The organism is Salinisphaera sp. G21_0, from assembly GCF_017744115.1.
GTDB lineage: Bacteria > Pseudomonadota > Gammaproteobacteria > Pseudomonadales > Endozoicomonadaceae > Endozoicomonas.
Window position 1 is genome coordinate 1 of the sequence record NZ_JAGHQW010000004.1, and the last position, 115,343, is coordinate 115,343.

At 49.1% G+C, this 115,343-nt stretch carries 93 protein-coding genes and 1 rRNA gene (1 of these 94 running past the window's edge); 52 read left to right on the plus strand and 42 right to left on the minus strand.

The window, feature by feature from the left end; genetic code table 11:
- Positions 1–119, minus strand: a 16S ribosomal RNA gene (locus J7439_RS02755); the annotation flags it as partial.
- A 745-nt stretch (positions 120–864) separates the two neighbouring features.
- Between J7439_RS02755 and J7439_RS02760 the strand changes: the two genes are divergently transcribed.
- Entirely contained in the window at positions 865–2,220 is a 1,356-nt protein-coding gene (locus tag J7439_RS02760) for a TNF receptor-associated factor family protein (protein WP_209200229.1), read from the plus strand.
- A gap of 140 nt (positions 2,221–2,360) precedes the next feature.
- Here the strand turns inward: J7439_RS02760 and J7439_RS02765 are convergent, their stop codons facing one another.
- The 11 genes from J7439_RS02765 to J7439_RS02815 all read right to left on the minus strand — a co-directional run bounded on the left by J7439_RS02765 (position 2,361) and on the right by J7439_RS02815 (position 13,501).
- A complete protein-coding gene (locus J7439_RS02765; protein ID WP_209200231.1) occupies positions 2,361–4,118 on the minus strand; it encodes an ankyrin repeat domain-containing protein in 1,758 nt (585 codons plus the stop codon).
- A gap of 179 nt (positions 4,119–4,297) precedes the next feature.
- The gene (locus tag J7439_RS02770; RefSeq protein WP_209200239.1) at positions 4,298–5,188 is read right to left on the minus strand and encodes a ParB/RepB/Spo0J family partition protein; all 891 of its coding nucleotides are present in this window, start codon (positions 5,186–5,188) and stop codon (positions 4,298–4,300) included.
- Between the two features lie 3 nt (positions 5,189–5,191).
- On the minus strand, positions 5,192–6,001 hold the full coding sequence (locus J7439_RS02775) for a ParA family protein (protein ID WP_101746999.1): 810 nt from the start codon (positions 5,999–6,001) through the stop codon (positions 5,192–5,194).
- 16 nt (positions 6,002–6,017) lie between these two features.
- A complete protein-coding gene (gene rsmG, locus J7439_RS02780; RefSeq protein WP_209200242.1) occupies positions 6,018–6,692 on the minus strand; it encodes a 16S rRNA (guanine(527)-N(7))-methyltransferase RsmG in 675 nt (224 codons plus the stop codon).
- 134 nt (positions 6,693–6,826) lie between these two features.
- The gene (locus J7439_RS02785; protein ID WP_209200243.1) at positions 6,827–7,687 is read right to left on the minus strand and encodes a hypothetical protein; all 861 of its coding nucleotides are present in this window, start codon (positions 7,685–7,687) and stop codon (positions 6,827–6,829) included.
- Between the two features lie 209 nt (positions 7,688–7,896).
- Positions 7,897–8,589, minus strand: a complete 693-nt coding sequence (locus J7439_RS02790; RefSeq protein ID WP_209200244.1) for a YiiX/YebB-like N1pC/P60 family cysteine hydrolase — start codon at positions 8,587–8,589, stop codon at positions 7,897–7,899.
- Positions 8,590–8,669: 80 nt separating this feature from the next.
- The gene (aroE, locus tag J7439_RS02795) at positions 8,670–9,497 is read right to left on the minus strand and encodes a shikimate dehydrogenase (RefSeq protein ID WP_209200245.1); all 828 of its coding nucleotides are present in this window, start codon (positions 9,495–9,497) and stop codon (positions 8,670–8,672) included.
- A gap of 18 nt (positions 9,498–9,515) precedes the next feature.
- A complete protein-coding gene (gene hemF / locus J7439_RS02800) occupies positions 9,516–10,439 on the minus strand; it encodes an oxygen-dependent coproporphyrinogen oxidase (RefSeq protein ID WP_209200246.1) in 924 nt (307 codons plus the stop codon).
- A 29-nt stretch (positions 10,440–10,468) separates the two neighbouring features.
- Positions 10,469–11,023 (minus strand): L-threonylcarbamoyladenylate synthase type 1 TsaC, encoded by a 555-nt coding sequence (gene tsaC, locus J7439_RS02805; RefSeq protein ID WP_209200247.1) that lies wholly within the window; start codon positions 11,021–11,023, stop codon positions 10,469–10,471.
- A gap of 222 nt (positions 11,024–11,245) precedes the next feature.
- Positions 11,246–12,379 (minus strand): DNA-processing protein DprA, encoded by a 1,134-nt coding sequence (gene dprA, locus J7439_RS02810; RefSeq protein WP_209200248.1) that lies wholly within the window; start codon positions 12,377–12,379, stop codon positions 11,246–11,248.
- Between the two features lie 120 nt (positions 12,380–12,499).
- A complete protein-coding gene (locus J7439_RS02815) occupies positions 12,500–13,501 on the minus strand; it encodes a LysM peptidoglycan-binding domain-containing protein (RefSeq protein ID WP_209200249.1) in 1,002 nt (333 codons plus the stop codon).
- A gap of 324 nt (positions 13,502–13,825) precedes the next feature.
- Between J7439_RS02815 and J7439_RS02820 the strand changes: the two genes are divergently transcribed.
- From J7439_RS02820 to J7439_RS02850, 7 genes are all read left to right on the plus strand, one after another.
- A complete protein-coding gene (locus J7439_RS02820; protein WP_209200250.1) occupies positions 13,826–15,667 on the plus strand; it encodes an extracellular solute-binding protein in 1,842 nt (613 codons plus the stop codon).
- Positions 15,668–15,752: 85 nt separating this feature from the next.
- A complete protein-coding gene (gene def / locus J7439_RS02825) occupies positions 15,753–16,250 on the plus strand; it encodes a peptide deformylase (protein WP_101746989.1) in 498 nt (165 codons plus the stop codon).
- Positions 16,250–17,194, plus strand: a complete 945-nt coding sequence (gene fmt / locus J7439_RS02830) for a methionyl-tRNA formyltransferase (RefSeq protein ID WP_209200251.1) — start codon at positions 16,250–16,252, stop codon at positions 17,192–17,194. The genes def and fmt overlap by 1 nt, the downstream gene beginning before the upstream one ends.
- Before the next feature lie 17 nt (positions 17,195–17,211).
- Positions 17,212–18,531: a 16S rRNA (cytosine(967)-C(5))-methyltransferase RsmB gene (gene rsmB, locus J7439_RS02835; protein WP_209200252.1), complete on the plus strand. Its 1,320-nt coding sequence runs from the start codon at positions 17,212–17,214 to the stop codon at positions 18,529–18,531.
- Positions 18,532–19,905, plus strand: coding sequence for a Trk system potassium transporter TrkA (trkA, locus tag J7439_RS02840; RefSeq protein WP_209200253.1), 1,374 nt, complete (start codon positions 18,532–18,534; stop codon positions 19,903–19,905).
- Between the two features lie 92 nt (positions 19,906–19,997).
- The gene (locus J7439_RS02845; RefSeq protein ID WP_209200254.1) at positions 19,998–20,426 is read left to right on the plus strand and encodes a hypothetical protein; all 429 of its coding nucleotides are present in this window, start codon (positions 19,998–20,000) and stop codon (positions 20,424–20,426) included.
- Between the two features lie 353 nt (positions 20,427–20,779).
- Positions 20,780–22,231 carry a TrkH family potassium uptake protein gene (locus tag J7439_RS02850; protein ID WP_209200255.1) on the plus strand — a complete coding sequence of 484 codons (1,452 nt, stop codon included), beginning with the start codon at positions 20,780–20,782 and terminating at the stop codon, positions 22,229–22,231.
- 205 nt (positions 22,232–22,436) lie between these two features.
- On the opposite strand, the gene J7439_RS02855 is transcribed toward J7439_RS02850, so the two are convergent.
- Positions 22,437–23,243: an HMG-box domain-containing protein gene (locus tag J7439_RS02855; RefSeq protein ID WP_209200256.1), complete on the minus strand. Its 807-nt coding sequence runs from the start codon at positions 23,241–23,243 to the stop codon at positions 22,437–22,439.
- Positions 23,244–23,530: 287 nt separating this feature from the next.
- On the opposite strand from J7439_RS02855, the gene glyQ reads away from it, so the two are divergent.
- The 6 genes from glyQ (at position 23,531) to J7439_RS02885 (ending at position 32,086) form a co-directional block, all read left to right on the plus strand.
- Positions 23,531–24,496, plus strand: coding sequence for a glycine--tRNA ligase subunit alpha (gene glyQ, locus J7439_RS02860; RefSeq protein WP_353622986.1), 966 nt, complete (start codon positions 23,531–23,533; stop codon positions 24,494–24,496).
- Positions 24,496–26,607: a glycine--tRNA ligase subunit beta gene (glyS, locus tag J7439_RS02865; protein WP_209200257.1), complete on the plus strand. Its 2,112-nt coding sequence runs from the start codon at positions 24,496–24,498 to the stop codon at positions 26,605–26,607. The genes glyQ and glyS overlap by 1 nt, the downstream gene beginning before the upstream one ends.
- 58 nt (positions 26,608–26,665) lie before the next feature.
- Positions 26,666–27,244 carry a D-glycero-beta-D-manno-heptose 1,7-bisphosphate 7-phosphatase gene (gene gmhB / locus J7439_RS02870; RefSeq protein WP_209200258.1) on the plus strand — a complete coding sequence of 193 codons (579 nt, stop codon included), beginning with the start codon at positions 26,666–26,668 and terminating at the stop codon, positions 27,242–27,244.
- Positions 27,244–28,014: a lysophospholipid acyltransferase family protein gene (locus J7439_RS02875; protein ID WP_209200259.1), complete on the plus strand. Its 771-nt coding sequence runs from the start codon at positions 27,244–27,246 to the stop codon at positions 28,012–28,014. The genes gmhB and J7439_RS02875 overlap by 1 nt, the downstream gene beginning before the upstream one ends.
- A gap of 432 nt (positions 28,015–28,446) precedes the next feature.
- Positions 28,447–31,266, plus strand: a complete 2,820-nt coding sequence (locus J7439_RS02880) for a tetratricopeptide repeat protein (RefSeq protein WP_209200260.1) — start codon at positions 28,447–28,449, stop codon at positions 31,264–31,266.
- Positions 31,267–31,582: 316 nt separating this feature from the next.
- Complete coding sequence (locus tag J7439_RS02885; RefSeq protein WP_286196436.1) at positions 31,583–32,086, plus strand: hypothetical protein; 504 nt, start codon at positions 31,583–31,585, stop codon at positions 32,084–32,086.
- A 69-nt stretch (positions 32,087–32,155) separates the two neighbouring features.
- Here J7439_RS02885 and lpcA read toward each other — a convergent pair whose 3' ends face one another.
- The 5 genes from lpcA to dnaA form a co-directional block, all read right to left on the minus strand.
- The gene (gene lpcA / locus J7439_RS02890; RefSeq protein WP_209200262.1) at positions 32,156–32,740 is read right to left on the minus strand and encodes a D-sedoheptulose 7-phosphate isomerase; all 585 of its coding nucleotides are present in this window, start codon (positions 32,738–32,740) and stop codon (positions 32,156–32,158) included.
- Between the two features lie 63 nt (positions 32,741–32,803).
- Complete coding sequence (gene gyrB / locus J7439_RS02895) at positions 32,804–35,218, minus strand: DNA topoisomerase (ATP-hydrolyzing) subunit B (RefSeq protein WP_209200263.1); 2,415 nt, start codon at positions 35,216–35,218, stop codon at positions 32,804–32,806.
- On the minus strand, positions 35,211–36,362 hold the full coding sequence (gene recF, locus J7439_RS02900; RefSeq protein WP_209200461.1) for a DNA replication/repair protein RecF: 1,152 nt from the start codon (positions 36,360–36,362) through the stop codon (positions 35,211–35,213). The genes gyrB and recF overlap by 8 nt, the downstream gene beginning before the upstream one ends.
- Positions 36,363–36,460: 98 nt before the next feature.
- Positions 36,461–37,567 (minus strand): DNA polymerase III subunit beta, encoded by a 1,107-nt coding sequence (gene dnaN, locus J7439_RS02905; RefSeq protein WP_209200264.1) that lies wholly within the window; start codon positions 37,565–37,567, stop codon positions 36,461–36,463.
- 62 nt (positions 37,568–37,629) lie between these two features.
- Positions 37,630–39,267: a chromosomal replication initiator protein DnaA gene (gene dnaA / locus J7439_RS02910; protein WP_209200265.1), complete on the minus strand. Its 1,638-nt coding sequence runs from the start codon at positions 39,265–39,267 to the stop codon at positions 37,630–37,632.
- 1,144 nt (positions 39,268–40,411) lie between these two features.
- Between dnaA and J7439_RS02915 the strand changes: the two genes are divergently transcribed.
- The 11 genes from J7439_RS02915 (at position 40,412) to J7439_RS02965 (ending at position 54,898) form a co-directional block, all read left to right on the plus strand.
- Positions 40,412–42,691, plus strand: a complete 2,280-nt coding sequence (locus tag J7439_RS02915) for a hypothetical protein (RefSeq protein WP_209200266.1) — start codon at positions 40,412–40,414, stop codon at positions 42,689–42,691.
- 112 nt (positions 42,692–42,803) lie between these two features.
- Positions 42,804–42,938 (plus strand): 50S ribosomal protein L34, encoded by a 135-nt coding sequence (gene rpmH, locus J7439_RS02920; RefSeq protein ID WP_081622094.1) that lies wholly within the window; start codon positions 42,804–42,806, stop codon positions 42,936–42,938.
- A gap of 46 nt (positions 42,939–42,984) precedes the next feature.
- A complete protein-coding gene (gene rnpA, locus J7439_RS02925; RefSeq protein ID WP_209200267.1) occupies positions 42,985–43,362 on the plus strand; it encodes a ribonuclease P protein component in 378 nt (125 codons plus the stop codon).
- A 237-nt stretch (positions 43,363–43,599) separates the two neighbouring features.
- On the plus strand, positions 43,600–43,926 hold the full coding sequence (gene yidD / locus J7439_RS02930) for a membrane protein insertion efficiency factor YidD (protein WP_209200268.1): 327 nt from the start codon (positions 43,600–43,602) through the stop codon (positions 43,924–43,926).
- Positions 43,902–45,566, plus strand: a complete 1,665-nt coding sequence (gene yidC / locus J7439_RS02935; protein WP_209200269.1) for a membrane protein insertase YidC — start codon at positions 43,902–43,904, stop codon at positions 45,564–45,566. The genes yidD and yidC overlap by 25 nt, the downstream gene beginning before the upstream one ends.
- 219 nt (positions 45,567–45,785) lie before the next feature.
- On the plus strand, positions 45,786–48,854 hold the full coding sequence (locus J7439_RS02940) for a FimV/HubP-related protein (protein WP_209200270.1): 3,069 nt from the start codon (positions 45,786–45,788) through the stop codon (positions 48,852–48,854).
- A 66-nt stretch (positions 48,855–48,920) separates the two neighbouring features.
- On the plus strand, positions 48,921–50,309 hold the full coding sequence (gene mnmE / locus J7439_RS02945; RefSeq protein ID WP_209200271.1) for a tRNA uridine-5-carboxymethylaminomethyl(34) synthesis GTPase MnmE: 1,389 nt from the start codon (positions 48,921–48,923) through the stop codon (positions 50,307–50,309).
- 227 nt (positions 50,310–50,536) lie between these two features.
- On the plus strand, positions 50,537–50,755 hold the full coding sequence (locus J7439_RS02950) for an F-box protein (protein ID WP_209200272.1): 219 nt from the start codon (positions 50,537–50,539) through the stop codon (positions 50,753–50,755).
- Between the two features lie 100 nt (positions 50,756–50,855).
- Positions 50,856–51,296 carry a WD40 repeat domain-containing protein gene (locus J7439_RS02955; RefSeq protein ID WP_209200273.1) on the plus strand — a complete coding sequence of 147 codons (441 nt, stop codon included), beginning with the start codon at positions 50,856–50,858 and terminating at the stop codon, positions 51,294–51,296.
- A 263-nt stretch (positions 51,297–51,559) separates the two neighbouring features.
- Positions 51,560–53,074, plus strand: coding sequence for an F-box/WD repeat-containing protein (locus J7439_RS02960; protein WP_209200274.1), 1,515 nt, complete (start codon positions 51,560–51,562; stop codon positions 53,072–53,074).
- Positions 53,075–53,437: 363 nt separating this feature from the next.
- On the plus strand, positions 53,438–54,898 hold the full coding sequence (locus J7439_RS02965; RefSeq protein WP_209200275.1) for a WD40 repeat domain-containing protein: 1,461 nt from the start codon (positions 53,438–53,440) through the stop codon (positions 54,896–54,898).
- Positions 54,899–54,984: 86 nt separating this feature from the next.
- On the opposite strand, the gene J7439_RS02970 is transcribed toward J7439_RS02965, so the two are convergent.
- The 6 genes from J7439_RS02970 to J7439_RS02995 all read right to left on the minus strand — a co-directional run bounded on the left by J7439_RS02970 (position 54,985) and on the right by J7439_RS02995 (position 62,745).
- Positions 54,985–57,201 carry a TonB-dependent receptor gene (locus J7439_RS02970; protein ID WP_209200276.1) on the minus strand — a complete coding sequence of 739 codons (2,217 nt, stop codon included), beginning with the start codon at positions 57,199–57,201 and terminating at the stop codon, positions 54,985–54,987.
- A gap of 98 nt (positions 57,202–57,299) precedes the next feature.
- A complete protein-coding gene (locus J7439_RS02975) occupies positions 57,300–59,318 on the minus strand; it encodes an iron ABC transporter permease (RefSeq protein ID WP_209200277.1) in 2,019 nt (672 codons plus the stop codon).
- Entirely contained in the window at positions 59,315–60,235 is a 921-nt protein-coding gene (locus J7439_RS02980) for an iron-siderophore ABC transporter substrate-binding protein (protein ID WP_209200278.1), read from the minus strand. Before J7439_RS02980 ends, J7439_RS02975 begins: the two co-directional genes overlap by 4 nt.
- Positions 60,236–61,078, minus strand: a complete 843-nt coding sequence (locus J7439_RS02985) for an ABC transporter ATP-binding protein (protein ID WP_209200279.1) — start codon at positions 61,076–61,078, stop codon at positions 60,236–60,238.
- Between the two features lie 117 nt (positions 61,079–61,195).
- Positions 61,196–61,588: a hypothetical protein gene (locus tag J7439_RS02990; protein WP_209200280.1), complete on the minus strand. Its 393-nt coding sequence runs from the start codon at positions 61,586–61,588 to the stop codon at positions 61,196–61,198.
- Complete coding sequence (locus J7439_RS02995) at positions 61,570–62,745, minus strand: MFS transporter (RefSeq protein WP_209200281.1); 1,176 nt, start codon at positions 62,743–62,745, stop codon at positions 61,570–61,572. Before J7439_RS02995 ends, J7439_RS02990 begins: the two co-directional genes overlap by 19 nt.
- A gap of 376 nt (positions 62,746–63,121) precedes the next feature.
- Here J7439_RS02995 and J7439_RS03000 point away from each other — a divergent pair, with 376 nt between their 5' ends.
- The 4 genes from J7439_RS03000 to J7439_RS03015 are packed head-to-tail and all read left to right on the plus strand — an operon-like array spanning position 63,122 to position 69,203.
- On the plus strand, positions 63,122–64,996 hold the full coding sequence (locus J7439_RS03000; protein ID WP_209200282.1) for an IucA/IucC family protein: 1,875 nt from the start codon (positions 63,122–63,124) through the stop codon (positions 64,994–64,996).
- 36 nt (positions 64,997–65,032) lie between these two features.
- Positions 65,033–66,061 (plus strand): GNAT family N-acetyltransferase, encoded by a 1,029-nt coding sequence (locus tag J7439_RS03005; RefSeq protein ID WP_209200283.1) that lies wholly within the window; start codon positions 65,033–65,035, stop codon positions 66,059–66,061.
- Positions 66,058–67,869, plus strand: a complete 1,812-nt coding sequence (locus J7439_RS03010; RefSeq protein ID WP_209200284.1) for an IucA/IucC family protein — start codon at positions 66,058–66,060, stop codon at positions 67,867–67,869. The genes J7439_RS03005 and J7439_RS03010 overlap by 4 nt, the downstream gene beginning before the upstream one ends.
- On the plus strand, positions 67,866–69,203 hold the full coding sequence (locus J7439_RS03015) for a lysine N(6)-hydroxylase/L-ornithine N(5)-oxygenase family protein (RefSeq protein ID WP_209200285.1): 1,338 nt from the start codon (positions 67,866–67,868) through the stop codon (positions 69,201–69,203). Before J7439_RS03010 ends, J7439_RS03015 begins: the two co-directional genes overlap by 4 nt.
- Positions 69,204–69,345: 142 nt before the next feature.
- Here the strand turns inward: J7439_RS03015 and J7439_RS03020 are convergent, their stop codons facing one another.
- The 4 genes from J7439_RS03020 to J7439_RS03035 form a co-directional block, all read right to left on the minus strand.
- Positions 69,346–71,412 carry an F-box/WD repeat-containing protein gene (locus J7439_RS03020; RefSeq protein WP_209200286.1) on the minus strand — a complete coding sequence of 689 codons (2,067 nt, stop codon included), beginning with the start codon at positions 71,410–71,412 and terminating at the stop codon, positions 69,346–69,348.
- Positions 71,413–71,553: 141 nt separating this feature from the next.
- The gene (locus tag J7439_RS03025) at positions 71,554–72,738 is read right to left on the minus strand and encodes an ABC transporter ATP-binding protein (protein WP_209200287.1); all 1,185 of its coding nucleotides are present in this window, start codon (positions 72,736–72,738) and stop codon (positions 71,554–71,556) included.
- Complete coding sequence (locus J7439_RS03030; RefSeq protein WP_209200288.1) at positions 72,735–74,372, minus strand: ABC transporter permease; 1,638 nt, start codon at positions 74,370–74,372, stop codon at positions 72,735–72,737. Before J7439_RS03030 ends, J7439_RS03025 begins: the two co-directional genes overlap by 4 nt.
- A gap of 16 nt (positions 74,373–74,388) precedes the next feature.
- Positions 74,389–75,399, minus strand: a complete 1,011-nt coding sequence (locus J7439_RS03035; protein ID WP_209200289.1) for a Fe(3+) ABC transporter substrate-binding protein — start codon at positions 75,397–75,399, stop codon at positions 74,389–74,391.
- Positions 75,400–75,477: 78 nt separating this feature from the next.
- Here J7439_RS03035 and J7439_RS26260 point away from each other — a divergent pair, with 78 nt between their 5' ends.
- Positions 75,478–75,612, plus strand: a complete 135-nt coding sequence (locus tag J7439_RS26260) for a hypothetical protein (RefSeq protein WP_286198160.1) — start codon at positions 75,478–75,480, stop codon at positions 75,610–75,612.
- A 459-nt stretch (positions 75,613–76,071) separates the two neighbouring features.
- Positions 76,072–77,952: a tRNA uridine-5-carboxymethylaminomethyl(34) synthesis enzyme MnmG gene (gene mnmG / locus J7439_RS03040; protein WP_209200291.1), complete on the plus strand. Its 1,881-nt coding sequence runs from the start codon at positions 76,072–76,074 to the stop codon at positions 77,950–77,952.
- Positions 77,953–78,006: 54 nt separating this feature from the next.
- On the opposite strand, the gene J7439_RS03045 is transcribed toward mnmG, so the two are convergent.
- From J7439_RS03045 to J7439_RS03060, 4 genes are all read right to left on the minus strand, one after another.
- On the minus strand, positions 78,007–78,300 hold the full coding sequence (locus J7439_RS03045; protein ID WP_209200293.1) for an ArsR/SmtB family transcription factor: 294 nt from the start codon (positions 78,298–78,300) through the stop codon (positions 78,007–78,009).
- Between the two features lie 112 nt (positions 78,301–78,412).
- Positions 78,413–79,003 (minus strand): YhgN family NAAT transporter, encoded by a 591-nt coding sequence (locus J7439_RS03050; RefSeq protein ID WP_209200294.1) that lies wholly within the window; start codon positions 79,001–79,003, stop codon positions 78,413–78,415.
- Positions 79,004–79,096: 93 nt separating this feature from the next.
- Entirely contained in the window at positions 79,097–79,327 is a 231-nt protein-coding gene (locus J7439_RS03055) for a hypothetical protein (protein WP_209200295.1), read from the minus strand.
- A gap of 188 nt (positions 79,328–79,515) precedes the next feature.
- A complete protein-coding gene (locus J7439_RS03060) occupies positions 79,516–80,085 on the minus strand; it encodes a gamma carbonic anhydrase family protein (protein ID WP_209200462.1) in 570 nt (189 codons plus the stop codon).
- A gap of 140 nt (positions 80,086–80,225) precedes the next feature.
- Here J7439_RS03060 and prlC point away from each other — a divergent pair, with 140 nt between their 5' ends.
- The 4 genes from prlC to J7439_RS03080 all read left to right on the plus strand — a co-directional run bounded on the left by prlC (position 80,226) and on the right by J7439_RS03080 (position 83,704).
- Positions 80,226–82,259 carry an oligopeptidase A gene (prlC, locus tag J7439_RS03065; RefSeq protein ID WP_209200297.1) on the plus strand — a complete coding sequence of 678 codons (2,034 nt, stop codon included), beginning with the start codon at positions 80,226–80,228 and terminating at the stop codon, positions 82,257–82,259.
- A 142-nt stretch (positions 82,260–82,401) separates the two neighbouring features.
- Entirely contained in the window at positions 82,402–82,656 is a 255-nt protein-coding gene (locus J7439_RS03070) for a YheV family putative zinc ribbon protein (protein ID WP_101745358.1), read from the plus strand.
- Between the two features lie 239 nt (positions 82,657–82,895).
- A complete protein-coding gene (locus tag J7439_RS03075; protein WP_209200299.1) occupies positions 82,896–83,441 on the plus strand; it encodes a hypothetical protein in 546 nt (181 codons plus the stop codon).
- Complete coding sequence (locus J7439_RS03080; protein WP_209200300.1) at positions 83,438–83,704, plus strand: hypothetical protein; 267 nt, start codon at positions 83,438–83,440, stop codon at positions 83,702–83,704. Before J7439_RS03075 ends, J7439_RS03080 begins: the two co-directional genes overlap by 4 nt.
- Before the next feature lie 183 nt (positions 83,705–83,887).
- Here J7439_RS03080 and J7439_RS03085 read toward each other — a convergent pair whose 3' ends face one another.
- Positions 83,888–84,538 carry a hypothetical protein gene (locus J7439_RS03085; protein WP_209200302.1) on the minus strand — a complete coding sequence of 217 codons (651 nt, stop codon included), beginning with the start codon at positions 84,536–84,538 and terminating at the stop codon, positions 83,888–83,890.
- Positions 84,539–85,110: 572 nt separating this feature from the next.
- On the opposite strand from J7439_RS03085, the gene J7439_RS03090 reads away from it, so the two are divergent.
- From J7439_RS03090 to J7439_RS03120, 7 genes are all read left to right on the plus strand, one after another.
- A complete protein-coding gene (locus J7439_RS03090; protein WP_209200304.1) occupies positions 85,111–86,016 on the plus strand; it encodes a hypothetical protein in 906 nt (301 codons plus the stop codon).
- 61 nt (positions 86,017–86,077) lie between these two features.
- Complete coding sequence (locus J7439_RS03095; protein WP_209200306.1) at positions 86,078–86,965, plus strand: hypothetical protein; 888 nt, start codon at positions 86,078–86,080, stop codon at positions 86,963–86,965.
- A 167-nt stretch (positions 86,966–87,132) separates the two neighbouring features.
- Positions 87,133–88,020, plus strand: coding sequence for a hypothetical protein (locus J7439_RS03100; protein WP_209200313.1), 888 nt, complete (start codon positions 87,133–87,135; stop codon positions 88,018–88,020).
- A 774-nt stretch (positions 88,021–88,794) separates the two neighbouring features.
- Positions 88,795–89,982 (plus strand): cytochrome c oxidase subunit II, encoded by a 1,188-nt coding sequence (gene coxB / locus J7439_RS03105; protein WP_209200326.1) that lies wholly within the window; start codon positions 88,795–88,797, stop codon positions 89,980–89,982.
- Positions 89,983–89,993: 11 nt separating this feature from the next.
- Positions 89,994–91,586: a cytochrome c oxidase subunit I gene (ctaD, locus tag J7439_RS03110; RefSeq protein WP_101745353.1), complete on the plus strand. Its 1,593-nt coding sequence runs from the start codon at positions 89,994–89,996 to the stop codon at positions 91,584–91,586.
- A gap of 15 nt (positions 91,587–91,601) precedes the next feature.
- Complete coding sequence (locus J7439_RS03115; protein WP_101745352.1) at positions 91,602–92,165, plus strand: cytochrome c oxidase assembly protein; 564 nt, start codon at positions 91,602–91,604, stop codon at positions 92,163–92,165.
- An 86-nt stretch (positions 92,166–92,251) separates the two neighbouring features.
- The gene (locus J7439_RS03120) at positions 92,252–93,142 is read left to right on the plus strand and encodes a cytochrome c oxidase subunit 3 (RefSeq protein WP_209200333.1); all 891 of its coding nucleotides are present in this window, start codon (positions 92,252–92,254) and stop codon (positions 93,140–93,142) included.
- 3 nt (positions 93,143–93,145) lie between these two features.
- Here J7439_RS03120 and J7439_RS03125 read toward each other — a convergent pair whose 3' ends face one another.
- On the minus strand, positions 93,146–93,361 hold the full coding sequence (locus J7439_RS03125; protein WP_209200335.1) for a DUF2909 domain-containing protein: 216 nt from the start codon (positions 93,359–93,361) through the stop codon (positions 93,146–93,148).
- Between the two features lie 102 nt (positions 93,362–93,463).
- On the opposite strand from J7439_RS03125, the gene J7439_RS03130 reads away from it, so the two are divergent.
- The 5 genes from J7439_RS03130 (at position 93,464) to J7439_RS03150 (ending at position 97,678) form a co-directional block, all read left to right on the plus strand.
- Positions 93,464–94,165, plus strand: coding sequence for an SURF1 family protein (locus J7439_RS03130; RefSeq protein ID WP_209200337.1), 702 nt, complete (start codon positions 93,464–93,466; stop codon positions 94,163–94,165).
- 183 nt (positions 94,166–94,348) lie between these two features.
- Entirely contained in the window at positions 94,349–94,933 is a 585-nt protein-coding gene (locus J7439_RS03135; protein WP_209200339.1) for a redox-active disulfide-containing membrane protein, read from the plus strand.
- A 100-nt stretch (positions 94,934–95,033) separates the two neighbouring features.
- On the plus strand, positions 95,034–96,107 hold the full coding sequence (locus J7439_RS03140; protein ID WP_209275902.1) for a COX15/CtaA family protein: 1,074 nt from the start codon (positions 95,034–95,036) through the stop codon (positions 96,105–96,107).
- 2 nt (positions 96,108–96,109) lie between these two features.
- Positions 96,110–97,012 (plus strand): heme o synthase, encoded by a 903-nt coding sequence (cyoE, locus tag J7439_RS03145; protein ID WP_209200343.1) that lies wholly within the window; start codon positions 96,110–96,112, stop codon positions 97,010–97,012.
- Between the two features lie 9 nt (positions 97,013–97,021).
- Positions 97,022–97,678: an SCO family protein gene (locus J7439_RS03150; RefSeq protein ID WP_209200349.1), complete on the plus strand. Its 657-nt coding sequence runs from the start codon at positions 97,022–97,024 to the stop codon at positions 97,676–97,678.
- A gap of 119 nt (positions 97,679–97,797) precedes the next feature.
- Here the strand turns inward: J7439_RS03150 and J7439_RS03155 are convergent, their stop codons facing one another.
- The 5 genes from J7439_RS03155 to J7439_RS03175 form a co-directional block, all read right to left on the minus strand.
- The gene (locus tag J7439_RS03155; RefSeq protein ID WP_209200351.1) at positions 97,798–99,042 is read right to left on the minus strand and encodes a hypothetical protein; all 1,245 of its coding nucleotides are present in this window, start codon (positions 99,040–99,042) and stop codon (positions 97,798–97,800) included.
- 58 nt (positions 99,043–99,100) lie between these two features.
- Positions 99,101–99,850, minus strand: coding sequence for a hypothetical protein (locus tag J7439_RS03160; RefSeq protein WP_209200353.1), 750 nt, complete (start codon positions 99,848–99,850; stop codon positions 99,101–99,103).
- 103 nt (positions 99,851–99,953) lie between these two features.
- Positions 99,954–100,736 carry a zinc ABC transporter permease subunit ZnuB gene (gene znuB, locus J7439_RS03165; RefSeq protein WP_353622989.1) on the minus strand — a complete coding sequence of 261 codons (783 nt, stop codon included), beginning with the start codon at positions 100,734–100,736 and terminating at the stop codon, positions 99,954–99,956.
- The gene (gene znuC / locus J7439_RS03170) at positions 100,736–101,509 is read right to left on the minus strand and encodes a zinc ABC transporter ATP-binding protein ZnuC (RefSeq protein WP_209200367.1); all 774 of its coding nucleotides are present in this window, start codon (positions 101,507–101,509) and stop codon (positions 100,736–100,738) included. Before znuC ends, znuB begins: the two co-directional genes overlap by 1 nt.
- A 13-nt stretch (positions 101,510–101,522) precedes the next feature.
- Positions 101,523–102,002 carry a Fur family transcriptional regulator gene (locus J7439_RS03175; RefSeq protein ID WP_209200369.1) on the minus strand — a complete coding sequence of 160 codons (480 nt, stop codon included), beginning with the start codon at positions 102,000–102,002 and terminating at the stop codon, positions 101,523–101,525.
- Positions 102,003–102,196: 194 nt separating this feature from the next.
- Here J7439_RS03175 and J7439_RS03180 point away from each other — a divergent pair, with 194 nt between their 5' ends.
- Positions 102,197–103,897: a U-box domain-containing protein gene (locus J7439_RS03180; protein WP_209200371.1), complete on the plus strand. Its 1,701-nt coding sequence runs from the start codon at positions 102,197–102,199 to the stop codon at positions 103,895–103,897.
- Here the strand turns inward: J7439_RS03180 and J7439_RS03185 are convergent.
- Both J7439_RS03185 and J7439_RS03190 read right to left on the minus strand, forming a co-directional pair.
- Complete coding sequence (locus J7439_RS03185; protein ID WP_209200372.1) at positions 103,889–104,878, minus strand: homoserine kinase; 990 nt, start codon at positions 104,876–104,878, stop codon at positions 103,889–103,891. The two genes, J7439_RS03180 and J7439_RS03185, sit on opposite strands and share 9 nt — an antisense overlap.
- Before the next feature lie 45 nt (positions 104,879–104,923).
- Positions 104,924–105,325 carry a DUF2782 domain-containing protein gene (locus J7439_RS03190; RefSeq protein WP_209200380.1) on the minus strand — a complete coding sequence of 134 codons (402 nt, stop codon included), beginning with the start codon at positions 105,323–105,325 and terminating at the stop codon, positions 104,924–104,926.
- A gap of 256 nt (positions 105,326–105,581) precedes the next feature.
- On the opposite strand from J7439_RS03190, the gene polA reads away from it, so the two are divergent.
- Entirely contained in the window at positions 105,582–108,329 is a 2,748-nt protein-coding gene (polA, locus tag J7439_RS03195) for a DNA polymerase I (RefSeq protein WP_209200387.1), read from the plus strand.
- Between the two features lie 780 nt (positions 108,330–109,109).
- On the opposite strand, the gene J7439_RS03200 is transcribed toward polA, so the two are convergent.
- Positions 109,110–113,960: an NAD-glutamate dehydrogenase gene (locus J7439_RS03200; RefSeq protein WP_209200394.1), complete on the minus strand. Its 4,851-nt coding sequence runs from the start codon at positions 113,958–113,960 to the stop codon at positions 109,110–109,112.
- A gap of 571 nt (positions 113,961–114,531) precedes the next feature.
- On the opposite strand from J7439_RS03200, the gene rpmB reads away from it, so the two are divergent.
- The 3 genes from rpmB to trhP all read left to right on the plus strand — a co-directional run.
- The gene (gene rpmB / locus J7439_RS03205; protein ID WP_101745336.1) at positions 114,532–114,768 is read left to right on the plus strand and encodes a 50S ribosomal protein L28; all 237 of its coding nucleotides are present in this window, start codon (positions 114,532–114,534) and stop codon (positions 114,766–114,768) included.
- A gap of 33 nt (positions 114,769–114,801) precedes the next feature.
- Positions 114,802–114,969 (plus strand): 50S ribosomal protein L33, encoded by a 168-nt coding sequence (rpmG, locus tag J7439_RS03210; RefSeq protein ID WP_034834535.1) that lies wholly within the window; start codon positions 114,802–114,804, stop codon positions 114,967–114,969.
- 211 nt (positions 114,970–115,180) lie between these two features.
- Positions 115,181–115,343 carry the 5' portion of a prephenate-dependent tRNA uridine(34) hydroxylase TrhP gene (gene trhP, locus J7439_RS03215; protein WP_209200402.1) on the plus strand. It continues 1,163 nt past the right edge of the window, so 163 of the gene's 1,326 nt are visible here — the first part of the coding sequence; the start codon lies at positions 115,181–115,183; the stop codon falls past the right edge of the window.

The following is a 115,343-nucleotide window of genomic DNA, read 5'->3' on the forward strand; positions in this document are numbered from 1 at the left end:
GTTACGCACCCGTCCGCCGCTCGTCGGCAAAGAGCAAGCTCTTCCCGCTACCGCTCGACTTGCATGTGTTAGGCCTGCCGCCAGCGTTCAATCTGAGCCATGATCAAACTCTTCAGTTTAAATCGTTGTGTTGCTTTACTTCGAAAAGCAAGGCAACGGCTCAATGTCACAATTAAACGTACATGAATTTACAGGTATGTTCGCTTGATCAATTAAGCATCTTAAATAGTTCTGAACACTCTCTTAAAGAGAGGCCAGTTAACCGATGCAATCGCACAAGCGCCCACACGAATTGTCTGATATCTTGTTAAAGAACGTTTGCTCTGGATAACTGGTCACTGGCAACTGCCAACCGATCACCGAAAGCAAGGCCGCCTATCTTACCGTGGCGACTTTCGTTGTCAAGCATTCGTTTTTCAGAAGAAGAAAGAAGCTTTCCAACTCGCTAACGTTGCTCTCAAGCCCTGTCAGCGGAGGCGCATCTTACCGCGCCAGCTTGATTTGTCAACCGGTTGTTTTTCATTCAATCCAAACAACCCATTTTCAAACCGCACTTTCCGGTCAGCGATGATGATTCATTCTGCTGATCCGTGGATGACCGTTTGGGTCAGTCCGTGGAAGTAAGGCGCATGATAGAGAAATTTTGACTTTAATCAATAAGCGACAGTCGTTTTAAGTATAATCACCTAGAACAACCGATGTGATATAATGTTAGTAGTACTTATGAGCCAGTCTATGAACACACAGCTCGCTTGATTGGCTGTGCCGGGCTCAGGGATTTTTCACCACAAAAACATTATTGCCTGAAACTTTTCATACTGTTTCATGATCCAAAGGGCTTGAACGTGATAACAGGAAATTCAAATGCAAGCCGCCCAGTCATTTACTTCAATGCTTTCTGGTAGAGCCCTCCCTGATAATCCAGCGACAAATAATTCCTCCGGGCTTCCTCCAGATCTCATCAACACTTTTTTCCACCGTGGTGTCAGGATGATCACTGAGTTGCCCCCATCATACATAAATGTAGTACGTTGTAGCAGGGATCACATCCTCGGAGACATAGTCCAATGCTATCAAGGGCATTTACTGTGTCGTCATTGCGTACAGCATGAGCAATATAAACAACCAAACTTCCCCCCGGGGGATTTATCTGACTACCGTTGCCCTATAGATAAAGACTCCCTTTTTCCGGACACCAATTCAACCCGGGAAATAAAATTTGTTTATCAAAGTCAATGCCCTTCAAACACCACCTATAGAAACACTGGTTGCACATGGCGCGGGTCTTATAACGGTATCAAGGGTCATCTCGACAAATGTGAAAATATTCCCCTGAAAGACAGGATAAGAATGCTACAACACGATCGTTCAGAGGATGCCAGAAGGATAGATCAGCTTATTGATCAGATAAAACAGCTGGAATCGCTACTCAAAAAGCCACAACCATCTATCCAAAACAGGATGGCATCACTGGATAAAGATATGGAATTAATGAAACAACAAATGCAACAAATTACCCGGGAATTTAACGCAAAACTTCAGGCGCTGAGAACGTCTCCCAGTACCTCACTACCGCCTGACTTTAAGCAACTCTACAATAATCTAGAATCTCAGACTGAAGAAAATCGTCTTGCTATTGCTGATATCAAAAACGACATTACCAATGCACTTCATTTGATGAGTCAACTCAGGGATGTCGATCCCAATACTTTGCCTCAGATGGCTGGAGCCCTTAAAGTCAATGCCTTACAGGACAAAACAGCATCCCGGAACGGTACCCTGGTATGGAAGATTGATGGATTTGCAGCCAAACGGATGGCGGCTATCAATCACAACCCAGAGTCCATATATTCACAGCCATTCTGTACCAGCGAATTCGGGTATAAGATGCGAGCAAGGGTCTACCTGAATGGTGATGGATCAGGAAAAGGCACTCATATCAGCTTGTTTCTGGCTTTAATGAAAGGTGACTATGATGCTATTCAGCGTTGGCCGTTTCAACACAAAATTACTTTTATGATCCTCGATCAGAATGGTTTAGATGACGAGTTCGACGCTTTCTCCCCCGACCCGAATTCACTATCTTATCAACGACCAATAAAGCCAAGTAACATCCCCATTGGCTGCCCTAAGTTCCTGGCACTCTCCAGGCTGGAACATGGATACGTTAAAGATGACACCATGTTTATCAAGATTGTTGTAGATACCAGTCAGAATTGACACTCCGACGATTAATGAAGGATTGAATGAGCAGTCAAAGAAATAGTAGAAAGCTCCCATTGTTGCTCAGAGGGGGCTCTGTAACACTCGTTGCCATTATGCAATCAGGAACACCATCAGAGGTTCATTATGCGTATTTATCATCTGAACTCATCCACTGAACCCGTTTCACCAAGTAATCTCTTAAGCCGCTGTTCATTTTCAACCGATAACTCGCAAGCCAGCTCCTGTTGATGTTTACAGATCGTTTTATGAAGTTCTTTGTGTGACAGCAGCAGTTGCCGTAATGATCCAAGCCGATGTTCTAAAAGCCAGTCGTATAATCGAATATGTGAATAGTTAATTGAGGGATTGTCTTGAGAATCTTCATCCTCATCACTATCTTCAATATCAGACTCTATCCCATCGTCACTCTCAGTTCTTGTAAAACGACGTCTGTCAGGCTCCAACCCTACCCTGATAAAATCACTGGTTGATGCGAAGAACATGGCTTCCATACGTTTCATGAAAGCATCGGTGCACGATTCCATAACAGGCTCATAGGGCAGGTAGATGAAAGGCCGAAGACTCATCCCTACGGGGTGCTCAGCCCTGGCTTGTGCCAGCAAGTCGCCAAGCTTCACTCTATTGTGTTCACTCAAATAGCTGGCAATCATTTCGACCGTATCATCAATAAGATAGAAAACATCCGGATAGTCTTTTAGCAGTCTACCGATATCCTCCTCCCGGGTTTCCATCAATGTGTCCGAAATAGCCCCCTTCAGAGCGTCAATATTTTCTGGAAAATGGTATTTGTAGGCAACTTTCAGGACGTAACTGCATAATTCCAGCTTCCAGCTAAACCCGCTATCTTCTTCATCTTCTTCATCTTCTTCGAAGGTACTGAAACACACCCAAAGCAATGACTGGCCATCACTATCAACACCATTCAGGGCCAACCCTTCTTTTATCCAGTAGAGCAGTACCTGGACATCACTACGGAAGTAACGGGGGATCATTTTACTGACAAAAAGTGATGCTTCACTGATGCAGTTACTGATATCTAATCCATGAATGGCAAGCAACCCCAGTTTTTCGCTATCAAGCCTGCGATCTTTGATCATTGTCGTCATCGGAATGTATTGGGCACGATTGTCGACGTCACCGGTACTGGCTCCTGCCCGCAATAAAAGCACGGCCATAGCATTCCAGGAAGTTGAGCTCAACGCATTAGACAGGGCTGTTTCGTCGTTGTTGTTCAATGCATCAAGGATTTCGGGATTTTCCCTGACTTTCTTCAATAATATGGCCATAAGCTCCCGGGTAGCACCAGCGGAGCAGGCAGTGTGTAATGGCGTGTTGCCCAATCGATCCGTAGTCAGCGAAGCCCCATGACTCAAAAGCCAGATAACTACGATATCCGGATGAACCGGGTACTGAGACCGATTCAGACTATTCCTCCGAAGAATACAGCTCGCTTTACAAAACTGGTGCATCAGGGTTTCCCCTGCAAAGTTAATAGGCTGATTGATATCAACCCCACCCTGACTCAAATACCATTGCAGTTTCTTCAGAATATTTGGGTCACGCACGGACAGTGGAGAGTACCAATACACCGTATCATGGGGCCCATATACAGATGTTTGGCATATACTACGGACTTGTTTGGCGTAAATATCGATGACCCTGTTCTGTAACAGCGTATCTAATTCCTGAATGTCGGCATTGTCGCGAAACAGCATATTGCACTGGCATAGTGAGGAGCGGATCAATTGTGTTGTGGGGTTTTGGCACACGACCGACTGACCATTGAATTCCCCTGCATTGCCAGACTGCATTGACAGGTGGTGGCAAACCACAACGGGAAAGGGAAGAACCGATTTGAAGGCCGTGAGATCCTCAGGAGTGACCGTATTCATAATAAATCTTCCAAATTGCGTTTTTTGTGAATGTCAATCAACAGCAATCCATTTGAAAAAGCGCAGGTCGATCATTGAATATAACCAGATAGCCAGTCTGGTATAAGGTGGGAGATAATCAAGTATTATGTTTGGGATGCGCCCCGGGAAAGAGCGCAGAGGAGATAAAAAAGCGGTATTTACTGGATATGGGCCAACACGCCATCCAGCTCATCCAGTGAATTGTAGGAAATGACCAGCTTGCCTTTTCCTTTGGCACTGCACTGAATGGCGACCCTGGCTCCTACCTTTTCAGACAACTCATCTTCGAGCTGCCTTATATTAGGGTCAAGCCGCTTAACGGTTTTTCCGCCTTTTTCCTTTTCCTGCTGGATTCGGCGAACCAGTGCTTCCGTCTGACGCACAGACAATCCCTTTGCGGTAACGGTCCGGGCTACTTCTAACTGATCCTGTTCGCCCAGGGAAAGCAACGCTCTTGCATGGCCCATTTCCAGGTCGCCATATTCCAGCATTTTCTTTACTTCAGGGTTCAGGGCCATCAGTCGCAATATATTAGCAACGGCAGCCCTGGACTTACCGACGGCCTGGGCCACTTCCTGCTGGGTCAGTTCGAACTCTTTTTGCAGTCTGGAAAGCGCAATTGCTTCTTCAATAGGATTCAGGTCTTCCCGCTGGATGTTTTCGATCAGTGCCATGGCAATGGCAGCCTCATCGGGAACCTCACGAATCAGGGCAGGAACTTCTGCGAGGCCTGCCAGCTGTGCTGCACGCCAGCGACGCTCACCGGCAATGATTTCATAGCGATTCTGCCCGGCCGGACGAACCACGATTGGCTGCATGATGCCCTGCTCTTTAATACTTTCAGCCAGCTCTTCCAGGGCATCGGGGTGCATGTCTCGGCGGGGCTGGTACTTGCCACGCACCAGAAATTCAACGGGCAGGTCTTTCATTGTCCCATCCAGTGACTCCTTGACCGGTGATGGCCCGGCAAGATCATTAGACAGGGATGACGGTAGCCTGGCGCTACCCAACAGTGCATTTAAGTTAGTACCGAGACGTTGTTTCGCCATGGGTCAGTGAGTTCCTGTTTTCCTTGTCGACTTGCCGTTAAGCCCCTTGATGTCATGCTTGCGTACCAGCTCTCCGGCCAGGGCCAGATAAGCCACCGCACCACGGGAGTTCCGGTCATAGGCCAGTACCGGCTTACCATGACTCGGTGCCTCGGCAAGTCGAACATTACGGGGAATCACGGTTCGGTAGACCTGATCACCAAAATGGTTGATGAGCTGTCTCGATACTTCTGTGGTCAGCGTCATCCTGGGGTCATACATGGTGCGCAGCAGACCTTCGATGTGCAAATCGGGATTGATGGTTTCCCTCAGGCCTGCAATGGTTTCCATCAGGGCCGTCAGACCTTCCAGTGCATAGTATTCGCACTGCATCGGGATAATCACCCCACGGGCAGCCACCATGGCATTAATGGTCAGCATGTTCAGAGAGGGAGGGCAGTCAATCATGATAAAGTCGTACTGATCTTCAACTCTGGCAAGCGCGTCATGGAGTCTGGATTCCTTGCGGTCCATCTCCATCAGCTCAACTTCTGCTGCCGTCAGGTCGGCGTTTGCCCCCAGCACATCATAACCGCCATCCCGGGATGGCAGGATTGCCTGTTCGATATCACAGCGCCCGGTCAGTACATGATAAACGGACCATTGCTGAGCATGTTTGTCGATTCCGCTACCCATGGTGGCATTCCCCTGGGGGTCAACATCAATAAGCAGCACCCGCTGCTTACTGGCCGCCAGGGAAGCCGATAGGTTAACGCAGGAAGTGGTTTTGCCAACCCCCCCCTTCTGATTGGTTACCGCTAGAATTTTAGCCACAGCCGTTTAATACCATTCAATGCCTGTTACGCAAAATGACAAGATGACGATCGCCGTCTGTGCCCGGTACCTTTAAAGGCTCACAGCCAACCAGCTCAATTTCGTGACGATCCATCAATTCCTTCAATTCTTCTTCAGGATATAGCCCTTTCATGGCCAGATAAACACCTGAAGGTGATAATAAGTGTTTTGTGCCATCTACCATATTAACCAATGAGCTGAATGCCCGTGAAGTAATGGCGTCAAAAGGGACATCCACCTGAAAAGACTCTACGCGGGAATTAGTAACTTCCAGGTTATTGAGCTGAAGGTCCAGTTTTGCCTGAAGCATGAAGCGGGTCTTCTTGCCATTGCTGTCCAGTGTCGTGAATTGTTTATCAGGGTACATAATCGCCAGAACCACGCCTGGCAGTCCCGGGCCTGAGCCTACATCCAGAATCACCTCGCCAGAAATATGGGGAACAATACTCAGACTATCCACAATATGCCTGAAGACCATCTCTCTGGGGTCACGAATGGCGGTAAGATTGTAGGCTTTATTCCACTTGTTCAGCAGCAGAACATAGCGGGTCAGCAAATCCGCCTGAACCGGGGACAAATCAAGACCGAGTGATTTGGCACCCCGGCCAATATCGTTCTGTAATGTCTGAGCCAGGGAGTGGTCGGTTAATGATGATTGAGAAGCGTTCATGGATTCCTTCAGCCAGCGGGCGGTAAGCCTTGCAGTGACAATAAGCTACCTGGATGCCCTCTGGCTTTACTGATGAGAATAGATAACTGATCAGTCTATTTCATAACTTTGATAAAATCGACGCAATCATTCATTCACGAATTATCATTCATCGCCTGCAGGGATGCCTGTAAGCCGGCCAACTGTCCTTTTACTTTTTGATAGGCTTCATAGGTTTTGATGGTTTCTGCCAGCCTGGCATCTCTCTCAAGTGGCTCTTTGTCCGGATCATAAACAGCAGTTACATTTTTCGCTAACTCCAATGCCTTCATTGCTTCCACGCACATACTGACGTTATTGGGTAATCTCGTTGCAGGTTGAGCCACAGGCTGCTGACCATTAGCATGTCTGCCATGATCCTTTGCCACCTGAACATTAACAACCTCTGCCTGTACATTAACAATCTCCACCTGTTTTCCCAGTTGTGCCGTATAGTATGCGACAAGTGACCTTTTCAATGCACCGCAGCGCATGGCCGTGGCGTAGCAAACTACATCCTGGGCCTCTTTTGAATCGATATCCACCCGGGGGACACAGGTTGCCCATGTACGCTCAATTTTCGAACACTCAAGTCGTAATTCGATAATAGCCTCGGTCAGCTGTGTTTTTTTCTTCCGGCGTGCAGCAAGCTCATCCGGCGGATTACATTCTGTTGAACTCTCAGGGGCCTCTGCCCCTGCTGACTTTTCATTTTTCTCCCGAACACCAGCCTGAGGGGGAAAATCATCAGGCACTTCAGGCAAGGTAATACTGAACTCCTCCAGTTTTTTTGCCGACGCATTTTGGTGGCTGCGGGCAGGAAGGTAGGGGACAACATGTTGCGGCACGGCAGGAAGCAGATCGATTATGTCATCATCATCTGGATCACGATTCATAACATCATGAGCCACAGTCATCAGATCCTGCATAACAGTCTCAAAACCAGGAATAGCCAAAGCGGGAAAGTTAGGTGACATGGAACTACCTCATTCACAAAATGAAAACTATTTTCTCTCTGCGCGCAGACATTAACTTTAGAGAAAAGTTTCAACAGCAGAAGGAATTGTGTGGTTGTCGCAGATTACTCAGTGACTGATTAAATCAAGACAGCAGTCTATCAGGCAGGAAAATAAGGTTAGTCAAAACTGGTGCAGATCTGATCAGAAAATGGTTTCAGGCCAGAGTTCTAAGCCAGTGTTGACCCTGGCTCCAGACTGCATAAATCCTGACAATTTTTTGCTGGAAGTGATCCAAGACTATTAATAGACATTAGCTTGTCGGAGCAGGAGAGCAGCGCCGGATGTGAGCCGGGAAGCCCTTCCGGTATCTCCTGGCCAATGGCTTGATAATGGTCAATCCAGAACGGCATCAGCTCTCCGGTTTCCATATCCCGGAAACTCATGGGTGTTTCTTCAAACAGGAAAATTCCTTTATTGGCATGGCGAAACGCATGAACAATTAATTCACTGCAATACCAGCTTTTCTGGTGCTCTTCCTGATTCGGTCGGTAGTGAGGGTCATAGGGTATCGACAGCTGCTGCTCTGCAAACGCCAGGGCATCAGGTACCAGTGCCGAATAACTCGATACCAGCCGACAGACCAGGACACACGGTCTGCCATGGTTGTCTAAAACCGAGCTGCTGACGAAAGCATCCAAAGCGGTTTTCTGCACCCGGGGCATTACAGCTTCTATAACCATGCCATCACCGTCGTAGAGTGCGACATGATTAATGGCTGCACCGTCCCGACCCGCAAAGAGCCGACTGATAACCCATTCGGCCTCTCCACCTGAGCGCAGTTGGAACAGCAGGTCACCCGGCATGAGGTCTTTGGCGATCACATTGGCTGGCATTACAGTGACTGGCAGCGCTTTATCCATAACGAACCCAATATCTGAAAATCATCCCGTAATTGCGTTACAGGTAATATAAAGAATCATGTTCAGGAGTATAGAACCTGTCAGGCCATTTCATTCCGCAACAGGTCAAGTACCTGACGGGTATCAGGACGAACACCACGCCAAATGGCAAACTGCTCTGCCGCCTGTTCAACCAGCATACCAAGCCCATCAATAGTTTTACCTGCACCCTGCTCACGACACCAGCGATTGAAAATGGTTTCGTCGGCACCGTACATCATGTCATAACAGCAGGTGTTCTGATCAATAATATGGCCGGGTATGGGCGGCATCTCTCCCTGCAGGCTGGCAGCAGTGCCGTTGATAACCAGGTCAAAACGACCCTCTATATCGTCGAATCCACAGGCAGAAACGGCTTTATCCGTAAAGAGTTCAACCAGCGTATCAGCCTTGCTGCGGGTTCGATTGGCAATAACAACTTCAACCGGTTGCTCTTCAAGCAGGGGCTCAAGCACTCCTCTTACGGCACCACCGGCTCCCAGAACCAGTACCCGAGTACCTTTAATGGTTACACCGTTATTTGCCTGGAGATCTGCCACCAAGCCAAGCCCATCGGTGTTGTCCCCATGGAGCTGGCCATGTTCATTCTGCCACAGGGTGTTTACCGCGCCGGCTTTTTCTGCTCGTGACGTTCTCTTCTCAGCTAACTGCCACGCCTCTTCCTTAAAGGGTAAGGTGATACTTAACCCCAGATCACCGTTTTCAAAGAATTCATCGATCGCTTTTTTAAAGCCGCTAACGTCAACCAACAGGGCGGTGTAACGCAGACTTTGGTCAGTCTGGTCAGCAAACAATGTGTGAATAACCGGTGATTTGCTGTGGGCAATAGGGTTCCCCATTACTGCATACGTGTCTACTGGCCCAGCCATGATTCAGACCCTCTTGATTTATGCCCAGTCTTTTGGCTTTAAAAATTCTTCATACAGTCGAGCCTCTTCGGTGCCGGGCTCTGGACTCCAGTTGTAATCCCAGCGGACATGAGGCGGTAACGACATAAGGATAGACTCTGTACGACCACCGGACTGCAGACCAAACAAAGTACCCCTGTCGTATACCAGGTTGAATTCCACATAACGGCCACGGCGGTACTCCTGAAAACGCTTGTGCTGCTCAGAGTAAGGCAGGGATTTACGGCGCTGTACAATGGGCAGATAGGCATCAATAAAGCTGTCGCCGACCGACTGCATAAACTCAAAACTGCGCTCAAATGGCCACTCATTCAGGTCATCGTAGAACAGTCCGCCAATCCCCCGGGGTTCGTTGCGGTGTTTCAGGAAGAAGTATTCATCACACCACTTTTTATAGCGGGGGTAGACATCATCACCAAAGGGATCACAGGCTTGTTTGGCCACCTGATGCCAGTGCTGACAATCTTCTTCAAAGCCATAGTAAGGCGTCAGGTCATAGCCGCCACCAAACCACCAGATCGGTGCTTCTCCTTCTTTATGGGCGATCAGCATCCGGACATTGGCATGGGATGTTGGCACAAATGGATTATCCGGGTGGATCACCAGGGAAACCCCCATGGCCTGAAAACTTCTGCCAGCCATATGTGGTCGATGGGCTGTGGCGCTGGCAGGGAGCTGATCCCCGGTTACATGGGAAAAATTCACACCGGCTTTTTCAAACACCGTGCCCCCTTCAAGCACTCTGGCTTTACCGCCACCATCACCCTTGTTGCCGGAGCCAAGATAGTCCCACTGGTCTTCCCTGAAGGAGCCCCCGGTTTCTTCTGCTTCAATCGCGGTGCATATGCGATTCTGCAAATCCAGGAGGTATTGCTTTACGAGATCTACAGACGGTTCTGACATTCCGGGACAATTCCTGAGTTTTAGTAATATTAGCCAGCCCTTACCAGCTCACCCGAACGCAGGTCCTGAATCTTTGAGGGTGTTTTCTGCTCTCCGGTTTCGCCGGGAACAATGCCATCAAGCAGAGAGCCAAACACTTCCTCTACACCTGAAAACGTTAACAGCGGGTCCTTACCGGCAAGGTTTGCTGACGTAGACACTATCGGGTGCCCTGTTGCTTCACACAGTGTTTTCACCAGTGGATGCGCAGTGATACGAACAGCAACCGTATCAAACTGGCCTCTGACCCAGTCGGGTGCCCAGCCAGCAGGGTCTGGAATAAGCCAGGTATAAGGACCTGGCCAGGTAGACTTCAGCCGGGCTCTTTCTTCACAAGAGAGGGGATTAAGTAGCGGGGCAAACTGATCCTCTGAAGCACCAATCAGAATGACCCCTTTTTCAATCGGTCGCTGTTTGATGTCAAGAATCCGATAAACAGCCTGCTGGTTCCAGGGGTCACATCCCAACCCCCATACGGCTTCTGTGGGGTAAGCGATGACACCGCCGTTTCTGATTATTCTGGCTGCCTGACCTACATCCATCATGAAAACATCTCTCAGGGATAACTCTCAGCTAGTTAACGGCTGCCGGAGAACAGCGTCTTTCGCAAGAACTGCTTCAGCATTCGCCAGATAGTCAGCCCGAGATTGCAACACATGGGCTGATATTTTTCGAAGCATCACCAGTAAGGTTCGCTAGTCTAGCAAGAGAAGTTCAGAAGCAACACCCGGAAGTGTAAAGCACGATACTTTCCGCTGATTCACAAATCAGCCAAGACGAATAAAACCACCGGATGTGGACTCTATTACGCCATCAAGCTCCATTTCGGTAAGCACGACAGAAAGCTCCGCAAAAGGAATCCCGGAAAGTGTGCTGATTTGATCCGCACTGACAACGTCAAACCCCATCACTTCAATAACTTTAAGTCGCAGTGGGTCTGTCTCTTTTCGACTGGAAGTGGATGGAGAGAATTCATTCATAACACCATGGAGCTGTGGTGCGAGTTCAATTAATACATCATCAGGACTTTCTACCAGCACCGCACCTTCGCGGATCAGCTTATGACACCCCCGACTTAACGGGTTCAGCACCGAACCCGGTATGGCAAAAACCTCACGACCCTGCTCCGCAGCCAGCCTTGCTGAGATTAACGAGCCGCTTTCCAGTGCTGCTTCAACCACCAGAACTCCCAGGGATAAACCGGACAGAATACGATTGCGACGGGGAAAGTTACCGGCAAAGGGTTTTGTTCCCAGAGGATATTCACTGACGATGGCCCCCTGACTGGCAATCAACTGATAAAGATCCTCATGCCTTGCCGGATAAACCTGATCCACACCGGTACCCAACACGGCGACTGTCGCACCGTAACAACCCAGTGCGCCCTGGTGGGCAGCCGCATCGATACCCAGTGCCATACCACTGGTAATCACCAGGCCACTTCTTGATAAGTGTTCACAAAATTCCCGGGCCACCCGGCGACCATTTGGTGTAGGCCTTCGGCTACCGACAACGCCCAGCTGCGGCTCACTGATTAGCTGCCTGTTACCAATGACGTAGAGCACAACCGGGGCATCAGGCAGCTCTTTCAGCGCTTTGGGATAGAGATGGGAATCTGGTGTCACAATGGCATGGGCCTGACTGGCTTCCAGCCATGTCTGTATCCGGTGCAACTGTTTCTGAATAGATGAGTCTCTGTGGGCATTGACCAGCAAACTGGCCAGCTTCTCCGGAATAATACTCTTCAGTTGATTAAATGATGCGGAAAAAAGCTGGCTGGGATGTTGGAATTTGTCGATAAGCTGGCTGGATTTGATGGGCCCCAGCCCCGGAATAAGGGAAAGGGTTAGCCAGGGGAGCAGCTGTAACCAGTCCTTCTGGTCGGTATCAGTGTATATCATTGAATTCTCTTTCCGGAGTTGTGTGGCTTATTCTGGTTATTAACAGCTCTGTCCGAATAAGCCACACATCCAATGAAGCACCCGGTAAACATTCGGGCTGTTGTTTGAATAAATGGTTACTTATGGTTGTGGGCTCCGGAGGATATAGCCAACTTCAATATCCTCTTTAGCTGATAGCACAATACCATAGCTCATTTTTTCAAAAGGTCGATAAACCATCACCAAACCGATTCTCTCGGAGGGCAGAGTGACCTGTTCATTGGTAAATGGGTCGAAGGCTTCTTGTGTCTTTCGATAGACGGCCAGGATATCCCCTTGCCTGAGACTCTCCCTTTCCCCTTTGTTGATAACGACCGTATCAAACTTGGAAATCTTTTTTGTGTTGTTCATGTTAGCCGTGACAATACCCTCTAAAGGCGCAGCCGGTGCTCTTGGAAAAAACGTCGTGACCAGTCCGCTGGCATCCTGCTTGACCACCCGGTCACCGGGTTTCATCTCCATGTTACTGTCCTGTACGACCATGGAGGCAACCCCTTCCCTGACACGACTCAAGTTGATGGTTCCGACATCAATGCCAATGAGCCCGAGCACTTCATCGGTTTCCGGGTCAACAATCTGCTGACCACGGCGAACAACATCAAACCGCAGGGTATGTCCGGCAAAATCTCCCCGTGCGTATATTTTATCCCCAGCCCCTGACACCAATTTGCCACCTTTCGCAGCAAACACATAAGGCGCATTATTCAGCTGTTCCTCACTGGAAAATACATGACCGCCTTTTAAATAACTTTGCACAGCACTCAGGGGAATCGCCGGGATTGCTGACTCTCCGGGCTTCACCCGGATTTTTGGCGTTAATTTAATCGTTCGACCAGGCTTCCCGCGACTGGAAATCATCAACCTGGGCTGGCCATTGATATAAACCAGACTGATAACATCGCCGGGGTAAATCAGGTGGGGATTCGCTATCTGGGGGTTAGTATGCCAGATTTCCGGCCATAACCAGGGGCTGTCCAGAAACGTAGTGGATATATCCCACAGGGTATCGCCTTTCTCAACGGTATACCTGCTGGGGGAGTCTGCCTTTACCGGGCTATCGTATGCCAGTCCCAGTGAGGACATACAAAGCAGGATTCCTGCCAGAGCAAAGCGTCTCATTGTCGTCCCGATCCCTTGAATAGTTTTTAGTTTAAGTTAGGGCCTGTTGAGTTTATGTTGCCACACCAAATTTCTTCGTCTAGACCATCCGAACAGTGTATCAACCGCTTCAGCCTGTGGGCAATCGGCTCTCTGTTAGTTCTCGGCTTTAGTACCTGATTCTCAAGATCAGATCACATAAATAGCCCTGCATTCTCAGCGCTGGATCAGGAAGAATAAGGCTACTATTAGTTGTTGTTGTAGTTTCCTGAGCCAGTATCCCGGTGTGGGTTGGATAAAGGAGCAACTTTGAAACAGAAAAGCCTGATGTTTCTGGCAGCGTTAGCCTCTGTTGTCAGTTTGCTGGTGATGGCAGAAACGCCCATCCTGCATAAGTCACACGGACTCTCACGTTTTGATGATCTTAAATACCCGGAAGGCTTCAGGCACTTCGATTACGTCAATCCTGACGCCCCGAAAAGAGGCAAACTTAACCTTGCCGCCATTGGTGTCTTTGATACGTTAAATCCTTATTCCCAAACCGGAACCCACATCTCCCAAATCTCCCCCCTGCGATTTTTTACTTTGGGTTTTCTCGGTTTGAATGAACCCTTGATGGTGGGTACGGGCGCTTACAGCCCGTCCGGCGATGAAGCCCGGTCTGCTTATGGACTGATTGCCCAATCAGTGGAGTACCCTGACGACAGCCAATGGATAACCTTTAACCTCCACCCCAACGCCCGCTTTCATGATGGTCATTCGATTACGGCAGAGGACGTTGAGTTCTCTTTTGAGTACCTGCGCACCAAAGGCCCGGTCAAATATCAGATTCAGCTTAAGCCCATTGCCCGTGTTGAGGTTCTGGATCAACACCGTGTTCGCTTTCATTTCAAGAGGTCTGGCAACAGGGATCAACTGTTCTGTGCTGCCGAGCTGCCAGTTCTGCCTGCTCACTACTGGAAAGACGGGCTTAACGGGAAATCCAGACTGACGCCGCCACTGGGCAGCGGGCCCTACAAAATCACCCATGTGGAAGGAGGGTCATCGGTTACCTTTACCCGGGTTAAGGACTACTGGGGGAAGGATCTGTCGGTAAACCGGGGCAAATACAACTTCGATCAGATCACGCTCTATTTCTATCGGGATCTGACCACTGCCTTTGAAGCGTTTAAATCCGGGGCGCTTAGTCTCTATTTTGAACCCATTGCCAAAAACTGGACCAGGGCCTACAACTTTCCCGACATCATCTCAGGCAAAGTGATAAAGGCTGAAATTCCAACCAAAATGATTATTGGCAGTCCAATGATCGTGTTCAACACCCGCCGGGCTCCCTTTAATGATATTCGGGTAAGAAAAGCGATTGGTTATCTGCTGGATTTTGAATGGAGCAACCGGACACTGTTTGAAAACGCCTATGTCCGGGCCAACAGTTACTTTCCAAACTCCATATACGCCGCTTCAGGTCTGCCCTCTGCCCATGAACAGGCGCTGTTAGCCCCATTTCGCACGCAGCTGCCCGATGCCCTGTTCCATCAGCCATTTTTATCCCCCAAAACCAGGGGCGATGGTTCGATCAGAGCCCAACAGCAACAGGCTCTGGCACTACTGAATGAAGCAGGGTGGCAGTTCAAGGGGGGCAAACTGGTCAACCGGCAGCAAGAGCCGCTGACGTTTGAGCTGATCACTTCCAGTCATCTGGCGGACAGGCTTGTTTTGCCGTTTAAAAAGAACCTGGCCAGCATCGGTATTGAGCTGAAATACCGGGTCCTCGACATCAGCAACTATTTACAGCGAGTGAGAAAACTGGATTTCGATACCATGGGTAATGCCTATTCTCTGGGACTCTCTCTGGGCAGTGAGCTATTCAGGTACTTTCACTCCAGTAATGCGGATATATCCGATACCCAGAACCTGGCCGGCATTAAAAACCCTGTGATTGATGCGCTGCTGGAGAAAATACCAGGAGCCGGGAGTCAGAAAGAGCTGGAAACCATTATTCACAGCCTTGACCGTGTGCTGCTCTGGAATCACTACGGTATTCCGCTCTGGTATTTTGGCAAAGTCAGACTTGCCTACCAGAGTAATATCAAGCGACCGCCGGTAACCACAGATTACCCCATGATCATCAATACCTGGTGGCAGGCTGAATAAGCACGGCTAGGTACAGACTGAATTTCCAGATATACTGAAGGGTCAACAAACTTCATTATTCGACTGCCTCGACCTGAGATCACTGATGGCTCTACTGGAAATACTTGAATACCCTGACCAAAGACTTCGTACGGTTGCCAAGCCTGTAGCGGAGGTCAATGACGACATTCGACGTATCGTTGATGACATGCTGGAGACTATGTACGACGCCAAGGGCGTGGGTCTGGCAGCAACCCAGGTGGATATTCATCAGCGCATCGTGGTTATGGACCTTTCAGAAGAAGGTAACGAGCCCCAGGTGCTTATCAACCCCGGCTATGAGCCCATCGGCGATGAAAAGTCCGACTTTCAGGAAGGCTGTCTGTCGGTCCCCGGCTTTTATGAACTGCTGGACCGCTACGCCCAAGTGAGACTCACGGCTTTAGATCGTGATGGCAATGAGTACACAAGGGATTATGACGGGCTGGCGGCGGTCTGTGTTCAGCACGAGCTGGATCATCTGGAAGGTAAACTGTTTATCGACACACTTTCCCGCCTGAAACAGGACCGTATCAGGAAAAAGCTTGGCAAAAGAAAACACTGATGAAAAGCCTTCGAATTATCTTTGCCGGAACCCCTGAGTTTGCCAGTGCACACCTTCAGGCCATTCTGGATAGCCAACACCAGGTGATCGCCGTTTATAGCCAGCCGGACAGACCGGCAGGGCGTGGTCAGAAACTCATGCCATCACCGGTCAAATCCCTGGCTGTTGCCCACAATATTCCCGTTTTTCAGCCAAAGTCCCTGAGAAATGAAGACGCTCAGCAGGAACTTGCCGCTCTGGATGCTGACCTAATGGTGGTTGTTGCCTATGGGTTGATTCTGCCACAGGCGGTTCTCGACACGCCAAAGCTGGGCTGTATTAATGTGCATGGCTCCATTCTGCCAAGATGGCGCGGAGCAGCCCCGATTCAGCGGGCTATTGAAGCCGGTGACACTGAGTCAGGTGTCACCATTATGCAGATGGACGCCGGACTGGATACCGGTGACATGTTGCTGAAAGCCTTTTGCCCCATCCACCCAACCGATACCGCATCAGACCTTCATGATCGTCTGATTGAAGTGGGTCAGCCTGCTCTTATTCAGTCGCTTGATGACATTGCCGCTGGCCATATTCATCCCGAAAAACAGGATGACATCCTGGCTAACTACGCCCACAAGATGAGTAAAAAAGAAGCACGGCTGGACTGGCAGAAATCAGCACAGGCCCTGGACCGGCAGATTCGGGCATTCAATCCCTGGCCTGTGGCGATCACCGCGTTGGATGACACGAACATCCGTGTCTGGGAAGCCACAGCCCTGGAAGAAGGCACAGCCGAAGCGCCGGGAACCCTGATCAAGGCTGATAAAGATGGTCTGGATATTGCCTGCCATGAAGGCACCCTGCGCATTAAACGGCTGCAATTGGCTGGAAGCCGTGCAATGACTGTGCAGGAGCTGCTGAACAGCAAAAAAGCGATGTTCAGCACCGGAAAACAATTCAGTTAGGCGCTTTTTTACCTGATATGGCTAAACAATCTTCTGTTCGACAGCTGGCAGCACGGGCAATCACCCGGGTAACCCTGGGCGAATCACTGAGCAGTGTACTGCCGCAGTTACAGGAAAAACTGTCCAAAAAAGACCAGCCATTATTGGCTGAGCTTTCCTATGGCACACTCCGCTACTATCATCGGCTGGATGCCTGGCTTAAGTTTCTCACCGAGAAACCCCTGAAAGAAAAAGAGCAGGATATTCATAACCTGATTCTGGTTGGTTTTTATCAACTGTTCTTTACCCGCATTCCACCCCATGCCGCCATTGGTGAGACTGTACAGGCAACCCGGACCATGGGTAAGGCCTGGGCCAGGGGCCTGGTCAATGGCATTCTCAGAAATGCCCAGCGCCGGGTTGAAGAGTTGCATGACCTGGAAGAGCGCAGCCCGGTTTGCGGCTGGTCACACCCGAAATGGCTGGTCAATACCATAAAACGGGCCTGGCCAGAGGATTATCAAGCCATTCTTACGGGTAACAATCAGCCTCCTCCCATGACCCTTCGGGTTAATGAACAGAAGATCAAGCCTGCCAGATACCTTAAAAAACTGTTGGATGACTGTATCGCGGCGAAACAGTCCAAAATTGCCCCGCAGGCCATCACCCTGGGCAGGCCCAGTGCCGTTGACAAGCTGCCACTGTTCCATGAGGGGGCTGCCAGTGTTCAGGACGAATCAGCCCAGCTGGCAGCGACCTTAATATCAGCGAAACCCGGTGATCACATTCTCGATGCCTGCTGTGCACCGGGGGGCAAGACCTGTCACTTGCTGGAACTGAACCCGGGTATTACGGTGGATGCATTGGATGCCGATAGCGTCCGCCTGGAAAGAGTGGCTGAAAATCTGCAAAGACTGGGTTTGACGGCGAATGTTCTGTGCGGTGACGCGACGGATCCCGACAGCTGGTTCCCGGGCAAGCCATACGACCACATTCTTCTGGATGCCCCCTGCTCAGCGACCGGCGTTATTCGTCGCCACCCGGATATCAAACTGTTGAGAAAGGCAGAAGATATTGACGCACTGGCTCAGCTGCAACAGAAAATCCTCAAGGCTATATGGCCCCTATTGAAACCCGGCGGCACGTTACTTTATGCCACCTGTTCCATCATGCCTCAGGAAAACCATCTGCAAATTGAGCAGTTCCTGTCAGAAACACCGGACGCCAGATTGCAGTGCATTGACGCTCCATGGGGTCACGATACCGGGTTTGGCAAGCAGCTTTTTCCCGGCTCTGGCAACTCTGTGAACAGCGGCGACGGATTTTTTTACAGCCTGATGGTAAAGATGGATTCCTAAATGAAAATTATCATTCTCGGTGCCGGTCAGGTGGGTGGCACGCTGGCAGAAAACCTGGCCAGTGAGGAAAATGACATTACCGTAGTCGATACCGATGCCACGCGACTTCGTGAGCTGCAGGATAAAATCGATATACGAACCATCCAGGGTAAGGCATCGTTTCCCGGAGTACTGAAACAGGCCGGGGCCGATGAAGCCGATATGCTGGTGGCGGTCACCAACAGTGATGAAGTGAATATGGTGGCCTGCCAGATTGCCTACACACTGTTCCACACGCCGTCCAAAATTGCCCGTATCCGTCAGGCGGCTTACCTGAAGAATGAGAGTCTGTTTGCCAATGCCGCACTGCCCATTGATGTCCTTATCAGCCCGGAGCAAGTGGTTACTAACTACATCAACCGACTGCTGGAGCGTCCCGGTGCCCTTCAGGTACTGGATTTTGCCGAGGGTCGTGTCCAGCTGGTGGCCATGAAGGCTTATTATGGCGGCCCACTGGTGGGTCATGAGCTTCGTTATATCCGTGAACACATGCCCAATGTGGATACCCGGGTAGCCGCCATTTTCCGTCGTGGCAACGCCATCATGCCCAAGGGGAACACCGTGATCGAGGTGGACGATGAAGTCTTCTTTATTGCTGCCCGTGAAGATATCCGGGCCGTGATGGGCGAACTTCAGCGGCTGGATGATGACTACAAGCGCATTATTATCGCCGGTGGTGGCAATATCGGCCTGCGCCTGGCCCAGGCCGTGGAAGACCAATACAAGGTCAAGATCATTGAGCACAATATGGAACGTTGCCAGTTTCTGTCAGAAACGCTGACCAAAGCCATGGTTTTCTGCGGCAACGCCTCCGATAAAGAGCTGCTGATCAGTGAAAATATCGAAGATACCGATATCTTCTGTGCCCTGACCAACGACGATGAAGCCAATGTCATGTCCTCTATGCTGGCGAAACGTCTGGGGGCTCGTAAGGTCATGGCACTGATCAATAACCCCGCCTATGTGGATCTGGTGCAGGGCGGTGAAATTGATATTGCGATTTCTCCACAGCTGGCCACTATTGGCAGCCTCCTCAAGCACGTCAGACGTGGCGACATAGTAAACGTTCACTCACTGCGTAGAGGCGCTGCTGAAGCGATCGAGGCGATTGCTCATGGTGATGAACACAGTTCCAAAGTGGTGGGTAAAACCATTCAGGAAGTGGAGTTACCCCAGGGCGCGACCATTGGTGCTATTGTTCGTAATGATCAGGTGCTGATTGCTCACGATACCACCCGAATCGAATCCGGTGATCATGTGATTCTCTTCCTGACCAATAAACGCAAGATCCGTGAACTGGAGCAACTCTTCCAGGTTGGTCTTGGGTTCTTTTAAACCATTGCTTTGTGGCTATCCATCACAGGAAACTATTCCTGACAACTGATGTCTCAGGGAGGTAAATACGATAGCATCGATAGGAAACAGCCTTGGACACAAGCAATCAACTGACCGCCAGCAGAACGGCCACGTCACTTAATCCTGAAAGTACCGGATCTGACCAGCAAAGCACCGACCTCATTAAAAGATGGTCCACTGCTGGTCGGCCTGTAGCAATAGTGCGCCCACAGGTTTCTGTCAAAGCAGATACACCCGTTCATGCAATGACCGGAACCACAACAGCGCAAGATGTCACTCACATCATCAACCCAGACCTGCCTTACCTTCCACAAGGTGCCACCATCGACCCCGAAATGGCCTACCGTTTCCTGCTAGCGATTGATAATGAAAGCTCAGCCCCCTCAGCAAGCGGTGGAGAACCGCTGATAAGCAACCCGGCTTCCACCAATGATACTGAACGGTCTGACTTGTTGATAACGTCGATGACTGATTTACCACCCAGGTGTAATATCCTCTAGGAGGCTGACCGAGAATAGCGCCCGTAGCGAGGATGGCAGAAAATTGAGGATAAAAAGTCGGAAATTTTTAGTGAATAGTGGTTCTATTTGCTAAAAATTTCCGACTTTTTAGACTAATTTGCTGCCACCGCAGTAGGGCAGTCTATTCTCGGACAGCCTCCTGGCCCCCTTTTTTATATGACAAAAGCCACTCAGGCTTTATTTCTCCCATGGATTGGGAGTAACCTGCTACAGCATAAAACTAGAATTTCTTATAGCCATTATAAGAACGCAACATGGCAGGTTGTTTGAGCGCCCGGCAATTCCTTACTTCCATATCGCCGGGTGCTTGCACTGGATGAAGCAGGAGCACCATGCAGTTTCAGGTTATTCTTCCCATTTTGGGCATTTTGTTAATTTTATTCAGTACGTCCAGCCTTCCTCCGATTGTAGTGGCACTGCTTTATCAAGAGCAGGAAATGTCCATTTTCATCTACACCTTCCTATTGACACTAATGCTGGGCGTCCTCCTCTGGTTCCCCTTCCGGCATATCAAAGATGAGTTGCGCACCCGTGAAGGGTTTCTGGTCACCGCACTGCTCTGGATTGTTCTGGGGGCCGTGGGCTCACTGCCATTTCTACTGATGGAAAGCCCGGCACTCAGTATTACCGACGCACTGTTTGAGTCCATGTCCGGCTTAACAACCACGGGAGCTACCATTCTAACCGGTATTGAGCACCTGCCCCGCTCTGTTCTATTTTATCGCCAACAGCTGCAATGGCTTGGCGGCATGGGGATTATTGTGCTGGCAGTGGCCATTCTACCGATGCTGGGGATCGGCGGTATGCAGCTGTATCGAACAGAGACTCCCGGGCCGGTTAAAGATTCAAAACTAACGCCCAGAATTACCGAGACCGCCAAAGCGCTCTGGTTTCTTTATCTTTTTCTAACGGCCGCCTGTGCCCTGGCATACTGGTTAGCGGGGATGAACCTGTTTGACGCGATCTGCCACAGTTTCACTACCATCGCCATCGGCGGTTTTTCTACTTACGACGCCAGTATGGGCCACTTCAACTCCCCCATGATTATCTCTGTTGCCATCTTTTTCATGCTGGTTGCCGGGATCAATTTTGCCCTGCATTTTACCGCCTGGCGCAATAAGTTATTGACCCACTATATTCAGGATCCGGAAGTTAAGTGGTTTCTGGCCATTTTGGGTGTTGTTGGCCTAATCACCGTTACCACGCTCTATCTTTCTGATACTTACCCCCTTGCCAAGTCCTTCCGCTATGGTCTGTTTGAAGTGGTATCCGTAGCCACAACCACTGGCTACACCTCATCCTCCAGCTTTTCTGCCTGGCCAACGTTTCTGCCCCTGCTGTTGTTTTTTACCAGTTTCATGGGGGGGTGTGCAGGCTCTACCGCAGGTGGAATGAAAGTCATCAGGGTTGTTCTGATTGCCAAACAGGGAATGAGAGAACTTCGTCGTTTAGTTCACCCTAATGCGGTCTTCACCATCAAGATTGGCGGAAAACCCGTGAGCTCAAAGGTGGGTGAAGCGGTGTGGGGATTCTTTGCTACTTATATTTTGATGTTTGTTCTTCTCTTTCTGGCTCTACTGGCAGCGGGTTTAGACTTTACTACGGCATTTTCAACCATTGCTTCCTGCCTGAATAATCTCGGACCCGCTCTCGGCGAAGCAGCGTTCAGTTACCAGGGCCTGCCCGATGCCGCAAAGTGGATTCTTGCTTTTGCCATGCTACTGGGACGCCTGGAGATTTTTACACTTCTGGTGTTGTTTACTCCAACCTTCTGGCGTTATTAATGCCATTCGGGAGAAGATGGTTACATCGAAGAGCTATCTTCTCCTGCCAGTACATCAGTAGATGAAATCGGCAAAGCTACCCCGGTACAGCGGCCAGAACAAAGGTTACGGGCTGAAAATATGCTGAATAAAGCAGCGGTTAACCGGAGGCAGCATCAATAAGAACCATGGAGAAGAGTTTCCGGTTGGAATGCATAGGATAAAGTCAGTCTACCAGGCTCTCACCCTCCAGAACACTGAGCCATAGAGATTTATCAAATGGATTCAACAAATCAAAAATATTAGACTTGGTAAAGCTTACCGAGTCTAATTTTAGCCCATTATCGTCCCCCTTTTTTGAATAAATACGACTGGAATCTGTTTCACAGGAAACATTCCTGAAGGCCCAATCCTCACGCAAGGACGTGACATTATTGTTGTCAGGAATCTGGGCACTATGAGGGTTGTGATCTGTTAAACCCGAAGGGCTTAATACTTTATGCGTTACCTGGTTTGGCTTAACACTGGTATGAGCAACGCTTGACGCTTTTTGAGCAATCACGGATTTCTTGTCCGGTTGCCTTACGTCAGAAACAGGATTATTACCAGAACGCTGCCTTTTGGGATGGGCTACCTTCCGGCTTGTTACAGTTTTGCCTTTTAACTCGCTTTCAGCATCGGATTTTTTGCGCTTTATGGGGTGATACTTGTAATCAGGATACTTTTTTTTGTGCTCAGCTTTTTCTAATTTGGCTTTCTGAACAAAAAACTCCTTCTGCTTCTCAGACATTTTATTCCAATCTTTGGCCACTAGTTTGGATAATTCACTTTGATAGCAATCCTTTACTTCCTTTGCCTTTATGCTGCGAAAAATAATAAACGCATTTCTGGGCCTGGGTATGTGTTTGTGCTTTGATTTTACAGAGGCAGTTGTAGAGGCAGTTGTCTCAACCATCTCTCTATTATTAGTTTCAGGCTCCCCGGCAGGATAAGAACCCGGGGCAACAGTTGGACCAGAATTAGATACATGCACGGTTAAAAAACCTCTCTAAAACCTGCATTGACAACGTTTTGAGCTATTAAGTTCCCAATGGGTCCCCTTAATGTTTACCCACATTGTTCACAACTTATCCACAGCTTAAACTTAATCGCACAAACCGGTATACTCCTTCTCTATTTTTACAGTCGAACCCTGCGAGTGATCACTCATAGGGAAACCTGCGCCAGGTGAATAAACCGGTCATCGATAATTGCTCGCAACACAACGCTCAATGTTCAAAAAATGACCCGTTTGCATTTGAGCCTCCAAGAGGTAGAAAAGTGACTTCCCAGAGCACACCAGATATCTATACATTCCAGGGGCTGATCCTCGCCCTGCAACAATTCTGGGCCCAACAGGGCTGCGTCATCATGCAACCACTGGATATGGAAGTGGGTGCGGGTACTTTCCACCCAGCCACTTTTCTGCGTGCCATCGGCCCGGAAAACTGGAACTCGGCTTATGTCCAGCCCAGCCGTCGCCCAACCGATGGCCGTTACGGTGAAAACCCAAACCGTCTGCAGCATTATTACCAGTTCCAGGTGGTGATGAAGCCATCTCCCGATAATATTCAGGAGCTGTACCTGGACTCTCTGCGTCAACTGGGCATTGACCCACTGGTTCATGATATCCGTTTTGTCGAAGATAACTGGGAGTCGCCCACACTGGGTGCCTGGGGTCTTGGCTGGGAAGTCTGGATGAACGGTATGGAAGTCACCCAGTTCACCTATTTCCAGCAGGTCGGCGGTATTGAGTGTTACCCGGTTACCGGCGAGATCACCTATGGCCTTGAGCGCCTGGCCATGTATATCCAGAATGTTGATAACGTGTATGACCTGGTCTGGACGGTGGGTCCACAGGGTCCGGTCACTTATGGCGATGTGTTCCATCAGCAGGAAGTTGAAATGTCCACATTCAACTTTGAGCACGCTGACACGGAAGAACTGTTCAAACAGTTCGATTTCTTTGAACGCGAATCCCGGAAGCTGGTTGATATCGGCCTGCCTCTGCCGGCTTATGAGTACGTTCTGAAAGCTTCACACACCTTTAACCTGCTGGATGCCCGTCACGCGATTTCGGTGACGGAACGCCAGCGTTTTATCCTGCGCGTCAGAACGCTGGCCAGGGCAGTCGCCAAAGCTTACTTCGATAAGCGTCGTGAACTTGGTTTCCCCCTTGCGGATGACACCATTCGTGATGAAGTTCTGGCATCTCTTGCCAAAGAAACCGCGCAGGAGGAAAAATAATGAGCACTTCTCTGAATAAAGCACATAAAGAAGACTTCCTGATTGAGCTGGGCACGGAAGAGCTGCCACCAAAGGCATTAAAAAGCCTGTCTGACGCGTTTACCCGGGGCATCCTTTCAGGTCTTGAACAGGCCCAGATCACATTTACCGATTATGAGTCGTTTGCCGCCCCCCGTCGTCTGGCTCTGCTGATCAGAGGCCTGGATAGCGCGCAGCCGGATCAACAGCTTGAGCGCAAGGGGCCTGCGGTCAAGGCCGCCTATGATGCCGAAGGCAACCCAAGCAAGGCAGCCCTCGGTTTTGCCCGTTCCAACGGGGTAGATTTTGCCGACCTGGAACAGGAAGAAACACCGAAAGGTGCATGGCTGGTCTACCGCTCGGTCAAACCGGGTCAGGCCAGCAAAGATTTGCTGCCGGAAATTATTACCCAGTCTCTGAATAACCTGCCCATTCCCAAACGTATGCGCTGGGGTGCCAGCCGTACCGAGTTTGTCCGTCCCGTTCACTGGCTGCTGATGCTGCTGGGCAATGAGATTATTGACGTTGAAATTCTCGGCCTGAAAGCCGGTAACACAACCCGTGGTCACCGCTTCCACGGGAACCGGGAAATCACCATCAGCAATCCTGCTGACTATGCACAGGTTCTTCATGAGCAGGGCAAAGTGATTGCCAACTTTGCAACCCGTCGCGACATTATCCGTGAGCAGGTTGAACAGATTGCTGCCACGATTAATGGTCATTCGGTGATTGATCCGGACCTTCTGGATGAGGTCACTGCGCTCAATGAGTGGCCGGTTGCCCTTTGTGGCCGTTTTGATGATGAATTCCTGGCCGTTCCATCGGAAGCACTGATCTCTTCCATGAAAGGCCATCAGAAATATTTCCATGTGGAAAACAGTGCAGGGAAACTCCTGCCGCACTTTATTACCGTGGCCAATATTGACAGTGCCGAACCTCACCTTGTTGTGGCAGGTAATGAGAAAGTCATTCGTCCGCGTCTTGCCGATGCCAAGTTCTTCTACGACACTGACCGCAAACATACACAAGACGATCGTCGTGAAAAACTGAAACCCATTGTCTTCCAGGCACAACTGGGTTCAGTGTTTGCCAAAACAGAACGTATCGCACGACTTGCATCTTACATTGCGCAAACGGAAGGTGGTGATGCCTCGCTGGCTGAACGTGCCGGTCAACTGTGCAAGTCCGACCTGGTGTCTGAAATGGTGCTGGAGTTTCCCGAGCTGCAGGGCATCATGGGTCAGTACTATGCCGACAACGACGGTGAAAACCCCGAAGTCAGCAAGACGCTGTATGAACAGTACATGCCCCGCTTTGCCGGTGACCAGCTACCGTCAACACTGATTGGCTGTGCCGTTGCCATTGCCGATAAAGTGGACACCATTACCGGTATTTTCGGTATCAATCAGCTGCCAACCGGCAGTAAAGACCCTTTCGCACTTCGTCGTGCCAGCATCGGTGTGCTGCGAATCATTGTTGAGAAGAAACTCAATCTTGATCTGGAAGCGCTGATCGATCAGGCGATTCTTGGCTATCAGGAGCAAGGTGTTTCACTGCCCGCACTGGATAACCTTAATACGACAGTCGTCAATTACATGCTGGAGCGTTTTGATGCCGCTTATCAGGAAGAAGGCATAGCGGTTGAGATCATCAACTCCGTCAAGGCATTACGCCCTACCCGGCCACTGGACTTTGATCGTCGTATAAAAGCCATTACCCGCTTTAATGCCATGGATGAAGCGGATGCCCTGGCTTCTGCCAACAAGCGGGTATCCAATATTCTGGCGAAAGCCGGGGATATCATTATTCCTGACGCGCTGGATGAGACACTGCTGAGTGAAATTTCTGAACTTGAGCTTGCCAACATTGTGTTTGCCAAGAAAGAGGAAATTGCCCCCGCACTGGCAGAAGGTCGTTACGCGCTGGCCATGGAGAGTCTGGCGGCACTGAAGCAACCGGTTGACCTGTTCTTTGACCAGGTGCTGGTCAATGCTGAAGACGAAGCTATCCGTCTGAACCGCTATGCACTGCTTAAGCAATTGCGCAGCCTGTTCCTGCAGGTAGCGGATATCTCTTTGTTACAGAAAAGCTAAATACAACCTGATAAAGTGCGGCACCAGCCGCACTTTTTTTATGTGTTTCAGGAGCACTATGACCAGGCTTGTTATTCTGGATCGGGATGGCGTGATCAATGAAGATTCAGACCAGTACATACGGTCTGAACATGAATGGCTTCCTATTCCGGGAAGTATTGAAGCCATTGCCCGTTTGTCATCTGCGGGCTATCGCGTCTTCGTAGCGACCAACCAGTCCGGGTTAGCCCGTGGCTACTTCACCGGCAAAGCGCTCAATGCCATGCACGACAAGCTAATCAGGCTGGTCAAAGAGCAGGGAGGTCATATTGATGGCATCTATTACTGCCCACACGGCCCGGATGACCACTGTCAATGCAGAAAGCCGGCAACAGGGCTTATTGACCAGATTTTTACAGACTACGATGCCAGCCCGGCAGAAACCTGGGTGGTTGGCGATTCACTGCGTGATCTTCAGGCAGGGGTCCGCAGTGGTTGTAAAGTTGCCCTGGTACTGACGGGTAAAGGCGTTAAAACCCACGCTAAACTCATCGAACACCCGGAAGCGATTTCTGGTAGCCTATCTGGTAGCAGGGATGTAGCTGTTTATAACAATCTGAACAGCTTTGTAGAAGAACTACTTTCAGAGGGATTTTAATGTCATCAGCTGTCGGTTCTGCAACTACCCGGGCAGTGACCCGGTCAATGGCCACTACCTTTTCTATTTTAAGGGCAACTGTCTTTTATTTGTCTCTGGCAGTCTGGACCGTGTTCTGGGCAATGCTGATGATTCTGTTTATCTACCCTTTCAGGTTTAATCTACGTCATCGCATTTTTGTCAAAACATGGGCTGTTGTATCAGTATATCTTTGTCGTTTAATTTGCGGTATTCGATGGCGTGTAACCGGAACAGAGAATATTCCTGATACTCCCTGTGTCATTATCAGTAACCATCAAAGCACCTGGGAAACGTTTTTCCTGCAAACCTTATTAACTCCCCAGACTCAGGTGATCAAACAGGAGCTACTGAAAATCCCCTTCTTTGGCTGGGCTTTTCAAAAAATCAGACCCATCGCCATTAATCGTAAGGATGCCCGACAGGCACTTCAGCAGGTCAGGGACCAGGGCAAAGCGGCACTTGCGCATAACGTCTGGGTCCTTATTTTTCCGGAAGGAACACGCGCGCCTCCCGGTGAACCGGGCAAGTTTTCCCGTGGTGGCGCAGGGCTGGCGAAAGCGGCGGCAGTGGATATTCTTCCCATAGCCCATAACGCCGGTGTTTTCTGGCCGAACAGCTCCTGGATAAAACGCCCCGGAACAATTCAGGTAGAAATCGGGCCCGTCATCAAAACAGAATCCCTTTCGGTGGCAGAAGTAAATGATACCACCCGTGACTGGATTACACGTGCGCTGCAAACGATGCAATAACCGACTGCTATTTATCACTCCTTGCATTGCTGACCACCTATGACTTCGATCAGATCCGGGCAACCTTGGCCCGGGTAAAGCCTTCTTCGTGGCGACCTGCTGTACCAAAGCCTGGTTGTAATACCAATCGAACTTTTTAACTCCCGTGATGAGTATGAATATTTGATACGTTCGTTCATTTTGCGATTTCAGAAAAATCCTAAGAAGTTAGTTTCGCCCTGCTATACTCAGCCGGTACTAAGTCTGATGCCATTACAATGATTATTAAAATACATGTATCTGAATTGAGTTTTTCTTTCGCGGTGTCAAACAATGTATAGGACTCACGATCTGTTATTACCACCGAGAATAAATGCTTCCCCCCCATATTAACGCATCCTGTGTTGCATTGAATGTGCTGAAAGCAGGAAACAGTGTTCAAAGAATTAATACATGGATAATAATAACGCGCATCTAAACGTTCATAACCTTATTTTGGCCCGTCATCAGGCTAATAAATACCACAGAAATAAGACAGCCCCCTATGCGAGGCCCTATGCGAGGCCCTATGCGAGGCCAGGCTTTAACAGATCCATAAGATACATACAAAAGCCACAAGGGGCATCCAATGCAACGTCTTATATACCCAGAAGCCCGGGCACCCCAGAAAACAGGAAGGAATTTCCACGTTTTCATCATCGTCCCCCATCCCACTCTCAACCGGGTGCGGGCTATCATCGACAGGGGGAAATTCCCGGTATTAATGAAGGGTTCAGCTCTTTAAGCGCAGGTGATAATGATCATGCCCTCAAATTAGCAGAAGAGATATTAAAGAATAATGCCAGATTGAGTCGGAGTAACTATCTGCGCGCAAACCTGCTTAAAGCCAGAGCCCTGTTGAATTCAGGGCTAGTTAATGATTGCCTGCGATCAATAGAACAGGTAAAACCTCCCCTTAACAAATGGTTACTGATGACAAAAGGCAAAGCACTTCAAGGCAAAAAACTCATGTTTGAAGCGCTGCATGTTTTTAAGGACATTTATGAAAACCACTCAATTAAGGACAACGATAAAAGAAATAATTATCTTACCCTTGGCATACATTACCAGCGCATGGGAGAGCATCAGGAAGCACTGACAATCTTTATCAAGCTGCGCACTGACCTCTCCGGGCATGAAGCCACTCCCTGCAACGACAAGCAAGTAGAACTGGCCCTTGGCTGGCTATACCAGGACATGGGTCTGTATCAGAAGGCGCTGACAATCTTTAGCAAGCTACGTGCCGACATCTCCGGACATGAAGCCACTCCCTGCAACGACAAAAAAGTAGAACTGGCCCTTGGCCGACTATACCAGAGCATGGGACTGCATCAGAAAGCGTTGACGATCTTTATCAAGCTGCGTACCGACCTCTCCGGGCATGAAGCCACGCCTTGCAACGACAAGAAAATAGAACTGACCCTGGGTCGGCAATTCCAGCTCATGGGACGGTATCAGGAGGCGCTGACGATCTTTATCAAGCTGCGCACTGACCGCTCCGGGAATGAAGACACCCCCTGCAACGACAAAGAAGTTGAACTGGCCCTTGGTCGGCAATTCCAGCTCATGGGACGGTATCAGGAGGCGCTGACGGTCTTTAAGACGCTTCGCACCGATCGTTCCGGACATGAAGATACCCCCTGCCACGACAAGGACGTAGAGTTAGCCCTTGGTCGGCTTTACCAGGACATGGGACTGCATCAGAAGGCACTGGCGATCTTTACGAAGCTGTACTCCGCCCACTCCGGGCATCCAGGGACTCCCTGCAAAGACAAGGAAGTTGCTCTGGCCCTTGGTCGGCTATATCAGGACATGGGACGGCATCAGGAGGCGCTAATGATGTTTTTGAAGCTGCGTACTGACCGTTCCGGGCATGAAGGCACACCTTGCAACGACAAGGACGTTGAACTGGCCCTTGCCGTGCAATACAACTGCATGGGACGGTATCAGGAGGCACTGACGATCTTTTATCAGTTGCGCAGCGACCGCTCCGGGCATGAAGGCACTCCTTGCAATGACAAGGACATTGAACTGGCCCTTGGTCGGCTATACCAGTACATGGGAGGGTATCAGGAGGCACTGACGATCTTTATCAAGCTGCGCACCGACCGCTCCGGGCATGAAGGCACTCCTTGCACCGACAAGGACATTGAACTGGCCCTTGGTCGGCTATACCACGATATGGGACAGTATCAGAAGGCGCTGAAGACCTTTATCAAACTGCGCATCGCCCGCTCTGGTCATGAAGGCACTCCCTGCAACGACAAGGACATAGAGTTAAGCATTGGCCGACAATACGAGTACATGGGACGGTATCAGGAGGCGCTGACGATCTTTACCACGTTGCGCACCAACTGCTCCGGGCATGAAGACACTCCTTGCAATGACAAGGAAATTGAACTGGCCCTTGGTCGGCTATACCAGCACATGGAACTGCATCAGAAGGCGCTGGCGATCTTTAACAAACTGCGCGCCAACCGTTCCGGGCACGAAGATACTCCCTGCAACGATAAGGACATAGAGTTAACCCTTGGCCGACAATACCAGTACATGGGACGGCATCAGGAGGCGTTGACGGTCTTTAAGAATCTGCGCACCGACCTCTCCGGACATGAAAGTACTCCCTGCAATGACAAGGACATTGAACTGGCCCTTGGTCGTCTACACCAGAGCATGGGACGATATCAGGAAGCACTGGCGATCTTTATCAAGCTGCGCAGCGACCGCTCCGGGCATGAAGGCACCCCCTGCAACGACAAGGAAATTGAACTGGCCCTTGGCGACATTCATGTCGATTTAATGAACTGGCGTCAGTTTGACCAAATGCAACTTGATAAAAAGGGTTTTGCCGGGCCTGAAGTGGACTTGTGTACCAGTATTCGTTACTTCAGAGAGTGCATTTATTCTGGTCAAAGCAAGGAAATTCCAGGGCTTTTGGCTAAAGCCATTGAGCATGGATGTAATGCAATAGAAAAAAGCCAGTATCTCGATGCATCATCTTTTAGTCAGTTAGGACACTGCCTTCGTATCGCAGCATTATTACCTGTTGAGAAAACACAGGATTTCTTTTCAAAAGATGAATTGAAAAACCTGGTTTCTGAATATTTTACCAAAGCTAACAAACTGTACCCTTACCGACAGGACCGGCTAAAAACTGAAGACTGGAGGAAAATAGAGCGTACTTTTTTAGCAAGGATACCTGTCGGACTTAAGACTGCCCTACCGCGAGAATAACCTGTGTTCCCAAAAAATTCAGCCATAGTATTGGGTGAAAGTCTCTTATTGATAGTGGTAATCAGGAAAATTTAAGTACCCATAGGGAACCAGAGCCAAATAAAGATGTCCCAAGTTTTTCAAAGCAGTAAAAACAAGAGATGTTATGAACGTCACTAACGGTGTTTCATGCTCTATATGTCATGACGTAGCAAACTGTGAACTCATCCAACTGACCTGTAGGCATGCGTTTGGCCGATCATGTATGCGACTATGGTTAGCTACTTCTGACCAAAGGCACTGTCTGCTGTGTGAACAACCATTAACTGATTATGAATTGCAAAGGATAAATTATATTTCGTTGTCTGAACGTGTGGTTGGTGTTTCGTCCACCGCTATTAGCATTTTTAAACAGCATTGCCCACAAGTTATTCTGCGTGGCTTACATATACTCACGTCTGTGACACGTATGGCTTGTGGCGTGCTTCTTTTCCTGGGTTATTTTGCCATTGCTGATAAAGAACTCCAGCATGTGCTCTTAGACGCTTTGCCGAATGTCATTGGTCATACTTTGGCTACTTATGTGACTGCCTGTGCTATCCTGGCTCTCGGTTCTGCTGTTGGTTCTTTCGGATCTGCTGGGGGAGTTTCTAAAGTTTTCGGAACTGCTGTCGGGATGACTTCCGGAGCTTTAACATCGGCTTGTGCCTGTGAGATATATGGCGATACGAATGGCGTCCGGTTCCCCACCACACTTCGCAACGCAATTATAGCTTTAGGGGGGCTCGTTGCAGGTGCCAGTGCCTTTACCGCCTATGGTATTAAACCGATCAACCGTTAGGCGGGGCTGAACACATGGTAGATTATTACCCTCCCAGAACTCCAAACAACCGGTATAACTGTGGATTTTTTATTCCATATACTTTTCAACAAGCTGAATCATAATATGGATTGCCTTGATATGGACCTCCTGAATCCGATCAGCATAACCAAAGTGAGGCACACGAATTTCAACATCCGCCATCCCCGCCATCTGGCCGCCATCTTTGCCTGAGAGCAGAATAACCTTCATCCCTTTTGCCCTGGCCGCTTCTACCGCCTTGATAATATTCCCGGAATTACCACTGGTGCTGATCCCAAGCAGTACGTCCCCTTCCCTGCCTACCGCTTCAACGTAACGTGAGAAGACATACTCATAACCAAAGTCGTTGGATACACAGGAGATATGACTGGGATCGGAAATGGCAATAGCCGCATAGCCAGGGCGATTATCACGGAAACGTCCGGTCAACTCCTCAGCAAAGTGCATGGCGTCACAGTGGGAACCGCCATTACCACAGGACAGTACCTTGCCACCGGCTTTAAAGCTCTCAGACAATAACCGGGCAGCAAGATCAATGGATTCAAGATTGGCGTCATCATCCAGGAATCGGCTCAGCACAACCCTCGCCTCTTCCAACTCCTGTCGAATAATTGCTTTACATTCTGGAGACATAGAACACCTGAGAATCAAAAAAGTAAAAAAAGTGCCGGTTAAAACCGGCACTACTGAATTGGATTAAATATCGAGATTGGCAACATTCAGTGCATTGCTTTCGATAAACTCTCTGCGGGGTTCTACATGATCCCCCATCAGCGTATTGAAGATCTGGTCTGCGGCAATCGCGTCTTCAATGGTGACCTTCAGCATTCTGCGGACATCCGGATCCATGGTGGTTTCCCACAACTGATCCGGGTTCATCTCACCCAGTCCCTTATAACGCTGAATGTAATGCCGTTTGGTAGATTCACTCATCAGCCACTCAAGGGCTTCCTCAAAGGAAAATACGTCCCTCTTACGCTCCCCTTTCTGAACAAAGGCACCATCCTCGATCAACCCTTGCAGTTTATTACCGAGAGAAACGATCTTTCTATAATTAGCAGACGAGAAGAAGTCGGCATTCCAGCGGTAGTGACTATCGACACCATGGGCAATAATCGTCACCTTGGGCAGCCAGACATTGAGCTCCCGGTCTTCCTCTACAGAGAACGTCATGGTACTGCCAGCTGCTTTCAGGTTCTCAATTCTCTCGCTCAGTTGGGCAACCCAGGACTCCATTACGCTCTTATCAGCCAGGCTCTCCGCCGTCACTTCGGGCATGTAAATCATTTCCCGAAGCACAGTGACCGGGTAAATACGGGACAGCTTATCGGCCACCTTGTGGACGTCTCTGAACTCTTTCACCAGCTCCTCAAGGGGCTGATCGCTGATCCCCGGGGCATTTTCGTTAACATGCAGGCTGGCATTTTCCAGTGCTGACTGGGTCAGGTAACCATCCAGCGCACCATCATCTTTCAGGTACTGTTCCTGCTTGCCACGCTTAACCTTGTACAGCGGTGGCTGAGCAATGTAGATGTAGCCATTTTCAATCAGCTCAGGCATCTGACGGAAGAAGAAGGTCAACAGCAGTGTACGGATGTGCGATCCATCCACGTCCGCGTCGGTCATGATAATGATGTTATGGTAGCGGAGTTTTTCAATATTGAACTCCGTACGGCCAATGCCACACCCCAGGGCTGTAATCAGGGTTCCGACTTCCTGGGAGGACAGCATCTTGTCAAAGCGGGCTTTCTCAACGTTCAGGATCTTACCCTTGAGCGGCAGGATCGCCTGAGTCTTGCGGTTACGACCCTGCTTGGCGGATCCACCTGCCGAGTCACCCTCCACTATGTAGAGTTCAGAAAGCGCCGGGTCTTTCTCCTGACAGTCCGCCAGTTTGCCAGGTAATCCGGCAATATCCAGGGCACCTTTACGGCGGGTCATTTCCCGCGCTTTACGGGCCGCTTCACGGGCCCTGGCAGCGTCCAGCATCTTACCGACAACCGCTTTGGCTTCCTGGGGGTTTTCTATCAGGTAGTCCGCCAGGTATTTGCCCATCTCCTGCTCTACCGCGGTTTTTACCTCGGAGGACACCAGCTTGTCTTTGGTCTGGGAGGAGAATTTAGGGTCCGGCACTTTGACAGAGATGATTGCCGTCAGGCCTTCACGGGCATCATCACCGGAGGTGGCCACTTTGGCGGTCTTCTGGAAACCTTCCCGTTCGATATAGCCATTCAGGCTTCGGGTCAGCGCCGCACGGAAGCCCGCCAGGTGCGTTCCACCATCGCGCTGGGGGATGTTATTGGTAAAGCAGAATACCCCTTCCTGGAAGCTGTCATTCCACTGCATGGCCACTTCCACACCAATACCGTCTTCCCGGGTCATTTCAAAGTGGAAGACTTTATTGATGGTGGTTTTATTCTGGTTCAGGTGTTCCACAAAGGCCTTCAGACCACCATCGTATTTGAAGTCATCAACCTTGCCGGTACGTTCATCCGTCAGCTGGATGTAGACTCCTGAATTCAGGAACGAAAGTTCACGCAGGCGCTTGGCCAGAATGTCATAACTGAACTGAATATTTGAGAAGGTCTCAGGGGAAGGAATAAAGTGCAGTTCCGTCCCGGTAACGTCCGTCTCACCAATGACCTTTAATGGCTCTTCCGGAACCCCTTGATGGTACACCTGCTGATGAACCTTGCCATGGCGGCGGATGGTCAGTTTCAGCTGACTGGACAAGGCATTAACCACTGACACACCCACACCGTGCAAACCGCCGGAGACCTTATAGGTGTTGTCATCAAATTTACCACCGGCATGAAGCACCGTCATGATGACTTCAGCGGCAGAAACGCCCTCTTCCTCATGGATATCCACAGGGATACCACGGCCATTATCCTTAACCGTGATGGACTCATCCGGGTGAATAATGACAGAAATCTTGTCACAGTGCCCCGCCAGCGCCTCATCGATGGAGTTATCAACCACCTCAAACACCATATGGTGCAGACCGGTACCATCATCGGTATCACCAATGTACATCCCCGGGCGCTTGCGGACAGCATCCAGGCCCTTCAGGACCTTAATATTGGATGCGTCGTAGTTTTGTTCACTCATGCTCTATCTCCAAAGACTCAGCCCGGCGAATACTTTGCTGACCAGGGTTCTCATGTGATGTAACAGTAACCTGTCCATGTTTCACGTGAAACATTTTTACTTCCGTTTCAGGCAACCAGCAATGTTCCAGTGCCTCCTTCTCAACACAGGTGATGAAGGTCTGGCAGTTCATTTTTTGAAACAATCGACAAAGCTTTTGTCGATTAGGGGTATCCAGTTCTGATGGCAGGTCATCGACCAGGAAGATGCACTGTTTGTCTTGCAGATCTTTGTAAAGAAAGCCCTGAGCGAGTTTCAGTGCACAGACCACCAGTTTTAATTGACCTCGGGAGAGAATATCAACCGCGCTGCCTTTGCCCATCCGAATCCTTAAATCTGCCCGTTGCGGCCCGGCATGGGTATAGCCCGATTGGATATCCCGTGGCAGTCCGCTACTGAGTACTTCATGCAGTTCTCTCTCCCGATCCCACCCTCGGTAATATTGGATGGAAAGATTATCCAGATCTGCCAGTTCCGAAAGCACCTCATTGAAGACGGGCGTCAGTTTCTGGATATAATCGCCGCGTAACACATCGATGGCATTGGCCGCTTTGGCAAACTCTATGTTCCACGAAGTCAATTCAGAACCGTTTATTCTACCATGACGGAGCAGACTGTTCCGCTGTTTCAGAGCCTTCTGCATGCGTTTCCATAGCGGGAAAAAGTCATGATGTTTCACGTGAAACACCCCCCAATCAATAAAGTTCCTTCTCAGCTTTGGGGAGCCTTCAAGCAAACGGAAGGTGTCCGGATTAATCACCTGTAAGGGCAGTAACCTGGCCAGCTCAGATGTGGACTTCAGGTTTTCTCCGGACACCCGTATCTGCAGTGTTTCATCCCGCAGGTTTCTGGAAACACCAACCGGTATGGTTCCCGATGACACACCGATTCGGCCAAACACCGTACAGACCTCGGCATCACGATTGATCACCGGCTTAATTCGGGAGGTCCGAAACGATCGGGCAACCCCGAGAAGATGTATGGCCTCAAGCACGCTGGTTTTACCACTGCCATTGAGCCCGTAGAGCACGTTTACAGAAGGGGAAGGGGTAAGCGAAACAGAGGAGAGGTTTCTAATATCAGTTATGGAGAGCTGTTGAATCATATTCTGTTTATTTCCGAACCTGAGTAGCCCGGAAGCCGGATCAGGGCGAGTGTCTGATGCCACAACATCAGACACTGACTACTTCTGCCGACAGGCGGTTACAGCCTCATAGGCATAACAACATAGGTGGAGTCACCAGACTCAGACTCCTCAAGCAGCGCACTGCTGTTCGGATCAGAGAGGGTCATTTTGATGGTCTCTCCAGAAAGCACAGAAAGCACATCCAACAGGTAGCTGACGTTAAACCCGATCTCCATGGAGTCACCATGATAAGCCAGGCTCAACTCTTCTTCGGCTTCCTCCTGCTCCGGGTTGTTAGCAATCACCTTAAGCTGGCCATCCGAAAGAATCAGGCGGATACCCCGGTATTTCTCATTGGACAGAATAGACGCACGCTGGAATGACTGACGCAGTTCCTGGCGATCACCAATAATGATTTTATTGCCGCCCTTCGGGATCACCCGCTCATAGTCAGGGAACTTACCGTCCACCAGTTTGGAGGTGAACATAAAGTCACCGGTTTTGGCTCTGATATGATTCGCACCCAGGGTAATATGAACACTCTCTTCCCCTTCGGTGAGCAGACGCGCCATCTCAAGAATACCTTTACGGGGCACAATTACCTGATGCTTGTCCTGCTGGTTGATATCGGCATCCACACTGCACATGGCCAGGCGATGACCATCGGTAGCCACAGCCCGGAGACAGTTCTGACTGACTTCCAGCAGCATGCCGTTCAGATAGTAACGAACATCCTGCTGGGCCATGGCAAAGCCGGTACGGTCAATCAGGCGACGAAGACGTGACTGACCAATGGTAAAGGATACCGATCCCGCCTCCTCTTCAATACTGGGAAACTCATTGGCCGGCAAAGTGGAGAGGGTAAACCGGGACCGGCCAGCCTTTACCTTGACCTTCAGATCATCCTGATGCACTTCAATCAGGGTGTTTTCAGGCAGGGACTTACAGATATCCATCAGCTTTCTGGCCGGTACCGTAATCTCTCCGGCTTCTTCCGCAACATCTTCCAGGGCGACACGGCCAACCAGTTCGACTTCCAGGTCAGTACCGGTTAACGAGAGCTGGTTTCCATCGACTACCATCAACACATTGGACAATACCGGCAGCGTCTGTCTGCGCTCAACCACACCGGCAACCAGCTGAAGTGGCTTAAGCAATGCTTCCCGATTAATGGTAAATTTCATCGCTTTCCTTTCTCTTGATATAAAAAGGTATTCACCTTTTTATGAGGTTGAATAAGGTGGAATTAACTTGTCAGTGAGCGCAACAGGTTTTTGTAATCGCTTTTGATCTCGTTATCCACTTCGACCAGTTCTTTTACTTTACGGCAAGCGTGAAGAACGGTGGTATGATCACGTCCGCCATAGGCATCACCAATCTCGGGCAAACTATGACTGGTCAACTCTTTGGAGAGTGCCATGGCGATTTGCCTTGGCCTTGCCACAGAACGACTGCGACGCTTGGAAAGAATATCCGCCACTTTGATCTTGTAGTACTCAGCAACCGTCCTCTGGATATTATCTATACTGACCTGTTTATCCTGTAAAGCCAACAGGTCTTTCAGGGACTCGCGGATCAGATCAATATCAATACGGCGTCCCATAAAGTGCGCGCTGGCGATCACCCGTTTCAGGGCACCTTCGAGTTCACGCACATTGGAACGGATTCTCTGGGCAATAAAGAAGGCGGCTTCATGGGGCAGTTCAACTTTCTGCTGTTCTGCCTTTTTCATCAAAATGGCAACGCGGGTTTCCAGCTCTGGCGGCTCAACGGCTACCGTTAAACCCCAGCCAAATCGTGACTTCAGCCGTTCTTCAACACCGCTGATCTCCTTTGGGTAACGGTCACAGGTCAGAATCATCTGCTGACCACCTTCCAGCAACGCATTGAAGGTGTGAAAAAACTCTTCCTGTGAACGCTCTTTACCGGCAAAGAACTGGATATCATCAATCAGTAGCGCATCAACCGAACGATAGTACTTTTTAAAATCATTAATAGCATTCAGCTGCAGTGCTTTCACCATGTCCGCAACAAAGCGCTCGGAGTGTAAATAAACGACTCTGGCATTACGGTTCTGCTTGACCAGGAAATTACCCACCGCATGCATCAAGTGAGTTTTACCCAGACCAACACCACCGTACAAGAACAGCGGGTTGTAGGAAGCGCCGGGGTTTTCTGCCACCTGCCGAGCGGCCGCCAGGGCCAGCTGGTTTGATTTACCCTCAACAAAGGTTTCAAAAGTGAAACCAGTGTTCAGCGAACTGTGATGCTTGATAGACCCTTCAACTTCAACCTGCCGCACCGGGGCAACGGGCTCTTCAGCCGCAGTACTCGCCGACTCTTTCAGCGGGTTTACCTTGATCTGGGCGGGCTCTTCTGTCTGCCTGCTGTCATCTTCCTGAAAACCGGAGTCTGATACCAGATCCGGCTCCGGGGTGTTGTCCTGCGCTACCGTTAAAGCCGAAACCAGCTCATGGGTGACCACTGAACGCTCAATAGCGGCCTGTTTCAGCGGGTTCTCAATGGGTTTCTCAGAAACGGTCACCGTTGCCGCAGGCTGAACCTCTCTGGGAGGCACTTCCCTGAGCTGAGGCTCTCTTGGCCGTGCAGACCGCTTGCTCAGTGAGGGGGGCCGACGATTGGACACCGCCAACGCTACGGCTGGAGAGTCCCCATCGGACAGTTCATCCAGAATCTCTTCGATTCTTGGCAAAAACTTCTCTTTCACCCAGTCGGCAACGAACCGGTTGGGAGCCAGTAAACACAAATCGTGTTCGTCCCCCATCACTTTCAAAGGGCGAATCCAGGTATTGAATTGCTGAGAAGACAGCTCATCCTGCAGGATATCGATACATTTTTGCCACAGCTCAAGGGGCACAGGCACTCTCCTACTCTCCTACTCTCCCGCTCTCCCACCCATCTCCGGATATAGATAAGGATCAGAATCAAGGTTTGATACGGGTATCACTGAAGCCGGTCAGACAGCCTGCTGAAGACCTTCAGGTATGAAATAACGATTGGATAGACAAAAGGGAATTGTATCCTTTCTGGAAAAAGTTATCCACACCTGCAAAATAGGACAACAGATCATCCATTAGAAACAATATCCTTATAATTCAATGAGTTGAAAATAAAACAGCCATAATGCGGAGGAAAATATTGCTCACTGCACCCTGTGGGTAGGTCCGTTTATGAATGGCAATAAACCTTATGATTTTCCTGTGGGTAAATTGAATAACAAGCGATCTGTGGATAACAGTCGTAGTTATCCACAAGACATCAAGACCAAAACAACAACATACCTCCGGGATTTCTACAAAAAAGCACACATCCTTAAAGGCAGGTGATAACTGGCATAAACGGAGTTATCCACAGAAAAACCCTGCCTAAATAATTACATTAAAATCAAAAACACATCACATAAGAGATAACTTATCTATTTATATATCTATGAATCGCGGCCTGGTGATTAACATTATTTGATCTTTTGTACTAACTTGAACAGGGTGTTCAACAAGGTCATACCAACAAAATAAAATTCATTCATTATGTTAGATCCGCTATCAAGGCTGACGGCTGTGCTGGAGGCACAAATGCCCATGGCCAACAATGAGGTCACAGGGCACTTGGCTAGCCAGGGTGCTTTCGGGCGATGTGTGAAGGATGCCAGTCAAACAGAAAAGAAGCTGCCCGAGCAGTCCGTGGCCAATATAAACTCGACTGCCCGGGAAGGTAGGAATGGATTCAGGCAGATCTCAAAGGGAACCGATTTTCAGCTGAACCGGTACAAGATAAATCCTTTGTTAGAAATGGAATTTATGCCGACATACGGGGGATTTGAGCCAATCGGGTACTATTGTGGCCTGCATAGGACTCAATTGCAGAGTAAAATCAATCTGTTCCGTAAAATGATTCCAAAGTTGACCCTGGAAATCGGTCAAATTGCCAAGGACAAAAACTTGTCAATGTTCTCTGAGAGGATTCAGCGTTGGTGTTTTAACTGCCTATTCGTGCAGGATGCGTTGAGTTTGGATCCATCGATGAGGAACAACTGCAAGCTCCACGGATTGGAACAGCAGATGTGCCATTATGACGATCAGCTTGTGGAGTGTTTGCTCAGTTACCAGCCAGATACTCCTGATGAACAGCAAGAGCTGTTTATTATGTGTATCTGGTATCTGAGCCTGCTGGTAATTTCTGATAGAGGTCGAAGTGCTAACACTCTGGTTATCAACCGCAAGGTGGTCGCTCTTTTGGATGATGGCCTAATCCGGGAGATTGATAAAGAGAGAGCCCGGCTGCGTATGTCCTGCCTCTATTCGGCCGATGATCCCACCATGGACGATCAGAGATTGTCGAAGATTCTGTTTGGCCAAATCATGACTTCGTTGGGGAATATCCGCTGTTACAGTCTTGATATTGCCAAATGTGAAAAGCTGTATGACATTGTTGAACAACTGGTTACCTCAGACCCGATATTCCGCCTGGAACAGGATGCTGAGGATGTGCCCACTCAATGGCAGCAGATAAAAGCGCATTTGCTTGAATTAACCACCACCACGATCCGGGACGTCAAGGGCATAAGAAAGGATTTTATGGGCGTTGGCGAATTCGATGAGACCTGTACGCTCGAGTATGCGTTCTACTGTCTTGGTTTCTGGCAAAGCGGATTCTGCTCGCCGGACATTGGCCTGATCGCTTTGCAGACTCTGTACCAGAACCGCTCGCTGTCATCCGTCAAAGAACTATTGGTAAATTCGCAGAAAGCGGCCTGTAACGATGGCCAGGATAATCCGGCGCTGTATGCCCTTATGGAGTTTCTGATCAATTATGCCTGTGAGGATAGTGTTGCCAGAGTCGAGAATGATGACATGAGATATTACCTGAAAAGCCTGATCTTTTATCTGGATGGACAGCTCGACAAGGCCATTGCTCAGGCCCGGTTATCCCGTTTTCCTGAAGCTTTCTGGCTGCTTGGCTCACTCCAGATGAGTAAAGAAAATGCGAATACTGAAGAAGCCATTGCCAGTATTGAATCAGCCATTATGCGTGGTGTGGAAGCCGGCAAGCTGAAGCTGGCTCTGCTGTTGTTAAAATCCAGGGAACCGGACCTGTTGAAAATTTCCGGTTTACTCAATGATGTGCTGGAACACTATGGACGTTTAGGTGCAGTCAAGCTGCAGAGTGAGCTGGCCGAGGTCCGCGACAGCCTGGAGTTAAGTGCTGAAGCCAGTTCAGTGGTGAATTCCCCTGCATTAAACGATGACTGGCTACTGAGTGATGACATGCCAAAACGGTCATCCGCTGTAGCCCCCAGAAATAAAAACAAAGGCAAGCGGTCCAAACATAAAAGAGCGGGCTCCAGGGGCGGCAAAGAGCGTTCAGCAGCCGACAGCCACAAAGCAGGCAGGGCAAATAAAGCAGTTGGTGCTGAAAACCGGCCGACAGTGGATATTCCCCTGGCGGTTGTTCCGCAACGTCAAACCCAATGGCTTACACAATACGATATGGCGATCCTGAGTCTGTCGGTTACCCATGCCGTATACTGCCAGGGGTACGATCAGGCCTATGGGTTGCTCCTGGAAGCCAATAAGAAAGTCAACTGGGATTTTCAGCAAGCCACCATCGCCCGGCTGGATTTGTGGCGCCTGCGGGGGCTGGCCAATAACCGCCAGCATTTGCAGTTTTTAAGTCAGTCAGTGCAGGCAGGGGAGAAGACCATTGAATTCTCTGTAATCCCCCAGCAAAGCCCCCTGCTTGCCCAGTTCGGGCTGGCCCGGAGTGAGCGCATTCCCCTGACCGCCGACGTCAGTGTGGCCCGTGATGCACTGCGTAATCTGGTGATCGATAAATCATTAAACTGGCTCTGTTTTCTCCATGCAGAACCGTTGGCCCTGGAGGATCTCAAACAGCGATGGCAGGATCATCCGCTGGAGACAGCCGAACAGCAGTTAACTGATTTTGAGCACAGTCTGTCCATGACGTTTACCACCGCTTCCTATCTGTCAATGCTTGGGCATATCTACGGAGATATTGCCCGGGACCTGCACCCTGCTGATGGTACCGAGGAGATCCGGCGGATCAGGGCATTGTCGGCCGCGTTTTACGATGCTGCCAACAAGTTCAATGAATGGCGCAACCGCCTGAAAAATGATGGTGTATTAAACAATCGGATCGCTAAGGCCACCCCTTTGGGCAACCTGCAGAAAATTCGTGCAATGCAGGGCAGAGCCAGTCGGGAAAAAATTGAAACCCAGCTTTACGGCGGTGATCATCAACCCGGGACGGAAAGAGCGAAGGAAGTGTAGGGAGAAACAACGGGTGGTAATGCGGTGCTTCTTGACAAATGCAAATTGACGCTAACCCAGCAATTACTTAGAATGCCCGTCTTTTGTAAGTCCATTAAGACGAGTAACCACGATGAAAAGAACTTTCCAGCCAAGCAACCTGAAGCGCAAGCGTAACCACGGCTTCCGTGCGCGCATGGCTACCAAGAACGGCCGTGCGGTAATCAACCGTCGTCGAGCTAAGGGACGCAAGCGTCTGTCAGCCTGATCAATGCCTGTGGCTAAACGCCGTAGCTAATAAAGAGAGCATCAGTGTGAGCTTATCTTTTAGCCGTGCATCACGGCTACGCTCCTCGGCTGATTTCAAACAGGTATTTGATACAACGGATATCAAGGTATCCAGCAGACAGCTTCTGATACTGGCAAAAGCCAATGAGCTTGGCCGGGCAAGACTGGGTCTGGTGGTTGCCAAAAAAAATATTCGTACTGCCGTTGGCCGAAACCGGGCCAAACGCCATATCCGGGAAACCTTTCGTCTGCAACAGGATGAAGTCGGTAACCTGGATATTGTCGTTCTGGTCCGGAAAGGTTTCAGTGATCTGAATGACAGTGACCTGAACCAGCTACTCAACCAGCAGTGGCAAAGGTTGAAACGAAGGCTGCACGAATGGGAAGCGTCGGCATCGCGTTGATATCCAACCTGAAGAAAATGCCAGAGTTAACAGGAAGCCCCGGGGTTTTTCCTGTTCGGCTCGACCAGGCTCAGAAAGCTTTCTTATATAAACAGCCGCAGTTGAGTATCGACTGTCTGGGGCTGTTGCCCGCACAGGGCATGTTAATAAGCAATAAGGCTTTGATCTGGCTGAAGGCTTGCTATAGAGCCAAGGGCTTTCTACAGGACTAAAGGCACTGACAAAATGAAGGCATTTATGGGCAGATTAGCAACTATCCCCCGGTCATTTCTGACCGGACTGATCAGGATATATCGCTATGCGCTAAGTCCTCTGATGCCCAGCCGGTGCCGCTTTTACCCCTCTTGCTCTGCCTACGGCCTGGAAGCCTTAAATCGTCATGGTTTTCTGACTGGTAGCAAGCTTATCTTGCTCCGACTACTGAGGTGCCACCCCTGGCATCCAGGAGGATTTGACCCGGTACCGGAAAAAGATTCTGGTGATCATCGGACACAATCAGACAATCATATTCATTCACCTGAATGTGTGGCCCGGAACTCATGGATTTCCAAAGAACACTCCTGATCGGCGCTATTGCTGTAGTTGGTGTTTTAACACTGCAGCAATGGAATGAAGACTATCCCGGTACGCCGAAGTCGGCATCCGTCGCTCACTCCGTATCCAGCAGTCAAGCTGGTTCCGATCTGCCGTCGATGACTGATGGCAACGCTATTCCCGCCACCGACGATGGTGCGGTAAAACCTTCTGCCCAGCTTATCAGCGTCAGGACCAATACCATTGATGCGCTGATTGACCCTGCCGGTGGCGATATCATCAGCCTGACCCTGCCACAATACCCGGCATGGTTGCCGGAAGAAGGTGAGCCAACGGTGCCTTTCCAGCTTCTGGTGAACAGCCCGGACTGTCAGGGAGAAACCACCTGTGTATTCACTGCACAGAGTGCGCTGGCAAAAACCGATGGCCCGGACGCGAACAATCTTCGCGGGGTTTACCAGGTAAAGCAGGCCAATTACACGCTTGAGGATGGTGAGAACACGTTGACCGTTGACCTCCATAAAACCATGGATGGCGTCGACATTACCAAAACCTTCACCTTCTATCGTGACCGCTACGATGTTGCTGTTCATTACCAGGTGATCAATAACAGCAATAAGGTGTGGCGTGATCAGTTTTATGCCCAGCTGAAGCGGGATAATTCAGAAGATCCAAGTCAGCTTAACTCCAAAGCGCCAATGAACACTTATCTGGGCGCGGCGGTTCGCTCTAATGATGAGCCTTACGCCAAGCTGCCTTTTGATGATTTTGCTGATAAGGCATTCGCTGAGCGGGTTCAGGGTGGTTATGCCGCCATGCTCCAGCACTACTTTGTCAGTGCCTGGGTTCCTGATCAGCAGAAAGCCCATCAGTATTACACCAAGCAGAACAAAGATGGCTACAACTTCGTCGGCTTCTATGACGATGCCATGGTGGCCCAGCCTGGTGAAACCATCGAGACCGGTGCCACTTTGTATGTTGGCCCAAAGAACCAGGAAAACCTGAAGTCTCTGTCCGATGGTCTTGAGCTGACCGTTGACTACGGCATGCTCTGGTTCCTGGCGCAGCCACTGTTCACCATCCTGAAGTGGATTCACTCTCTGGTTGGCAACTGGGGCTGGTCCATCATTCTGCTGACAGTACTGGTCAAGGCGGTATTCTATCCATTGAATGCCACCAGTTTCCGGTCCATGGCGAAAATGCGCAAACTGGGGCCCAAGCTTCAGGAGATGAAAGAGAAGTATGGCGATGATCGCCAGAAAATGTCTCAGGCCATGATGGAGCTGTACAAGAAAGAGAAGGTCAACCCGATGGGGGGCTGTCTGCCGATTCTGGTCCAGATGCCGGTGTTCATTGCCCTGTACTGGACTCTGCTGGAGTCGGTGGAGTTGCGTCAGGCTCCATGGCTGGGCTGGATTCACGACCTGTCCCAGATGGATCCGTACTTTATCCTGCCACTGATCATGGGGGCTTCGATGTTCATTCAGCAGATGCTGAACCCGACACCGCCAGATCCTGTGCAGGCTAAAGTGATGAAGATGATGCCGGTGATCTTCACCTTCTTTTTCCTGTTCTTCCCGGCGGGTCTGGTTCTGTACTGGGTGACCAACAACGTGCTGTCGATTATCCAGCAGTACATTATTACCCGGAAAATCGAACAAGAAGGCTAAGCCTTTCGCGAAGCAGCTTTCCCGGTTAAAGCTGCTTCGCTCTCCCTCTTCTCCTCAACCTCGCTTTGATAAAACCCTATCCTGAAAAGAGCCTGCCCATACTCATTCTGATGCGGTAAAAAATAGCGTCTGAATTTTCTACAGTTGCTCTGGGCTGAACCGATAAACAGTTAGTAACTTGGCCTTCCCACGTTGGGCTAACTGGAAAAGATCAGCAACATGATTAAAAAACTGATAAGCACAGCCATAGTAAGCAGTGTTATCGGGAGCGCATCAGCCAATCCTGAGCTGGGGTACATGACTATTGGTACTGATCAGTACCAACTATTCAATGCGACCATTGCCATTGATGCTCTGCCGTCAGAACTTACCAACAAGAAGCTGAAGGTAAAGCTTGGGTCTATTACCGAATTTTCCCGGCATAATATTGAGTATGACAAGCAGGTCTCCAGTCTGCGGTTTAAAGTGGCCAGGGATAGCGATGGCAAGCCGCTGATCAAGGTTCGCTCGGTTCGGGAAATTACCTCCAGCGAACTGAAGGCTGTGATCAAGTTGACGGTGGGGAGTCAGAAAATATATGGGATCTATAATTTCAAGTTAACGCCCGGTAACGAACAGCAGGTTACCTTAAATCTGCTTAACGCTGACCATCAGCCTGAACAGCCGATCACAACCGCCAAAGCCCGACAGCCCTACGCTACGGCTCAGCCATTACCCTCTGAGACCAGTATTACCGCTTCAGACGCAGACTTTCTTACGATGTCTTCCGCCGGGCATTACCGGGTCAAGGCGGGACAAAGTATCAGTGGCATTGCCATGGAGTTGCTGCCCCGGTATCCGGAGGTGGCCAACTGGCGAACACTGATGAACCAGCTGGCCTCTCTGAACCCAGAGGCCTTCATCAATGGCGATATCAATAAACTGCGGGTTAATGCGCAGTTACAACTGCCAGGACATCTCCGGGAAAACAATCAGGTCATCGACCAACCGTCATGGGCTTCGGTAAAAACATCTGACACTGCCAAGGGCAAGACCAACGTTGCGCACAGTCAACACAGGCAAGCACCTTCGACGGTCAGCCACTCGTTAAACTCAACAATTATCATCAAAGACCTGCCAGAAGGCCTTGCCGGCAAAGACAACCTTAAGGTTCAGTTGGGCTCAATTACCGACTATTACCGACAAGGCATCGATTATAATCAGCAGGTTGCAGGTCTTCAGTTTGATATAACGGCGAATAACAACAGAGAAACGGTGCTCAGGGCTCGCTCGACCCGTGACATCAATGCCAGGCAACTGACGGCTGTGGTCAGGTTTTCGGCGGGAAGAAAAAAGGCCTATGGTGTTTATGAAATTCGTCCCGGTAACAATGGGCGACACATTGCTTTTAACCTGTTAGATATCAAGGGCGGGAAAAAGCCTCAGGTTGTCAAGAATAACGTCCCGGCAAAAACACCCGGTGACAGTGCCAAGAAGCAGGCGTTGGCCGCATTAAGCAGCAAACTGAAGTCGTATGAACAGGAACCGAACCATTCTTCCGACCAATCGGTTCATCAGGATACCTCACCGTCAAAGACCTCTGGTGATGTTGCCAAAACACAGGCATTGGCAGCATTACGTAAGAAAATGAATGGATATAAGCAGGCCAGGGAAAACCGTCCATCCGGGACAGCAGATAACGTATTTACCGGAAGGATCAACCGTAACGATGCTCAACCCTCTTCTATGGCAGGGCAGAAAACTTACCGCGTTGCCAAAGGTGAAAGTCTAAGCTCTATAGCCATGAAGCTAAGCAACGCTTATCCGGGCAGCTGGCGAGAGGTAATGAAAGGTCTGGTAAGCAGTAACCCCGGTGTATTTATTGGCGGTGATATTAACAAGATACGTGTAGGAACCCTGTTAAACCTCCCTGACGCCGGTCATTCTGATCGTCTTGATAAAGCCATGCCCCGTGGCAATTTGATGGCAGGACAGAAAACTTACCGGGTTGCCAAAGGTGACACGCTAAGCACTATCGCCATGAGGCTAAGCAAGGCTGACCCCGGCTCGATGGGCTGGCGGTGGATAATGAAAGGTCTGGTGAGAAATAACCTTGATGCATTTATCGGCGGTGATATCAACAAGATACCCGCAGGAACCCTGCTAAACCTCCCTGATGCCCGTCAAAATGATCATCTCTATAGAGTAGCGGCTGGCGACAATGTCAGTACGATTGCCTGGAGAATGCAGTATAAATATCCCCATCCCACTGGATGGCGAGGGGTGATGCAACAGATCGTCTATATGAACCCCGGGGCTTTCACTGACGGTAATCCAAACAGGCTACGGGCGAATGAAATACTGATCATGCCCGATGCCGGTGCTGTTGAGATTGAGGCGGAAAATCAGGAGTTGGCCGAGCAGCAGCCAGAAATAAAGAGATCAAACGCTGATAGTCACCGTAAGCGGCAGGAATTACGGCAGAAGTTAGCAGAAATAGCCAAAAAGAGGGCCGCTGCCGCTCAGCAGTCATCAGCAGCACAGACATCTGATACGAAAAGCAATCAGCCGAAAAAAACACATCAGGCGTTAGCAAAGCAAGAGCAGAGGTTCTCTCCCACTTCGGAGCAAGCAGAAGCGCAGACAGCAAATACCGATATTTACCGTAAGCCGGAAAAAACGCATCAGACGTTGGCAAAGCTGGACCGAAAAATGCCATCAATGCCTGCAGAGCAGCCGGTGCAGCAGACAGCAGAAACTATTTATAAGGTCACTGCAAGTCAGAGTCTTGCTGCCATTGCCCATAAGTTGATACCCGATTATCCACAGTTCGACAGCTGGTATGACTTACTCCAGGAACTGGCAAAGCTAAACCCCTCACTGTTTGTAAATAATGATATTGGTGCAATCAGAAAAGGGACTGTGTTGCAGCTACCAGAGAAACAATCCCCCAAACACTCTATGGATGGCACATCGACATCATCCAAACCGGTGGAGCGTATTCAAGGGGAACCCCTCAGCGTAAGACCGCCTGAGGAAACCACAGGGAATGTGACCGCCCCTTCATACAACAAAATCAGTAACTCACTGCTGTCCAGAACCGGAAAGACTCCGGTATACAAGGTCCCTGAAGGCTATACCATCAGCATGGTGGCGATTAAACTGTTACCTCTGTATCCGGACTATGACAACTGGACATCCTTGATGAAGGACCTCTATAAACTCAACCCGGATGCTTTTATCAACAGAGATATCAACAAGCTCCGTGACAACAGCCAGTTGAAACTGCCCCGCAGGATAAGCTCATGATCCTGTACTAAAACAGGCACCGGGCATAGACTATGCCATCGTTTTAGCAGTTACCGATGGCTCGTTATGTCTGATTTCAGCAACCTTCACCAGGATACCATTGTCGCCCAGGCCACAGCCCCCGGTCGTGGAGGCGTGGGTATTATTCGGGTGTCGGGTCCTGATGCCCTGCGTGTGGCAAGAGAAGTACTGAAGCTGGAGCCTAAACCGCGCTTTGCCCACTACACCCCATTTCATGATGCCTGTGGCCAGATTCTGGATGAAGGCATCGCGCTATATTTTCCCAACCCCAACTCCTTTACCGGTGAGGATGTGCTTGAGCTTCAGGGCCATGGTGGCCCCATCATCCTTGATCTGCTGCTGAAACGCATTCTGGCGCTTGGCGTCCGTCAGGCAAACCCGGGAGAGTTCTCCGAGCGGGCTTTTCTGAATGACAAACTGGATCTTGCCCAGGCTGAGGCCATTGCCGACCTGATCGACAGCACTTCCGAGCAGGCGGCACGTTCCGCCTTACGCTCACTGCAGGGCGCTTTCTCGCAACGGGTCAATGCACTGGTTGAGTCTTTGATCGAACTGAGAATCTATGTTGAGGCCGCTATCGACTTCCCGGAAGAGGAAATTGATTTCCTGAACGATGGCAAAGTCACCGGTGAGCTGGCCAGTATCTCGCAACAGCTTGGTGAGGTTATCCGTGAAGCGGGCCAGGGCGCGATTCTCAGGGATGGCATGACCGTAGTGATTGCCGGTCGGCCCAATGCCGGAAAATCCAGCCTGATGAATGTTCTGGCTGGCCGGGACACGGCCATTGTCACCGATATTGCCGGCACTACCCGGGATGTATTGAAAGAACATATCAATATCGATGGCATGCCACTGCATGTGATTGATACCGCCGGTCTGCGTGAAACCGAAGACCGGGTGGAACAGATTGGTGTCGAGCGGGCTTTTAAAGCCATTGAAGAGGCTGACCGGGTGTTGCTGATGGTGGATGGATCATCAACCGAAGCAACCCATGCTCATGATATCTGGCCTGAGTTTGCCGACCGTTTGCCCGTTCAGGAGAAACTGACCATCATTCGCAATAAAATCGACCTTACCGGCGAGCAGCCCGGGTTTTCAGAAGTTGATGGTGTTCCGGTTATACGACTCTGTGCCTGTAATAACCAGAAAAGCGAGCGCGGGGTTGGTGCTCTCCGGGAGCACCTGAAAGCCTGTATGGGATTTGAAGGTGCTATGGAAGGCAGCTTTTCTGCCAGGCGTCGCCACCTGGAAGCGTTGCGACAGGCGGGAGAGTATATTGAAAACGGCCGTCAACAACTGGAGCACCTTGGCGCCGGTGAGCTGCTCGCCGAGGACCTTCGCCTTGCTCAGAAAGCCCTGGGAGAAATTACCGGCACCTTTTCCAGTGATGATCTGCTGGGTCGCATCTTTTCGTCCTTCTGTATCGGGAAGTAACCGGTAGAAATTTAAAGACCGGGTTTGGCAGGAATGATCCACATTTTTCATAATGTGGATTCAATAAGTACTCCCCGCCCTATCGGGCATTCTAAGATTGCTCTGAGAACCTTCCTGCTTCAATACTCCTTCCCTTATTGCAGCAATACTTCTTTACTGGGTGCTGAATACTTACGTTTTATTGTCTTTTCGGGAAAAGAACTTCAGAGCTATTCATTAGAGGCTGTATGGGTAAACATATCGCGGTTAAGGCTGATAATTCCGTTAACCAATACCCGGTAACAAACCCGCCCGATCCCCAGACGGGAGAAAAAACTACGAAGGGGGTATCGATTGTTCCTCCTCAACAGATGTCACCTTTACAGGCATTACCGGATGAGATCCTGGTTGAAATTGCTGACTACCTGCCTGTGGTTGATATTAGATGCCTGTTCTTTAACAAATAAGCGTTTAATTACACTTTTCAACTCAGAAGAAAAACTGAAAAAACTGGCCGCTCAATATTATGGCTCTGCCTCTGATGCCTATAGAAAAATGATTGAAAACATGGATATACCTGCTGTTCCGGGTAATGAAATTTATGACCCTTTATTACGGCTTGCTTATCATCGCTACGTAAGCAATAAATATCTGGAAAGTAATCCCCTGCAAACCTCCGTGATGACGCTGAATGGGCATACCGGTTGGGTGACCTGTGTTACGATATTGCCCGATGGGCGGCTGGTTTCCTGTTCTTATGATGGGACTATTAAGGTGTGGGACCTGAGCAAGCCCAACGGCCAGCAATGTGTGGCGACACTGAAAGAGCATACCAAAGAAGTGCTCTTTGTTACGCCATTGCCCGGTGGGCGACTGGCTTCCTGCTCTCTTGACGAGACCATAAAGTTGTGGGACCTGGGCAAGCCAGACGGGCTGCAATGCATGGTAAAGCTGAATGAGCAGCCGACTTCCTGCTCCCCCCCGCGAAAAAGAAGAAAAATCGTTTAATGATGTAAAAATTACCGGTGGTATCTGAAGTGAAAGTTGCCGCACAATGGCCTGCCTTGAGTCCTGATCATGTTTCCGGGACCGTATTCCTGCATTCACTAATTCATTTATTTATTGAGTTAACGACGTTTTTATCGTCGGGCAGGGAAGTGGATAGGGATTAACTCTTTATCGGGGCCGAGTGATATAACCTGAATTCAGGCAAGCTGATTTTTGCATTTCCGGTAAAAGAACTTTAGGGCTGTTTACCGGTCAGAGGTGGTGTGAAAAAAAATATCGCTGATATTGATACCATTTACCCTGACCACTACCAGGGAACAAGCACGTGTGGTAACCAGGCAGGAGACACAACGACAGAGGGGGTTTCGGTTGTTCCTCCGGAACAGGTGTCGCCTTTACTGGCATTGCCAAATGAGCTCCTGATTAAAATTTCTGACTACCTGTCTTTCGTTGATGTTAGTCACCTGGCTACAACCAGTAAGCGTTTGATTACACTTTTCAACACAGAAGAAAAACTGAAAAAACTGGCCCTTCAATATTATGGCTCTGACCTTGAAGCCTATAGAAAACTGATTGAAGACCGGGATATACATATACCTGCTGTTCCGAACAATGAAATTTATGACCCGGTATTACGGCTTGCTTATCATCGATGCTTAAGCGATCAATACCTGGCTTCTCTGGAAAATAATACCTGGCAAGCCTGGGTGGCAACGAAAAGGCATACTGTCGGGGTGAACTCAGTCACACCATTAGCCGATGGGCAACGGACTTCCTGCCTGGGGCTTACTGATCATCGAAACGCAAGTAATAAATACCTGAAGTTTCTGGGAATTAATACCCAAAAAACCTGCGTGGCGACACTTAAGGAGCACACTGACAGGGTGAGCTCAGTCACGGCGTTGGCCGATGGGCGGCTGGTTTCCTGTTCTTTTGACAAGACCCTGAAGGTGTGGGATCTGAAGCAGCCCGACGGGCAGCAATGTGTGGAGACGCTCAATGGACATGCTGGCAGGGTGAACTCAGTCACGACATTGTACGACGGGCGGCTAGTTTCCTGCTCTGATGACAAGACCCTGAAGGTGTGGGATCTGAACCAGCCCGACGGGCAGCAATGTGTGGCGACGCTGAATGGACATACTGGCAGTGTGAAATCAATTACGACACTGGCCGATGGGCGATTGGCTTCCTGCTCTACTGACAGGACCGTAAAGATCTGGGATCTGAACAAGCCCGACGGGCAGCAATGTGTGGCGACGCTGGATAGTCATAAGTCATGGGTGTACTCAGTTACGCAATTGCCTGATGGGCTGCTGGTTTCCTCCTCTGAGGACGAGACCGTCAAGGTGTGGGATCTTGGCAATTTCCGGGGGCCTCCCTGCGTGGCAACGTTGCATGGGCATATTGACAGGGTGAACTCAGTCGCGCCATTGGCCGGTAAGCAGCTGGTTTCCTGCTCTTCTGACAAGACCGTAAAGGTGTGGGATCTGAGCAATCTTTACGGGCAGCCCTGCGTGGCGACGCTGCGTGAGCATACCGGCGTGGTGAACTCAGTCACGTTATTGCCCGATGGGCGGCTAGCTTCCTGCTCTTTTGACAAGACAGTAAGGGTATGGGATCTGAGCTTGCCCGACGGAGAGCCATGTGTGGCGACACTGCATGGGCATACCGGCTGGGTGGTCTTTGTTACGTCATTGCCCGGTGGGCGGCTGGCTTCATGCTCTTTTGACAAGACTGTAAAGGTATGGGATCTGAGAGAGCCCGACGGGGTAGGGTAGCCATGCGTGGCGGCGTAGAATGTGCACACCGACGGGGTGAACGAAAGTTATGGATGGACGGCTGGCTCCTTGTTCCCCTCCTCATAAAAGAAGAAAAATCGTTTAAAGATGTAAAAAATAGCAGTGGTATCTTATGAAAGTTGCCACGCAGTGGCCTGTCTTGATCCCTTATTCTGTCTTCAGGACCGGATTCATGCGCTCATTAATTCATTTATTAAGTTAACGATTTTTTTATAGTCGGGTCAGGAGGTGAATAGGGTTTTACTCTTTATCAGGGCGGAGTGATATAACCTGAATTCAAGCAGACTGATTATTTTATTTCCGGGAAAAGAACTTTAGAGCTATTCACTGGTCAGAGACTGCATGGCTAATCGTATCGCTGATAACGCTAACGGTTCTTCCCCTCATTATCCCCGGGAAACACATCCATCGGGCAACCAGACAGGGGAAAAAACGACTGAGGGTATTTCGGTTGTCCATCCGGAACAGGTGTCGTCTTTGATGGTATTGCCAAATGAACTCCTGGTTAAAATTTCTAACGACTTGTCTTTCGTTGATGTTAGAAGCCTGGCTTTAACAAATAAGCGTTTAATGACACTGTTCAACACAGAAGAAAAACTGAAAAAACTAGCCATTCAATATTATGGCTCTGCCTTTGAAGCCTATAGAAAAATAATCAGAAACAGGGAGGTACCCGCTGTTCCTGGCAATAAAATTCATGACCGTTTATTACGGCTTGCCTATTATCGATTCGTAAGCAATCAATACTTTGCTGACCTGGGAGGCAAAGCCAGGAGAGCCTGTGTGGCATTTCTGAAAGGGCATAACAGGAGTGTGAACTCAGTTACGGCATTGGCCAATGGTTTGCTGGCTTCCTGTGCTGATGACCGGGCCGTGAAGTTGTGGGATCTGGGCAGGTCAGGTCGGCGCAAATGCGTGGTGACGCTAATTGGGCATACTGAAAGGGTGAACTCAGTCACGTTATTGCCTGATGGACGGCTGGCTTCCTGTTCTGATGACGGGACTGTAAAGGTGTGGGATCTAAGCAAGCCCGACGGCCAGCAATGTGTGGCGACACTGTATGGGCATACCTATCGGGTGAACTCAGTCACGTTATTGCCCGATGGGCGGCTGGCTTCCTGCTCTAATGATCGAACCGTAAAGGTGTGGGATCTGGGCAAGCCCGACAGCCAGCAATGCGTGGCGACGCTGCATGGGCATGGCGACTGGGTGAACTCAGTCACGGTATTGCCTGATGGACGGCTGGCTTCCTGCTCTAATGACAAGACCGTAAAGGTGTGGGATCTCGGTCAGCAGCGCGTGGTGACGCTGAACGGGCATACTAACTGGGTGCAGTCCGTCACGGTATTGGCCGATGGGCAACTGGCTTCCTGCTGTTATGACCATACCGTAAAGGTGTGGGATCTGGGCAAGCCCGACGGCCAGCAATGTGTGGTGACGCTGAATGGTCATACCGGCATAGTGTTATCAGTCACGCAATTGCCTGATGGGCGTCTGGCTTCCTGCTCGGGTCCTTATGACCTGAGCGTAAGAGTGTGGGATCTGAGCAAGCCCGACGATCAGCAATGTGTGGCAATTCTGAAGGGGCATTCAGCTTGTGTGAAATCCGTCACAGCATTGCCTGATGGGGGGCTGGCTTCCTGTTCTCTTGACGGGACCATAAGGGTGTGGCGTCTGAACAAACTCGACAAGAAGCGACGGAGGGTGACACCCCATGGAAAACACAACCGGTTGAAATCAGCCCAGACCGGTGGGCGGCTGGATTCCTGCTCACCTCCCACGAAAAAGAAGAGAATTCGTTGATTGATAATGTAAAAACAAGCTGTCGTATATCAGTAACCTGACAAACTGAGCCCGCAACGAAATGTCAACAGGCTCTTGATGCCTTATCAGTACTCGACCCGGTAGCTCAGGTTATAGGCTCGACCTTCAGCCTTGTGTGCACTGATACCACTGTAGGTTGTCCTTGCCCACTGGCTGTATACGGTCTCGTAGTCTTCATTCAACAGGTTGGTTATGCCTGCTTTAAGGGTGCCCATGGGAAGGTCATAGGAAACCAGAAGGTCAACGGTTGTGTATCCATCAATTTCACGGTCTGTCACCGTCTGGCTGGAAGAACTGTAACTTTTCCCCTTGTCATAATCCAGGAAGGTCATGGATTGCAGACGGACATTAAGATCTCCCTGATCATAAGCGACAAACGTTGTAAATTTCTCCGGTGAGACATCCGCCGCTTGCAGATCCAGCCACTCTCCTATTTCCTTGTAATAGCTGCGCCCTTCAGTAAAGGCGTAAGTACCCCCGACGTACCAGTAATCATTCAGGAAATATTCAATAGCGCCCTCAATACCGTAGACTTTTCTTTTTTGATCCAGCAGGTCTACATTATGATCCGCATTAAAGGCGATGGTTTTGTCCGATTCATTGTAGAAGACGGAGACATTGGCAATGATATTGTCAAAGTTACCCCGCCATCCAAGCTCGTAACTATCCGTCTTGATGGCATCGAGGTTGGCTTCAGAAATATTGGTTCTCTGAAGTGGCAGGTTATTAAGAAGACCACTATCCGGGGAGACCGTATTACGAAGAATTCTCGACGCATCGGGCACATCAAAACCCTGTGAGTAATTAGCGAACAGTTCATTACTTTGATTCAGATGGAAGACGAAGCCAAGATTAAACAGCGTATCGTCGTATTTTCTAACGGCACCTTCCAGTGGAGTTTTTGTTATCCCTAATTGTGGTGCAATCCAAGTTTCAGCGAGAGGCATATGATCACTGATATCCAGCCTTGCACGCTCATACCTGATACCGCCATTCAGCGTCAGCTGTGAGGTTAAATCATAGGAGGTTTGCAAATAAAGCCCAAGGGTTTTGGTTTCAACATCAGGACCATATTCATACTCTGGGCCTGTGGGCTCAATAACTCTGCCACCACTGGCTATATATTTTGCTAAATCATGCAGCTGCCCTCTTTGCTCGCCATCGTCCACATCATAATCAAGGCCGTAGGAAAGCTTGAGCTGATTATTCAGCGAACGGTCAAGGTTCAGTTTTACTCCAAAAACCTCAGCGGTAGACGTCGATTGGTTTATAAATGTACCTACTCCTCGAATGACGTTGGGATAGGGAAAGAATCGGGCTTCACGCTCACGATAGTAGGTCTGGGCCTGAAGGTTATTGCCCAGGAAATCGTCGTCTTTATAAACAAGGTCAATAGACTGCCGCTGACTGTAAGGCTGATTTTCCAGCTCAAGTCCTTTCAGGGCTGCGGGTGAGTCGGCAATATTGCCAGTCGGTAAGGATGAAATGTCGGGGGCATAATCAGAATCCATCTGGTCATCAAAGAATTGCAGCGTTGCCTCCAGTCGCTGCTGGTCGTTCAGGTCATACCCAAGTTTAATCAGTGCATCTTTGCTATCGGTATCCATGCGGCTGACCTGGGATGGATCAGGGTTAACCCGGTTACCGTCTGCATCAAAAATACCGCCGCGACTTTCGTAGGTGCCACTGAGCAGGTAGTCAAAATCACCGGAGCGGCCACTGATATTCTGGTTAAGTGTCCAGGTGGTCAGTTCATCACCGGATACCTTGAACCCTGCTTCCGAAGCAAACTGCAACTCATCGGTTTCAGGCTTACGGGTAATCACATTGATAATCCCGCCGGTAGCGCCGCCACCATAAATCGCACTGGCACCAGAGATAACCTCGATGCGTTCAATATTTTCTGGCCGGATAGAGTTCAGTTGACGACTGATCTGACGGTTCTCCGTTTGAGCAATGCCATCGATCAGGATCAATGCTCTACGGCCACGGAGACTCTGGGTTCTGTCTGTCACCGTTTGCGTACTGGGCCCAAACCCGGGAATCACCTGTTCCAGAACATCCGCCAGCTTCTGTCCTGGCTGGGATTGCTGAATGATCTCCTGCTGGCCGATCACCTGAACAGTCCCCGAAATATTGGAGACGCTGGATTCTGACCGGGAGGCGGTAACCACTATCTGGTCCAGGGTAGTCACCGATGTCTCTGAAGCCGTTGTTGCCTGAGCGGCGGTAACCAGAGAAATCGCCGCCATGAGTGGCAGAGGTATTTTTTTACTGTTCATTTTTCGACTTTTCCATGAGTAATGATTGTCATTCTTATTGAGTCCTTATAGTTATTCAGGGCCTGCTTCCTGCAGGCCTCTTTACTTCTTTTATTAAGTTAACGACGCTGGATGTATTTTCCGCTGAGCAGCAGAAGGATGAAGTAAATACCACCGGCACCGGAAACCAGAAGGCCTGAGGGTATTTCAAAGGGGGCGATAACGGTTCGTGATAACCAGTCACTGCTGACCAGTAACAATGCCCCGGTAATGGCTGCTGCGGGAATAAGATGACGGTGACTGGACATACCGGTCACTCTGCAAATATGGGGAGCCATCAATCCTACAAAAGAAACCCCACCTACCGCTGCCACACTGACTGCACTGAGCAACGCGACGATTATCAGCAACAGCGCAATCGTGACGGATACACGAATACCGAGCAGTGTGGGCAGATAGGCACCAAGCTGAAGAATATCGAGCCTGCGCCACATCATCCACAAAGTGGGAAGCAGGATTATAACGGCTGAAAACAGGGGATAGGTGCGTTCATCCGTCACGGCATAGGTGCTGCCGGAAAGCCAGATCAGCACTTCACTGGACTGGTTGCTGCCCAGAACCAGCACCATACTGATCAGGGTGGCGGAAACCGCAGAAAGGCACAGGCCGCCCAGGGCAAATAATAGTGGATTGAAACCGGTCAGACGGCTCAGGGTCAACAATAGAGCCAACGCAAAACCACTGCCGAATATGGCTAACAGCATCAAACCAAAACTGTCTATTCCCGGGTAGAGGACGGCACCCAGCACAATAAATAAAACAGCGGTTGTCGTTAATCCTGATACATCCGGGCTGGTCAGTGGATTTCGGGTTAATGTTTGTAAAACGAGACCGGAAACCCCAAGTGCCGCACCCGCAAATGCAGCGCTCATGACCCTGGGCCAGCGCAGGTGCATAAACGTCATCTCTATCTGGCTGAACAGGCTCAGTCCCATCAACACCAGGCACAGTGCGGACAGAACGGCCAGGGTGCGGTTGGGGTTCATAGGGAAAAGCGCACGGATCCCCGTTTCTCCCGGTGTTGTCACCTGTGCACTGACCCGGTTTCTCCGCGTCAGCAGAAAGATCATAAACGGGGCTCCAACAATGGTGGTCATGACACCGGCAGGAAAGCTGTAATGGGAGTCCGAGACCATTATCGGGATCAATCGTGCGGCAATATCAGCGCTGAGCAGCAACAATGCCCCCACCACCGAAGCCAGCAGCAGTCGCGACCATACCGACTGACAGCCCAGGCCCCGGGCAATATGAGGTGCGATCAGGCCAACAAAACTGATCATCCCCACCTGACTGACGACGGTAGAAGACAAAATCACGGCAATCAGCAAAGAAAAACCAACGGCATGGCGCACATTTACCCCAAGGGTTTGGGCCTGTTCTGCCCCCAGGGCAATCAGGTCAAGTTGCCGGGCAAAGAATAACGCGATAAGGGTGAACAGCAGGATTATTGGCCCGCTGTGCTGAACCGCCTGAAAATCGAACTGGGAGAGATTACCGGCACCCCAGGTATACAACCCATCCAGACGGTTTTCGAAAAACATCAGCATGCCAGCACTGATGGCACCGAAGGACAGGGTGATTGCCATCCCCACCAGTACCAGGTTAACCGGCGAATGGCTGATGGCACTGGCCAGACGGAAGACCAGTAATGTGGTGATTATTGCACCGGTAAATGCCACCACGACCGGGTATTGCCCGGTAATGTCCGGCAGCAATACCGATCCCATGACAATCGCAACCATGGCCCCGGCATTAACGCCTAGGGTTGCAGGGCTGGCAAAGGGGTTTCTGGTTGCGCACTGAATCAGTACTCCGGCCGCACCAAGGGCTGCACCACAGAGTAAAGCCATCAGGGTTCTGGGCAGTAACAACCAGGTAACAATGGTTGCATTGAGGGGCTGATGCTCGCGGATACTCCCGCCCGGTACTGACGATGGAAAAAATGGCATATCAACCAGCAAACTGGCGTCAATTCCTGATGGGCCGGTCATTAATGATATTGCCACGGCCACCACATACAGCAGAAATACCGACAGGAAGACGGTGGTTGCTTTAAAGGGGACGGAGTAACTCATCATGCCTCCGGTACCAGTTGTGACACGATTGCCGTTGCCATGCGGTTTGCGGACAGCGGTCCTCCGAAGGACCACAGTGCCGGCAAATAGTGAACCCGCCCTTCTCTGACCGCCGGGATAGCCTGCCATACTGGAGAACGGGTCATGGCCGGAAGGTCATCAGGCTGACTACCGATAATAAGCAGGCTGGCATTCCCGATGGTGGTCAGCTTTAACAGGTCAACATGGGTAAAGTCCCGCCCTGGCAGAGCGCTGTGCCAGCTATTCACCAGACCCAGCTCATTAACGATGGCCCCCGCCATGGACGCATCGGCATAGACCCTGAGCCCAAGGCCCATTCCCACAAATTTGCCAACGACCACTGACTGTCCGGTCATACCGGCTTGCTGGATACGACGTCGTGCCTGATCCATTAATAGCTCCATTTCCCGCAGCTTTTGCTCTGCCAGAGTCGTCCGGTCGATCAGTCGGGCGACAGAGCGAAAGACACTCTGCATCCTGTGGTAGTAGTTTGATGGGGTGTCTGTTGTGGGATACTGGGTAAAGAGCACCGTGGGAGCAATGGCTTCCAGCTCTGAAATAATTCGATTGTGTCGCCATTGGTAGCCCAGTATTAAATCCGGCTTGAGCGCCGCAATGGCCTCAAGTGATGGTTCGGATCTTAAGCCCAGCTCCTGAACCCCGTCTGGCATTACCGGACTATTGGATTGCCACTCCTTATACCCTTTGATTGACGTGACACCCGCAGGTGTAATACCCAGAGTCAGCAACATTTCCGCCTGGGTCCAATTAAGGGCGGCGATTTTATCGGGTATTTTTTCACCTGAATCGAAAGAGGATGCCCCGGCTGACTGAACAGTGGCGAGTAGCAACAGTAAGGTAAAAGCAATGTGTAGCCTGGCATTGAAAGAAACTGACATTCAGGCCACTTCCTTGTCTGATACACTCAGCACCGGTTGTAGTAAATGCTCAGTCGTACTGTTAGCCGATGGCAAAAACAGACAGTGATCATAGCCTTCCGGCTGAACTCTGGTGGTCTTAACACCGAATACATCTGCAATCACTTCCGTGTCGAGTACCCGGTCCGCCCTGCCCTTTCGCAGCAGATCTCCATGGTTCATCAACACCACATCATCACTGAACTGCAGCGCCTGATTAAGGTCGTGAAGAACCCAGGCGACTGTCGTATTTTGCTCACGGTTCAACGTCCGGACAATATCAAGCAGCTGGAGTTGATGGGCAATATCAAGCCATGAGGTGGGCTCATCCAGCAATAAGATACCGGTCTCCTGAGCCAGGATCATCGCCAGCCATACCCGCTGCATTTCTCCACCGGACAGGTGATCGACCCGTGTCTTTGCGAAGTCCGCCATGTCCACCCGAGCCAAGGCTGTGTTGATTGCCTGATGATCACTGGATTTCATCCGGCCAAAGGGGCCGGCATGAGGGTAACGACCACAGGCGACCAGTTCAGAAACTGACATTCCCAAAGGTACGGGTGAGTGCTGAGGTAACAGTGCCAGCTTCCGGGCCAGCGCTTTTCTGTGCCATTGAAGCAGTGGTTTTCCTGCAAGCAACACTTCTCCGCCATCCGGCGTGATCAAACCGGAAAGCATCTTTAACAGCGTGCTTTTGCCCGAACCATTGGGGCCGAGAATGGCGGTTATTCTGCCGGGAGCCAACTCAAGGCTGATCGGCTTGATCACCTGCTTGCCATTAACACGGTAACTTGCCTGATTAAGGCGGAGTGTATGATTAGACATCCATTTTTCTTTTTTTGATGAACTGTGTCGTTTGTCTCAGGCTGATCCGTTTTCTGCTGGTTTATTGATCAGTTGCTTTGAGATGGTTGCGAATGATATTGATTATCATTTGATCGTTCAAGTGATTTTCTTGTTATCCTGTATTCGGGTCATTGCCCAATCCTTTGCTTCACTCCAATCCAGGCACGCCTTCATGGGAAACGGCATGGCACTTTGCATGTTTTTACTGACTACACGGTCGCCCTCTTGTTCCGAGCCAACCAGTCTGGCGACACCAGTACAATATAAACCCAGCAACTCCCGCTTCTCCTTAAACCAGAGCCCAAGCAATTTACGGGCTACGGGTGAAAATTCACTATTAGGCTGTGCATGTATTACCATGCTGAAGGGCTCTTTTCTGTCCAGAAGCCCGGATAACTCATGTAACCAATCCCGTGCATCCTGATCCGTTGCCGGAGCATTAAAGCGGATGGTAACCATGGGCCAACCCATCATTTGAATCGCAGACATAATGACTTCCCGTGTTCATGATCAACCCATAAAAAAGTGATCATCAGTGATACGCTGGCAACCAGCACCCCGACCAACTCCTGCTGCCAGCCATTACTATTAATCGTGCCGGCCAGCAATGCACCCAGCGTATAGCCAATGGTATGAATCATAGTGAGCATGCCGGTAAGCGCACCCTGCTGACGGCTGGCCTGAGCAGATGCCAACGCTGTATAAGCTGGTGTTAATAAAGCAACCGAAGCGGCGCTGATGGTCATTCCGCTGGCCAGCCAGAACAGGTTCTTACCAGTCACCATGAACATAGTGCCAATCAGCAACAACACACTCCCACACTTCAATGCCATGACCAGATTTCGCTGAACCCACCGGGCAGCGACCAGATGGGCAATAATGGTCGACAGTGCTGCCAGCATCATCAGGATTGACAGTAATCGGGTGGTGGTTACTCCATCATGAACAATAAGATGAAGTCGGGGACCGGCCAGGTATTGCAGAAACCCAAACAGCGTTGTGACTGAGCACGCCAGTAGCAGCAATGGCCAGGTCTCTGCCATTAATAAGCGCACATAGCCATTACGGCCCCCTGACACCTTGTCATGCCTTACTGATACCACGGGTAAAATGACCAGCATAATGAGGAAAACCATGGCCAGCAGCGATACCGCACCGAGAGGAAAAGCACTTCCCCAACCGATAAGTAAGGCTGGAACCAGGGGGCCTGATAGCCGACCCACATTAATACCTGCTGTGATGCGGCTGAGCATTCTGGCCCGATTTACTCGGGCACTGTCGTCAATTACCCATGCCTGAACCGCCGGATACAAGCCAGATGCAAGCAGCCCATAGATGATGCGGGCAGAGAACATCAAGAAAATTGCCTGCTGTTGATTCAGCACGCCAGACACAACTCCCTGAATAGACAGGGCCAGCATCAAAAAGCTCAGGGCTATGCCGACAGTACCCGAGATGATTACAGGTATACGACCATAGTTATCTGATATTCGTCCCCAGATGGGGGCCGATAGGATAAACAGTCCGGTACCGAGAGCAACCATGACACTGAGCACACCGTAGCCAATTCCGGTCTCTTCCAGAATGGCTGGCAGACTGATCAGCAGCGTTGTCTGGCCAGTTCCCAGCAGGAATACCGCAATCAAACGACAAAAGTTATTCCGGCCTGAGCGTTGCCCGGAATGTGTGTCTGTTGAAACGGGATATAACGCATTTTCCGGCATGTTTAATTCTCAACACTGCACATTTATTATTCAATTTGTTGCAAATGATAATTGTTATCATATAGGATAGCAACCCAATCCAGGATGGGTTCAATTTTAAAAAATGGAAATAACAGACTGTTGAAAAAGAAAATGGGTTGCTGGATAAGTTAAGAATTGATGACTAACCCGTATTAAAAATTTTAATAACTAACTCTCAACAACGTTGCTGATGAGAGCGTAATTCGTTGAACCTTTAAAAACTGAAATAATAATGATGTCCTCAGACTCAAAACTAAAACATTCGGCTGATAAAATAATGTCCGGCACATCCTCCGGTGGCGTGAATGATCAATGGCTTGGTAATGCAGCTATGATCAGAAACCAGGCTGAAGTGCTGAGCGCTAACTGTTTTTTTAATGCGCTCCTGCGGGAATGGCAAGGCTGGACATTTCATAAAGCCAGTGAATTTAAGGCGATAGAGCGTTATCGATCACAATTCATCTCTGCAACGGGGAAGAATATTGATCGTGTGATCAATATTCCTGTCAATGATTCATCGTTATTGGTATTTATCAGTCACTTTTCAATTACCGGGCGTCACCAGTTTTTAATGCCAGTGATTTTATCAAGCCCGGCAAAAGCAACGGCTATTCCCGTCACTTTTATGGAGGCTGTTCAGTTGCTGGTAACCGGGGATATTCTCTGGCAGAGCGATCCACAGACCCGGAGACATTTCCTGCAACGGATTCATCACAGTGTTAACAATATTGAAACCAATCTGAGAGCCCGTCAGCCATCATTAGACGACATTTTTAACGGTCCCGGGGATTTTCAGACTTCAGAACAGTCACTGCTGACAGGGCACTCTGTCCATCCCTGCCCGAAAAGTCGTGATCAATTCAGTCAGGATGATGCCGCCCGATATATGCCGGAGTTTGGTCGCAGCTTCCAGCTCCACTGGTTTGCCATAGACTCCGACCTACTCGATGACGACAGTGTTCATACACTGTCGTTCAGTGAACTGACCAGACAACTGGCAGAAGAAGACAAAAGCTTTCCTGCAGCGTTACTCCATGCAACCCCTGAGCATCAAACGCTCTTGCCCGCCCACCCATGGCAGGCCCAGCAGTGGCTGAAAAGCAGCTACATACGTCAGTTGATTCAGGAAAAGAAACTGGTTGATTATGGATTAAAGGGCAGTGACTGGAGAGCAACATCATCTGTACGTTCCCTACATGCCAGCCACGCGTCTTTTATGTTGAAGTATTCACTCAGCGTAAAACTGACCAACTCCGTACGTCATCTGTTGCCTAAAGAGGTGATTCGCGGCAAAGAGATCCATCAGGTGAAATATCATAGGTCCATTGGCACGGAAATGAAGCAGCGCTACCCGGACTTTGAGGTGATCACCGAGCCTGCCCATGGGGCTATCAGGGGGCCGGATGGGCAGATATTGCCAGAGACCATGATGGTTCTCCGGGAAAATCCATTCAATAACCCTCAATCATTGAAGGGAACCGAGTTACTGGCCAGCCTGACCCAGGATAATCCCAGCGGTGAATCAAGGCTGGTTACACTTATCCGGAAACTGGCTGACAAAGAGCAGCTTTCGCCAGAAAGGATAGCTCTTCGCTGGTTTAACCAATACCTGTCAACCGTCGTAGAACCGCTAATGATTGGCCAGTCAGACTTTGGTCTTTTATTTGGTGCCCATCAGCAGAACCTGTTGATCACCCTGAAACAGGGTTATCCCCGGAAAGTCTATTTCCGTGATTGTCAGGGAACGGGCTACAGCCATATAGCCCGTGAGCTTCTTGCGGAGACGATCTCAGAAGAAACCAGACAGCAGGAGCATCATGTGGATGGTGAGCTGGGCAACTGGCTGTTTACCTATTATCTGATCATCAATTCCACCTTTGGTGTCATCAGTGCCCTTGGGGCCGGACAAGTCACCTCCGAGCCTTCACTGCTGATTGTTCTAAGGGAATTTCTGGTGAAACTCAGAGCGTCTGATCCCAGAGACCCCCGTTGTCTGGACTACATTCTCAATAGCCCTGAGCTCTGGTCAAAAGGCAACTTTTATTGCTCTTACTGCGATATGAATGAGAACACCCTGGAGAATCCTCTGGCAGTGTATCACCCACTATCGAACCCGCTGGTCGGGTTGTCACAGGACGAACTTCTACCTTAATCGCCAATCGCCAAAAATCCGTAAACAGGGACAGCAATGACAACAACAATGAAACTTCCGGGAAAAACATTGCCGGGTATTCTGAATCCGGAGATAACACTGAAGCCTCTCAGCGCCAACACACTGTTGATCAATGATGCTACCACTTCGCTGCATTTGAGCATCTATGGCACCGACAGGCTGGTTATTTCTCCTGCCAATAGCTCCGACCAGCAGGACAGGATTCCCGCTCATCTTATGGCGGCAGGCCTGGATTATCTGTATGCAAACCATCCAATGCTGGAACAAATTCACTTGTCCCCCCTGCTATCTGAACGGCTGGAGCCAGAGTCATGGTTACATGCTATCGATCAGACTTCCGGGGAGAGCATTAACGTCAGAACCGGCTTTTATCAGAATCGAACGCTCTGGCATTGGCAGAACAGCAGCGTTCTGACGCCGGAAATCTGGACGGAAAACAGCAATGGCATTTCCCATCCGCTGCGACCATTACAACCTTCTGGTGTCGTTTATCAGCGTTATGATTATCAAAATGATCTCACTATCTCGTTCCGTTCCATTGATCCAGAGGAAGACCTGGCCACTTTTCATCAGTGGATGAATCAGCCGCGAGTTGCTGAGTTCTGGGAACTGGCAAAGAGCAGGGAAGAGCTGCGCAACTACCTTCAAACGCTGCTCAAAGACAGAAAATCCTGGCCCCTGGTCGGCAGCATTAACGGTGAACCTTTTGGTTACTTTGAGCTTTACTGGGCGATGGAAGATCGCATAGCTCCCTATTATGACTGCCAGCCATGGGACCGAGGTTTTCATCTTCTGGTGGGAAACCCGGACTTCCTGGGAAAACGGTTTTCCAACAGCTGGACCAAATCCATAACCCACTTCCTCTATCTGGATGATCCGAGAACCGGCCGATTGGTTGGCGAGCCAAGGGCTGACAATCGGCGTTTATTGAAATTGCTGGCACCTGCCGGCTGGTCGTTTGTTAAAACGTTTGATTTCCCCCATAAACGGGCAGCCCTGGTAAACGGTTATCGACGTACGTTTTTCAGGGAGGTACAGCTATGAATCAGGCAGTCACACAATGTCTACTGAAGAGTCCACTGAAGACCAAACCCTCCTCTTTCTGGTTACAGGCTAACCAACGATTGCTGGCCAAAAGTCTCAGTGAACTGAGCTGGGAAGAAGCGATTGTGCCACTGGAGCTTGATAACGGTGATTTCACCCTGGAGCTGCAAAGTGGCACCAGCTATCAGTTCGCCGCCTGGCGAACCATCTGGGATCAATTGATCATTGACCCGGCCTCCATTATTCGCACCGGCCCTGATGGTCAGCGCTGGTCATTTTCCGATGTCAGTCAGTTCTTTATTGATGCCCGGACGGAACTTCATCTTACGTCAGTAATATTGGCAAACTTTCTGGAAGAGCTGGCCAACACCCTGATGGCCGAAGTCAGGGTACAGCAGAACTACCATCAAAAAACCGCCGCTGAGCTGATTGACCTGACCGATGATGAGCTCCAATGTTATCTGGATGGTCACCCGAAAGTGACCGTCAGCAAAGGCCGTATCGGTTGGGGGTTCAATGACTATGAGTCCTATGCCACCGAATTTCTGCCGGATATTCAACTGGAATGGCTGGCCGTCAACCGAGAGCATTGTCAGCTATCCAAAATAGACGACCTTTCTGAGCAGGCATTATTGTCTGCTGTGCTTGATACAGAGGCTCAGGCCAGGCTTTTAGGCGTCTTTCATGGAATGAATTTAACAGCAGACGCGTATTTCCTGCTGCCGGTTCACCCATGGCAATGGCAAAACAAGCTGGTGAATTTATTTGCTGGTGAGATTGCTGCGGGTCGTATCGTTCATCTGGGGGCTTTTGGTGATCCCATGTTGCCGCAACAGTCTCTGCGTACGCTATCAAACCGGCAGAGACCCAAACAGTTGAATATCAAGTTGCCGCTCTCGATTTTAAACACCTCCTGCTATCGGGGTATTCCCGGTCAATACATCAAGGCCGGGCCGATGATATCCAGGTGGCTGGCCAATATTGTGGATAGTGACCCAACGCTGGCAGACCGGGGAGTCATCGTCCTCGAAGAGCCCGCGGGAGCCTTCTACCCCAACCCGATATTTACCCGGATTGAGGATGCCCCCTATCGTTATCATGAGATGCTGGGCTGCATCTGGCGACAGAGTGTACACGACAAAATCAAGGCATCTGAACGTGCTGTCCTGATCTCCACCCTGTTTCAGCGCGATGGTTTCAATGAGCCGCTAATCCATGAGTACATACGACGTTCAGGGCTGTCTGCCAGGCAATGGTTGACCCGGCTCTTCGATTCGGTGGTCATCCCACTCTACCATTTGCTCTGTAAATACGGTGTTGGCCTTGTGGCCCATGGTCAGAATGTCACGGTGGTTCTTGAGCATCATCAGCCTGTGCGTGTTGCTCTTAAAGATTTTCAGGGTGACTTGCGTCTTGTTGATCAGGACTTTCCTGAGCTTGAAAGCCTGAGTGACTATGCCCGCTCAGTAACTGCGAGACTGCCCGCTGAATACCTTATCCATGACCTGCAGACGGGGCACTTTGTCAGCGTTCTGCGTTTTATTTCTGCTTGCCTGGCGGAAAAAGGGTTTTCGGAGGTGGACTTTTACGGACTCCTTGGTAAGCAACTGCAGTTGTATATGAAAGCACACCCGGAACTTAACGGGCGATTTAAAATCTTTGACCTGTTCCAACCGGAAATGGCCCGTGTTTGCCTGAACAGAGTCCGGTTCAAACAGGGTTATGGTGACGCCAGTGAACGTCCACTGCCGGAACTGGGTACACCGCTTAACAACCCATTAGCAACAACATTCAGGGAAGTGCCATGAGATTGCAAAAAATCACGGATTGCGAAACCGATATTCTGGAACTGGCCGGACTGGGTGCCGGGCCATTCAATTTGAGCCTGGCCGCCCTGCTCGATAGTCAGCCTGCCATTTCAACCCGGTTTTTTGACAAAAAAGCAACCTTTGGCTGGCATCCGGGTTTAATGCTTCCGGGGGCTCATATGCAAACTTCCTGCCTGAAAGACCTGGTTACCGCTGTTCAGCCTACAAGCCCGTGGTCGTTTATTTCATTTCTGGTCAATAAAGGCCGTTTTTATTCATTTCTGTCGACTGAAAAAATGGTCATCAGCCGTACAGAGTTTGTTGAATACCTGAGCTGGGTGGCAAATAACCTGAGTTCGGTAACGTTTGATACTGAAATTCGGGAAGTCAGCTTTACTGATCATCACTTTGTGCTGAAGTCTGACCATCAATCCTTTAAAGCCAGAAATCTCTGTCTGGGCACCGGTAAATCACCCCATACCCCTGAGTGTACCCGGCGATGGCTCGGCCCGCACTGCTTCCATGCCGGTAGCCTGATGACTCGGGATATAGATTTATCCAATAAACGGGTGGCGGTTATTGGTGGCGGACAGACCGGGGCCGAAGTCTTCCTGAACTGTCTGCGAGGCCAATGGGGAAAGGTTGCCCAGGTGAACTGGGTATCCCGGCGAGCGGGTTTTGAACCTCTGGATGAAAGCCCCTTTACCAATGAGTATTTCACCCCGGGCTATGTCGGCCAGTTTCTGTCACTACCCGATGATAAAAAAGAGCACATCGTCAATTATCAAAAGCTGGCCAGTGATGGGATTACCCCGGCCTATCTGCTGGAACTCTACCGGGAGCTTTATGACCAAACCTATCTGGACAATGATGATGTAAGCTGGCAATTGCTGCCGGATCGAACGTTAGCGGATATGTCCTTAACGCCCACAGGCTATTATGATCTGCGTTTATTCAATGCATTGTCAGAATGTGATGAAAGACTGGCCGCTGACGTGGTTATTCTATGCACTGGTTTCCAGAATACACTGCCTGAGTATCTGGAACCGATTCGGGAACGGTTAACGCTGGATCAGCAAAATCGATTCCAGCTATCCCCAGGTTTCAAAGTGGCCTGGGATGGCCCGGAGGACCGCCGGATTTATGCGGTGAATGCCGGTTTGCACAGTCATGGCATTGTTGAGCCGCAGTTAAGCCTCACAGCCTGGCGCTCAGCAACCATCATCAATGACTTGATGAACGAAGACGTCTTTCCGGTTAATCAACCACCCGGTTTTATCAACTGGCTGAGTAATACGGATTTTCTGCCCAATAGCAAAGGAGAAAATGGGTAGTCTTTTTCCACCGGCCTCTATCTACAAGGTTGGGGGAATAGTCCTTTAAATTCAGATTAAAGAAGGGCATTCAATCTGATGTAAGAGGCTGTCTGAGAATGGACTGCACTATCGGGCAGCTGCTGCTACATTCATACGGTGGCTATTCTTGGTCAGCCTCCCGGGAACTCGGTAAATACATTCTTTGTTGCCTGTCAGGCTCCCGCTCTATCTGCCAAAAAGACAGGATTTTCTGGTCGCCATCTATAGAGGTGACCTGTATGGAGTGGCCGCAAGGACTGAATTTGAAGCTGTCAATGCAACCCTCCGCTTGCAGGCGGCCCTTTTCCTGCCAGATACCATTTGGGTTTATGCCCAGTACAACCAGGCAAGATTTGTTGTTGACATCAAGGCCGGCAAGCAGGTACCCACCGTGATTAAAAACAGGTTTACAGAGTCGTAAATCAGGGTCCGGGGTTTGCTGGACCCATTCACCGTCTTCCTTTTGTACCCGGATATCCAGCCTCCCCCGATCATCAGTACAAATAATCGAGTGTCCGTCCGGGCTGAGCTTCTGGGCAGTAAGAACAGCGGAGTTTTCATACCTGCGATTACCTCTCCTGTCACACGTATAAATAAAATTATGCTGGCAGTGCCACACTCCAGCCCCGTCCAATTGCCAGACCATTGCAGATCCCTCCTGAAACAGCACAAATACCGAGGAGTCAACATTGAATGTCACCATTGAATTAGGCAAAACCCTCCCGGACTTCTGGAAATAGTCATGATCTTTTATTTCCGCTATCCAAGCGTTGTTATCCGTTAAATGCCAGATATCAAAATTATCTTCGCTATGAACAACCAGATACCGACTATCGGGACTAAAGGTTACTTCCAGTGAAATACATTGGACGGGGTGGGGCTGATGTTTAGTGATTCTTATGGTTTCAGACCATCGACCGTTATCACCAAGACTAAAAACAACCACGAAGAAATCCTCTAAATGTATTTCCATGTCGTCGGAATCTTCCCCGGCATAATTGAAACATGCAGCAAAATGTTGACTGTCCGGACTGAATGCAATTGAGTCAAAACCTCCTGTATCCTCAATATCTATTCCTTTTTTTGTCAGAGCCGTTGTATACATGCTAAATTTCAGTGCCCCGTTGTCTAGCCAGCAGCCATCCTTTTGTTTTCTAAAGAATACGATATATTCATCAATATCTATGGCAATATGATTGCTGTCCGGGCTGAAATAAGTGTAACCCTGGGGGCAATCACCTTTGATTGTCCATTGACCATTCAATTCCCGACTTAAAATCTGTCTCCACGGGGAGTCTTCAGAATAAATCAGAGATTTGCCATCGGGTGAAACCTGATAAGATAAAGTAGTAACATCAATCCTTTGTTCATTACCAGCATCGGGAAAAAGCTCAGCGACAGTCATTTGCTGTGTTTCCCATAAGCCTTTCCCATCCCGATGAATAATCGACAGTAAAACGTCTTTAGCGCCATAGGTTTTAAAAACAAGTCTTTCAGAGGGGGGAGGATCAACAGGTAAAAAAAAAGTATCGCCAAGGTATCGATCAATGCTGTTAAAGGAATCGAAGAAACAGCGGACTTTAAGGGTGAATTCCATGCTCCAGTAACCATCACTTCCCACCGTCCAGATAGAATACTGAGAGCTGTGACGATCATTAATGAGCAGCTGACTGTGATTTTCATTGAGAAAGTAATGACTGATGTTATCTTCCCTGCCAAACGAGTTTAGCAGCACAAATTTAAGGGAGATGGCATTAATGGTTTCGTTGCGTAAATGATCAGCGTGATATGCACAGATTGCCGGCAAATCGTCAGTACAATAGGATTGTCCGGCAATGACTTGTATTGTTGATGTCCGCAGATGATGAATCAGTGGTTGGTTGGTAATACTCAGGTCCCGGTAAAACATCTGTTCATTCTTACTCAGATTCCCGTAGTACCGAACAACTTCAAATAATCCATATTCATTCAGGACCGTGTGCATTCTTCTGGAAACAAGTGCCAGATTACACGCGTCCTTAAGCGGTAAATAACCGGTAATTTTCAACAATAATTCCACCGGTAGCCAGGTAATACTCCACCTGTGGAAATGAGCTGATTGTTCAGGAATAACCGGATTCGTTTCACTCAGACAAGGTTTATCTGGTTTTTCCTGTGCAGGAGGCAATGGCAAGATAAACTCTCTCATCAGATCACTCCGGAAAAATCTGATTAAGAGGTTAGTCCAGAGATGTCATTTCTGAAATAATTCTCAGGACTTTAAACCTCGCTTCACCACTACAATAACGCAATGTCCAGCGTATTTTCGAAACTCTTAGCCTGACATCGGCTATGTCTGGGCGTCATGGTGTGGTTCTTCTTTTTGGCGTGCGTTCAGGCCATCAGCATCAAACAACACCAGATCATGGGGAATAATGTTCAGTTGAACGTTGGCATTCCCGGCTACCGGATTTGCATGCTCGGCCACCAGCTGATAGCTCCCCTGGCAACAGTCCAGATGAATCTCGCTGCGTATACTTTTTCCCATAAACTGCTGCCGGGTGATGGTTGCCTGTGGAAAAGTATCGGTAGAGGCCTGAGTCAGTGAGCCTTCAGATTTATCCACAGCCGAGAGGGCAACCATCTGTGGCCGGATAAATAACTCAAGACTTGTCCCTGCTTTTTCCACAGAGAGCGGTTGGGTGGATGCCACAACGCCTAACGGGGTGCTTACATGAAACTCATCTTCAATGGTGGCCGGCAGAACGTTTCCGGCACCCATAAAGTCGGCAATAAAACGGTTGTCAGGGGAGTGATAGATATCGAAGGCCGTCCCCTGCTGCATGATTCTGCCCTGCCCCATGACGGCAATGGTATCCGCAAAAGCAAAACCTTCTTCACGGCTGTGGGTCACAAACAGTCCGGCGACTTTTTGTTGCTTCAGGATATCCCGTATTTCCCTGACCAGATGCTGGCGGACCTGGCTGTCGATATTGGAAAACGGCTCATCCAGCAACAGAATGGAAGGCTCGTTGGCCAGTGCCCTGGCGATGGCCACCCGTTGTTGCTGTCCTCCGGACAGTTCGTGTGGATAGCGCTGGTCAAGACCATAAAGGTTCACCAGTTGCAGCATATCCTGAACCCGCTGCCTGACCTGTTCGGAGGTCTGTTTGTTCTGGCCGAAGGCACCCTTAAGTCCAAAACTGATGTTGTCAAACACCGTCAGGTGGGGAAACAGGGCATAATCCTGAAAGATCATGCCGATGCCCCGCTGCTCTGGCGGCATTACTCTGGCAGCAGAGCTGACTTCCCTGCCATGCAGCTCAATGGTGCCGGATACCGGTTGAATCAAACCGGCGATCGCTTTTAATAAGGTCGACTTACCACAGCCACTGCGACCCAGAAGGCAAACAATTTCACCATCCTCAATGGCCAGGTTTACCCCGGACAGGACCAGATGATCGGCAGTGGCGCTGCTTTTTCTGGCAGACCGATCATAAGCACAGGCAAGTTCAGTGATGTTCAGGGCACTCATTGCTGTTCCTGTCTCTCCAGAGAGCGATTAAGCATAATCAGGGGAACCAATCCTACCAGAACCAGCACCAATGCGGCAGGTGCCGCATATTCCAGCTGCTCATCAGAGACGTATTGGAATACCCGGGTGGCCAGTGTTTCAAAATTAAAGGGCCGCAGTAGCAGTGTGGCAGGCAGCTCTTTCATACCCTCAATAAATACCAGCAGCAGCCCTGCCAGCATGCCTTTACGAATTAACGGCAGATGCACACGCTTGACCATTTCCTGGGGGCTACATCCCAGGGTTCGGCTGGCCATATCCAGTGAAGGAGACACTCGCCCAAGACTGGACTCAACGCTGCCAACAGCAACGGCGGAGAAACGCACCACGTAGGCAAACACCAGGGTAATGGCAGAGCCGCTGAAAATAAGCCCAATCGGTGACTGGTGCCAGTGAATCAGCAGTTCGTTGAGCAAATTATCCGAGAGCGTCAGAGGGATCAGTACTCCAATGGCCAGAACATTGCCCGGCAGGGCATAACCGGTGGAGGCCAGGCGAGCAGGGATACGGGAAAAGCTCGTGCGCTGTAAACGCTGATAAACACCGAGGAACAAGGCTATAAAGCAGGCAATTGCAGCTGCGGAACCGGAAACCACCAGGCTGTTGATACCGTATTCAAACAGCGCACTGCTCCATGACTCGTCGAAATAGGCAATCAGGTACTCCACCAGCACCAGTGATGGCAACAAAAAGCCCAGAATAACCAACATCCAGCACCAGCCGATAGCCAGCCATTTTGACCAGCCGGAAAGCTCGATCAACTCCCGCTGCTCCTGTCCGGTATTTTTCTGGTAGAGCTGCTGTTTACGACGGCTGTATTTTTCCATGCTGATCAACAACATGACCACCAGCAACATCATGGCCGAGATTTTTGCCGCCGCATTCAGGCTGCCATAACCAAGCCAGGTGTCGTATACCGCCGTGGTTAATGTGGGCACGGAAAAATAGCTTACCGTGGCAAAATCACCCAGGGCTTCCATGCCCATAAGCGCCAGACCGGTAATGATGGCGGGACGGGCCATGGGCAGGGTTACCCGGAAAAAGCTGTGCAGTGGTGAGCAACCTAACAGTCGGCTGGCCAGGGTCTGGCTTTTCGATTGCTCAAGAAACGCGGTTCTTGCCAGCAGATACAGATAGGGATAAAGCACCAGGGCAAGCACAATAATTGCGCCGCCCAGGCTACGTATTTCCGGGAAGGAATAGTCTGCTGCTGACGTCCACCCCGTGAGCGCTCTGAGAAAACGCTGCACTGGTCCGGCAAATTCCAGCAGGTCGGTATAGATATAAGCAATAACGTAGGATGGCATGGCCAGTGGTAATACCAGTAACCACTGGAGTTGATCTCTTGCCGGAATCCGGGCATTGGCCATCACCCAGGCAGCAGGGATCGCCAGAACAGCCCCAAGTCCCCCTACCCCGAGAATCAGAAGAACACTGTTTACTATGTAGGTGGTTAGTACAGTATCCCAAAGATGATCAAATAACTCACCGGCAGGGGCGAGAGCCTCCAGGACCAGGGCGATAACAGGGGAAAAAAGTAAAAGGGCCAGCAGCCAGCTGCCAGCCCTCCAGTAGGTTGGTAAGTTGTGATTCATGTACTAATGACAAGATCTAAAGATCAAATTTTACTTCGTCCAGAAGACGTTGAGCCTTGGTTCGGTTGGCTGCAATGTCTGAAATAGGCAGTGGATCCGCCTTGAATTCTCCCCATGCAGCCACGGTGTCAGACACTGGAACTTTCGGGTTGACCGGATATTCCATATTGTCCCGGGCATAAATGGACTGAGCCTCTTCGCTGGCCAGGTACTCCATCAGCCTGAGGGCATTATCCTTATTCGGTGCATACTTTGCCATCACCATACCACTGATGTTGACATGGGAACCCACCGTCTTCTGGTTCGGGAAGTTAATATAAACGGCGTCAGCCCAGGCTTTCTGATCATCATTCTCCATCATCTTGCCAAAGTAGTAGCTGTTGCCCAGAGAGACATCACAAACCCCCTCTTTGATCGCTTTGACCTGGGCCCGGTCATTCCCCTGTGGGCGACGGGCCAGGTTGGCTTTTACCCCTTCCAGCCACAGTCTGGTTTGTGCTTCACCGTTATGGGCAATCATCGAGGCGACCAGGCCAATGTTGTAGGGGTGCTTGCCACTGCGAGTACAGATCTTGCCTTTGAACTTGCTGCTGGCCAAGTCTTCATAGTTGATATCAACGGGCTTGTCGCTGCGCTTGGAGCTGTAAATATTACGCACCCGCATGGTTAATGAGTACCACTGGTTATCCGGATCCCTTAAGTGCACAGGGATGTTCTCATTAATGGTTTTACTGTTCACGGGTTGCACCAGTTGGCGATCAACCAGGTCAAAAAGACTGATCATATCGGAAGTCAGTACGACATCTGCCGGACTGAATTTACCTTCCCGCTCAATACGCTCCTCCAGACCTTTCTTGGCAAACACCACGTTAACCTTGACGCCCGTTTCCTTTTCAAAGTCTTTCAGCATGGGCTCAATTAGAAAAGGCTGACGGTAAGAGTAGATATTGACCTCTTCGGCAGCCTGGGCCAGCAAAGAAGAACAGGAAATCGCAATAGCGGAAGTAATAGAGAGGAGTTTTTTCATAGCAGTCTGTAAACAAGAATTATTATCGTTTGCGAATTGTACTTATTTTCCCTGACTTCGCAACTGCTTTATTGCCCTGTGGATAAATTCAATGGCGATAAATCCACTGATTACCCGGTAGATCCCATAACCGCTGGCTGTCAGGCAAAGTACCCGGGCATTATGGAAATGTGGAAATATACACAGACAAGCTATGAACAACGCAGGGAATAACCCTTTGATAAAATTGCCCTGTGGATAAGGCCATTTTTTTCCACAGTTTAATGACAGGTTAACTAAACCTTACGCCCAACAATACAACAGGGTTGTTCAATCTATAAGATATTGAAAATAAAGATCTTTATCTGTTTATCCACAGATTTTATCAACACCAATATCAATAAAAAAAATAAGATAACATTAAGAAACAGCTATTCGCTGTTATTACTGTTGTTTACCTGGAAGAACTTCGTCGTTTGATAAGAAAAAAACAAACTTTTTGGGCAGATCTGCTGGCTGTGAGTAAAATTACGTGACCGGTTGCCACTCACGCCCGTTATGCAGGCTTTGTCATTGGGCTGGCACTGCGAAGTCTTCAGATCACGCTTATCCAATGATGGGTCACAGCACTGGCTAACCGGTGTATAATTGCTAGCCTTATCTTCTCTTGATATCAGGTGACAGACGTTGGCAGTGGATTTCCCAAAACAATTTGATGTGATTGTGATCGGTGGTGGTCATGCCGGTACGGAGGCCGCCCTGGCGGCAGCACGTATGGGCGTTAAAACATTGTTGTTGACCCATAACATCGAAACTCTGGGGATGATGTCCTGTAATCCGGCCATTGGCGGGATCGGTAAAAGTCATCTGGTCAAAGAGGTGGATGCCCTTGGCGGTGCCATGGCAACAGCGACGGATCTTGCCGGTATCCAGTTCCGGGTGCTCAATGGCAGAAAAGGTCCGGCGGTCAGGGCTACCCGGGCACAGGCTGACCGGGCGCTTTACAAGGCCGCGATTCGTTCGATTCTGGAAAACCAGGAGAACCTGTGGATATTTCAGCAGTCTGCGGATGATCTGGTGGTTGATGACAACACCAGCCAGGTTCGTGGTGTCGTAACCAACATGGGCGTTCGTTTTTTTGCCGCAAACGTTGTTCTGACCGCAGGTACTTTCCTGGGTGGTCGGATTCACATTGGTCTGGAAAACCACAGCGGTGGCCGGGCCGGTGATCCGCCATCCATTGCCCTGGCCAACCGGCTGAGAGAACTGCCTCTGGATGTTCGACGCCTGAAAACAGGGACGCCTGCCCGTATTGATGCCCGAAGTGTGGATTTTTCCGTGATGGAAGCACAACCGGGGGATACGCCGATGCCGGTGATGTCTTACCTTGGCACGGTTGAGCAGCACCCTGAACAGGTGTCCTGTTATATCACCCATACCAATGAGCGTACCCACGAGATCATCCGTGGAGGGCTGGATCGTTCACCCATGTTTACCGGGGTTATTGAAGGGATCGGTCCGAGGTATTGCCCATCCATTGAGGATAAAATTACCCGGTTTGCGGATAAAACCTCCCATCAGGTCTTTCTGGAGCCGGAAGGGTTATCCACCCATGAGCTGTATCCCAATGGCATCTCGACGAGTTTGCCCTTTGATGTGCAGATCAACCTGATCCAATCCATTCGAGGCTTGGAAAATGCCCATATTACCCGTCCCGGTTACGCCATTGAGTACGATTACTTTGACCCCAGAGGACTGAAGTACTCCCTGGAAACCAAGGCCATTGGAGGCTTGTTCTTTGCCGGTCAAATCAACGGGACCACCGGCTATGAAGAAGCGGCGGCACAGGGGCTGTTGGCGGGTATGAATGCGGCGCTCAGGGCGCAGGATAAAGAATCCTGGTGCCCACGTCGTGACGAAGCTTACATCGGTGTGCTGGTGGATGACCTGATTACCAATGGCACCAGTGAGCCCTACCGGATGTTTACCAGCCGGGCAGAATACCGGTTGATCCTGCGGGAAGATAACGCCGACCTGCGTCTGACCGAGAAAGGCCGAGAGCTGGGGCTGGTGGATGATCAACGGTGGATGGCATTCAGTGACAAGAAAGAACGTATTGAGAAGGAGTCTGAGCGCCTCAGGGCGGCGTTTGTCCATCCCGGTAATGATGCTGCCCGTACCCTGGAAAATAAGCTCAGCAAACCTTTAAGCCGTGAATACAGCCTTCTGGAACTGCTGCGTCGCCCGGAACTGACCTATAACGATGTGGCCGGACTGGTGGGAGACGCTGAAACCCATGATCAGGTCGCGGAACAGGTGGAGATACAGACCAAGTATCAGGGCTATATTGACCGTCAGACCGAAGAGATAGACCGTATGCGACGTTATGAGAACACACGCATACCACAGGCGCTGGACTACACATTGATCGAAGGGCTTTCCAACGAGCTGAAGCAAAAGCTGACTGATGCCCGTCCGGAGACACTGGGCCGCGCTTCCCGTATCCAGGGGATGACGCCTGCTGCTGTATCTCTATTGCTGGTTTATATGAAAAAGCGCTCTATGGCTGCTTAATGATCCAGTTACCAGTGCCTGATCCATCAGGCACTGGTAACTTACCCCACCTGATTACGTTGACTCATCCACACAACACTCCTCGCTGAGAAACCCCATGACCTCATTGAAGGTGGCGAACTGGGGAATGCAATACAGTGTCCTGCCATCCCGCTTCTGCTTAACCAGCCCCACAGAGACCAGGGCTGAAATATGGTGGGAAAGCGTTGAACCGGGAATGTCCAGCTCTTTTTGCAGGGCCCCCACCGGCACACCCTGATGGCCAGACCTGACCAGACGTTTGTAGATTCCAAGTCGTGAAGGGTGACCCAACTCTTTCAGAGCCTTGGCGCAGGTATCTAGATCCATGGTAGAAAACTTATGCGGCAAATAGTTCGATGATAGTGGAAATATGTTGAGTTTGTACAGGAACTGCTTCCGGTTTATTGATTGTTTTCAGGAAGCAGTCAGTAAGTATTTACTAAGCAGAATAGTGAGCAATACCATCCATAAACATCTGCACCGAGAGCATCACCAGGATCATCCCCATCAGCCGCTCAATGGCAAATATGCCCCGACTACCCAGTAGTTTCATAATTTTACCCGACATCATCAGAATGGCGGCGCTCAATGCCCAGGAGATAAAAACGGCCATGGCCAGTGGCCACTGATTTCCCGGATGCTGGCTGGAGACCAGCATCAGCGTTGCCAGAATGGATGGGCCAGCAATCAGGGGAATCGCCAGGGGAACAATAAATGGTTCACCGTCTGGCGTACTGCCCATGATGCCGCCCCCCCGGCTGGATGGGAAAATCATGCGAATGGCGATGATAAACAGGATAATCGCACCGGCAATACTCACCGATTCCTGCTTCAAATGCAGTGAGAGGAGCAGGTATTTTCCGGCAAAAAGAAAGATCAGAAGAATAACCAGGGCTATCAGCAGCTCTCTGATAAGAACCTTGCTACGCCTCTCTTCAGGTACCCCTTTCAGAATTGAGATAAAGACGGGCATATTGCCCAAAGGATCCATGATCAGGAATAGCAGTATTACGGTTGAATAAATGTCCATGTAGAAAAGGCCAGCTGTGTTTATCAGGGCGCGCTTATAACACATTCACCAGAGGCATAGATAGGCCTCCGGTGTGATATGCAGCGCAATAAATCAGCCTAAGACTCTTTGGCGGGCAAGGATAGTCAGTAGACGGGAATCGTTGCTCCTGCCATCACCATTGCCATCAAGATCAATGATTTCTTCCAACTGGAGCTTGGTGTGGTGCAAATCGGCGGCTTTCCTGGCTTCCCTTAATTGAGCGTCGTCTAATGCCGCATCGGCTATCTCGGCTTGTCTATAGATAGGGTTGTTTTCCTGGCTCACATTGTAAAGTTGGCTCATATTAAATTCCTTTTCTCAGTGCTTGAAAACAGTCATAGCTTGTATTGATAAATTCAGATTAGTTATGACCAGTCTGAGCGTCATTTCTACTTTAGTCATAAGGATGATTAAAAAATGCAGGGAGAGTAATTAACGTTATGATTTTTAAGTGGTATTAAGGACTGGCTCAAGGGCTGGATTCAGCCCTTCTACTGTTTATCAAGAGCCTGTTTATCAAGAGCCTGATTTTCAAGATAGCTATCTTTCAGCTTGACATAGTTCCCAGCGGTGTATTGGAAGAAACTGCGTTCTTTTTCCGACAGTTCCCGTGTTTTTTGGGCCGGGTTTCCCTTGTAGACAAAGCCACTCTCAAGACGCTTGCCAGGCGGTACCAGACAACCGGCTGCGACAATGACTTCCTCTTCCACCACGGCACCATCCAGAATAATGGCACCAATACCAATCAGACACCGGTTATTGATGGTACAACCATGCAAAACCGCTTTATGCCCTACCGTTACATCATCACCAATGGTCAATGGATGGCCATCCGGGTTGTAATCACTGGCATGGGTAATGTGCAGAACGGAACCGTCCTGTATGCTGGTTCTGTCGCCAATACGGATTGAATGCATATCGCCACGAATCACCGCCGTTGGCCATACAGAGCTGTCATTCCCGATCGTGACATCGCCAAGCACAACTGAACTCTCGTCGATATAGACCCTTTCGCCAAGAACTGGCATTTTATGATTGAAGCTTCGGATGGCTTGACTCATTGAGCAGGGCTCCTCTGGTGTTTCTGCCTCAGTGGATGCAAATAATGGGTAGTGCATTGACCGGATTCTGCTTGAATTCACCGGGTGACGCACCCATCTATTACCAATAATTACCATGAAAAAGTATAGAGAGCTGTCTTATGACTAACCCGCTACTGGAATCCAGTGAACTTCCCCCATTTTCCAAAATTCTGCCTGAACATGTAAAACCCGCCATTGAATCCATTATTGCTGATAATGAAAAGGCACTTGCCGCGCTACTGGCTTCCGGTGCCGGTACTGGATGGCACTCTTTGCAGGAGCCTCTGGATCAGTTAGATGACCGGTTGGGGCAGGCATGGTCACCGGTTGGCCATATGAACGCGGTGGTCAACAGTGAAGCACTGCGGGACGCTTACAATGACTGTTTGCCATTGCTATCTGAATACTCTACCCGTCTTGGCCAGAATCGTCAGTTGTTTGAGGCTTACCAGTCCCTGGCTGATTCTGAAGAATTTAACCAGCTGGACAGCGCACAGCAGAAAGTGATTAACGATAACCTCAGGGATTTTCGTTTAGCCGGTGTTGCCCTGGAAGATGAGCAGAAAGCCCGTTACGGCGAGATCAAAAAGCAGCTGTCGGAACTGACCAGCAAATTCTCTGACAATGTTCTGGACGCCACCATGGCCTGGAGCAAGCTGATTACTGATGAATCAGAGCTGGCCGGATTACCCGAGTCTGCCTTGGCCGGGGCAAAGCAGCTGGCCGAGTCAAAAGAGAAAGCCGGCTGGTTGTTAAATCTGGATTTTCCAAGCTACTTTCCGGTGATGACCTATTGCGATAACCGGGAACTCAGGAAAGAGGTTTACACCGCCTTCTCTACCCGCGCCTCTGACCAGGGGCCCAATGCCGGGGAGTTTGATAACACGGACAACATCAGGCAGATCCTGAAACTACGCCATGAACTGGCCCTGTTACTGGGCTTTGAGAACTACGCTGAATACTCCCTGGCCACCAAGATGGCGGAGTCTCCGGATAAAGTCATTGAGTTTCTGCAAGACCTGGCGGCAAAAAGCAAGCCTCAGGCGGAGCAGGAGCTGGCGGAACTGAAAGCGTTTGCCAAAGCAGAGTACGGCGTTGAAGACCTTGAAGCCTGGGATGTTGGCTATTATGGCGAGAAACTCCGGCAGCAGCGCTACGCCATTTCCCAGGAAGAACTGCGCCCATGGTTCCCGGCGGAAAAAGCCATTGCCGGAATGTTTGACGTGGTCAATCGACTCTATGGCGTTGAATTTGCCACTTTGGATAATGTGGATACCTGGCATAAAGATGTTCGCTTTTTCAACATCACCAGAAAAGGCGAGGTGATCGGTCGCTTTTACCTGGACCTTTATGCCAGGGAGCATAAGCGTGGCGGTGCCTGGATGGATGTCTGCCGTTCCCGCTGGAAACAGGATGGCAAGTTACAACTGCCGGTGGCCTACCTGACCTGTAACTTCACACCGCCGGTGGGCGATAAACCAGCACTGTTAACCCACGACGAAGTGGTGACCCTGTTCCATGAGTTTGGTCATGGTTTGCACCACATGCTGACCAAAGTGGATTATGCGGCGATTTCCGGCATCAGTGGCGTTGCCTGGGATGCTGTCGAACTGCCCAGTCAGTTTATGGAGAACTGGTGCTGGGAGAAGGAAGGGCTGGCCATTATCTCCGGTCATTTTGAAACCGGCGAGTCGCTGCCGGAAGCGATGCTGAATAAATTGCTGGCGGCAAAAAACTTCCAGTCTGCCATGATGATGGTCAGACAGCTGGAGTTTTCACTCTTTGACTTCAAACTGCACAAGGAATATCGGGATAACATCGATGTTCAGTCCGTGCTTGATCAGGTGCGCAAGCAGGTCGCAGTGGTGATGCCGCCATCTTTCAACCGTTTTCAGAACAGCTTCAGCCATATCTTTGCCGGTGGTTATGCTGCGGGCTATTACAGCTATAAATGGGCCGAGGTATTATCCGCTGACGCGTTTTCACGCTTTGAGGAAGAAGGAATTTTTAACCGGGAAACCGGTGAGTCCTTCCTCCATGAGGTGCTTGAAAAAGGCGGTTCTGCTGAACCTATGGAGCTGTTTGTCAACTTCCGCGGCCGAGCGCCAGAGATTGATGCGCTGCTGCGACACAGCGGTATTCAAACAGCTTAATGGCTTGGGCTTTGCAGTTATTTTGCCCCAACCATGATAAGTTTTGCCGTTAACTGACGGCTATTTGAAATAAATACGCAGCAGAGAGCTTGAGGTGCTTTCTGTTGCGTATAACTGTCACATCAGTCAGGGATTAAGAGCCATGAAAACCAAGCGCTTTATTGCAGGAGCGGTATGTCCTTCCTGCGGCACAATGGATTCAGTTCGAATGTTCCGCAGTGAGACTGAGCGGGATTACCGGGAATGCGTGGAATGCGGCTTCAGTGATGAGATGGAAGTGAACCCGAGGCTGGAGGGGAATTTGCCAGAGGCCCGTATTGCCCGGGAAGAGAGCATTCTGGAAGATCATACCGACATCATTCGATTTGTTGATGATCCACCTGTAAAAAAGCAGTGAGGGTACATTAATGATGGTCTACCTTACTGTGTGAAATAATCGGATTTTGAAAACCAACCAGAGCTGCCCGGCAACAACCGGGGGAAAGTTCAGTTTATATGTTACCACCAGCACCGGTATCCGTGAGTCCTGAAGAAGCGCTGTGTTTACAGGCCTCCCGGCAGTGTTTCAATCTTGAGAAGAAATGCTGCACGTTTCGTGGGCTTCAGGTCACAAGGTTAGACGTTTTCAGAAGCCTGATGCTGGTAGTAGAACATACCTCAGTGGGTGCAGCTGTTGGGGCCATTGCAGGCTGTGTTTCTGGTGGTATTGCCGGGGCTATAGCTGGTGGTATGGCAGGAGCCGTAGTAGGCGGTATGGCTGGTGGTGCAACAAGTTCAGTGGTTGTTCATTCGGGTAATGGAAATACAGCATTAATGCGTGGCATTAACGGTGTTCTGGGAGGAGGCATTGGAGGTGGAGTGGGTTTTTTCCTGGAAGGTGACCTGGGAATAGAAGTAGCTGCAAAAGGTGCGATAGATGGTGCTATTTTTGGAGGCCTTGTTGGTTCAACCTTAGGCTTACTTACAGGCATCAAAATTGTAAAAAACAATTTCTTTATCAGGAACAGAGTTGTAGAGAGATCAGACCCCGTGGTTCGGCTATCCGGTACTGACGAGCTTGATCAAATACAGGTACCTTCCGGAGTTACAACTCCCATTCCCAGTGAATCAGTCCGATCGACAATGATTGATATTGCAAACGAAGAACTCAGTTGTTGTCAGGATACCGGGACCGTAGAGTGATTATCAGTATTGAAGAAACAGATCTTACTGTTTTTGCCTTCAATTTCCATGTGGTTATAAATCTGATTGTCGCTACCACACTGCCCACTGGTCAGATGGCAGGTAAAATTGCCAAGCAATGGGGTAACTGTATAAGCAAAGGCAAAAACAGAAGCATTAAAGATTGTACTGGCCGCGAGGTTCACACAATCACTGGCAGTCAATTGATTTTGCTGGAATTTCCGATAGCTGCTGCACACATCAAAAAGAGCTTTACCAACTGATAACGCCATCAGGGTATGTCCGGCAAAAGAGGCAGTGTTTGCGCTGCGTTGACACATGAGCATTCAGGGATAATGACAAACCGGAGAGACTGTATTCACTGTTTAAAACTCCTGCCTATAAATTTTCTGATTAATACTCCTTTTGACAGTGAAATAAAATTAAAGTTCATCAGGCTGACGGATTCAGGCCGAAGCAGTAAATTTAAGCTCAATACCCAGGTTATTGGAAAGGCAGTTCCAGCGTGACCAGATCCTGATCCACTCCTCAGCACTGCGATCATGGATAAACTCCCTGAATTTCTCTTCATGATAAATGGCTTGCGAGCGCATCATCTGATCCACCGTTTTATCCACAATCACATCCAGCGCATTGGCAAACTTTTCCCCCAATATTGAATGAACAATCAGGTTCGCCCAGGTCATATTCATGGGGATGAGCGTTGATCCGGTTTTTACAAGATATTGGTCGTTTACTTCTTCAATAAGCCGATGGGCAAAATAGGCTTTATCAAGCAATAAATCGAGCCCGGAGACGGGTTGGTCCCGGGTCTTGGCCGCCATAAAGTTTTCTTCAGCAATATCCAGAAATGGTGAGATAAACCGGTGAATACCCACTTGCCGTGAGGCTTCATTAAGCGCTTCCAGAAAGTCCGGCACATGGTCAATATAATCCATCGTAAAGATCAGCAATGTCTCACAGGCATTGTCATCAGGCAGCTCAATCGTACGATGTAATTGTTCAATCCGATCACTGATAAGCTTTTGCAGATATCTGCTTTGCGCTTCCAGCTCTTTGACCTGAATGATTAACTGTCGGATTGCCTGTACATCCATATTGACCCCCTGTGTTCATCCATTCGTGCCAGCAGGAATGACTGGCAATGGCTGTCTGGTAGATGTTTAAAAAACCATAGTACCAACCATAAAACAAGAGATGTTAAATATTCCTTTTTCATATATTTCAATATTTTTATAAATAAAAAATTACATAAAAAACACTGCAAAATAAGGGTTTTTCTAAATTTTGGAATCTGTTGTGCAGTCAAAAAAATGGCACACAATATATGCCATGCCAGCTTTTCCCAGAGGCATCTCAGGGGTGTCTGGAATCTAATAATTGGGTGCTTTACTACGGAAATTCTCAAAAGATCGGCTGGGTGTAAAAGCTTCACACCAGCCTCGCAGATAAGCGGGGCTGCGCAGTTGCTTTTGTGGTAAGGAGTGTTAGTGCAGAGCTTGCAGTATTTCCTGAAGGCTCAGGATGATCAATAGAAAAATGCTTCAACAAGCGGGAACTATCTGTTGTTAAATTAATCCAATGATCGCGAAACGATAAGCGAGGGAGTTCGTCAATTTTGTCTGACTGTAATCTATGGCCTCAAATTAACTAAAGGGTCTGTAGAGCTATGCCTCCGTTAGCAAATTCCAATGCTCAGCCAATACCTTTACCACCGTCTGAACCAGAGGTCAGTGAAGTTGCTATGGCAACTGCATTCAATAGCAACGTTCAGATAACAGCCTCCTGTTCACGGCAACTGCCTGATTCCGGGGAGCGTCCAGAGCACTCGCTGGATGAACAACAAATTACTGCTGTTAAGCCTGGTGGCGTAAAAACAGAGCTTGGCATATCACCGACGAAGTTTCAGGAAAATGATATATTGCTGGTTTACCCGAAAGGTTTTTCTAACTACCCAAGCTTGGATTTTCACGTAAATCCCGGAAAACTGAAAGATGCTCTTAGACGGCATATCCATGACATATTGGATTATCGTTGGGTATGTGATCAGATCGAAGATGAACCCACCCGGGAAGAAGAACAGTCATTAGCGGATTCAATATTAACAAGGTTGCCTGCAGCGTTATATGAGTTCCTGAACAAAGACTGGTCTGGTAGAGACTGGTTTGTCCCCGAGGAGTTTCAAGCTCTGGCGAAGTTCCACTTTGCATTCATTTTTTTCAATGAAGACGATCTTATGGATTACGAGGTATGTGAAGAACAAGGTTGGGAATACCCAAGTTACGGGTACGAAAAGTGCAGTGAATTTAAAAAATTTTTGATAAAGGAGTGCTTGCCTCTGCGCAAAGGCTGGAGCGAAGACGAAGTGCAGTATATTGAGGAGTGGCTGAAACGCGAATTGGGAAGTTTTCAGAAGTATCCTGACCGAGATCGCGAGAAGCGCTACTATTGTCATTATGGCCAATTAAAAGCTGGTTGTGTGCCAATCTGCGACAATAGTTACTGCATGCATGAAAAACAGGCTGCATATAATCGCATTAAAAACCTTGAGAGCCAGTTGGAAAAATTGTCATAGACTGCCACTGGTTTGCCGAAAAAGTGGTGTCTTTGAGCCAAACTAGAGGAAATAAGTACTTATGTATTCATCAGTAAATTTTCCTGTTCGGCCACATTTACCTCTGGTCAAATCAGACAGCCCTCAAGCTATTGCATCTGCTGAGTCGAATGGTAAAGTTCAGGAGATTCCTGCCTCTTTACACCATCTTCCTGATTCCACAGAGTGCCCAGAGCGCCCACTGGATAAACGTCAAATAACTACTCAAACGTCTTGTGTCGTGAAAGCAGGGCCTGAACAACCACCGACAAAGTTTCAGGAAAATGATTTATTACTCGTTTATCCTTGTAATTCTGTGAGGAGAGTCACAACACCCACTCTTGATTTGAAGATCAATCCAGAAGAACTTAAAAACAGGCTTGATTATCACATAACTGGATTTTTGAGAGAACGTTGGATAAGTGGAAAGAGAAAAGGTCTTGCTACTCAGGAGGAAAAAAAATCACTGGCTGATTCAATATTAGCAAGGTTGCCTGCAGAACTAACTGAGTTCCTGAACAAAGACTGGTCCGATAAAGAGTGGTTTGCTCCCGATGAGTATCAAGCCTTGGCGAGGTTCCACAGCGCAATTATTTTGCTTGAAGATGAAGATTTGGAATACCGGAGTGAAAAAGAGGAAGATGAATTTAACGAATTTTTTAGAAAGGAGTGCTTACCCTTGCGTACTGGCTGGAGCGAGGACGAAGAAGACGAAATAGAACTAGAACTCACTCAGCATTGGTTGAATGAGGAACTGAAGCGGTGTCAGGATTATCCTGAAGCTGAACGGATGAACGAATACATTAAAACGTGCCATTATGGTATATTCAAAGCCGACTGTGTGACGGTTTGTGATGAATGCATTTACCGTATTACTGAAAACTGGAAATCATACGGACGCATTAAAATGCTGATGAGTCAGGGTGAATGATTGCTGTAACTGATGATTAAAGATGGCAAGTCTCTGGTCACTGCCGGATCGACAGAAATAAATTAATCCACCCGTTCGGATAAATCGATAGAATCCGATTATCAAATTAAAGGATATGAATTGCTATGCCTCCGTTAGCAAGTTCCACTGTTCCGCCCCCTGTACTTATGCCCGAATCAGACAATTGTCCAATTATTGCCACTGGTGGATCCAATGGGTCAGTTTATGAGGCTCCTGCCTGTGCACGCTATATTCCCAATCAACAGGTCTGCGCAGGAAGTCCAGAGCAGTCGGTGGATGAACATCTGATCACTGCTCTAACGTCTTGTGCCGTAAAAATAAAGCCAGAACAACCTAAGGTAAAGTTTCAGGAAAATGATTTATTACTTGTTTATCCCTGTAATTCTCACCTCGGACGCGCTCCCGGTCTCGATTTGGAGATCAACCCGGAAAAACTTAAAAACAGGCTTGAATTTAACATAACTGAATTTTTGAGAAAACGATGGATAGACGGAAAGAGAGAAGATGGCCCTACTGAGGATGAAACAAAGTCACTGGCTGATTCAATATTAGCAAAGTTGCCTGCAGAACTGACTGAGTTCCTGAACAAAGACTGGTCTGGTAAAGAGTTGTTCGCTCCCGAAGAGTATCAGGCACTGGCCCGGTTCCACAGTGCAATGATCCTGGCTAAACATGAGCGTATTAATTATTTGTGGGCATTCGTGAATGACGAAGAGTGTGAAGACGTTAACGACTTTATTGTTAAAAATAATATTCCCCTGAGCATTCTCTGGAGCAAAGACGACGAAGAATTTCACGAATTTTTTAACAAGGAGTGCATGCCCCTGCGTGATGGCTGGAGCCTGGATGAAATAAAGATTATAAGGTATTGGCTGAAAAGGGAGCTGAGTAAACCCATTAAAACGTGCCACTATGGCATATTAAAAGCCGGTTGTGTAACGGTCTGCGACAACTGTCAATACAGTGTTATTGAAAACTGGGAAATGTATGAGCGCTTCAAAATGTTTATGAGACAGAAGGAGAAAATGTCGTAACACAGTCATTTTTGCAGGTGGCTTAACGTTTGATTCCATAAGATCCCAAAGAGGCAACGTCGAACCCTGTTTATAAAGGGTGATAGAGCCTGGTTAGACTTACTGCTTCTCTGATTTTTGCAGAGGGGATTGCCTTTAGTTACAACAGAATGTCTTGGTCATAATTTTTTGCACCATAGAACCTGAATAAAATATTGTTTAATTACAGCCCTTTACAGGCGTGATATAGGAAATGTCAGAAATCTATTAAACGACATTTATAGTATTTTAAAATTGGCGATTTCATTTTCTTTCAGCATGTTGTTTAATGGTTTTTTAGAACTATACTCTATAACGATTATTGTCAGACCTAGAGTGTTCTGCTTTGAATGATTTGCTATAGCATTTTATGGCGTGAGGTGTTGGATTTGCAGTTATGTGTTTGTTAAGCAGTTTGTTTTGGTCTCAATACTGATTGCATATCTGCTCTTGAATAGATGTAGTGGGGTTTTTCAGATCAGATAATTATAAGTAATCTCGCTTCCTCTCAATAAACCATCTGTGGTTTACCTGCGTAAATGACACAAACGGGCTTTATCATGGGGTGGAGACGATGAACGTTGGTAACAACACAAGACCATTGGAAAGGTCAGTATCGTGACACAGGCAACCGGACGAAAAACTGCTCCGTTGGCAGTCGCACCTCTGAGAAGTAAAGCAGCACAACAAATCTGCACAATAATAATAAGAAGTTTCCGCTGCGATCAGCGGATAGTCAGGGGATGTAAGGGAATAATGATGCAGCAGGCGAAATCTCTCTTTCTTCTTCTTGCGGGACTGGTTGTAACGGGTAGTAGCCGTGCTGCATGGGAAGTCAATATGACCGAAGGTGTGACGGCGGTCAGCCGGAATATCTACGGACTCCACATGACCATATTGATGATCTGTGTCGTGATCGGCCTGATTGTCTTTGGCGTCATGTTTTATTCCATTTTCAAGCACCGTAAATCCAAGGGCGCAGTAGCTCACCAGTTCCATGAAAGCACACTGGTTGAGATTGTATGGACATCCATTCCTTTTCTGATACTGGTGCTGATGGCCATTCCGGCGACCAAAACGCTGGTGGAAATCTACAATACTGACGAGGCCGATATTGATATCAAAATTACCGGCTATCAATGGAAGTGGCAGTATGAGTATGTCGGAGAAGATGTCTCTTTTTTCAGTAACCTAAGTACACCCCGGGAACAGATCCGGAATGTTCGGGACAAGAACCCCAACTATCTTCTTGAAGTGGATGAGCCGCTGGTGATTCCTGTGGATAAAAAGGTTCGCTTTCTGGTGACCGCTGCTGACGTTATTCATTCCTGGTGGGTGCCTGCCCTGGCAGTCAAGCGTGACGCCATTCCCGGATTTATCAACGAAGCCTGGACCAATATTGAAGTACCCGGTACTTACCGTGGGCAGTGTGCCGAACTGTGTGGTAAGGATCATGGCTATATGCCCATTGTGGTTGAGGCCAAGTCTCAGGAAGACTATGACGCCTGGCTGCAGGCGAAAAAAACCGCAGCGGGCAAAGAGCGTGAGTTGACCGATAAAACATGGACCATGGCGGAATTGATGGACAGAGGTGAGCAAGCCTACACCAAGGCTTGCGCTGTATGTCACCAGCCCAACGGTGCCGGCATGCCGCCGATCTTCCCGGCGCTGAAAGGCAGCCCGATGGCCACTGAAGCGGATCAGATCGGAGCACATGTCGATATCGTTATGAATGGTAAAAAGGGGTCGGCAATGCAGGCCTTTGCCGGCCAGTTAAGTGAGGTGGACCTTGCTGCCGTGATCACCTATGAGCGGAATGCCTGGGGCAATGACACCGGTGAAATGGTGACCCCTAAAGAGATTGTGGAGTACAAGAAAACTGGCGAATACGTAGAAGATCCAGCCAAGCAGACCATGCCAGATAACCAGCAGGCGAGCCTGTAAGGAGAGTAGATATGACTTCGGTAACAGATACTGCTTCTTCCCTGGATCAGGAGCACCATCACGGGCCTGCCAAAGGATTGATGCGTTGGGTTCTGACCACCAACCACAAAGACATTGGCTCCATGTACCTGTGGTTCAGCTTCATTATGTTTCTGACCGGTGGGGCCATGGCCATGATCATCCGGGCTGAACTGTTCCAGCCCGGACTGCAGATTGTCGAACCGGCTTTTTTCAACCAGATGACCACGATGCACGGTTTGATCATGGTATTCGGTGCCGTTATGCCGGCTTTTGTCGGGTTGGCTAACTGGATGATTCCCATGATGATCGGAGCACCGGATATGGCCATGCCCCGGATGAACAACTGGAGCTTCTGGATTCTGCCCTTTGCTGCCGTGATGCTGGTGAGCACCTTGTTTATGGAAGGTGGTGGCCCCAACTTCGGCTGGACCTTCTATGCGCCACTATCAACAGACTATGCACCGCCTTCAACAACATTTTTCATCTTTGCCATCCACATGCTCGGTATCTCTTCCATCATGGGTGCGATTAATATCATCGCGACCATCCTGAACCTCAGGGCTCCGGGGATGACCATGATGAAAATGCCCATGTTTGTCTGGACCTGGCTGATCACGGCTTATCTGCTGATTGCGGTAATGCCGGTGCTGGCGGGTGCAGTAACCATGATGTTGATGGATATCCATTTCGGTACCAGTTTCTTCAATGCCGGTGGTGGTGGTGATCCGGTACTGTTCCAGCATATTTTCTGGTTCTTCGGGCATCCGGAAGTTTACATCATGATTCTCCCCTCCTTCGGGATTGTCTCCGCCATTATTCCTGCATTTGCCCGCAAGCCCCTGTTTGGCTATACCTCCATGGTGTACGCCACCGCCAGTATTGCCTTTCTGTCGTTTATTGTCTGGGCGCACCACATGTTTACGGTGGGCATCCCGCTGATTGGCGAGCTGTTTTTTATGTACGCCACCATGCTGATTGCGGTACCCACCGGGGTGAAGATATTCAACTGGGTGACCACCATGTTCCGTGGTTCCATGACCTTTGAAACCCCGATGCTCTTCTCCACGGCGTTTGTGGTGCTCTTTACCATTGGTGGTTTCTCTGGACTGATGCTGTCAATTGCCCCTGCTGACTTCCAATATCACGACACCTATTTCGTGGTGGCTCATTTCCACTATGTACTGGTGCCGGGAGCAATTTTTGCCATCTATGCTGCCTGCTACTACTGGCTGCCAAAATGGACTGGCTATATGTATGACGAGACGCTGGCCAAAGTGCATTTCTGGATGTCCTTTATCGGGATGAACCTGACATTCTTCCCAATGCACTTTGTCGGGCTGGCTGGCATGCCACGCAGGATTCCGGACTACGCACTGCAGTTTGCCAACTTCAATGAAATGGCCAGTATTGGTGGTTTTATGTTTGGAACCACGCAGCTCCTGTTCCTGTTTATCGTGATTAAATGCATCAGGGGGGGAGCAAAAGCTGAGGCCAAGCCCTGGGAAGGTTCTGAAGGGTTAGAGTGGAGTGTGCCATCACCAGCGCCCTATCACACCTTCACCACACCACCGGATGTAAAGTAAACGACAGGAGTCTGTATGAGTGAACAGGATAGAGAGCAGCCTGAGGCCATTGAGCATTCAACTCGCCGTACTGTCATTCGCTCCATACTCGTAGCTTGTGGCATGTTCGGTTTTGGTTTTGCCATGGTGCCACTGTACAACGTGTTCTGTCAGGTGACTGGCCTGAACGGCAAGACGGATCCTGACCCATATATGTACAAGGCAGCGGAAGCCAAAGTGGATACCAGCCGCGATATCAAGGTGCAGTTTGTGGCCACGAAGAATGCGGGCATGAGCTGGGACTTTTACCCCAGCACTCCCCAGGTCACTGTGCATCCCGGCGAACCGGGCCTGCTCAACTTTGTTGCGAAAAACCCCACGGGTAAAACCATAGTGGGCCAGGCCATTCCCAGTGTGACTCCATTTGAAGCCACCAACTTTCTGCATAAGGTCGAGTGTTTTTGTTTTACCACACAGACGTTGCAGCCATGGGAAGAAAAGGTGATGCCACTGCGGATTATCGTCGATCAGGATCTGCCGAAGCATATAAAAAAGCTAACCTTGTCTTATACGCTGTTTGATGTAACCCATTTGAACTGAATGTTTTGAGCTTTATTTTCTAAAGAAGATTGTTCGGGAGAAAAGGCGTACTCCCTGTCAGATCAGGAGAGGTGAAAGAAAGTATTATGGCTACCGAAGGTACCTACTACGTTCCGGCCCAGAGTAAATGGCCAATCATTGCGTCTATTGGACTTTTTCTGACCCTTCTGGGGGCCGGCATGATGATGAATGACATGAGCGCCGGTGTTAAGGACTCTAGTGCACATTATGTGTTTTATGCCGGTGGCCTGATTATGGCCTGGATGCTGTTTGGCTGGTTCGGCAATGTCATTCAGGAGTCCCGGTCCGGACTTTACAGTGCGCAGATGGACCGAACATTCCGCTGGGGAATGTTCTGGTTTATTTTTTCCGAAGTGATGTTCTTTGCCGCACTGTTTGGAACCCTGTTTTATGTTCGGGTTCTGGCCGTTCCCTGGCTCGCCGGTGAGGGTGAAGGGGCGATGACTCACGAAATGCTCTGGCCAGATTTTACTGCGAGCTGGCCGCTGATGGTGAATCCGGACAACGACCTTTTTGTTGGCGCTGCCGATGTTGTGGATCCCTTTCACCTGCCGCTGTTGAACACCCTTCTGCTGGTTGCTTCCAGTATCACACTGACACTGGCCCACCACGCACTGCGCGCTAATGACCGCTACAAGATAAAACTGTGGTTGATCCTGACACTGGTACTCGGCACCGCATTCCTGTTTTTCCAGGTTGAAGAGTACATTGAAGCCTATAACGAACTGGGGTTGACCCTCAGTGCTGGTATTTATGGCTCAACCTTCTTCCTCTTGACCGGTTTTCACGGTGCTCATGTAACCCTGGGAGCCATTATGCTGGCGGTGATGCTGGTGCGGGTTTTTCAGGGGCATTTTGAGGCGGATAACCATTTTGCCTTTGAGGCCGCCAGCTGGTACTGGCACTTTGTAGATGTGGTATGGGTTGGACTGTTTATTTTCGTTTATCTGATTTAACGGTTATCGATACAACCAGGGTGCCTGGCTGTGGATATCCCCATGAAGCCAGGCGGCGACAATAATCACCATAATCAAAACAGTGAGACCGATACGAACTTTCAGGGAGTTCAGCAGCTTGGGCGAACTCTTTTTCTCAGTCAGCAAAAAATAAAAGCCGGTACCCAGACTGATAACCACGGCAATAAAAAGAACAATAACGACGAGTTTTATCCACATATTCCTGGCTCAAGAAAGTTATCCACAAGGCAAACTCCTGAGATGAACTCAGTATTTTCCGCACTTTCTGGGACACAATAGCATAGAAAGACCGTTCACTTGATGTTTGGATTCAGATTGAAGTTGACCCTGTTAGTGATTGCCACCCTGCCGGTACTGGTGAGTCTGGGCTTCTGGCAGCTATCACGTTACGAGCAAAAGTTGATGCTGGAGCAGGCTTATGAGTCTCGCCATACTCTTGAGCCGCTGCCACTTTCCCAGGTTCAACGCCACGAAGATCCTTTGTTTCTCCCTTTTACGGTGAGCGGCCGGTTTGACCCGGATCGCTACTTTCTTTTGGATAATCAGGTTTTCCAGGGCGAGGCCGGGTATGAGCTGTTTATGCCGTTTCTGACCGATGACGGAGCATGGTTGCTGATTGACCGGGGGTGGATTGTCGCAGGTGATCGGGAACGGCTGCCGGAGGTGATGACAGATCCGGAGCATCTGATACTGACCGGCTTTGCGTATAAGCCCCTGGGTAAACCTTTTATGCTGGCGGAAGACATCTGGGAAGATGGTTGGCCGAAACGCATCCAGGCGTTTGACTCACTAAAAATATCCGAAGCCATAGAGAGCACGATGCCGGATTTCTACATGGTGCTCAGAGCCGGTCAGCCGGGTGCTGAACAGATGCGCCCAACGGTGATTAATCTGAAATCAGAGAAGCACCTGGGCTACGCCTTTCAATGGTTTGCCATGGCACTGGTCCTGCTCTTGTTGTATGGGTTCCAGATGATTCGCTCAGGTAAGAACCATAAGTAGTTAACCAAATGAAATCATATTTTCTGACTAAGTGGACAGTCACTCTGCGGCGTTACAACTACGGTCACATAGCTACGGCTATGCTCCCTACGTTGTGCCTTGCATAGTAACTGCCCACTTAGCCAGAAAATATGATTCCATTCGGCTAACTACTTAAGAACAAGCATGACGTGTGAGGTGATCATGACCAAGACAACCACGAATAAGAACCGGCTGCAGCTTGCCCTTGTCATTCTGATCCCATCCATGGCCATGGGGTTGGCCTGGATGATGTACTTTACCGGGGCATGGATACCAGAAGGAAGAACCAATAAAGGCGAGCTTTTATTACCACCGGCCCAGTTTGCCGCGCTGCATCTTCAGGACGGTGAAAAGAGTGTAGATGCCTCAGCAACAGAGGGCCTCTGGCGCGTGGTGGTGTTTGGCAGTGCCCGTTGTGAAGAGTCTGATTGTGTCGCAAGCCTGTACAAAACCCGTCAGGTGCATATTGCCCTGGGAAAAGAGTCTGAACGAGTGACCCGGTTTTATATTGCTCCGGAAAAACCGGTGCCCTCCTCAGAACTTGAAACGGAACATCCGGGAATTTACTGGCTGAACGCGGACAAAAACCATGTGCAAACCGCACTTGGCCTGAAGCACTGGCCAGAGAACCGTATTTTTATCATTGATCCACTGGGTAATCTGATTATGGGATATCGGGTTGATCAGCCTGGTGGTGATGTGCTGAAAGATCTGCAAAAGCTGCTGAAAGCATCCAATATCGGTTAATGGGTACTAAATGATTATTTAGTCATTGGTTTTTGTTTAATGTGGTATTTTTTGGTTAAAAAAAGGGTTGGTAATGGGTAGTCAACTCACTGGGGTGGCAATGAAGAAAAAAGGATTTTATCTGGCGCTGATCGCAACGCTGCTGGCAAGCATTGTCGTTGGTGTGGGGGCCTATACCAGGCTGGTACATGCCGGGCTTGGCTGTCCTGACTGGCCCGGCTGTTATGGTTTTCTGACCGTGCCGGATACTCAGCAGGAGATTGCCCATGCCGAGTCACTCTTTCCGGAGGCTCCGGTTGAAGTTGATAAGGGTTGGGCAGAGATGATCCACCGTTATGTGGCTGGCACCCTGATGCTCCTGGTGCTGATGATTGTTATTCAGGCATTCAGAAACCGGCGTGAGCCGGGTCAGCCGTTCAAGCTGCCCATTCTGATCCTTGCACTGATTACTCTGCAGGCCGCTTTTGGTATGTGGACCGTCACGTTAAAACTATGGCCCCAGGTTGTGACTGCTCATTTGCTGGGCGGTTTTGCCACCTTCAGTTTGTTGTTTCTCTTGACGTTGAGGTTGTCCGGCGCGCATCGAGAAAAGGTGCCGGAAAAGCCGTTCCTGTTCCTGAGGTGGCTGGCGGTATTCAGTCTGGTACTGGTGGTTGGTCAGGTCAGTCTGGGTGGTTGGACCAGCTCCAACTATGCAGCCCTTGCCTGCCCTGACCTGCCAATGTGTCAGGGGCAATGGCTGCCACCCATGAATTTTGCAGAAGGGTTCGATGTCGGGCAGGACATCGGTCCGAATTATCTGGGTGGGCAGTTGCATGCTGAGGCCAGAACCGCCATACATTTTGCCCACAGAGCGGGGGCGATACTTATAGTGATATTTCTGACGTTGCAAATGCTTATTGCGCTCAAGGTATCTTTCAGGGTTGGTGGTTCTATAGGTTCAACGGTTCGAAAACTGATGCTGCTGGTTATGGTCATGTTGACGGTCCAGGTGGGTCTTGGCCTGAGCAATATCATCTGGAGCCTGCCGTTGAGTATTGCCGTAGCCCATAATCTCGGTGGTGCCTTGTTGTTATTATCACTGGTGGCCTATAACTACTTCTTATTCGGTGGTGCTCTTAAGAAAAGTGGTTTGAACAACAGTTTGCAGGATTTGCAGGAAATAGAGGGCTGAGCATGAGTCAAAGTAATGTATTACCGGCAGGGAGTGCCCACTGGAAGGATTATCTTGAGCTGACCAAGCCGAAGGTGGTCGCGCTGATGATCTTAACGTCGGTTATTGGTATGTACCTGGCAACACCTGGCTGGGTACCTCTGGATATTCTGTTTTTTGGCAACCTGGGGATTGCTCTCTGTGCCGGTGCCGCAGCGGTGATCAATCATGTGGTTGACCGACAGATCGATACGGTGATGGCGAGAACCCATAATCGTCCGGTGGCCACCGGTCGGGTTGAACCGCTCCAGGCGGTCATTTTTGCCTTTATTATTGGTTCACTGGGAATGGCCATGCTGTTTGTGCTGGTTAACCCTCTGACCGCCTGGTTAACATTTGCATCCCTGATGGGCTATGCGGTGGTGTATACACTGATTCTGAAACGGGCAACGCCACAGAATATTGTTATTGGTGGTTTGGCTGGGGCGGCTCCTCCCCTGCTCGGCTGGACTGCCGTGGCCGGACAGTTTGAAGGCCATGGCCTTTTGCTGGTACTGATTATTTTTGCCTGGACGCCGCCTCACTTCTGGGCCCTGGCGATCCATCGCAAGGAGGAGTATGCCAAAGCGGATGTTCCCATGTTGCCAGTTACCCATGGTGAGGCTTACACCAAACTTCATATTCTGCTCTATACCATCATCATGTTTATGGTCACCTTGCTACCATTCCTGACGGGTATGAGTGGGGTGATCTATCTGGTGGGTGCAACCATTATGGGAGCACGCTTTTTATACTGGTCCATTGTTCTGCTGCGTGACAGCAGACCTCATGCTGCCATCAAGACCTTCAGGTTTTCAATTACCTATTTGATGCTGCTGTTTGTGGTGTTACTGGTGGACCACTATTCATTTTATCTCTGGGTGTAAGGAGTCCCTGTGGACACAGAAAGGAGTAAAGGGGTGAAAAAGACGGTCACTATTTTACTGGCAGCCGTTGCTGTCGTGCTCGGGGTGACGGCGAATAAATTCATCAACAAGCCAGCGTTATCCAAAGAGCAGCTGCAACAGATGGGGGCGGTGGTATTTGAAACACCCAGGGCTTTCACCATGGATGGGCTGGTTGACCATAACGGCCAGCCATTTGTCGCAGAAAATCTTAAGGGGCGCTGGAGCCTGGTCTATTTTGGCTTCACCTTCTGCCCTGATATCTGCCCGGCAACGCTCAGTCAGTTAAATAAGCTGGACGCACTGCTCAAGGAGAAGTCGCCGGTTCTTGCGAAAGAGATGCAGTACCTGATGGTGACGGTGGACCCACGAAGAGACACCCCTGACAAGCTGAAAGGCTATGTGCCCTACTTTAATAAGGACTTCACAGGAATCACAGGAGAAGTTGCCAGTATTTATAACCTGGCGGTTCAGATGAATGTCCCGTTCACCCCGGTGGTTGACCCTGAGGATGAGTTTTATCTGGTGGATCATGGTGCCAACCTGGCCTTGATTAATCCGCAAGGACACTATCACGGGTTTATACGGCCACCATTGGAACCCGGTAAGCTTAGGGCAGCGTTGTTAAGTATTGACAAGAGTCATTGAGTCTTGATTTTTTACTATCTTTTTGATGTTAAAGCCAGCGGATGCTGGCTTTGCAAATTAATAGAGAGTTCCAACCAAAAGTTTTTTCAGGGCAGCGGTCAAATCGAAAGTACGATGGGTCAAGAATCGGTCCGAATCACTTCAAGCTCAATAAATCTGCTTATTTCATAAACCAGGTCAATAGATAAATTCGCCAATTTTGTGAAATTTTCAGCTTCCTCAGGCGTTCGTATTTTATGTTTGAAATTATTTCTTTTATTCATATTCATTAAAGGTGTCTTGAAGAAGGCGTGAATATCAAGAAAGGTTTCAATACCGTGTGGCTTTAACAATTCCTCATCAAGCTGAACCAGGTCGAGAACAGAATTGCTGGTTGTTCTTTGATAATAATCAATCGCTTCATGGATATCTTCCTCTGGTGTGTGCGCTTCAATAAAACGCAGATGATAATGCTCCATAAGCAAATTTATTAATGGTTGTTTGATTTTTTCTATATAATTGATAATTGCTCTTTTTTGTTGATTGGTTTTACTGTTTGCTTCATCCTCCAAAGGTTTATAATCAGGAATTTTAGTGGTTAAAGCTACCAACTGTTCCATGTAGGCAACTAATGGGTGATTTGGCAACCATCGGGCTAGTTCCTTTTTGTATGCAACAGCGTCATGATATTTTGTGATGATCACATCGATAGCAATGTCCGCTAATGTACGCTTAAGAGGAGTATTCAAAGTAATTATTTTATCTGTTGTCGTACTGCTCTTTAAAATTGTTACCTCAGAATACCGATTATAAGGTTGATCAGTAATCACTTTAGCAGCCATTGCAAGTGATCCATCCGATGTTTCTGTAAGCACTTTTGTATTTTTAGCAAATCGTGGTAATTCTTTTTGATCGCTGATCATTCCTAAATATATTGCCAATTCCCCTACTGTAGGTTTAAGTTGAAATGGTTCTTCGATGACCAAAATCTTTCTGGTTAAAAGTTTCCCTGCCATTCCTTTAATAAACCATGGATTTAACTTCTCATTTTCTGCTGGTGAAGGTGTTTTTACAGGACTTTGTTCTCCGGAAACACTGGGCTGCTGTGAGGCTGGTTCTGCTTTTTCCAGTACTTTTTGAGAAGCTTCCCATGGAGCACTGGTATCAAGATCTCTTTTTAGTAATATTTGGGTATCCGCAGGCAGTATGCCAATTTTTCTAATGCCGTGCTCAACGCAGACCAGATAATGTTCTCCTTCATCAATATCAACTGATTTAACTGGATCTTGTTCAGTTGAGACAAATTTTTTAGGTGAAATCTGTAATCTGGCAAACGATTGAGCATATTTGCTGTGCTCAGAAATATTCGGAAAATTTATTTTCATAACTTCTCTCGTTACCTCCTGGCTGAGAGTTTGGTCAGGTCGGAATTCTCATAAAGCTTTAAGCCAATTTACCAGTGCGTAATGTAATTGACCTGGGGCTTTCACGGTCCTTATTACTCCAAAACAATAGAGAGTTTTCAACAGTCTGGATGGCAATGGAACCTGTGCCAAATTTACCAATGCAGAAACCGGAGCCTATGTAGGTCATGGAATGAATCCATTCGTGTGTTAAAGTATCCGACAAATTTAGATAGCTAAATGGCTCAACTATTTTTATATCAGTTACTACCGTTTTGTGATAATAGTTTATAGGGATTTTGGTATTATATTTTTCTGCTCCACAGTGTAAAAAACGTTCGAACTGATGACATGTTGGGACCGCATGCTCACTGTCTTCGGAAGTCGTACAGTAACGAGCGCCTTGTGAAATCCACTTTACAAATCTTTTTCCCCAAGTGACTGGAGGCTGATATTCACACTCTGTTTCATCCTGACCTTTGACAACAAAAGAAATCTTGTCGTCTTTATCTTGAAAAAGTGTCATTAAGTATTCATCAGCGCCTTCACCACAAATTGAGACATCAGTTTTATCCCCAATTTGAAAGATTTGGAGTGTTATTTTGTTGGAAATTTCCGGATTTATTAATGACTGACGTGTCAGAGTATACGGTTCCTTTATATAAACCTTGACCGTCTTTGCATGACTTGTTTCCCTGCCTGCAAATGAGCCGCTGCTGTTTTTCTCCATACTGTTGTTCGCTGTTCGTGCGGGGAGAGACATAGTGTTAGCTGTAGAGGATATATTCATCAGTTTTTCCTGACTTTGCCGTGAATTTACACGAAAAGCCTTAAGCAGCAGGCTTTTCGAGCAGATTTCTGTGTTGTGAACTCGCGGACTCAGGTTTTATTTATTACTTTCTTTTTATCAACCGGGTGATTAAAAAAAATAAAAAGCTGGCCACAACCACTGAAGGGGCCGCAGGCGTGTCCAGATACCATGAAGCCGCCAAGCCTCCGGAAACACCAAGGATGCCAAGCAGTGCTGAAACAATCACCATCTGCTCTGGTGTGCGCGCCAGCCGCTGGGCGGTCGCTGCCGGAATAATCATCAGGGAGGTAATCAGCAGGACACCGACTATCTTCATGGCTACGGCGATCACCAGGGCCATCAGCAGGGTTAGCGTCATTCTGAGCTTCCTGACCGGAATGCCCTCCACCTGGGCCAGCTCGGCATGAACTGACATGGATAACAACGGTTTCCAGAGCCATGCCAGTGTTGCCAGAACCAGGGCTCCTCCTCCGTAAATCCAGTAAAGATCAGAGGGACCGGTTGCCAGCAGGTCACCGAACAGATAGGACATCATATCTACCCGAACATTATCCGCAAAGCTGACGGTGACCAGACCAATGGACAAAGAGCTGTGGGCAAGGATTCCCAGAAGGGTGTCGGAAGCCATTCGTTGTTTTTCCTGGAAGCTGACCAGGATGGCGGCAATCATCAGTGAACTGGCGATAACGGCCAGGTTGATATTGATATCCAGCATCAGCCCCAGTGACACCCCCAGTAGAGCAGAGTGAGAGAGGGTATCGCCGAAATAAGCCATACGCCTCCAGACCACAAAGCAGCCCAGTGGTGCTGCCAGCAGAGCCACGCCATAGCCTGCCAGCAAGGCAGATAAGAGAATATCCGGCATCATTGTTTTCCTTCAGATACAGGGCTTTGTGGCTCAAGAATATGCCCGTCAACGCCATGATGGTGGTCGTGATGGTGAGTATATACCGCCAGTTCGTCCGACTCTCCACCAAACAGGCGAAGATACGCCGGGTGTTGCTTAACCTGGTGAGGGTGGCCGGAGCAGCAGACGTGTTGATTGATGCAAATGACCTTGTCGGTGGATGCCATCACCAGATGGAGGTCGTGGGACACCATCAGAACGGCACAGTGCTCCCGGTCTCTGGACGCGTTACGAATCTCCGTGATCAGCTGGTAAAGCTCCTTCTGTCCGGTGACATCAACCCCCTGCACAGGTTCATCCAGCACCAGAAGGTGTGGTTTATGCAGCAGTGCCCGGGCCAGCAGAACCCTTTGCAGCTCACCACCCGACAGGGATTGCAGGGGAGACTGGAGCACATGGCTGACGCCGGTTCGCCCAAGGGCGTCGTGAACGGCGGTTAAACGACAACCGGTCAGCCTCAGGAAACGGTTGACCGTCAGTGGCATGGAGTCATCAATATGAAGCTTTTGCGGCATGTAGCCAATGCGCAGCCCCTTTCTGACGGAGCGTTGGCCGGATGTGGGTTCCTGCAATCCAAGGGCTACACGTACAAGGGTGGTTTTTCCTGCACCGTTCGGGCCTATCAGGGTAACGATTTCACCGGGATTCACCTGCAGATTGATCCCGGTCAGTACCTCTCTGTTCTGGAACTTCATCCAGATATTGCTCAACTCTATTAATGGTTGATTCATAATATGTGATTATTCACTTCGTTTTGCAGTTGGTGCATAAACCAGCCAGCTCTATTGAGGTATCCGCAATGATAAAGCCGTGTTCACTGGCACAGTCTTCCAGGGAATGTTCAATGGCCGGGTGTTCAATTTCAATGGTGGTCCGGCATTGGGTACAGATCAGAAAACAGCTGTTATGTGGCGTGCTCGGATGGCAGCAGCCAATGTAGGCATTGATGGATGACAAGCGATGGACCAGCCCTTGCTCCCGAAGAAAATCCAATGCCCTGTAGACGGTAGGGGGTTGGGCGGGTTTGGACTCTCCCTGAGTCAATTCGGCCAGTATTTCATAGGCCCCGACCGGGCAATGGCTCTGCCAGACCAGCTCTAACACCCTTTCCCTGAGGGGCGTCAGGCGAATATTGCGGCTCCGGCAAAGCAAACGGGCTTTATTCAAAGCATCTTTGATACAGTGCTGATGGTTATGGTCTCTGTAGGGATTAAGGCAAGACATGGTCAGATCATATAAACTTGTGGACGTTATAATATAACGCTTTTACAGGGTTTCATAGCTACAAAAGTAAATTAAAAAACCAAGTGGAACTTTTTCCTGAATTTACGGTCAATTAACAAGTCGATTAAGCCAACCAGTGAAAAATTACACTTCGTGAGATTGGCTAAAAATTAATACAAATATTGAGAGAAAAAATGGAAGCAAGCAATTATTCAATACATAATAATAGAGTTAAATTTCCGGAATCTTTTGAAAAAGAAAGAAATGAAGAAACTGAACAAAGTGGTATGTCTCTAAACCGGAAAATTACTGTTTGCCATGAGAATGGGGCCTTTATTAGTTCAGCTGGATTACCAAATTCCCCAGAGCCCGAACAGAAGAAATTTTTAACGACAACTCACATACAACCTGCCATATCATCTAGCCAGTTCAAGGTGGAGCTTGAGGAAATAAAAGCATGGCTGGATGATGGCTGTTTGAATTCTGTTGAAGATTGCAAAGCACAACTCAAGTCAATTATTGAAGATGATGTGGGTGTTTACAGATATAAGAAAAATCAAAATATACTGTTGCACATAGAAGAAAATGAACGGGTAAAGGCTGTAAAAAACACATTTGATAATATTGTTTCACACATTAGTCATTTAGTTAGTATCAATTATTTTAATGATAGCTTAAAACCAGAGCTGATCTTATTAGTGTGCAAGCACTATAAATGCGATAATATTGTATCTATTGTTGAAAAGCTGGTAAGTGATTTTGATAAGAATGACGAAGGCTTCTGCGACATATTGCTAAATTCCTTAGAAGAATATGAATGTTTTCTTGAAGAAAAATTGCCTGTTTACTTGGCATTTGATCTGTTGCTGGATGGACAATTTTCTATAGATTCCGGACTGAATTTTGTTCTCTTTGAAAAATTATCGAGAAATATTGGCGTGGATTTTCCTCCTTCCAAATTGAAAATGAATTTTGAATTTGATAATAATATGAATGTTCAGATGATTTGGGCGCTATTCTCAATTCTGAATTATTGGGATACATGTTATATAAGCTTTTTAAACAGTTTCACAGAAGCCGTTTATGATCAGCAAGGCATTGATTTGCATAAAGATGAGGATCTGATTAAATATATTGCCATGCGAATGGATACTACTGGTTATCAGAAACTTCGTAAACTTCTTGCCATGCCAGAAGACAGCTGTTCATTATTGAATGAAATTGAGATAACCGAATGTACAAAAGTGTGCGAACATATGATGTTTCCTGAAAAGCTGATCTTTATATTGAAAAGTTTCAGCAGGAGTGATTATTTTAAAGGTAAAGCTGATGGTTTATTTGACTATTTAAATAGAACTTTACCAACATACCATAAAGATTCTTCAGATTTTGTGATGTTGTTGCAAAAAAGTCCTGTAAGAGCATTATCAGAAGTTGAAGAGTGTATGGACAAAGTAGATAAAAAGTTGAAAAAGATGGCTGATGAGAGTTTTCTGGAGCTCAAAAAACAGAAATTGTCGGAAATACTGGAAATTATAGAAGAGCAACGTGGTAAAGAAGTCATATCCCTTACAAAGAGAAAAATGGACTTGATGGCCGATATTAATGCTTTAAAACTAGGCATAAAGAAAGATATTGCTAAATCCATTACTGACCCGAGAACTCTGAAAATAATAGAACATGCTGTTATCACTCCTTATGGACACACTTTTGACCAGGCATCAATTACCCGGTGGCTTGAGGAAAATAACAGCTGTCCGATCACAGCAAAACCCCTGGAGTTGAAACAGTTATCCCCTGATTTTAGTTTGCAAAAGGTTATTGATGATCTATCCCCCAAACTAAAAGAACTTAAAGTGGATACTGATTCAACAGATACCAACCAATCAGCTTAATTCTGCCAACGCAAGCTTTGTTCGTTTTCTCAGCATATCCCTGAATTTATTCGGATCAAGAAAATGACGCAGGAGGTTTTCCTCCTGCTCATTGTCTGCCTGAGTTTCCGGGTGTACAAAAGTAATCAGCCGGGAAATCCAGAATCTGAAAGCGGCCAGCCGCAACATGATTGGCCAGGCTTTTTGCTCATTCTCAGTAAAAGGCCGGACCTGCGCATAAGACTCCGTCAGTGCTTTTAAGCGTTGGCTATCAAGCTCAAGCGTATCAGTAAGACACCAGTCGTTTACAGTAACCGCCAGATCATAGATCAGCCAGTCATTACAGGCCTGATAAAAGTCGATCACGGCTGAGATTCTGCCCTGATCAAACAGTACATTATTATGAAACAGGTCGCCATGAATCAGCCCGGTTGGCAGATTGTCAAACGCTTGCAAAGCGTCAGAGATGTTTTGCCATTGCTCAGCCATAAAGTGGGCATCATCCTGGCCAAGTAATGGAATGAGTCTTTTCTGCTGGGCATCAAGCCAGGCAAGTCCCCGCTGGTTCTCCTGATAAAGGGAGGAACCTTGTCCTGCCTTATGGATTTTTGCCAGCATCGCACCAATCTGCTGGCACTGGTCCAGAGAGAGGTTTTCGGCGTCAGGGTGCTGCCCGGCAAAGCATTGCACAATCAGCGCAGGTTTGCCTTTCACCGACTGGAGAGCAGCACCACTCATATCCCGAATCGGGTTGGGCACAGGCAGGCCGAACGCTTTAAGCTCATCCGTATACTGGATAAAAAATGGCAGTGTGTCGGCGGGCAGATACTCAAAGAGGGTTAATACATAGCGCTGGTGACTGCCCTTGTTATCAATATCCAGAAAGTAGTTGGTATTCTCAACGCCACTTTCAATGCCCTGGAAGGACGTTAAGTTACCCAGGTCATAACGAATCAGAAGTTGCTCGATATCCTGTTGTGTCAAATGGGTATAAACAGACATGAAGTCCCTGTTCCTGGATGGTTATATCTATGGTTCTGTCGGTACTCAGTGCCACTCAAAAATGGTCCATGAAGGCACTAACAGGATACGTTTTGTTGGATCAATGGGGTTGCCTTCATTATCTGAGGCAATCAGGTAGTAGGGCTTACCTACCTTGGGAATCACCTGAATCGCATAAAGCTGGCCACCGACCCGGTACTCTTTATAAGTTCTGGAATCACCGGCTCGAATCACTACCGATGTGTCGTCCCTGTTCTCCAGCGCTTCAGGGCGCAGGTGTCTGGGAATCTTTTTAATGGCTTCATCAGTAAAAACAACCGCTCTCTGGCCCCTATGGGCTGTTGGCTGCTCCGGCTTTGAACCTTCCGGACTTTGTGTCGCACAGCCACAAAGAAACAAGGGTAAGAAAACCAGACCCAACTGCGCTCTTTTTATCAAGGGTTTCATCAGGAGCCTCATGATAATTGCGGTGGAAACCATTAAACTGCTAGGAGGCTGACCGAGAATAGACTGCCCTACTGCGGTGGCAGAAAATTGGTCTAAAAATTCCGTTTTGTTCGGCAAATAGCCCCGCTATTCACCTCACAAAACGGAATTTTTATCCTCAATTTTCTGCCATCCTCGCTACGGGCGCTATTCTCGGTCAGCCTCCTAGAAGCATTCTATACCCAGTTACCCAGAATCGTAAGTGAGTCCGTAATCCATGTCAGAACAAGCCAGTACGCCGCCACTCATACTCGTCGACGGCTCATCTTACCTTTATCGTGCCTTTCATGCTTCTGAGCGGGCCAATCTGCGCACGGCTGATGGTCGACCAACGGGCGCTATCCGGGTCATGACAAACATGTTGCGCAGTCTGATGCGTCAATATCAGGATAGCCATGTTGCGGTCATTTTTGACGCCAGGGGAAAAAACTTTCGCCATGACCTGTACAGCGAGTACAAAGCCACCCGGAAACCAATGCCGGACGACTTGCGTTCACAAATAGAACCCATACATCACATTGTTCGTGCGCTTGGCCTGCCTCTGTTAATGATTGAAGGTGTTGAGGCGGATGATGTGATTGGTACGCTGGCCAGACAGGCAACCGAGAAAAAGATCAACACCATCATTTCCACGGGTGATAAGGATATTGCCCAGCTGGTGACTGAGCATGTGTCGCTGATTGATACCATGAATGATGCGTATACCGATCAACAGGGTGTTGAAAGTAAGTTTGGTATTCCTGCCAACCTGATTATTGACTATCTGGCATTGATGGGCGATAGCAGCGATAACATCCCGGGTATGCCGGGTGTTGGTCAGAAAACAGCATTGGCTCTGCTCAATGGCATCGGCAGTATCGATGAGATTGCCGGGCGGCTGGATGAAGTGGCTGCGCTTGGTTTTCGGGGGAGCAAAAACTTCGCTGAGAAGTTCACCGAGCACAAGGACATTGTGTTGTTATCCCGGCAGCTGGCCACCATCAAGACCGATGTAGAACTGCCGGTTTCCATTGAAAGTCTGGAAATGCAGCCCCTTGATAAAGAGCAACTGTTAGCGCTGTTTAAAGAGTACGAATTCAGGACGTTGATTGCCGAGTTGGAGAAAGAGGGCGCTTTTACTGATAGCAATGAAGCTAACGAAAAAGCATCAGGCGCTACCGGTGAGTATTCTGTAGTTACTGAAGAGACCGAGTTTCTTGACTGGATAGCACAGCTGGAATCTGCAGAGCTGTTTGCGTTCGATACCGAAACCACCAGCCTGGATTACATGGTGGCTGAACTGGTGGGTGTTTCATTTGCCATTGAGCCCGGCAAGGCCGCTTATGTGCCCGTTGCCCATGATTATCTGGGAGCACCTGCCCAGCTGGAGAGAAACTGGGTATTGGAAAAACTCAAACCTTTGCTGGAAGACCCGGCAAAACAGAAAGTAGGTCAGAACTTTAAGTACGACCAGAGCGTGCTGGCCCGATATGACATTCAAATCATGGGGGCCGCTTTTGATACCATGCTTGAGTCCTACTGTTTGAACTCCATCGCCACCCGTCACAATATGGATGCCCTGGCTGAGCATTACCTGAATCATAAAACCATCAAATATGAGGATATTGCCGGCAAAGGTGCTAAACAACTGACGTTTAATCAGATTGAGCTTGAGAAAGCGGGCCCCTATGCGGCAGAAGATGCGGATATTACGTTACGTCTCCATCTTGCCATCTGGGAGCAGTTGCAGGCTGAGCCTTCGTTGACGGCGGTGTTCCGGGAAGTAGAAATGCCACTGGTGGATATTCTTTCACGTATTGAGCGGCATGGTGCCCTGGTGGATGGTGTCCTGCTTAAACAACAGAGCCTGGAGATTGGCCAGCGTCTCAAGGAACTGGAGCAAGCGGCCCACGATGTGGCAGGACAGGCATTTAACTTATCATCACCCAAACAGTTGCAGGAGCTTCTGTTTGATAAGCTGCAACTGCCGGTTATCAAGAAAACGCCCAAGGGGCAGCCATCAACTGCTGAAGAGGTCTTGCAGGAGCTTGCCCTGGACTATGAACTGCCCAAGCTGATTCTTGAGCATCGTAGCTTAAGCAAGCTCAAGTCCACTTATACCGAGAAACTTCCGCAGATGATTAATGGGGCGACGGGTCGTATCCATACCTCTTATCATCAGGCAGTAACCGCCACTGGACGACTATCCTCTTCAGATCCTAACCTGCAGAATATTCCCATTCGAACACCGGAAGGCCGTCGGGTGCGACAGGCGTTTATTGCACCGGAAGGTTACCAGCTGGTGGCGGCAGATTACTCCCAGATTGAGCTGAGAATCATGGCACACCTCTCTGGTGATAAAGGTCTGCTGGATGCTTTTGCCCATGGGCTGGATATCCATAAGGCAACGGCGGCTGAAGTATTTGGCGTAGCACTTGATGATGTAACGGGTGACCAGCGACGAAGTGCCAAAGCCATTAACTTTGGTTTGATCTACGGCATGTCTTCGTTCGGACTCGCTAAACAGCTGGGGGTATCCAGGAAATCAGCACAGGAATATATCGACCTTTACTTTGCACGTTATCCGGGTGTTTTAAGGTACATGGAAACAACCAAAAACTTCGCACGGGAAAAGGGGTATGTGGAGACAATATTGGGTCGTCGTCTGTATCTGCCGGAAATCAATGCCAGAAATGGTATGCGCCGTCAGGGTGCTGAACGAACAGCGATCAATGCACCTATGCAGGGCACTGCCGCAGATATTATCAAGAAGGCGATGATCAGGGTTGATGAGTGGCTGAAAGCGTCAGGGCTTGATGCCCGTGTCATTATGCAGGTCCACGATGAACTGGTGCTTGAAGTTGCCAATGAGAGTGTTGAGGCCGTTGTTGAAGGGATAAAAGTGCAGATGTCCAGTGCCGCCCAGCTCAGTGTTCCACTATTGGTTGAAGCCGGTATTGGGGATAACTGGGATGAAGCCCATTAGTACACGGTTTCAATGTATTTGATGGGTTCCTTCATTGACCTCCAAACTCCGTTCGTCCTGAGCGGAGATTGTACACATCAAACTCATTGAAACCATGCACTAGCTGCTTTATGTGTTATAACAGCGTAGTCACCATTTGTAAGTTTTTTGTAAACGATGGAACTTTATTACCATATTGCTTGTCTCATATAGTGAGTCTCAAATGAGTTGCTCCTTGTGTGTTAAGTGTTGTTAATGTTGAAGCGGTATATGTTTCCCCGCATCTATCGTGTAAAGCCAGTGTCCTTTTTCAGGATGCTGGCTTTTTTTTAATTTTTTTTATTTTTCAGGGAACTTTTTGGAATTTTGCTTGTCTGAGTATATGAGGATGAGAAAAAGTCAGTAGTTTGATTCTGGTTTCTTGTTGCTCACTGTGTGTTTTGTGTTGACAGTAACTTGAGTGGTAGGCTGCTCCCCTGTAGCCGAAGCTATATAGCCAGCATCCTTCCCCCGGATGCTGGTTTTTTTTTGCCGAATTTTTATCCAACCGAGTCTAAAGAATGACCATTGTTGACCGTTAAAGAACCTGTAGCGGTGGGCTTGGTTGATTACTTCCATGGGATGCTGGGTCACCCGGATCACGAGAAACCCTTAGTTGTGTACTTTGTCGATGTTGCTGTAACAATAGAGACGTCATGAAACGGTCATCTTCCCCTGATGACCGTTTTTTTTGCGCCTGTATTTTTCATTTCTTTATCTCTCTATTGACCAATTTGCTGCCGCAGCAGCAGGGCAGTCTCCTTAGCTTGAGGCAATAAGCGACAGTTCCTGTACCGCTACTGACAGCATGGCAAGGTTTTGCTCTCTGGCGGATTGTATTTCCCGGATTGTCGCTTTCCAGCGATCAATCAGCTCAGTATTTTTTTCCAGCCACCGTTTAAGGCGCTCTTCCGGCTTTCCCTGTGAATGGGTCAGAACATGGATACAATTATCGTTGAGGGTTCGATCCAGCTGATCTTTCAGAGATGATTGTGCCTTGCGTTGCCAGAGGTCGTTAACCGGCAGTTGACGAATACGTTCTCTTAACCACGGCAGGCACAGGTAATCCTCAAGGGCAAAAAAGACAGAGGCCACATCAGTAACGGTAAATTGATATTCATTAGCCACACTGACCATAAACAGTACGTAATACAGATACCGAAGGCCCGCACAGGTTTCCGCCAGCGTTTGCGGCAGCTGTGCTTCCTGTAGCCGGGTAACCCTGCCACCCAGCCAGGCGCAATCTTCCTCTCCCAGCAGTTCCGCCAGTTGTCCACTGACGGCACAGACACCCGGTTTATAGTTACTGATAAGCGACTCTATATCCATAGGGCTGCCATGATTCTTCAGCAACCAGATGCAGGCTTTTTCGATATGCTGCTGTACCCGAAACAGTTCTATTCTCTGGATATCATCTTTGACATCAAAACCCAGGCTTTCAAACTGATCCCAGATGGCTGGAATGGAAAAGATCTCTTTTATCGCCATAAATGCCCGGACACAATTAAGCTCCGACTGTCGGGTTTCCTGATGGATATACTCGATAAACGTCGCTCCCATCCGGTTGCCAACCTCGTTGCTGAGATGGGTCGCCAGTATTTCAGTTTTTAATGGGTGATGTCTGATCTGATCAGGGAACTGGTTACGAAGCTGTGATGGAAAATAGTCCAGCAGTTTTGTTGCCAGTGTCGGATCGTCAGCCACATTGGCTGAGACCAGGGATTCAAACAGCTCCAGCTTGGTGTGAGACAAAAGAATGGCTATTTCCGGCCGGGTAAGCCCTTCACCGGCTTTCACCCTGGCTTTAATTTCTGTATCCGATGGCAGGCCGTCCTGAGCCCGGTTAAGACGCCCTTTCTGTTCGAGCCTTCTGATCAGGAAGCGATGGTCATTAAATAACAGGATATTCTGTTGCAGGCTCAGGCTTAGCCTCAGGCTCTGTAAAAAGTTATGCCTGAGAACCAGTCTGGCAATCTCATCCGTCATACTGGCCAGTAAACTATTACGCTGTTTTATGGTTATATCACCATCATCAACCATCTGATTGAGCAGAATCTTGATGTTTACTTCATGGTCTGAGCTGTCGACCCCCCCTGAGTTGTCTATAGCGTCGGTATTGATCAGGCCTCCTCTGCTGGAGAACTCAATTCTTGCCAGCTGAGTCAGGCCCAGATTTCCGCCCTCCCCTACCGCGCTGGTATTCAGTTCGCTGGCGCTGATCCTGACATTATCATTGGACCGGTCCCCGGCATCGGCATTGTTTTCACTGCTGGCTTTTATGTAAGTACCAATGCCGCCATTCCACAATAGATCCGCTGGCGCTTTCAGAATCGTTTGAATAAGTTCCGCGGGTGAGAGGATGGTTTTATCCGTTGCCAGTGCGGTTCTGGCCTGCTTGCTCAAAAGAATGCTTTTCAGCTGGCGACTGAATACACCGCCACCTTCTGATAGTTTGCTGCGGTCGTAATCGTCCCAGGATGACCGGGGTAAATTGAACAGGCGCTGACGCTCATTGAAGCTGACTGAAATATCCGGATCAGGATCAATAAAGATATGCTGGTGGTTAAAGGCGGCGATCAGACGAATATGGCTGGAAAGTAGCATGCCATTGCCAAATACATCACCGGACATATCACCAATACCGATGACCGTAAAATCCCGGGTCTGGGTATCGATTTCACGCTCTTTGAAGATCCTTTTTACCGACTCCCAGGCACCCCGGGCAGTGATCCCCATTTTTTTATGGTCATAGCCCTGGCTGCCACCAGAGGCAAAAGCATCCCGCAGCCAGAACCCGTAGGATTCTGATACATCGTTGGCAATATCGGAAAAGCTGGCGGTGCCTTTATCCGCTGCCACCACAAGATAAGGGTCGTCATCATCGTAGCGAATGACGTTTTCAGGAGGGATGATGTGTCCGCCCTGCAGGTTATCGGTCAGATCCAGAAGTCCGGAGATAAATGCTCGATAGCATGCAATCCCTTCCGCCTGTATTTCTTCCCTGGAGCCGTTGGCCGGGAGATTTTTGGTGACAAAGCCCCCTTTGGCCCCGTGGGGAACAATAATGGCATTTTTGATCATCTGGGCTTTGACCAGCCCCAGAATCTCGGTGCGGAAATCCTCCATCCGGTCTGACCACCGTAATCCTCCCCTGGCAATCTTCCCGCAGCGCATATGGATGCCTTCAAAGCGAGGCGAGTAGACAAATATTTCAAACATGGGTCTTGGCTGAGGTGAGGTTGGAATCTTTTCCGGTTGCAGTTTGAACGACAGATAACCTTTTGGCTCCCCCTGTTTCTGATAGGCGCTGGTTCTCAACATGGCCTCGATGACGCTGAGAAAGTGACGCAGGATCCGGTCTTCATCAAGGTTGGCGACACTGTCCAGCAATTGGTAAATCCTGTCAGAGCAGGCATTGGCCATGTCATGGCGATCACCACGGAAATCCGGATAAAAACGGATGCTGAACAGGTCTACGATTTCACGCACCACCGATGGGTTACTGTTCAGCACTTTCTGCATATAGCTCTGGCTGAAGGGCACTGGCAGTTGCATCAGGTATTTGGACAGAGCCCGGATGAGCACAACCTGCTCCCAGTTCAAACCGGCTGAAACCACCAGCCCGTTGAACCCGTCATTCTCCATTTCTCCCTTCCAGGTGCGAATAAACACCTCATGGAACTGCTCCCGCAGATGGGTATCTTCAAGGTTGGAGTGGCTTGATGGGTCAACTTCCGGTGCGTTTATATTGACTGTCAGAGCGTTATCATGGCCGTCAGGCTCAATACTGAAATCAAGCACCCAGGCATTTTCCTGACGGCAGGGGTTGATGGCGTAAGGTCTTGCGCTGCTTACCCTGACACCCATCTTCTCAAGAATGGGAAGTACATCTGAGAGTGCCAGGAGTGGGCCTTTACCCAGCACCCGAAAGTGCCACCGATAATGGTCGGTAACCGGACGGTAGAGACTGGTTCTTATCTGATGACTGTCTTTTATCGATTCCAGACGTTGAATGTCTGCTACTGCCTGGCGGGGGGTAACATCCTCCCGGTACGCGGCGGGAAATGCCTGCAGATAACATTGTGCCAGCCGGTTACCCGAAGCCTCACCAAATGCCTCTTTTAACGCCTGTTGCAGGTGATCTGTCCAGTTCAGCATCGCTTCATGAATCATGGCTTCCAGCCGTTCAACATCGATATCCTGCTGGCTGGCATGACGACAATGCACGGTAAATTGCAACTGCGCCATTGGGTTTTCCGATAGCTGAACATTGAAATCAATACTGTTGCCACTCAGCTCACTGAGCAGGATCTGTTGCATCTGTAAGCGAAGTTCTGTGTTGAAATTATCTCTGGATACGTAAATAAGCACCGTAATAAAGCGGTCATAGGGATCGGGACGAAGGAATACTTTCAACTGCCGCAATTCATGGCAGTCAAGAATCCCGTTGATGACGGCCTTAAGTTGTTCAAAACTTGTCTGCAGGAGCTCGTCCCTTGGGTAGTTATGAATAATGTGGCGCAGGGCATTACCCCGGTGGCTGTTTATCGGGCAGCTGTTACTTTTTAAAAGCCTGGCCACTTTCTTTCGTATCAGCGGAATATTATCCAGCGGAACGTTGTAGGCGGTTGAGGAAAACAGTCCGAAAAAACGCCATTCTCCGGTGACTACACCGTCATCGTTAAATTGTTTTATCCCGATATAGTCCAGGTGTGCGGGTCGATGAACCGTTGAGCGGCTGATGGATTTGGTGATAACCAGTAACTCAGGTGCCTGAATTTGTGAGGCAATATAGGGGGACAGTTCTTGCTCTACCGGATGCTGATGGGAGGCCTCCCGAAACGTCCCCAGACCGGTTTTGCTGTTGGCGCGCAGTCTTAGTGTGTTGGACCCATGGATGATCTCGTAATAGCGGAAGCCGATGAACAGAAAATTGTCTTTTTTCAGCCACTTCATAAAAGCAAGCGCTTCTTTCTGTTCAGCATCCGGTAATGGCACAGGGTGGCTTTGACACCATTGAATGGCGTCATCCAGCCTGGTTTGCATGGCCTCCCAGTCAGAAACCACTTTATGAACATCCGCAACGATAGCCCGAATACCGGCAGCGACTTTTTCTAAATCCAGTTGTTCCGGTTGGCGGTCTATTTCAACCCGAATAACGGCCTCGGTTATTTCTGCCTGTGGCGTGCTGATGGCTTGCAGCTGACCTGTACTGTCCCTCGCTAACCGAAGAGTGGGGTGATTCAGGCTGTAAACTTTTATTTTCTGACGATCAAGCTCCATCAACACAGAAGACACCAGAAAGGGCATATCATCCGTGATAATTTCAACAATGCTGTGTGTGGAGTGCCAGTGGTGGGTTTCCGGTTCCGGGTTGTAGACGCGGATCTTGATTTGTTCCGGCTGCCGGGCCTGTAGAAACTGCCACAGGCAGAGGAGTGCGCCATAGCAGTCATCGGTATTGATCCGGGTCAGGTCTTTGCTGGCAACTCCCTGGTAGTAGGCATCAGCAAGCGCCTGTATTTGCTCATATTCTTTGGTTGACATGCGCTTTGCCAGAAGCGATTGAACCTGATTAACGATGATGGCTCGAAAATCGGTAAAGCGGTCCATGATATTCCTCTGTCACTGGAATTGAGTACGACAAACTGTCCCACTGGATTTGCCGGGTTATGCCATAACTGTCAATGCTTATGGGCCAGAATAAATTGATCACCACGACGTCCTGTCAGTGGTTTTCCGCAGTGACAACTTTTGGGTGACATCGATCAATACCGCTGTATAAAATTGCGTTTGCTCTATTGGCAATGAGCCGATTAAACAGTGTCTGGTTGCGTTAACAATGTCAGCCTGGCTTTGCTGACAGCCTTCTTGTTGAGCTTTTCTGTCAAGCTGCTCGTCAAGCCTCTCGTCAAGATAGTCGAGAAATAGCTAAAATGCCTTGGGATTGCTGATTTTGCGGGGGCTAAGCATAATCCGTAGCCCTGATGGAATTTGCAAGCGGCATCCAATTCTGGTATAAAGCCCGATCTTTGTATGAGGGTAGCTGCTGATGAGTCTTGAAGGTCTCTTGACTCTGTAACCATGGGCAGATCTGCCCGAAGCAGACACTGGAATTCAGTTAAGTTTTCCGGCCTCATGGCTGGTGATTTTGGTTTAAGAGACGGTTTGAGAGGCCATCCACATGTCCAAGGTTTGTCAGGTTACCGGCAAGCGCCCGGTTACCGGGAATAATGTTTCCCACGCTCAGAACAAAACCCGTCGTCGCTTCGTGCCTAACCTGCACCACAAGCGCTTCTGGGTTGAAAGTGAAAAGCGCTTTGTGCGCCTGCGTGTTTCTGCAAAAGGCATGCGTATTATCGACAAGAAAGGCATTGATGCCGTTCTGGCTGATCTGCGCGCCAGCGGTCAATCTTTTTAAGTCGAGACAGCTAACTTAGCAGGAGCATAAATCATGGCTAAAGGTATTCGTGAGAAAATCAAGCTGGTTTCCAGCGCAGGCACTGGTCACTACTACACCACCACCAAGAACAAGCGTAATACGCCTGACAAGCTGGTGTTCAAGAAGTATGACCCGGTTGTTCGCAAGCACGTTGAGTACAAGGAATACAAGATCAAGTAAATCTTGTTTGCTTTGCTCTGGTTCGTATCAGGCAAACTGATACGGACCGCCACTCACTTCTGTTGCGCTATCCCCCCCTCTGTTAATATTCCTCTCAGGATCAAAACCTGCCATCCCCTGCTTTGCACTTAGGAACTGTGTGCTCTCACTACTGTTGCATTGTGGTTGCACTGTTATAATGCGCGCCATTCAAGAACATCAGCTGTAGGTCATGATGAAACCGGAACTCCTTTCGCCAGCGGGAACACTGAAGAATATGCACTTTGCTTTTGCCTATGGTGCAGATGCTGTTTATGCTGGCCAGCCCCGCTATAGTCTGAGAGTCCGCAATAACGACTTTAAACTGGACAATCTGAAAAAAGGCATTGATGAGG

What these genes read in the sequence shown, in the direction of transcription:
- J7439_RS02940 (WP_209200270.1), top strand. Translation starts at nt 45,786, where the DNA reads ATGATTAAAAAACTGATAAGCACAGCCATAGTAAGCAGTGTTATCGGG.
- J7439_RS03090 (WP_209200304.1), top strand. Translation starts at nt 85,111, where the DNA reads ATGCCTCCGTTAGCAAATTCCAATGCTCAGCCAATACCTTTACCACCG.
- znuB (WP_353622989.1), bottom strand. Translation starts at nt 100,736, where the DNA reads ATGCCGGATATTCTCTTATCTGCCTTGCTGGCAGGCTATGGCGTGGCT.
- J7439_RS02990 (WP_209200280.1), bottom strand. Translation starts at nt 61,588, where the DNA reads ATGTCTGCGATTCAAATGATGGGTTGGCCCATGGTTACCATCCGCTTT.
- J7439_RS02850 (WP_209200255.1), top strand. Translation starts at nt 20,780, where the DNA reads ATGCAGTTTCAGGTTATTCTTCCCATTTTGGGCATTTTGTTAATTTTA.
- yidC (WP_209200269.1), top strand. Translation starts at nt 43,902, where the DNA reads ATGGATTTCCAAAGAACACTCCTGATCGGCGCTATTGCTGTAGTTGGT.
- J7439_RS03100 (WP_209200313.1), top strand. Translation starts at nt 87,133, where the DNA reads ATGCCCGAATCAGACAATTGTCCAATTATTGCCACTGGTGGATCCAAT.
- J7439_RS03130 (WP_209200337.1), top strand. Translation starts at nt 93,464, where the DNA reads ATGTTTGGATTCAGATTGAAGTTGACCCTGTTAGTGATTGCCACCCTG.
- J7439_RS02965 (WP_209200275.1), top strand. Translation starts at nt 53,438, where the DNA reads ATGGCTAATCGTATCGCTGATAACGCTAACGGTTCTTCCCCTCATTAT.
- J7439_RS02790 (WP_209200244.1), bottom strand. Translation starts at nt 8,589, where the DNA reads ATGGATAAAGCGCTGCCAGTCACTGTAATGCCAGCCAATGTGATCGCC.
- J7439_RS03030 (WP_209200288.1), bottom strand. Translation starts at nt 74,372, where the DNA reads ATGAATCACAACTTACCAACCTACTGGAGGGCTGGCAGCTGGCTGCTG.
- J7439_RS03095 (WP_209200306.1), top strand. Translation starts at nt 86,078, where the DNA reads ATGTATTCATCAGTAAATTTTCCTGTTCGGCCACATTTACCTCTGGTC.
- rsmG (WP_209200242.1), bottom strand. Translation starts at nt 6,692, where the DNA reads ATGAACGCTTCTCAATCATCATTAACCGACCACTCCCTGGCTCAGACA.
- J7439_RS03055 (WP_209200295.1), bottom strand. Translation starts at nt 79,327, where the DNA reads ATGAGCCAACTTTACAATGTGAGCCAGGAAAACAACCCTATCTATAGA.
- tsaC (WP_209200247.1), bottom strand. Translation starts at nt 11,023, where the DNA reads ATGATGGATGTAGGTCAGGCAGCCAGAATAATCAGAAACGGCGGTGTC.
- cyoE (WP_209200343.1), top strand. Translation starts at nt 96,110, where the DNA reads ATGAGTCAAAGTAATGTATTACCGGCAGGGAGTGCCCACTGGAAGGAT.
- znuC (WP_209200367.1), bottom strand. Translation starts at nt 101,509, where the DNA reads ATGAATCAACCATTAATAGAGTTGAGCAATATCTGGATGAAGTTCCAG.
- J7439_RS03125 (WP_209200335.1), bottom strand. Translation starts at nt 93,361, where the DNA reads ATGTGGATAAAACTCGTCGTTATTGTTCTTTTTATTGCCGTGGTTATC.
- mnmE (WP_209200271.1), top strand. Translation starts at nt 48,921, where the DNA reads ATGTCTGATTTCAGCAACCTTCACCAGGATACCATTGTCGCCCAGGCC.
- rpmH (WP_081622094.1), top strand. Translation starts at nt 42,804, where the DNA reads ATGAAAAGAACTTTCCAGCCAAGCAACCTGAAGCGCAAGCGTAACCAC.
- J7439_RS03190 (WP_209200380.1), bottom strand. Translation starts at nt 105,325, where the DNA reads ATGAAACCCTTGATAAAAAGAGCGCAGTTGGGTCTGGTTTTCTTACCC.
- J7439_RS03050 (WP_209200294.1), bottom strand. Translation starts at nt 79,003, where the DNA reads ATGGACATTTATTCAACCGTAATACTGCTATTCCTGATCATGGATCCT.
- J7439_RS02785 (WP_209200243.1), bottom strand. Translation starts at nt 7,687, where the DNA reads ATGTCACCTAACTTTCCCGCTTTGGCTATTCCTGGTTTTGAGACTGTT.
- J7439_RS03085 (WP_209200302.1), bottom strand. Translation starts at nt 84,538, where the DNA reads ATGGATGTACAGGCAATCCGACAGTTAATCATTCAGGTCAAAGAGCTG.
- J7439_RS03140 (WP_209275902.1), top strand. Translation starts at nt 95,034, where the DNA reads ATGAAGAAAAAAGGATTTTATCTGGCGCTGATCGCAACGCTGCTGGCA.
- J7439_RS02875 (WP_209200259.1), top strand. Translation starts at nt 27,244, where the DNA reads ATGTCATCAGCTGTCGGTTCTGCAACTACCCGGGCAGTGACCCGGTCA.
- J7439_RS03010 (WP_209200284.1), top strand. Translation starts at nt 66,058, where the DNA reads ATGAATCAGGCAGTCACACAATGTCTACTGAAGAGTCCACTGAAGACC.
- J7439_RS02765 (WP_209200231.1), bottom strand. Translation starts at nt 4,118, where the DNA reads ATGAATACGGTCACTCCTGAGGATCTCACGGCCTTCAAATCGGTTCTT.
- J7439_RS03185 (WP_209200372.1), bottom strand. Translation starts at nt 104,878, where the DNA reads ATGTCTGTTTATACCCATTTGACACAACAGGATATCGAGCAACTTCTG.
- gyrB (WP_209200263.1), bottom strand. Translation starts at nt 35,218, where the DNA reads ATGAGTGAACAAAACTACGACGCATCCAATATTAAGGTCCTGAAGGGC.
- hemF (WP_209200246.1), bottom strand. Translation starts at nt 10,439, where the DNA reads ATGTCAGAACCGTCTGTAGATCTCGTAAAGCAATACCTCCTGGATTTG.
- J7439_RS03015 (WP_209200285.1), top strand. Translation starts at nt 67,866, where the DNA reads ATGAGATTGCAAAAAATCACGGATTGCGAAACCGATATTCTGGAACTG.
- J7439_RS02955 (WP_209200273.1), top strand. Translation starts at nt 50,856, where the DNA reads ATGGATATACCTGCTGTTCCGGGTAATGAAATTTATGACCCTTTATTA.
- J7439_RS03000 (WP_209200282.1), top strand. Translation starts at nt 63,122, where the DNA reads ATGTCCGGCACATCCTCCGGTGGCGTGAATGATCAATGGCTTGGTAAT.
- J7439_RS02985 (WP_209200279.1), bottom strand. Translation starts at nt 61,078, where the DNA reads ATGTCTAATCATACACTCCGCCTTAATCAGGCAAGTTACCGTGTTAAT.
- J7439_RS03045 (WP_209200293.1), bottom strand. Translation starts at nt 78,300, where the DNA reads ATGGATCTAGATACCTGCGCCAAGGCTCTGAAAGAGTTGGGTCACCCT.
- rpmB (WP_101745336.1), top strand. Translation starts at nt 114,532, where the DNA reads ATGTCCAAGGTTTGTCAGGTTACCGGCAAGCGCCCGGTTACCGGGAAT.
- J7439_RS02815 (WP_209200249.1), bottom strand. Translation starts at nt 13,501, where the DNA reads ATGTCCTCACTGGGACTGGCATACGATAGCCCGGTAAAGGCAGACTCC.
- trkA (WP_209200253.1), top strand. Translation starts at nt 18,532, where the DNA reads ATGAAAATTATCATTCTCGGTGCCGGTCAGGTGGGTGGCACGCTGGCA.
- yidD (WP_209200268.1), top strand. Translation starts at nt 43,600, where the DNA reads ATGGGCAGATTAGCAACTATCCCCCGGTCATTTCTGACCGGACTGATC.
- fmt (WP_209200251.1), top strand. Translation starts at nt 16,250, where the DNA reads ATGAAAAGCCTTCGAATTATCTTTGCCGGAACCCCTGAGTTTGCCAGT.
- J7439_RS03120 (WP_209200333.1), top strand. Translation starts at nt 92,252, where the DNA reads ATGGCTACCGAAGGTACCTACTACGTTCCGGCCCAGAGTAAATGGCCA.
- J7439_RS02880 (WP_209200260.1), top strand. Translation starts at nt 28,447, where the DNA reads ATGGATAATAATAACGCGCATCTAAACGTTCATAACCTTATTTTGGCC.
- J7439_RS03135 (WP_209200339.1), top strand. Translation starts at nt 94,349, where the DNA reads ATGACCAAGACAACCACGAATAAGAACCGGCTGCAGCTTGCCCTTGTC.
- J7439_RS02950 (WP_209200272.1), top strand. Translation starts at nt 50,537, where the DNA reads ATGGGTAAACATATCGCGGTTAAGGCTGATAATTCCGTTAACCAATAC.
- aroE (WP_209200245.1), bottom strand. Translation starts at nt 9,497, where the DNA reads ATGGCTGGGCCAGTAGACACGTATGCAGTAATGGGGAACCCTATTGCC.
- polA (WP_209200387.1), top strand. Translation starts at nt 105,582, where the DNA reads ATGTCAGAACAAGCCAGTACGCCGCCACTCATACTCGTCGACGGCTCA.
- ctaD (WP_101745353.1), top strand. Translation starts at nt 89,994, where the DNA reads ATGACTTCGGTAACAGATACTGCTTCTTCCCTGGATCAGGAGCACCAT.
- rsmB (WP_209200252.1), top strand. Translation starts at nt 17,212, where the DNA reads ATGGCTAAACAATCTTCTGTTCGACAGCTGGCAGCACGGGCAATCACC.
- J7439_RS03020 (WP_209200286.1), bottom strand. Translation starts at nt 71,412, where the DNA reads ATGAGAGAGTTTATCTTGCCATTGCCTCCTGCACAGGAAAAACCAGAT.
- dnaN (WP_209200264.1), bottom strand. Translation starts at nt 37,567, where the DNA reads ATGAAATTTACCATTAATCGGGAAGCATTGCTTAAGCCACTTCAGCTG.
- def (WP_101746989.1), top strand. Translation starts at nt 15,753, where the DNA reads ATGGCTCTACTGGAAATACTTGAATACCCTGACCAAAGACTTCGTACG.
- J7439_RS02975 (WP_209200277.1), bottom strand. Translation starts at nt 59,318, where the DNA reads ATGATGAGTTACTCCGTCCCCTTTAAAGCAACCACCGTCTTCCTGTCG.
- J7439_RS03025 (WP_209200287.1), bottom strand. Translation starts at nt 72,738, where the DNA reads ATGAGTGCCCTGAACATCACTGAACTTGCCTGTGCTTATGATCGGTCT.
- rpmG (WP_034834535.1), top strand. Translation starts at nt 114,802, where the DNA reads ATGGCTAAAGGTATTCGTGAGAAAATCAAGCTGGTTTCCAGCGCAGGC.
- J7439_RS03115 (WP_101745352.1), top strand. Translation starts at nt 91,602, where the DNA reads ATGAGTGAACAGGATAGAGAGCAGCCTGAGGCCATTGAGCATTCAACT.
- lpcA (WP_209200262.1), bottom strand. Translation starts at nt 32,740, where the DNA reads ATGTCTCCAGAATGTAAAGCAATTATTCGACAGGAGTTGGAAGAGGCG.
- coxB (WP_209200326.1), top strand. Translation starts at nt 88,795, where the DNA reads ATGATGCAGCAGGCGAAATCTCTCTTTCTTCTTCTTGCGGGACTGGTT.
- J7439_RS03070 (WP_101745358.1), top strand. Translation starts at nt 82,402, where the DNA reads ATGAAAACCAAGCGCTTTATTGCAGGAGCGGTATGTCCTTCCTGCGGC.
- gmhB (WP_209200258.1), top strand. Translation starts at nt 26,666, where the DNA reads ATGACCAGGCTTGTTATTCTGGATCGGGATGGCGTGATCAATGAAGAT.
- J7439_RS03155 (WP_209200351.1), bottom strand. Translation starts at nt 99,042, where the DNA reads ATGAAAATAAATTTTCCGAATATTTCTGAGCACAGCAAATATGCTCAA.
- J7439_RS02980 (WP_209200278.1), bottom strand. Translation starts at nt 60,235, where the DNA reads ATGTCAGTTTCTTTCAATGCCAGGCTACACATTGCTTTTACCTTACTG.
- prlC (WP_209200297.1), top strand. Translation starts at nt 80,226, where the DNA reads ATGACTAACCCGCTACTGGAATCCAGTGAACTTCCCCCATTTTCCAAA.
- J7439_RS02760 (WP_209200229.1), top strand. Translation starts at nt 865, where the DNA reads ATGCAAGCCGCCCAGTCATTTACTTCAATGCTTTCTGGTAGAGCCCTC.
- J7439_RS03005 (WP_209200283.1), top strand. Translation starts at nt 65,033, where the DNA reads ATGACAACAACAATGAAACTTCCGGGAAAAACATTGCCGGGTATTCTG.
- J7439_RS03200 (WP_209200394.1), bottom strand. Translation starts at nt 113,960, where the DNA reads ATGGACCGCTTTACCGATTTTCGAGCCATCATCGTTAATCAGGTTCAA.
- glyS (WP_209200257.1), top strand. Translation starts at nt 24,496, where the DNA reads ATGAGCACTTCTCTGAATAAAGCACATAAAGAAGACTTCCTGATTGAG.
- recF (WP_209200461.1), bottom strand. Translation starts at nt 36,362, where the DNA reads ATGATTCAACAGCTCTCCATAACTGATATTAGAAACCTCTCCTCTGTT.
- J7439_RS03160 (WP_209200353.1), bottom strand. Translation starts at nt 99,850, where the DNA reads ATGAATATATCCTCTACAGCTAACACTATGTCTCTCCCCGCACGAACA.
- J7439_RS03035 (WP_209200289.1), bottom strand. Translation starts at nt 75,399, where the DNA reads ATGAAAAAACTCCTCTCTATTACTTCCGCTATTGCGATTTCCTGTTCT.
- J7439_RS03060 (WP_209200462.1), bottom strand. Translation starts at nt 80,085, where the DNA reads ATGAGTCAAGCCATCCGAAGCTTCAATCATAAAATGCCAGTTCTTGGC.
- J7439_RS02970 (WP_209200276.1), bottom strand. Translation starts at nt 57,201, where the DNA reads ATGAACAGTAAAAAAATACCTCTGCCACTCATGGCGGCGATTTCTCTG.
- J7439_RS03175 (WP_209200369.1), bottom strand. Translation starts at nt 102,002, where the DNA reads ATGTCTTGCCTTAATCCCTACAGAGACCATAACCATCAGCACTGTATC.
- J7439_RS03180 (WP_209200371.1), top strand. Translation starts at nt 102,197, where the DNA reads ATGGAAGCAAGCAATTATTCAATACATAATAATAGAGTTAAATTTCCG.
- dprA (WP_209200248.1), bottom strand. Translation starts at nt 12,379, where the DNA reads ATGATATACACTGATACCGACCAGAAGGACTGGTTACAGCTGCTCCCC.
- J7439_RS02770 (WP_209200239.1), bottom strand. Translation starts at nt 5,188, where the DNA reads ATGGCGAAACAACGTCTCGGTACTAACTTAAATGCACTGTTGGGTAGC.
- J7439_RS03075 (WP_209200299.1), top strand. Translation starts at nt 82,896, where the DNA reads ATGCTGGTAGTAGAACATACCTCAGTGGGTGCAGCTGTTGGGGCCATT.